The following is a 98,927-nucleotide window of genomic DNA, read 5'->3' as shown; positions in this document are numbered from 1 at the left end:
AGCTTATCCATACATAAAATCACCATTGATTCTTATCCACGCAACTCTTCCCAAAGAATTAATAAACGCTAGAAGAACTGGTATCAACAAATTAAAACAGCATATAGAAAATGTCACCATTGTTTCAATGGAAGCAACAAATCATATGGTTCATTGGGATAACCCCGAAAAAGTAGCTAATGAAATTCTTACCTGGGTATCTAAATGTTGAGCTACGTGGCGATTGCAAAAAAGAGCAGTCGCTTATTTACTAATGGGGCAATAGCAGAGGATCAAGGCTTTCATATCGACGAACTTTTCTTATGTTGCTAACGAGGTGCATTAGTTCAATAAGAATTAAACAACTTTATTACCGCTTTACATCAGAAAAATACGGATTTACAACGTTACGCACTTTATGTTACCAAACGACGCTTTGGGAATATTTCTTAACTAAATGCAACTTCAGATTTTTAACCATCGTCTATTTACATAATTTAGATAAAATTGGTTGAAGGAGACATGGAATGGAGAAAAAGATTAATCTATGGTCATTTATCTTATCAATAATTTGCATATTGTTATTTTTTATAGTTTCTCTTTCTGGTCCAATTGATTACTCCATAATGGGTACACACCCTTTAAATTTGGTTTTATATATTACATTGATAACTTTCATCTTTGGAATATTAGGTTTTTCTGGTATTCAAGATTGGAAAGGAATGACCAGAAGTGTAACTACTGTAATAATTACTTTGGGATTATCAGCTTTCTTGGTCGTCATTGTATTTTTCGGAAGTTTATTAAGCTAGTGGTGCTTTAGTTCAATAAGGATTTATAACGTATACAAAAATAACCCTAATAACGTTCTCAAATCGGACTTTGGTGATTTAACGATAAAAGCTTACCAAACCACGCTTTGGGAAAGTTATAATTGAACTAATGGAGATGGATAAAGGGGGATTTTTGTGAAGTTATTATTGTCTGTTCTATTTGCTGGACTTTTGGGTATTTTTGCTTTCCTCGGACCCATTGGTATATATCTCTTATGTGCAATTATTGGTGGAGTAATTTTTAGATCATTTATTTTAATTAATGAAATTCACAAACAAGTAGTATCGATCAATGACAATGATAGGGTGAAAGAGGCATACGAAAGATATATAAAAGAGAGAGACGAAAAAGAAAAGGATACTAACGCGGGGCTTTAGTTTAACAAGGATTTATAATGTATACATAAATAAATCTAATAATGTTCCCAAATGCAAGTTTTGGGACGAAATAAAACACTTAAAACGTTGTCATACCAATGTATTAAGTGTTTTTCTGTATTTCATTCATATACACCTTTTTATGCACTATCGTTTGAACTTAGATACACCAAAGCTTTCAATGCTGTTCAAAAGAACTTGCACTGAATCATATTTTGAATAAAAACTTGCATATACAGCGGATTCCTTAACGTTATAAATCAACCTTTTCTTTTAACATAGCCTTTTTCTTTATTCAACTAACGGGTAGCTTTAATTAAATATTCGATTTACGAAATATCAAACATAAAAACAGAGTTGATTCTACATATTTTGTAAATTAACTCTGTTTTTATGTTTTAACAGCAACAATCTTTAAGAAAACAGCCATAATAGAAAAGAGATTCCAACGCATTAGAATTTCTCTTCTATTATTTCCGCAACAACCTTCCCGACAACAGCAATCCAATTCCACCGATCGTGATAAACAAGACTGCTCGTATTAATAAGTCTAGTGCTGACAAATCAAAGAATATAAGCTTAATAAACCCAATAACTAAGATGACAAAACCTGTTATGCGTAATATTCGTAAGTTACGCACGGTGCTAAGCCATAGAGAAATACTTGCTGTCAAGAATAATGTAATCGTTGAGAAGGCAATGCTTAGCTTCCAATCAAGTAAACCGTTGTAGGTAAGATGGGATATGAGACCCAAAACGGATATCATCGTTAGTACAACGCCTGCACTTACAATTATGTCAAGAAGCTTCGCTATTTGCTCTTGATAGATTTGATAAATGCGTCCCTTCATCAGTAAATCAATCATAATTGCTACGATAACAGCAATATACACGATTCTTGTCAGTATATTTAACCAATCGACACCCTGCATATTGTACGGAATAGCTTCAAGCATTAGTGTGAAGAGAATGAAAAATACACTAAGGACTGGCGTTAGTGCACGCCCTTTATATTTTGTTGGCACTAAAAGTGATCCTGCGAAAAGTAATGCGAGGATGATACACATTAGATGCGGAATATTACCAGCACCTGCAAAGTATGTTACATCAAGCTTTCCGGTATAGGCTAAGAAATAACCAGTCGTTATTACTGCTAAAAAGTCAACCACGTATAGATCCTTCATTAACTTTTCAAATACAGTCAGAGTCTCTTTTGGACGTCTCGCATATACATAGATAATCAGGAGATATATTCCTGGCATTATCAAGCTAACATGATCTATGCTGAAAAATGGTGTCGGCTCATGAATAAAAAAGCTTATAGCGAGTGCAATCATAAATGAAAATGAGCCGACAACCTTCAACAAACTTGCTCGCAATCGTAAACTCATCATAACGCCTGCAAAGGTGATGAACGGGATTAGCAAATGCTCCACTTTCTCTGGTAAATTCATAACTAGTAGCGTATTACATAGTGTAATAAATGCGAGTGTTACGGCACTATCAAATGCCTCCTGCCATTTTTGCTTATAACCATAACCCGCTAAAGCTGCAAACAAGCAAACTAATATGAGTAATAGCGCTTCACTATAATCAATTGGACTAATGATAAAGTTTAAGAGCAATAAACTAAATGCTCCTAGGCTGAATTGAAGTCCAACATGAACATATTTCAATTTCGACTCTGCATTATATAAACGGCACCAACTCGTGTAAAAAATAGTTAGAACAACAAGGAAACCTATTGCAAAAACAACTCGATTGTCGTGGTTCATAAACGCTATAATGCTGACAGCTAACACTGAGAAAAATGTGGCAATATAGAGAGCCAATTTCTGCTTGTGTTGATGAATCACAAATTGTAGCATCGTAAATAGTACGACCACATAGATTAAGATAATAATAGGACTTAGATTCATATATTCTAGTAAATAAGGTAGCAATAACGAGGTAAACGCTATAAATATTGTTAGCCCTTCATTTTTCTTCAAATAGCTAATAGCAATACTGTACACGATATAAACAGCGGCAATTACAAGTGCCATCGTTAAACCGATGATTTCATACAATATCGCACTAGCGGCTGTTGTTAATATCCCAACAATAAATGCCCCGCCGTATAAAGAAATCGTTATGGCTGATGACCCTATTTTCCTACGCTCCAATACATAAGCTATTGCGGCTAAAGCAAGCGATAATGCATAGGCGAGGATGATTTTAACCTCGTTCGATAAATAGCCGTAATCACTCACGAGCTTAAGACCCCAAAGCACCCCCATCACTAAAATAACCATAAATAATTTTGGAAGTGCCCACATAATACGCTCCTCAAACGTTCGCTGTGGTTGCACCTTTTTTTCTGGAGCTGGCATTGTTTTGGGCTTTGGTTTCAAATTTGAATTCGACTTTGAATTTTGCACTGGTTTCGGCGCAAATTGATCAACCATGGGCTTCTTGACACTCAATGTACTTGGTTTTTCAACAGATTGTTGACGCTTTAAGCCTTCTAATTCATGCCGTAAATCCATCATTTCCTGCTCAAGCTTGGCAATCCTCTGCTCCATTTCAAGCGACATTCAATCATCCTCCCCGCTATATCAATTTTTTAACATTATAACATATATATTCTTATTGTAAAATTACACTTTTTATTTATTTTCACCCCTGTTACCTAGGTCTTCGATACATTAAAGCACGTTGACTATCACTGGTGCCCGATGTAGTTGGATCTATAACAACCCCCATTAAAACGAAAATTGATAATACGGTATTTAAGATGCTCATTGTCTGTTCACTCATTGCACTCGTTAAATCATAGCCAAGAATAGCTGCTACTTGCTGTGCGAGTAATAAAATCAACGAAAATAGCGCAATTAAGAATGGTTTATGCTGAAAACGGATCATCCAGTTAATTTTCATATATTCTCACCTCCCCCCTTCTCATCCACAGTATATGCTCCGCAGTAACATGGCACATATGCAAAAATGGAGCTATAAACGTGGAAAAAGAGAGGTGCTTAGCTGGTATTTTGTATGGCATTTTAGCATTTGTTAAAATTGTTCCAAAGCTAAAAATCATTAATTTAGTAAGTCAATATTCATTCGGGATGTTTTTGATTCATTGGCTTGTTCAAGAATATCTAGTCCCATATACAACACAAATACCTTCAATCGTTCTTCAAGTACTTAAGCTATTTCTACCGAACTTGGTTGTCTGTATTTTCAATATAAAAAATTTCGTTCTTGCCTTATAGTGCTCATCTAATTGACAAGGCACACAGCAAAAAGCCATCTCAGTATTGAGATGGCTCAAAGTTTTAGGAAAAATAGCAGTTCAGATATTTGGAAATATTATATATTTTAGACGAAGGTATTCTCTGTTCCAAACTACCAGAAAAGTGCCAAGTCCCTGTTTTGCCGAATAGGCATACTTTATTTCATTACTTTTCAATACTTCGAACCATCTCAGTAATGAGATGATTCAAAGCCTTTACGTTTATCAAATTTTCGCGCAACGTAAACTAGTCCATAAACAAGTGGTGTTGCTACAATAGATGCCAAAAACTTAAACATATACTGTGTTATAAATAATGTCAGTAATACTTTCATTGGCATTATTCCATAAAAAGCTATCGTTATAAATAATGCTGTATCGATAAGTTGGCTTAACATCGTAGACGCATTATTTCGAAGCCAAAGTTTACTGCTACCATGCTTTTCTTTAAATTTACTAAATATCACTACATCCAAATTAACACTGACCGAATAGGCTACAAGACTCGCAATAATGACACGCATACTGCCACCTAGAATTGTCTCAAACTCCTGCTGATGAGTAAAGGCTTGTGCAGGTGGTAGTGCAATGGCAATAGCGATAAAACATGCTGCAAACACTTGTGCCATAAGCCCTGTTCTTACCGTACGACTGCCCGCTTCCTTGCCATATACCTCACAAATTACATCAATAAGAGGATAAGTAAAAATAATTAAAATCGCCGCAGCTGGAAGTATCATCCACCCACCTATACTAAACACTTTAACTGCTAAAACATTTGCTAAAATTAAAAAGCCTACAAACAGTCCATTTAAATAGTAAAGCATCAGCGATTATCCACCTTTTCAGGATACATATCATGGTTCATCAAACGATGCTCCGCCATTTTTTCATATTTTGTGCCTGGGCGACCATAGTTACACCAAGGATCTATGGACAAGCCACCACGAGGCGTAAACTTGCCCCATACTTCAATATAGCGCGGCTCGATTAGCTTAATTAAATCATTCATGATGATGTTAACACAATCCTCATGAAAGTCACCGTGATTACGGAAGCTAAATAAATAGAGCTTTAATGATTTACTCTCTACTAGCTTTTTATCTGGAATAAAAGAAATATACATTGTCGCAAAGTCAGGCTGCCCTGTCATTGGACAAAGACTTGTAAATTCTGGGCAATTAAATTTCACAAAAAAATCGTTTTCTGTATGCAAATTATCAACCGCTTCAAGTATTTCCGGTGAATATTCAAATAAATACTTTGTATTTTGGTTACCAAGTAATGTTAAATCCTGTAAGCCTTGTTCTTCATTTCTTCCTGTCATAAAAATGCCTCCTCAAATTGTGAGAAGTCCATTACGCATTAAACCTAAAAAAAAATCGCCATATCCGCATTTTTGGGATATGGCGTAAATGACGTCATCCATAGTTTTTTATAGAGGGTATGCGCTATGAACCTCTTTCATATTCGCTTGCTATCTTAACTTAATGAATGCATTCAGTCAACTAAAATTTTTTATATAAACAAATTGACAAAAAAAACCTTATGTTATATGGTTAGTTACATAAGTAATTAACCGATTGACTAAGGAGGTGGATGGCGATTCATTCTTTAAATAATGAAAAACCCATTTTCCAGCAAATTCGTGAACGAATAGAGGATGCAATTCTAGATGGACAGCTACAACCCGAAGATCGCATTCCTTCTACAAATGAATTTGCAAAAGAATATCAAATTAATCCTGCAACAGCTGGAAAGGGTGTGAACGAATTAGTGGACAAAGGCGTAATTTATAAAAAACGCGGCGTGGGCATGTTTGTCAGTACTGATGCGCGCGGGATATTAATTGCAGAGCGTAAGGAAACCTTTTTCCAACAACATATAGAGCCATTGAAGAAAGAAGCAATACGATTAGGTATTTCAGATGTAGAATTACAAAATATGTTACAAAGGGGTTAACGTATGAAAATTGAAGTGAAAAATGTTAGTAAATCATATAGACATAAAGAAGCTTTAAAAAATATCTCTTTTACAATTGAAGGACCTAAAATCATTGGATTTTTGGGTCATAATGGCGCTGGTAAAACAACATTCTTAAATTTATTATCAGGACTCATCTCTACAACCAATGGGAACATTTCTGTCAATGGAGAGAATGTTTTCAATGTACCTTTAACTTTACGTGATATTTGCTTTGTTGCAGAGAGTGGAAACTTTCAAGAGGAAATGACAATTGCACAAACGTTAAAGGCTAATAGCTTCTTTTATCCAAAATGGGATGGCGATCTTGCTATGGAGCTACTGGAAGTCTTTGCTCTAAATCCAAAAGATAAGGTTCGCAGTTTATCAAAAGGAATGGTGTCTGCATTAGGCATTATTACAGGCTTTGCGAGTAATGCAGGGATTACGATCTTTGATGAGCCTTATATCGGACTTGATGTAGCTGCCCGAAATACTTTTTATGATTTATTAATTGAACAACAAACCGATAATCCAAGACTTTTTATTTTGTCTACACATTTAATTGATGAGGCAAGTGAGCTATTTGAAGAAATACTTATTTTACACGAGGGACAATTACTGCTTCAGAAAACAACGGAGGAATGGCATGAGCATATTGTTGCAGTTAAAGGTGGTCCTGCTGATGTTGAACAGGCAATTAATGGTCTAAAGACTATTTATAAGCATACGTTTATGCAGGAGTTAACTGCAATTGTCTACGCTAATGGTCAATCCATCAACGGGCAGAATATTAAGCTTGAACGTGTTTCATTACAAGAAATGTTGGTGTATTTAAGTAAACAGCGGAAAGCGAGGACTATTTAATGAATATAATAAAGGGTTGCTTTTATGTATTATTTCAAAGTTATAAAAAACAAATTATGACGTTTTGGTGCATATTATTTTCGATCATCCTATTGTCTGTATTCTTAGGTAAATTCTTTGGGCAAAATATTTCCATTGCCATCTCCGTTTCTATACCTGTTTATATCTTTTACGGTATAATGGCGGCAAAGCTACTAAATAAAACCTTGCCCTATTTTTTAAAACTTGGTTTAAGTCGCTTACAATATATGTTCAATGTAGGACTCTTTTTCATCTCGTGGAGCTTAATAGGTTCCTTCATAAGTACTTGTACACAAAAAATAATCCCTTACGTTTCTAATCTATTCATTATCCATCCTATTTTACTAATTGATAATTCTCCATCATTTTTACAAATGATGACATTAGATACTGTTTTACTGCTCTTCTTCCTAACATCTGGTCTTTTATTGAATGTTGTCTTTTATCGCTTAGGATTTTTTGGCGGTTACAGTTTTATAGGGTTACTCGGCTTAATTCCGATTGTTACAATCATTTTCAAGTGGTATTCTCCTTTGTTTGACCTACTATCAAATATATCTACCTTTGCTCTATTAAGTAGTTTATTAGTTTTTAGTGCTGTCCTCTACACTATCATAACAATGATGATTCGAAATGCTTCTGTCAATCCAGCATAATTCAAGCTCAGGATATTTGGGGTACTTTCTAAAAAAAATGATGAGGCTGGGATATTACTAAATGGTTCCTTCATAAAGCCGAATAATCTCTAAATTAACAAAACACGATAAATAGAAAAACCGAACTATTCCGAAACATCAAGAGCGTTTCATTGGATAGTTCGGTATTTTTGTTGGCTGAAACACTTTTGTCCCAGCCTCATTTTTCATTATCCATGTTCATCCTCTTGCGTTGTATAGTCAATAGAGTTAGCAATGTCGACTAAAACTTCAGGTGTCACTTTATCCGAAACCCTTTTATCAATCCACAGCATATATTGCCAATCTCCTCTTTCAAAAGAAAGTACATTGAATCCTGAGATTTCCATATAAATTGAAGTCGTTCCATTTTTCAAGTCGAATGTCTTTACTATATTTCCCTTTTTAGATGGGAACTTAAACTGAATAGGTCGAACTGTTATTTTATAATGATGCTCAGGAAGTTGATTATTAATAAATGTAACTTCAAAAAAATCGTTCATGTCACCATCTAGATTATTAAACCGACCAAAATGATGTGTAAAACTAATAGGAGGTACTCGAAGTGGTAGCTTTAGCCCTTGATGATAGTGCCGTTCAAAATCGTAGGCAGCTGTTTCAACCGTTTTATAGCCTATCTCAGGATAGATTTCTTCATAAGGACTGAGCGAATCATTTATATAGGCATCACTTGGTTGAGAAAATAACAAATAACAGGAACTTAAGCAGAGAGAAAAAATTCTGTCCATTTTATCACCTCAGTATCACTTTAAGTGTAGTTTTTCCCAACTCAATAAATTTATGTGTCAACTATTATTTATTCTTTTTATCATTAAGAGTGAATTTAAGAAAGAAAAAAGCAATTGTTCGCACTAAATTCGAACAATTGCCTTATAAGTCTAAAAAAGTAAATGTGCAACTATTGCTGCGATTGGTAGTGAAATAATCGTACGCATTAAGAAAATAACAACTAAATCTAAAAATTTCAGTGGAATTTTTGTACCTAAAATAAGTCCACCGACTTCAGACATATAGATAAGCTGTGTAACAGAAACGACAGCAATCACAAATCGAGTAGTGTCAGCTTCAATTCCTGCTCCTAAGATTGAAGGTAGGAACATATCAGCAAAGCCAACAACCATCGTTTGTGCTGCCTCAGCTGCTTCTGGTAAACCAAGCACTGTTAAAATAGGTTCAAACGGCTTTCCTAAAAATGCAAAAATATTAGTGAATTCAGCAAGCATTAAAGCAACCGTACCAAATGCCATAACAACCGGCGCTACACCAACCCATAAATCCAAAACATTTCTAATTCCATCTTTCAAAAATTGACGTGGGTCACGATTTGCATGCGCAACGGCTAAAGCATTTTCTAAGCCATGTGACACAGAATTATAACCTTCTGGTAATTCCTCACGCGATAAATCTACTGGTGTACCGTCGATATAAGTATCTTCTTTGTTAGCAAGCGGGAAAATTCGTGGCATAACTACCGCTAACACAAGACCACAAAGCACAACCGTTAAGTAATATGGAATAAAATAGCGTGACAAATGCACTGTATCTAATACTACGATACAGAATGTGATAGATACTACAGAGAAACTCGTTGCAATAATGGCAGACTCTTTTTTCGTGTAGTTCCCCATTTCATATTGCTTACTCGTCATAAGAACACCAATTGTTCCATCACCAACCCACGATGTAAGTGCATCAACCGATGAACGACCAGGACTTCTAAAGAGCGGACGCATGATTTTTACCATCATCGTTCCGAAAAATTCAAGTAATCCGAAGTTTGTTAAAAATGGTAATAGTATTCCAGCAAATAAGAAAATCGTAAATAAAAATGTTACTAAACCACCGTCTGGGTTCATTAATAATCCACCAGTATTTTCATTATTAATCGCCGATGGTCCAAAATCAAAGACAACCATTGAGGCAAATACTAAACCGATGACTCTAATAATTGTCCAAAACCAATTTACATAAAATAATGTATCTAAAATACTAGGCTCTTTTGTATTATTTCGTGGAATTAATTTGGCAATAAGTGATCCAATTGCCGAAATCACAAACATAATTATAGTAAAATAACTAATAACCGGAGCAACAAAATCTGCTAGTAAACTTGCTAAAATAGCAATTGGAACTTTCCATCCATCTTCCGTTAAGACTGGTGTCATAAATAATAGGACACCAATAAGAGACGGAATTATGAAGAAAAAGTATGTAGAAGTAGGATATTTTTTCATAATTTAAAGCCTCATTTCTCTTGGTTTTTTCGAAGTTTTATACATCAAGCTTGTTAGTTATGTCCTTTAAAACCGCCAAGAAATGTATATCTGTACTTTAATCAGTGGGAATTTCTTTATTCTGCGAGATAAAGATAGAAAACGGATCAAATAAAAAAACACCCCTCTAAAAAGTAATAAAGGAATGCCCAAACACTACTTTTTTATAATTAACATCCGCAAAGCAAAATTTCTATTCATTAAATCATAGCTATAAAAATATCGTAAACCAACAATACATCGGTTAATTCTACAGCAAAATGAATTTTTATTCAATCTAAAAAAAATTGTTATTGTTAGAATTCTCTTCTAATTATCCGTTTCTTTGTATCATTACCTTTAAGACATACGTAACTGCCGTTTCACTTACGTTACAAAAACACTTACTGAAAGAAGTTAAAGTTTAGTTAAACTCTACATTAAATCATACCTATTTTGATTGCCTAAGAGATTTAACCAACCCTTAATAGGCATACAAATAGACCAAACTGTCTTTCATCTCATATGTTAATTATGAACCACAACTTATCAAAACAGGAGGTTTTACCATGCATAGACGTATGCATCATCATCACCATAAAGGTCCACATTGTTGTCCACCACAAACATGCCCAACTCAATTTGACCCACCACATCTTTTACCGCCAGAGGAATTTGTTCGTACTAATTATATCCATACGGTCGTACCTCATGTACAACCAGCACATATTACAACAGTTAACAAACATATAATTGATCATCAATATCATTTCCCTTGCACTGAGTGTGTAGTGGATGAATGTTGCGAAACTCATACACTTTGCGAGATGCCACCTGAGCCTTGCCATATGCCACATCACCATATGGGACACCACCACCATCACATGGGCCATCATCATATGGGTCATCATATGGGCCATCATATGGATCATCATATGGATCATCATATGTGCCATCCTATGTGCCATCCTATGGGTCATCATATGGGCCATCATCATATGGGCTATTAATAGAAAAAAGCGATGGGGCTTTATGTCTTCCCTATCGCTTTCTTACTATTAGTGTAGATTAGAATCTTGTCATTAATCCATTCTTGAATTGATACAAAGTTATGGGTCGATAAGATATTCTAATCCAGCAGCTCCAAATACTTTTAATGCATAAGGCCCATTCGGTAATTGGGGTATACAAAAAAAAGCGTTGGAGCCTCACAGCTCCAACGCTTTTAAATTAGTACATTTTTAAATATTGATCGCGTTCCCATTGGTGTACTGTTGTACGATACATGTCAAACTCGATTTCTTTTGCCTCTTTAAAGTTTGCATAGATATGCTCACCTAAAGCTGATTGAGCTACTTCGTCCTGAGCAAGTAATGCTAAAGCATCGTCAAGTGCTGGTGGTAAGTTTGCGATACCATTCGCTTTACGCTCTTCATCAGACATTACGTAGATGTTACGGTTAATAGCAGCTGGTGGTGTTAAGTTGTGACGAATACCTTCAAGACCAGCTTCTAAAATAACAGCCATTGCTAAATATGGATTAGCAGATGGATCCACAGAACGTACTTCTACACGAGTTGAAAGACCACGTGCTGAAGGGATACGGATAAGTGGTGAACGATTTTGAGCTGACCATGCTACATAACATGGAGCTTCATAACCCGGTACAAGACGTTTATAAGAGTTAACTGTTGGGTTTGTCACAGCTGTGAAGCCTTGAACGTGAGCAAGGACACCTGCCATGAATTGCATTGCTGTTTCAGAAAGACCTAGTTCAGTAGATTCATCGTAGAATGCATTCTCTTTACCTTTAAATAATGAAACGTTGAAGTGCATACCAGAGCCAGCTTCACCGAATAATGGTTTTGGCATAAATGTAGCATGTAGACCGTGTTTACGAGCAATTGTTTTAACAACTAATTTGAACGTTTGGATATTGTCACAAGCTGTAATTGCGTCTGCATATTTAAAGTCAATTTCGTGTTGGCCAGGAGCTACCTCATGGTGAGATGCTTCAATTTCGAAGCCCATTTCTTCTAGTTCTAAAACGATATCACGACGGCAGTTTTCGCCAAGATCAGTTGGTGCTAAGTCGAAGTAACCACCGTGGTCGTTTACTTCTAATGTCGGTTCACCTTTTGCATCTAATTTAAATAAGAAGAATTCTGGCTCAGGTCCTAAATTGAAGCTTGAGAAGCCCATTTCTTCCATTTTCTTAAGGATACGTTTTAAATTGTTTCGTGGGTCACCAGCAAACGGCTCGCCTTTAGCAGTGTATACATCACAGATGAAACGTGCTACTTTCCCTTTTTCAGAAGTCCAAGGGAACACTACGAAAGAATCTAAGTCAGGATATAAATACATATCTGATTCTTCGATACGTACGAAGCCTTCAATGGATGAGCCATCAAACATCATTTTGTTTTCTAGAGCTTTGTCTAATTGGCTTACAGGAATCTCAACATTTTTGATTGTGCCAAGAATATCCGTAAATTGTAGACGAATAAAGCTTACGTTTTTTTCTTCGATTAGACGTTTAATGTCCTCTTTTGTGTATTTACCCACAGTTTTCCACACTCCTATTAATTGTCTAGCTTTTATCATTACTCTACCCTATTAATAAAGCAATTAACGATGTTCCCTTTTATTAATAGAATCGAGATAAATCCCCACGACGGATGGATGATTTTTGCATGCGCTGCGCTTGACGCATTTCCTCTCGCATAACGCGACGTAATTCTTTGTCACTTAAATCTGGTTCATCTGTTGAAACAGGTTCATTCTTTTTAGCGAACAGCTTTTTAATTTTTGCCATGTTCATGCCCTGTTCCAAGTAATCTTTAATTTCCAGCAATGTATCGACGTCATTTAATGAAAACATTCGACGATTGCCTTCTGTTCGGTGCGGCTCAATTAAATGGTGTTCTTCATAATAACGAATCTGACGTGCCGAAAGCTCGGTCAATTGCATTACGATATTCATAGATAATAACGGCATAGTTCGTCTAATTTCACGACTCATTTAAGTCCCTCCAATACCTGCTAATAATATAACGAAAAATTCACACTGTCAACCATTCATGTTAGGTTTCCTAACACGTAGTAAAATAATTTTTTTGAAATGATGAAAAATTGTAAAAAACTAAACTTAATATCCTAACGTTTAGTTGATTTCCGTTCCGGCTATGCGTTTTCCTAGGGGCGTCGTGGCAACAAATGTTTTCTGTGCGAAAGCGTGTTCTTCATACAGTAGTTGTTAGGACACCCACTGAAAGGGAACCACACCAGCATTCATTTCACCACCTTCAGAGGTAGGAGTCTTCTATTGAATGAAGATAAATGGTATACGCATTAACAAATGTCATCTTCATCTTTTCGTCCATAAATAAAAAACTATTCAAAATGGAAGTTTTGAATAGTTTTTCGTTACTTATTTTTGGATTTTTTGAACAGCACTACAAATAGCAAATTTTACGTGCTCATATGTTAACCCACCTTGAATAAATGCTGTAAACGGCGGACGAATAGGACCGTCTGCTGTAAGCTCAATACTTGAACCTTGAATAAATGTTCCAGCTGCCATGATGACATCATCCTCATAGCCAGGCATGTACGCTGGCTCTGGTGCGTAATGCGCATTAATTGGTGAGTTTGCTTGAATTTCACGACAAAAAGCAATCATTTGTTCCGCGGTTTGGAAAGAAACCGATTGAATTAAATCCGTACGATTAGCATCATACCTTGGTGATGTATTCATACCAATTTCCCCTAGCATAGCAGCTGTGAAAATGGCACCTTTTAATGCTTGAGATACAACATGTGGTGCAAGGAAAAATCCTTGATAGAAATCACCCAGCGTGTTTAATGTTGCTCCTGCCTCAGCACCAATACCTGGTGATGTCATACGATAAGCACATTTCTCAACTAAATCTGCACGACCCGCAATATAACCACCAATTTTCGCTAAGCCTCCACCAGGATTTTTAATGAGCGAACCTGCAATTAAATCAGCCCCAACCTCGGTCGGTTCCTTTGCCTCAACAAATTCACCGTAGCAATTATCAATAAAAATAACTGCATCTGGTGCTAATTCACGGATTTTTGCACACATTTCTGCAATTTGTGAAATGGTAAAGGACGGGCGTGTTGCATAGCCCTTCGAACGTTGTATAGCAATCATTTTAGTGTTTGTTTTAATTGCAGCTGCAACACCTTCCCAATCGATTTCTTGATTATTGATTAAATCCACATGGCTATAACCGATTTTATAATCTTTTAATGAGCCAGTATCCTTATCGCCACCATCGACTATTGATTGCAATGTATCATACGGCTGACCCGAAATATAAAGTAATTCATCACCAGGACGTAGTACTCCGAATAAGCTAAGTGTGATTGCATGTGTACCAGAAATAATTTGTGGACGTACAATGGCAGCCTCCGCTCCAAAGACCTCTGCATAAACACGTTCTAGATTATCACGCCCCTCATCATCATAGCCATAACCATTAGACGGGTGCAGATGATAATCACTTACTTGGTGCTTTCGAAACGCAGCAAGCACTTTTTGTTGATTGAAGAACGCCATGTCTTCTACCTTCGCATGAAAAGGGCGTACCTTCTCTTCTATTTTAGCAGCTAATGCTATTGTTTCTTCAGTTAAATTGGTTGTAAAAGTCATTATATTCTTCTCCATTTCACATTTGTTCAAATCTTATCTTAACAATTTGTGAGCTTACCTGCAAAACTTGCTATTGTTTCTAATTACATTATGCGCTAAGCTAAATTGCGGACTAAATCTAGTATGTCCTACTATAATAGAATACTTAGTATCTGATACTTCGGTCGATGCTTTTCTTTGCAAAACTTTTAGATACAAAAAGGTAACTTTAAAGTTTTCAAGTTTGTAATCTACTACAACATGAAATGATTTAATCACATAAGGGGTGAAAGGGTTGGCTTGGGAGGTTTTTAGTATCATCGGAACAATTGCCTTCGCTATTTCCGGGGCAATAATTGCAATGGAGGAAGAATACGATTTATTCGGTGTATATATACTCGGTATTGTAACTGCTTTCGGTGGTGGAGCTATACGAAACTTACTAATAGGTTTACCTGTAACAACACTGTGGGGGCAAGATATGATGTTCCAAATTGCTATTGCAGCAATTACAATTTTTTTCATATTTCCACATCGACTCATTCAGCATTGGCATCGCTGGGGCAATTTCACTGATGCTATTGGATTATCAGCATTCGCTATTCAGGGTGCCCTCTATGCTGTGAAGCTCGATATGCCTATTAGTGCGGTTATTGTTGCTGCTGTCTTAACAGGGTCAGGTGGTGGAATTGTTCGCGATTTATTAGCTAGACGACAACCATTAGTCCTCCGTGATGAAGTCTATGGTGTTTGGGCAGCATTAGCCGGGCTTATCGTTGGACTTCAACTATTTTCAGGGGATATCTTTTTATACGTATTATTTGGTGCGATCACAGTACTAAGAATACTTTCATATACGAAGAGATGGCGATTACCGTTGCGGAAGTTACATCGAGCATAGTCTTGTTTCCTTACATCGCTGCATAATAACAAGCCCAAATATCAATTATTTGGGCTTGTTTTGTTGTTTTGATTATTTATATTTAATTCCTTATTCATCACAACAGCGTGCAACCTTAAGCACCTAAGAATATGTGAAAATTACTTTTCTAACAGCAACATAGATTCTTCTAATGTAGCCATATTTTTCATCATGGAGCATGCTGCGTCTAAAATAGGAAATGCTAAAGCGGCACCAGAGCCCTCTCCCAATCGCATATTCATATGCAGCATTGGTTCTATCCCAAGCATTTCGGCTGCAATTTTTGCACCTGGTTCTTCAGAGGCATGAGAAGGAATGATATAGTCTTTTACTTTTGGTTCGAGTTCATATGCAATAAGGGCAGCGATGGTAGAAATAAAGCCATCAATAACAACAGGTTTGCGATGTGCGGCAGCAGCAAGTATCACTCCAGCCATAGCACCTATTTCTAACCCACCAACTTTCGCAAGAATATCAATAGCATCATGACGATTTGGTTTGTTTAATGTAATAGCATTGTGAATGACATCTACTTTATGTTCTATCCCTCCTGGTCCAACTCCTGCGCCGAAGCCAGTCACTTCATTCGGATGACACTCGCGTAGAACCGATAATATTGCAGCACTCGGTGTTGTATTACCAATGCCCATTTCACCTGTCCCGAGTACATTTATCCCATTTTTAATTTCTTCCGTAGCTACTTCAATTCCTACTTCAATAGATTGAATGGCTTCTTCCCTTAACATAGCAGGACCTTTTGCCATATTGTCCGTGCCATATTTAATTTTTTTTAAGATAACACCGGCATCATGTGGAATATCCTCTTTTACACCAACGTCTACTGTGACAATTTTTGCATCTGTGATTTTTGCGATAGCACAAACGCCAGTTCCTCCTCTAGGAAAATTTAATGTTTGAAAGACCGTCACATTTTGTGGATTTGATGTTACCCCTTCATCACAAACACCATGATCCGCGGCACAGACAATAATCGCTTTATTATCAATCGCAGGAAATAGTTCGCCTGTAATTCCTGATAGTTGCACAGCAAGGGTCTCCAGTTTCCCCAAGCTGCTAGGAGGCTTGCAAAGTCCATCTATACGTTCTCTTGCCTTCTCCATCATTTTGTTGTCAGCACTTTGAATGTTTTGAATCGTCTGTTGTAATAATTGCATGAAAATTTCCCCTTTCTTTTTTGCCCCTTGTTACTCGAAGAATGCTTTAGAGAAAAAAATAAAAAGCCTGTAGTTTATTCCATAACAAATAAACTACAGACTTTTCCATCGTCTATATAATCGAAGCAGCTAGGCAGGTCTCCTGGCTCAATTTCAACATTTCATAGAACCTTCCCAGAACGATGCTAGTGGCATTCTCTATGAAACTCCCTTTTACAGTGGTGGGACCGCTAAAGCTTTTCACTTTATTCCCTATTCTCCCGCAATGGGCACCTAATGCTTTTATGCAATTATTTTAAATTTACTTTATTATTTTTTTAGTGTCAATATTATATAATTATAGTGTCTGCAAATTTACCCAAGTTCAATACCACATTAATATTAAATTCAGTAGTTATGTAGTTTAAATAATCAAGAAGTTGATACAAAAAAAGATTTACTTTCTTTCACTTGATTTTTATCAACTTCAAAAATTTTATCAGCTTCATTTATTAAAACTGGGTTATGTGTAACTAATATAACAGTCTTCTGCTTTTCCTTATTTAAATATTTTAGTAATACTTCAATGTTTTCTTGATTTTCTTTATCGAGTGCAGCAGTGATCTCGTCGAATAAATAAATATCAGCATCTCTTAGAAGAGATCTCGCTATAGAAAGTCTTTGTTGTTGTCCAGTCGATAGTTCAAGCCCATTGTACCCTATTACAGTTTCAAAATTATCTTCTAATGTTTCTATAAATGAATAAATATTAACCATTTCACAAATTCTAATTAATTCATCATCAGTTGCATTTGGTTTTCCTACTAACAAATTTTCTTTAATAGTCCCCGTCATGATAAAATGTTCTTGTGATACTAGACAGACCTTTTTTTTATAAATATCATTAGGAATGTGTCTAATATTCGTATCAGATATGAATATGTCTCCCTGATAGCCAACGTATAAACCGGATAGTATGTTTAACAACGTTGTTTTTCCTGATCCACTTGTCCCTTTAATAAGTACTATTTTCCTCAAAGGTATTCGAAGATTGACGTTTTCTAGGACCGAAGAAGATGTTTCGGAATGTGAAAAGCTGACATCTCTAAATATAATTTCACCTTGTTTCGAAAAATATATCGGTTCTAGATTGATAGATACTTCCGAATTCCCTATGTTTTCTTTAGGATCTTCTAATAAATTTTTCACTCTATTTACGGACACGATTGCTTCTTGGAAAAATGTATTTAATTGCGAAAACCTTAGAAATGATTGACTGAAATTATTCGCATAAGTCGTGAATGCTATTAAAATCCCAATAGTTAGACTTCCTGTATAAATAAAATATATTCCTAAAATAAGAATTACCAAATAACTAGTATAATTTATTAATTCTATAATTGATCCAGACTTAATACTTAAGCGCATTTTTTCAAGAGAATTTTTATATAATATGGTATTCTTCTGTTGATATTTATTTATTCCTTCTATCTCAATATTAAATAATTTATATAATTTAAAAGACGATAAAAGTTCCCCTAAATAGGTTAAATAATGATCTAAATCTTTCTTTATGTGAGTATCCTTCATCCTTATCCTTTTTCCAAAATATTTAAAAATGATGATCGCTAAAGGACATGATAGGAATAAAATAGATGCTAAAATTATATTAATATTTATCAATATAACAATTACTATTATTATGCTAATAAAATCTATTATTATGCTTAAAAACTCAGATACCACTTCTGAAAATGCTTTCGTATCATTTTCTATTTTATTCATTAATTCGCCTTTAGCTTTCAATTGATACTCATCCATGTCCATTTTCATTATTCGTTTAATCATTTTTAATTTGATATCCATTTGTATATAGCATGCAAATTTCGCCAAGTAATACTTTTGGATTATTTTAAAAAAAAGATTAACAAGAAAAAGTATAGCCATAAAGATAATCATGTTTGATGCACTATTAAGATCCTTTACTGTTATAAAATCAATAAATTTACCGAATAATAGAGGATGAACTATACCTAATATCATTGAAATGCCCATTAAAATATTTACTAGAAATAATTTTGTTTTATATATACTTGTATACCTAAATACTTCTACTAATATTCTCATGAGTAAATGTTCGGTCCCCCTATGCAAAGCTACTATTAATTTGCTTTTAACTTTACGATATACTGATATGCATTTTTCGGATTCTCATTCAAAACATTTAGGAAATTTTCAACATATAACTCAGTAGTATTAAATTCAAGACTTTCCATTGACTCTTTTTTAACGTTACTAAAGAGTGTACGGTTGTTAGTTAGTATAACCTTTTGTTCAATGGTTTTTTTCAAAATCTCATAGCAATTTGTTTGTTCTTCTGTTTTCCATGTCTCACTCATTAATGTATTAATCAAATCCTCAGTAATATTATAGCCATAATTAAATTCAAAAAATTTATTCGAATAAGGACTTATCTCAACAGTATCTCTCGACCTGCTAATAATATTTTCTATCCTATCACTTCTTGGGATACTATAAACTCTAGTAACTTTTAGTGTGTGATACGTCGTTCCCACACCAAATCCCCTCATTTCTTGTGTAATATCTTTATATACTAAAGCATAATTGTTTGCTTTCTCTCGGCTAACTCCTTTGTACTCTACAGTAAATTCTTCAAACGTGTAACTTTGATAAGGCCTGATTAAAAGCTCTTTCTCTTTATATCCATCATATAAATGTAAACTAATTAAAATTAATAACATGATACTTGTAAAACAGCCAGCGACCCACTTTTCTTTCCGGACGCTCGTTCTTTTACTAAACAAAATAGCTGCAGCTATAGAACCTAAACATATCGTTAAAACACCCATTAGATTTAAAAAATGAATATAATCTGGATACATAAAGTTAAGTGTAGGAGCTATATATTGAATTATTTCTAATCTATAACCATGCATTAACATTAATAAAAAATAGATGATGACAATCATAATAATTGAAACTGATTGATTTGAAAAAATTGCTGAAAATAAAAATGGTATTGATATAGTGAAAAGTTGAAAAACAAAAACTATAAGCAAAATTTTATAAATAGGAGTCTCTGCATAAACATATTTCTCAAAACCAACTAATAACATAAATGCAGGAATTGCCAGTATAAAGCTAAATAACCATTGCCATGAAACTAGTGTTCTATTCGACAGTGGAGAAATCATAAGTATCTTTTCTACTTGATATCGTTGATGCAGCGTAATTATTTGGGTAGTTAGCACACTAGAAAAAATACCATACAGCGGAATTAATGCTTGAGCGTCACTCATTGTAAAGAAAAATTGAGAGATACATAATATAATGACTATGGCATAATAAGTTAACAAATAATCACTGCGAGTAACAATTTTTGACCAAAATAAAAAGATATCCCTCATCATCCATTCACCCTTCTACTAAAAAGAAACACATTGCCAAACATAAATAGCATTCCAATACATAAAAAAATCATCCTCTTTAAGTTGAATATCAGTTCGCTCATTTGTTTTTGCATAAAATCAGGATTAAACCATATAGAGAAATAAGGTGAATTTAAATAAATACTTATCACCAAATACAATATAGATAAAATATATAAATACATTGTACGTTTTAAATAAAAAGAGATGAAAAAACTAAAGGCAACACAGTAGAGAATGGAACTGAAAACATGAAATAAAGTAATACTAAGTAAGCTAATTGGAATTTCTCTCTCATAGTACATAAAATAACCCAGATAAAAGAGTAAAATGTAAATAGAAACGAAAATAATAACAGCTATTATTTTAGCTAAAATATACATAGTCCTCTTTTTTAATTTCAGGAGGATAACAGCATTTTCAAATGGCTGTAGGTAACCCTTCCACACATATGAGACTAGGCATGGTATTAGAATAAGCAGGAATATCATTTGTAACTGGAGCGTTCCGTACCATTTCTCATTAGCAGTTCCCTCCGAATCTAAAATGTTCATTACAACTGGAAGCGCAAATATAATAAGTATCAGACATATGAAAATCGCACGACTTTTTAGGAGTCTTTTAAGCTCAAAGTTCATTAAATTAGATAATTCTTTCATACTGATAGCTCTTTTCTATTTATATAAATATAAGCATCCTCTAAAGTAGGTTCCGTCAAAACACTTCCTGGAATAGGACTATCTGCAATGTAACGAATTTCAATGCTGTTGCCTTTATCCTGCAACGATACAAATAACTCAGTTTGAGGTATTTCATCGTCCATAATATTATAAAGCCAAACCTTTCCTCGAACTTGATCAATAAGGTCTATCGTGCTACCTATGTAATTGACTCGACCCTTTTGTAGAACCATCAAATTTTTACATGTGGAGGCTATATCCTGTACAATATGTGTTGAAAGTAGAATGATTTTATCTCGACTAATACGGGTAATTAAGTTTCGAAATGAAATGCGCTCATGAGGGTCTAAACCTACTGTTGGTTCATCAATGAGTATAATTTTTGGATTACCGATTAAAGCTTGTGCAATGCCAAAACGTTGCTTCATTCCACCTGAAAGTTCCTGAATATATTTTTTACGTTCGTTTATTAACCCCACCTCTTGAAGTCGTAAATTAGCTTCATTCGCACGGATCTCTCTATCATTAATTCCTTTTAGCTTACATAAATAATCGAAAGCCTCTTCTAAAGTAACTTTCGGAAAAAAGTCGAACTTCTGCGGAAGATAACCTAATATTTTACGAACTTCTTGCGGGTTTTTCTTTAAATTTATTTCTGCTACTTCAATTTCCCCTTGATTAAAAGGCTGCAAAGTGGAGATTATCTCCATTAAGGTTGTTTTCCCTGCACCATTTTCACCCAATAAACCAAACACTCCGTTATGAATTTCTAAAGAAATATTATCTAATACTTTTATCTTTTTATAATTTTTAGATAAATTTTTAATTTTGATTTCCATTTCTAACAAACTCTTTCGTATTTTTCTTTTCTAACAATATTTCTCTTTGTTCTTCTGTTAAACGTAAATATAAATACAGTGTAGCCTCTAATTGCTTTTGAGTTAAAATACAATAATGTAAAGGAGGCATTGTTACTTTACCTGTCATTTCTAAATTCTCATGATGACATCCACCACCGCATAAATTTTTCGCCCAACAATTATTACAATTTAATCTATTTGAGACATGTGCCTCTGCTAAAAATTCGGATTTAGAAATTGAATTTATCCCTTCAAAAATATTACCTTGTTTATATTCTTTATTATTAACAAAGCGATGGCATGGATATAAGTCACCATTTATGTCAACTGCTAAAAAGTTAACTTCTGCACCACAAAAATAAGTTGATTCATGGCCAATATGGATGCGTTCTAAATTCTTCATTATATTATTAAGCTTGACTGCCTTATAATATTCTTTATTGTTAACTAATTCTTCAAAATAACTAATTAATGTATTATAACTTTCTGATAGATCGGTAAATTGTTCTTCCGAAAACATCTGAATAGCTGGAGCAGCATATATACTTCTAAAGTTTAATTCGAATAAATGATTATATATTTCTACTAAATCTACATTCTCTGGTGTAATAGTAGCCCTAACACCCAGTTGTTTTTGTTCTCTTAGTTCCTTTGTTCTATTTATAATAACATCATAACTTCCCTTTTTATTCCCATAAAAACGATTAAAATCATGCTCGTCCTGATTACCATCAACACTCACCTGAACAGCTATATTATTTTCTAATATATACTTTGTTATTTCTTTATTTATTAAGGTACCATTGCATGTCATACTAAATCCTATTTTTTTATTATGTAATTTTGCTTGGAGTTTTGCATATTCCACTGTTTGCTTAATAACAGAGAAATTTAATAAAGGCTCTCCTCCAAAAAATACTATTGAAAGATCATCTCTTTCTCCAGACTGTACCATCAAATAGTCAATTGTAGATTTAGCAGTTTTTATTGACATTCTGCCCTTTTCATTATATTCTCCATCGCCTGCGTAGCAATATTTACAACGCAAATTACATTCTTGTACCATCATTAAGGTAAGTGCACTAATATTCTTTATTTTTTCAGTTTCTAAAGGCTTTTTTTCGTTAGTATCATTTATAATTTTATTTTCTATTAAAGAATCAATAATATTATAAAATTCATTTTCCTCAATTTTTTCTTTTAATTGATTATAGATTTCTGCCATACTTTTGTTATGACTTGATAAAATATAATAAATAGTATCATCTATTTCAAATAAACCATTTATACTTGGTACATAAATATATTTTTTATGATTATCTTCTAGCATTTTTATATTTGAAACTTTAATTTCTTTCTTACTAGTTTCCATATGTATAGACATAATTGAATTCCCCCCGCAACTTTGTGCTATTAAATAAGATGTAGAGTAAACTAAATTGATTGTTCACTCTACATTGAGATTAAATTGAATTAAGCGCTTTTTTTAGCCATCTGTATCTTTTCTAAAACAAGTCTCCCATCCTCCAGAACATCCCCAATCCATCGAATCGCACTTATTACAGTAGTCTTTTGTATCACAAAAAACACACCATTTAGAACGAGACTCTGCAGTATTGAATCCGTGATTAATTCTCTTTAACATTTTTCTTCCTCCTTAAATATTAATGACAAAACAATTGGCTATTAGGTATTCATATGTATTCACCAATTTGATTTGTAGTTCAAATTTAACAAAAACCAAAAAGAAATTTATCCGTATATAACGCAAATTTGGTTATTACTAATTAGATTTTTGGAAATTTGTCACTTTCTACACGCTTCAAACTGTAAAATTTTATCCATAATGTAGAATAAAATGGAATTTACTGATACGATATCACATGAAAATGAATGATAGGAGTGTTTTCGTATGATTAATCTAACGCCTAAAGAACTTGAAATCTTAGAACGAATTGCAGAGGATAAAACAAATAGTGAGATTAGTGTAGAATTAGGTATAAGTAAGAGAACCGTAGAGTATCATATCTCTTCCATTATTTTTAAATTAGATGTAGATACTCGTTTAGGAGCGGTCGTTACAGCTATTAAACTAGATCTATTAGTATTAAATAAGTAACAGCCACTGTGCTTCACATAATTAAAAAGACTATTTTGCCAATGCCTTACTAAAACCTGTTCAACTTTACAAATATTTACTCTGTATTGTACAAGCGTCATTTTTTAGTCCCACGCCCTCGATTATGTCGATCGCTTTAATTAACATTTTTGAATAACAGTGTGCATCAATTGTGGCTCCTGTTTTCATTCTCAAACACTTTTCTACTAATTCGATCTTTTTTAGCAGGTCCATTTCTATGCAAAGAAGGGCATTGTTTCTTCAAGCCAATCTATAAAAATACAAGTACCCTGTAAGAGAGACTTTTTAAATGTCTAATCTTATAGGGTACTTCTTAATTTTTAGCTTGGTCAATTTTGAAAAAGGCCATTCCCAAAAAGAACAGATAGAAGCCGATCCCAGCATGGACAATGCGCCCAATGATATAAGTAAACTAATTGATTTTATATCGATTTGCATTACTTGGAATCCATTTGTCCCTAAAAGATAAAGAGCAAGGAGTAACGCTGCTAAAGCAAGTTGAATGATTGTGTTATCAGGCTCTTTTAATCCACGGATATACTTATAGGTGAATGTTACTACTGTATAGAAGCAAGCAGCAATAAGGCCGTAGACAATACCGATATAATGTTCGCTCGTTTCGGTAGCTTGACTTTGAACAATAAAATACAGTCCTACAAAATCAACACAAACAGGCTTTTTCGTGGTTAAAGCCTTCAATTGGACAGCTATCAATGCCAAGGAAAGCAGCAGTTGTCATCATATTAGCAAGAGCATTGGAAAACTATATACAAGAAGTAATGGATTATATAAATAACTAATTATCTGTTTTCTCTTATTCAACTAACGATGTTGACAATCCGAAATTTTTTTATTATCATATTAAAAATCGTTAATGAATTCAATAATATCTCGTATAACTCCAATAATATGGTTTGGGGGTCTCTACCAGGAACCGAAATTCCTGATTACGAAGAAAGTACAATACTTGTATTTTCTTTGTGGTCAGGAATTTTTTTGTATTTTAATTTAATAATTTATTTCAGGAGGTCAAAAATGAACTTTTTAGCATTGCCAAAAATTGAACTACACTGTCATTTGGATGGAAGCCTTAGGGCTGAAACTATTATCGATATTGCACTGAAGGAAGGCATTCAGTTACCCACTTTTGATAAGGATGACCTACAAAAGGAGCTGATTGCTCCCTTAGAATGCGAATCCCTTGATGAATATTTAAAAAAATTTTTTCTTCCTAATATAGTAATGCAGTCTAAGGAGAACTTAAGAAGAATTACTTTTGATCTATTTGAGAATGCATCAATGGAAAATGTGAAATATTTAGAAGTCAGATTTGCCCCGTTACTTCACACATTACAAGGTCTTGATGTTGAAGAAGTTATTCAAGCTGTTATAGAGGGGATGAGGGACGCTGAAAGCTGTTACGAAATAAAGGGAAATATAATCCTATCTTGCATGAGGACGATGTCTGTAGATAGCGCATTTGAGGTGGTTGAAAAAGGGAAAAAGTTCCTCGGAAAAGGTGTAGTGGCAATTGACCTATGTGCATCCGAAGAAGAAGGCTTTTGTGAAAAATTCGTAGATCCAATCGCTTTAGCCAAAGAATATGGCTACAGAGTCACTATTCATGCCGGTGAAACGGGAATTGGTAAAAACGTTCTAGAGGCTGTTGAACTGTTGGGTGCTGAAAGAATAGGACACGGAGTATTTATTAAAGATTGTGCCGAGGCTTATAAGATTGTGAAAGAAAGACAGGTAGTGCTTGAAATGTGCCCAACAAGTAATGTCCAAACGAAAGCTGTTCATCATTATTCTGAACATCCGATTTATAAGTTCCATAAAGATGGAATTAAAGTGACATTTAATACTGATAACAGAACAGTATCAGATACTACAATGGCAAAAGAAATTCATTTAGTTAACAATGAATTTAATCTAAGCGAAGAAGATTATCGTCAAATTTATTTAAATAGTGTAGAAGCATCCTTTGCAGACCAAGAAACTAAAAAATGGTGCTTGGCACAATACTAAAGATAAATAGAATGCTTTCTTCAAAAGAGTATGAACTATTAATACGGATTTTAGAGGATAAAACTAATTTTATTCCCCTTTGCTAGAAAAAGCTCCCTAATGCCAAAAAGGCTTTCGGGAGCTTTCTGTCCGTTTATTGTGATATCAAATCAGTAACGATTGCTACAATCTTATATCAACTTGATTGTATAAGAAAAACCCTCGCCTAAACGAGGGTTTAAATCGATAACTATTTAAATTCTAACTCTCCATCATAAGCAAGCATGCCGCCTTCAAGGTTTGTTACGTCAAAACCTTGAGCTTCTAGGTATGCACAAGCATTTGCTGAACGACCGCCTGCCTTGCAAACGATAATGTATGGCTTAGAAGCATCTAATTCATCTAAGCGCTCAGGTATTGTCCCAAGAGCAATGTGCTGTGCACCAGGGATCATGCCTTGTGCTACCTCATCGTCTTCACGAACATCAATAATATATAGGTCTTCGTTCGCATCTAATAATTCTAATATTTCTGTTGTATCCATAGATTTCATATGTGTAGTCCTCCAATTTGTCAATTTCCTCTTACATTATAGCTTGAAGGCAAAAAAACAGCTAGTGTCATGAACACTAACTGTTTTACTATAATGTTTCTATTCGTCTGTCTCTAAAAAATCTACTTGCTTTGCTGGAACAAATGTAGAAATAGCGTGTTTGTATATAAGATGTTGTTTGTTTTCAGCATCTACTAATAGCACTGTAAAATTATCATAGGATTTCACAGTTCCTTTTAACTGAAAGCCGTTTAACAAAAACACAGTTACAAAAACATTGTTTTTACGTAAATGGTTCAAGAATGTATCTTGCAAGTTAATTGATTTCATCAAATATGCCTCCCCCTACTCTCTTTCTACCTCTCCATTCCTATAGTAGCATGTTCTACCAATTTAGCAATTAGTGATTTCTAAGAATTAATTAAAGTTTTTCGTCATTATTAACAAAATATACATCCATTTTATTACGGAAGTATGTTAGTTGTCTTTTCGCATAGCGGCGAGAATTTTGCTTTAAACTGTCAATGGCTTCTTCTAAAGAACATTTTCCATCAAGGTAATCATATAATTCCTTGTAGCCGATTGCTTGGATTGATTGCACACCTCGTATATTTTGCTGCCATAAGCCTTTTACTTCTTCTAAAAGCCCTTTTTCCATCATAATATCGACACGACGGTTAATACGATCATAGAGCTCTTCACGTGACATATTTTGCCCAAGCCCTAAAATCACATGATTGTAAAGCGGAACTTCTCCACGATTTTGTGCTTCGGATGCCTTTGAAACGCCACTAAGCTCAATCATCTCTAAAGCTCGTATAACTCGGCGAGTATTATTCGGATGAATTGTCTCCGCTGTTTGTGGATCAAGTTTTTTAAGCTTTTCATGCATTGCCTCTGGGCCTAATTTCTCCAGTTCTTGATAATAGGCTTTTCGTGCCACCTCATCTACCTGCTCCTCTGTAAATTGAAAATCATAGAGGACTGCTTGCACATATAAACCAGAGCCCCCTACAATAATCGGTAGCTTTCCACGCGCTTGAATATCCGCAATTTTAGCTCGCACTAATTTTTGATAGTCAGCTACCGAAAAGGACTCAGTTGGCTCTTTGAAGCTTAGTAGATGATGGGGTACACCCTCCATCTCTTCCTCAGTAATTTTCGCTGTACCAATATCTAAACCTTGATAGATTTGCATGGAGTCACCGTTGATGATTTCGCCATTATATTTCTTCGCTAACTCAATGCTTAGTGCCGTTTTCCCAGAAGCAGTAGGACCTACGATTGCTACGACCTCTGCCTGCTGTATTTTATCTTGTATCATATTTTTCTAACCACCGTAATAAAACTTGATAGACTGCCTTTTGATTATCTTCATTTAGGATTTCATGGCGCTTATCCTCAAATAAGTAAACCGTCACATCCTGTATACCTGCCGCTGCAAATTGTTGTGCAACAGCGTATACACCTTGGCCTTGTTCCCCTACTGGATCCTTACTACCACTTATCAATAATATAGGTAAGTCTTTCTTTATTTTTGCTATCTCTGTTTTACGATTTAACGACATAAAACCTGTTGTTAAATCCACAAAAAATTGATTAGTTGGGATAAAGCCGCAATATGGATCATCTATATACTTTTCCACCTCATCCTCTACTGAACATAACCAATCATACGCAGTCTTCGAATTTGGGAACTGTTTATTAAAGCTACCAAAGCTCAGCTTATTTAATAACTTGCTCTCCGTCTCTTTACCGGACTGTTTGGACAATACTTTTGCTACTATATTCCCCATCGTATGCAATGCTGTAACGTTTCCTGTTCCACAAAGAATCACATTATCCACTTGATCTCTGTACAATTGAATATATCTTCTAGTAATGAACGAGCCCATACTATGACCAAATAAAATCAAAGGTACATCTGCAAATTGTTCATGCAATAATGTTACTACTTCATGTGCATCCTCTACGACACGATCAAACCCATTTTCTTCAGCAAAAAAACCTAGTGTACCATTATAAGCTGCTGTTTCTCCATGCCCACGATGATCATGCATTGTCACTGCATAGCCAGCTTCATTTAGGCTATTGGCAAATTTAACATAACGTCCACTATGCTCCGCCATCCCATGTAGAATATGAATATGACCAATACATGGCTTCGATGGCTTTAATGTTCGAGTAAACAGAAAATGGCCATCTGACATTTCGATATAACGCATTGCCTACACTCCTTCCTAAGCAAAATTTGTTGCATCTAAAATAGCTTGCTCTAGTTGAGCTACATAAGTATTTCTTTGTGACTCTGTATAGTTAAAATGTTGTTGCATAACTTGAATGACCTGCTGTTTATACCGTTTTACTGCATCAATATCAAAGTATAATAAACCTGTTCGACGGATAAAGAAATCACTTGGTGTGTACACCATTTCCGCTTCTATTCCATAAAGTAGCATTGCATGTAGAGCAAGGGGCATCGTACTACCATGTTCATGCAAATATTTCACCTGGTTATATAATGCATCAACATTCGTGCCATATTTTTGTACAAGCTGTTTTGCTTCATCATAATTTAGACCATACTGCACGCCCTCTTTAGCTTTATAAGTACTATAATCAGTGAAATTGATGGCATTAATGCCTTTTGCACCAGAAAGTGACAACTCACGTGTTACACATGGACTTGCGTGCTTATATTTATGGGTTTTCACAATTTTATCAACGATTGTTTCTGCCATTTGACGGTAGCCCGTTAGTTTGCCACCCGCAATCGTCATAAGTCCACTCGGAGCCGTCCAGATCTCATCTTTGCGTGAAATTTCGGATGGATCCTTCCCTTTTTCAAAAATAAGTGGACGCACACCTGCCCACGACGATTCAATCGTATCTCTTGAAATATTTGCAGTTGGAAAGACAGTTTTTGCAGCATCAATTAAATAATCAACGTCCTCTTGGGTAGCGACAGGATGTACAGGGTCTCCCTCGTAAACTGTATCTGTTGTCCCTATATAGGCTTTACCATCACGTGGAATAGCAAAGGCCATACGCCCATCCGCTATATCAAAGTACACTGCTTGTCGTAATGGAAAATCCTTTTGATCAAGGACAATATGGACCCCTTTTGTTAGACGTAACTGCTTTTTATCTACTACTTTATCCTTTTGGCGAACCTCATCTACCCAAGGTCCAGTAGCATTGACGATTTGTGCAGCATGCACTTCGATCTTTTTCCCTGTAACATGATCCTTCACTTGTACTCCAACAAGCTTTTTCTTCTCATATAAAAACTCTGTCATCTCCGCATAATTTAGACAAAGTGCCCCATATTCCACAGCTTTTTTCAGCACTTCAATTGTCAGACGGGCATCATCCGTACGATATTCAACATAATAGCCACCACCAATAAGCTCATCTCGATTGAGTAAAGGCTCTAGCGCTGCCGTTTCCTGAGCGTTTAACATTGTTCTACGTTCATGCTTTTTAACACCTGCTAATCGATCATATACCTTCAGTGCCATTGATGTTGTAAATGGTCCAAGTGAGCCCTTCTTATATAATGGTAATAGCATCTTTTCAGGAGTTGTCACGTGAACAGCATTGTCATAAACAATTTCACGCTCACGCCCAACCTCAGCTACTACACCTACATCAAGTTGCTTTAAATAACGAAGTCCACCATGAATAAGCTTTGTTGAACGGCTTGATGTACCCGCAGAAAAATCCTGCTTCTCAATCAAAGCGACCGATAACCCTCTAGATGCTGCATCAAGCGCAATGCCTGCGCCTGTAATGCCGCCACCAATGACTAAAACGTCAAAGCTATATTCCTCTAAAAAATGCATAATTTTAGGACGATGTTCAAATGAAAACATATCTTTCTCCCCCATCAGCTATAATTTGAAAATAAGTGTAACCTCTACTGCGTATGCTAGCTTGTATAAATAGTAAAAACTTTAAGCTTAGAAACTCTGGTATACCTATAAAATTCCTTTATGCAGCATGGACTATTCATGTAGTTCACGATTATTGTCAGGCGTTACAACTACATTACCCGTTTAAACATTTTTTCCACTTCATAAGTTGTAAAATGTATTAGCACCGGACGTCCGTGTGGGCATGTAAATGGATTATCGGCATTGCGTAAATCTTGCAGCAACGTATCCATTTGCTCTTTCGTTAAATAATGATTGGCCTTAATCGATTTTTTACAGCTCATCATAATAGCTGCAGCCTCACGTAACTTTTTGACGTCCGCCTTTTTAGTTGTCAGTACTTGTTCAATTAAGTCCTCAATAATTTCTTGTTCTTCCCCCTTAGGGAACCAGCTAGGATGCTCTCTCACAACAAATGATGATTGCCCAAATTCCTCTAAAAATACGCCAACAGCTTCTAACTCCTGTCCATTTTCTCTTAATATAAGAGCTTCGTCTGCAGCATAATGGAAAGTCAATGGAAGCAATAAAGCCTGACGCTCATTTGGGTTCACCTGACCGACCTTTTCACGGAAAAATTCATATTTAATACGCTCCTGAGCAGCATGCTGATCAATTAAATAAAAGCCATCCTCCATCTGTGCCACAATATACGTGCCGTGAATTTGCCCTACCACTTCAAGATCAGGAAATGGTTCTTTAATAGGCTCATCCTTTAGAACTTCCATTGGCTCCTCTAACGTCACTTCATCATCAGGAGGATTTACTTCCATCAGTGGTGTCTGTTGCCAGCTATCTTCAACAACAACCGGAATGGATTCGGGGTCTCGCACTATAGGGTCTATTGTGTTCGATTCCTTTACAGTTTGTACATCATAAAGCTTTTCTACAATGGTGTTCATTTTCTCCACATCAAGCTTTGGCGCCGGCTTCCATATATTTAACTGCTCCGTCACAGACTTTACAATTTTCTCTTTTTTTTCCATTTGAGGTACTCGAATAACATTGCGGATTTTCTCTCGTATTGTTTCTTCAATTAGCTTAAGAAGTTCAGGCTCTTTACTTAAACGTATTTGATGCTTAGCAGGGTGAACATTGACATCCGTTAAATAAGGATCGCCCTCTATAAAGAGCGCTACAATTGGAAAACGTTCAATAGGCAAATACGTATGATAGGCATCTACAATCGCTTTTTGTACCAAATAATGCTTCACCCAGCGACCATTTACAAACAATGACATATAGTTTTTCGAAGCACGAGTCACCTCTGGTAGTGATACGAAGCCTGAAATTTTATAATCATGCGATTCTCCATTAAATGCCACCATTTTCTTGGCATTATGCACACCGTAAATGGCAGCTAATACTTGCTGTACGTCACCTCGTCCATTTGTTTGTAACAATTGCTGACCGTTATGCAGCAATCTAAACGCAATTTGAGGATTTCCGAGTGCAAGACGATTCATCAGATCAATTGTATGTCCAAGCTCGGTCTGTATTGTTTTCATATATTTTAATCGTGCAGGTGTATTGAAAAATAACTGTGCTATTGTAATATCTGTTCCTTTACGTAAAGGGCCAGGCTTATGTGTAGCGACATGCCCACCCTCTAGCTCTAAATACGTTCCTGATTCACCATTTGATGTAATGAGTGTCATCTTTGACACTGATGCAATTGAAGCTAATGCCTCACCACGGAAGCCAAGTGTACGAATTCGAAACAAATCATGTTCCTGATGAATTTTACTTGTCGCATGGCGGGAATATGATATTAATGCATCCTCTTCATCCATGCCACTACCATTATCAATTACCTGAATTGAAGTGAGGCCCGCTTCTAGTAAAAAAACATCAATGGACGTACTTCCTGCATCAATGGCATTTTCAACAAGCTCTTTAACTACAGAGGCTGGTCTTTCAACTACTTCCCCTGCCGCGATTTTATTGGACAGCCACTCGTCCATAATTTGTATTTTTCCCATAGCGCATCACTCCTTTACTTTTTTGCGTTTAATAGCTGCTGCTGTAATTCGTATAAAATATTCATCGCTTGCATTGGTGAAGTGCCCAGAATATTTACTTTTTCTAGGTTTTTAAGCACCTCTGCCTCGGATGGAGAGAGTGATTCTTCCTCTGTAAATAGTGACATCTGTACTGGCTTTTCAACAACTTCCTGTGACACAGCTACTTCTTTTCCAGCCTCAAAGTTTTCAAGCAGCACTCGTGCTCTAGTTAAAATTTCCTCTGGCAATTGTGCAAGCTGCGCTACATGAATTCCGTAAGATTTATCGGCTGCTCCCTTTTTTACCTTGTGTAAAAAGACAACTGTTCCATTTTTTTCAGTAGCTGATACATGTACATTTTGCAGTCGAGGAAGCTCATTTTCGAGTGCCGTTAATTCATGATAGTGTGTTGAAAACAGCGTGTTTGCTCCAATTTTGTCATGAATGTATTCCATCATGGATTGAGCAAGACTCATGCCATCATAAGTAGATGTCCCACGACCAATTTCGTCAAACAGCATTAAACTATTTTTTGTAGCATGCATAATAGCGTGCTGAGATTCTAACATCTCCACCATAAATGTTGATTGTCCTGCAGCTAAATCATCCGCTGCACCGATACGTGTGAAGATCTGATCTGTAATTGGTAATCTAGCTTTTTCAGCAGGTACATAACAGCCCATTTGCGCCATGACAACAATTAGTGCAACCTGACGCATATACGTACTTTTACCGGACATATTCGGACCTGTAATAAGCATCATATTGTTATTTTCCTCAAGTACACAATCGTTTGGTACATACATTTGCTTATTGAGCATTTTCTCAACAACCGGATGGCGTCCTTCAATAATTTCTAGCGAACGCCCTCCATGAAATTCAGGCTTTGTAAATCGATATTTCTCTGAAACACTTGTAAAGCTTAATAGCACATCTAACTCACTAATGCTTGCCGCTAACGCTTGGACACGTGGAATAAATGCCTTTAATTCATCACGTATTTCCACAAATAGGTTATACTCTAACGTTAAACTTTCTTCCTCAGCATTTAAAATTAATGCTTCTTTTTCCTTAAGCTCCTGAGTAATATAACGCTCGGCATTTGCCAAAGTTTGTTTACGTTCATAGCGTGTTAAATCAGCTAAATGGATATTAGATTTCGTAATTTCAATATAATAGCCGAAAATTCGATTGTAGCCGATTTTTAAATTTTTAATGCCTGTTTTCAGCCGTTCTTCTTGTTCTAGTTGCGCAATCCAATCCTTGCCATTACGAGAAGCATAACGTAACTCATCTAATCGCTCATTATAGCCATCGCGAATGACGTCCCCCTCTTTAATCGTAATTGGTGGATTGTCTGTAATAGCACGAGCTAATAATGCCTCTACATCCGCACATGTATCCAGTCCAGCGCCTAGCTTTTGCAAAGTTTCTTTATGGGCACCAAGTAATTGCTGCTGAATTGCAGGTACTTGACGTAATGAATCACGTAGCTGCGCTAAATCACGCCCACCTACATTCCCAAAAGCTACACGCCCAGCTAAACGCTCTAAATCGTATACTTGTTTTAAAGAGGCTTGAAGCTCTGTTCTTACAAAATATTCCTCCAATAAATCAGTGACGGTTGCTAGTCTTGCTTCAATGGTAGAACGTGAAGCAAGAGGTTGGTGTAACCATTGCTTTAATTTTCGTCCCCCCATCGCTGTCACTGTGTCATCTAGCAACCATAAGAGTGTGCCCTTTTGATCTCCACCGCGAATAGATTGAATAAGCTCTAAATTACGTTTAGAGCTTGAGTCAATACGTAGATAGTTTTTCATTTCATTATAGGTAAATGCTTGAATATGTGATAATGAACGCATTTGTGTTTTATCGATATAAGCTAGTAAACGAAGACAAGCAATTTGTAAATCATTTGGCACCGCATCTAAATAATGTGCAGCTTTTTCCAATGACATTTCATCTGTTCCAATAGAAAGTACGATACCTGCGTTTACTGCATGCTCTGCTAATAGAAGCTGCAAACTTTCCGTGACAATTAATTCACGAATACCGTATGCCTGCATTTGCATTAAAAGTGCTTTACCATCCCCCTCAATCGAGGAAGCTACTGCTTCACCTGTAGATAAGTCTAAATAAGCATAGCCAAATGTTGTATCATCAAATTGCTCCGCAGCACCAATAAAATGATTGGTTTTACCATCGAGCGACTTACCTTCCATTATGGTACCCGGTGTAATAAGCTGTACGACTTCACGCCTCACTACACCCTTTGCTTGCTTTGGATCTTCTGTTTGCTCACAAATTGCAACCTTATAGCCTTTTTGCACAAGTGTTTCAATATAATTTTTTGCCGAATGATGCGGAACACCACACATTGGTATACGCTCTTTTGCACCAGCATCCCGGCTCGTTAATGTAATCTCTAAAAGTTGAGAGGCATTAATAGCGTCCTCAAAAAACATCTCGTAAAAGTCGCCTAATCTAAAAAATAAAAAGGCATCCTTGTAATCTTCCTTTACCTGCAAATACTGTTGCATCATTGGTGTATATGTTGTCATTTTAAAATTTCCCTCGCTCTAACCATATAGATATTTTTATTATAACAAAAGATACATGCGAAACGCTTAATTCACCTTTTTTAAGATGCTAGCGCTTCGCATGTATCAAAGAAATATGGTCTTTAATATTATCTCGGTCTTTCATCAGGAAACGATGACGACTCTAAAACATACCTTCCTTCTCCACTTGAGCTAGACGAAGAGCTGGAGCTCGAGCTAGATGAAGACGAGGATGAACTCTCATCATCAAAGCTCCATTCCTCTTCGAAATCTAGTGGATGCACACTAATGCAAATCGTCGTTTCTCCCATTACCTCTACAACGACTTCGCGTTCTACAACGATTTCAAATTTCGTACCACATGGAGAAATGATTGCCTCTATGCAGTTTGGCTCTTGAATAACACGTACACGAACATCATCACCAACACTAACTTCTCCTTCTCTAAAAGAAAGCTTCACTTTGTCTTTATAGTGAACCGTTTCAGAAAACACTGCTGTTTTCGAATGATTACTATAGGCATACCATACATTGACATCAAATTTACCTGATACTTCTACAAATTTACCGACTTTTTTCGCGGAGCAAGTATGATTGATAACCCAGCAACCGAGAATACTCGTCGGCTTATTTGATGGACTTAATGTTACACGTTCTTCCGTTCTCTTCTTCCCTTTGGCAACTACTGCTCTCGTCACGATTTGTCGTAAACGTTTCAGCGCAATTCCTCCTTCGACTCTTTTCACTCCATCATATGCAGGTAGCGCCTATTGGGTGAACATATATTTTATAGAATAGAATTGCAGATAAAATTCTTATTTCATATTATGTTGTCTAAATCACGATAACTTCTACGAGTATTGGAGAATAAAACATTAAAAATAGCCCGAATTACATCATTCGAGCTTTTCATATTGATGAAAAACTCAAATGTCAATGAAATTAAGATGTCCTAAAGTATGGCTCCTCAGCAAAACGAGGGGTTGATTTCCGTTCCATCTGGGGGCGTCCGATGAGCCGCTTGGGCCAAAAGGATTTTGGTCACGAAGGCGTTATCACAGGACGTGATGCTTTTAGACTTCGTTCCTCTTTCGCTGATCCCCAAGGAGTCGCCCAGCCTCCACTCCAATCAACCATTTCACATAGCATGTATCTTCTGCATGTCATTCTAATTTATAGTGATAAAAAACGAAATTTCAGCAACGATTTTAATATTCGAAAGCAAAGAGGCATCAACAATGTTTTCTGTGCGAAAGCGTTGTGCTTACGTAGCGACAGCAACAACAATGTTTTCTGTGCGAAGGCGTAGTGCTAACGTAGCGACAGCAACAACAATGTTTTCTGTGCGAAAGCGTAGTGCTAACGTAGCGACAGCAACAACAGATTTACAATTGCGTCACTGTTACAAGTCTTCTCCGTCCGATTATGGTGAGTAGCACGGAACGTAACACCCTCATCTAAAGCGTTACAACATTCACAAGATTTCCTTAATCATTTTTCCAAAATATGAAAAGCTCGAATGAAATCATTCATTCGAGCTTTTCTTTCTATTATTTTTAAGAGCAGCTACCTGGTCTTGAATTTGCTACCTGTGAGCCAGTTTCTCCATAAAGTAAATCCCCACCAGTTGAGCGAATAATCTCATTTGTAACATTGTTAGCAATTGTGTTCGACACTAATTGCAATAAATCATTTACATCACCTTGAGATTCTTTAAATTGTTGAACCACTGGGATTGCGTTGATCTCTTCTTCGATTTTTTCTATTTTTTCTTCAATTAATTTAAGTGCTTTTTCTTTCCCTAAGTGTTGGAAATTAACAGCTTGCTTTTGTAGGCTTTTTAGACTTGCAATACGTTCACGTACTAGTTGGTTTTCATTAATTTGTGCTTCTGCCTTTTTGAAAAATTCAACTTCTGGCGTATTGGCAATCATGTGTGCAATTTCGTGTGACTTCTTGATTAAATCATCTTTTGTATATAATACTTGTGACATTTACGCTTCCACCTTTTCATTTTTTACTACTTCTACGAATTCACCACTCAGTGAATATGAAGTAGCTTCAACTATTTTTACCTTCACTAATTGACCAATTAGATCTGCTGGGGCTTTAAAGTTTACAAGACGGTTTTTACGAGTATAGCCAGCTAACACATCCTCGCGTTTTTTACTTGTACCTTCGACTAAGACTTCTACTATTTCACCCTTCAAGCCCTCTAATGCTTTGCGAGAGTATTCCCCTACAACCTCATTTAAACGGTGAAGACGTTCTTTTTTCACTTCTTCAGGTACATTATCGACCATTTTGGCAGCAGGTGTACCCTCACGAGGAGAATAAATATAAGTAAAGGCCATTTCAAAGCCTACTTCACGGTACAAGGATAAAGTCTCCTCAAATTGCTCCTCTGTCTCATTAGGATAGCCTACGATAATATCAGTCGTTAGTGTTACTTCCGGAATAGCCGCTTTAATTTTAGCTACTAAACCAAGGAAATGCTCACGTGTATACTTACGCGCCATAATTTTTAGCACATCATTTGAACCAGATTGTACTGGTAAATGAATGTGTTCAACTAAGTTACCACGTTGTGCAAGTACTTCGATTAAATGATCATCGAAGTCTCGTGGATGACTCGTTGTAAAACGAATACGTGGAATATCAATTTTTCGTAATTCATCCATTAAATCACCAAGTCGATATTCAATATCCTCAAAATCCTTACCGTAAGCGTTGACATTTTGCCCCAATAACATAATTTCTTTATAGCCCGCAGCCGCTAGTTCACGAACTTCAGCAATAATTTCCTCTGGACGGCGACTACGCTCCTTACCACGCGTATAAGGTACAATACAATACGTACAGAATTTATCACAACCGTACATAATATTTACCCAAGCTTTGATGGAGCCAAGACGTTTTTTCGGCAGATTCTCAATAACATCGCCTTCTTTAGACCAAACCTCAATGACCATTTCCTTAGACATATATGCTTCTTTTAAAATGTTCGGTAAACGGTGAATATTATGTGTACCAAACACCATATCGACATGTGGATAACTTCTTAAAATTTTATTTACAACGGATTCTTCCTGTGACATACAGCCACAAACCCCGATTAGCATTTCTGGATTTTTACGTTTATATTTTAGTAGGAAGCCCAGTTCTCCAAATACTTTGTTTTCTGCATTTTCACGGATAGCACATGTATTCAATAGCACTACATCAGCTTCATCAATCACATCTGTAGGCGTATAACCTAGCTGCATAAAAATCCCAGCCATAACTTCCGTATCATGCTCATTCATTTGGCAGCCATACGTACGAATATAAAAAGTACGCCCCGTACCCATACCTGCAAACTCTTCTGCAATGTTAAAGTCCTTATGGTACTTAACTTCTTCTTTCCCACGTTTTTTAGCATCTTTTAATGAAGGTGCCGTAAAGACCGTTTCAAAATATTTACTATAATCCTTTTCAGGCTTGTCTTCTTTTTTTGGTTGATTGACTTGTTGATTTGCTAAGCGTTGTTCTTCATTCATCGCAATCAGGTAACTCCTTTCAAACGAATTCCATACATTTGAATTCCCATTTTACTATTATACTGAATAATTGCAACATCCTACAAGGTTTGCGTACTAAATGTCGCGGTTTAGACTTAATTACTCTTAGCTAGATGAATATTTTCGTTATTTAGTTTGAGAGGGCTATCCGTCGCTTTGTTCACTCTTTCTAACATAAAAAATCACCGAAGATATATCCATCAACGGCGACATTTATTATAGTTCTATATATTGTTTTTGGCGTTGATCAAACCCAATAATTGTTTGAACACCAAAGCTCTTTAGCAAATTTGCATTGGCAAATGTATACTTACCTAAATCGTCTGGGAAATGCGCATCTGAGGAAACTGTAAAGGCTACATCATGGTCAATTAATATTTGCAAAAATCGAGGTCCGGGGCACATTTCCTTTACTGGATAGCGATAATATAAGCCGGCATTTATTTCAGTGGCCGTTTGTGTTGTCACAAGTGCCTTTGCGATTCTTTCATACCAAGTTTCAAGAAAAACCTTACCCTCCACTTGATAGTCAAATACTTTAAAGTTGTCCAAATGTGCTACAAAATCAAACATATTCGAGAGGATCATTTTTTCTACTGTGGCAAAAAAACGCTCATAGTTCTGCTGTAATGTAGCAGCATTCATTTCCTCAAATATATATTGTGTTTGAGGGTTATCAAAGCCCCATCCATCCACAAAATGGACAGATCCGATAACATAATCCCATGGATATCCTTCTAGTAATGCTGCTAATTCTTCCTCACCACCGACAAAATAATCGGCCTCGATGCCAAGCTTTAAGGAAATACCATGACGACTCCACTTTTCCTTTGCTCGAATAATGGCTGATACAAAATCATCCATGCTTTCCGTCATGACACGATCCAGCCAGTAACGTTGCAATTTACCAACTTCATTGTCATCCAGCTGCATATAACGTTCAAAATATGCTCGCGTCTCCTTGAAACGATATAGATGGTCGACAATGCCAACCTCGCGCAAACCAAGCTGCTTTGCCTGTTGTAAATATAAATCTAACCATTCCTCACTATAGCAGCCATTCTGTATTCGCTTTGATAACTGTTGCATTTGCAACTCTATAAATGCTTTAGAACCTTTTGCTGCTCCTTTATCTTCATTAAAAAATCTAATTGCTTGAGAAGTACGCTCTAGCCAACGAAATGAATATGGGCCCTCCTCTAAATGTACATGATAATCAATCATACGCTTTCCCTCCATTGCATACCGTCCACTTTCCCTCATATGTTTGCCACTCTGATGGGCAAACTATATCACAAAGAATTTCTGAGCACTCTTCTATGTGACCAATTTGATAAAAGGACTTTCCATTTATTTTAGATGCATCCGCTAATAAAAAGTTCATCTTGCTATGGTCAATCATTTTTTTAGAAATTAACGATTCATCTAAATCATAATCGTATACGATACCTTCACTTATACCACCACAAGATATAAACGCTTTATCAAAATTCATATTTCCTAATAATTCTAATGTCATTGCTCCCGTTACTGAAGATTGCCTTGGATTTGTCGTTCCACCAAGTAATATGACCTTCCCCGTCATTCGCCGCTCTTCTATAGCCAGATTGAATTGTACAGCCGCAGCGATAGAATTGGTTACGACTGTTATATCATCGACTGCCAATAAAAAATCTGCAATATGCACCGTCGTAGTACCTGTATCTACCACAATTGTATCTCCGTCACATATACGTCTAGCAGCTAAACGAGCTATATTGCGCTTTGCCTCTTTTTGCATTTGAAGCTTACGCAAAAATGCTGGTTCATTTCTAACGTTCGTATACTTCACAGCTCCTCCATGTACTCTCGTTAATAAATGCTGTTGCTCTAGCTCATCAAAATCTCTACGAATCGTTTCAGGTGCCACTTGTAATTCATCTGCAATATTGGCAACAACAATTTTTCCATCAGCCTCTAGATGTTTTAAAATGAATTCAAAACGTTCAATTTTTGCATATGTCATGATAATGCAATCACATCTTCTCTCGCCACATAACACACATATTTCTTACCAAGTTCAAACGAATGCCCTCGTTGATGTAGCTGCTCCATCGTAAAGAGACATTCACCCTCAAACGTTGTCCGAATAACATTACCGCTCATTAATGACTGCTTCGCCTCTCCGGTAATGCAAACATCCCCCTGTCTCTGATCGAGACGAATAGCTTCTGGTCGAATCGCAAATTTTGAGCATTCTGGTAACGTCTCGCCAATCATTTTCCCAAGGGCCTGACGCGTAAAGACATTGTAATGACCGATAAAATTAGCGATAAATTCACTTTCAGGGCTTGTATAAATCACAGTTGGTGTTCCACTTTGTTCAATCATCCCATTATTCATAACAAATATTCTGTCAGAAACAGCCATCGCTTCCTCTTGGTCATGCGTAACTAAAATCATCGTTATGCCTAGCTTTTGTTGGATAGCTCGTAAATCTGCTTGTAGTTTCTTACGAATTTGGGCATCTAGTGCACTGAGCGGCTCATCTAACAGCAATACCTTTGGACGTACAATTAAAGCTCGAGCAAGGGCAACACGCTGCTGCTGACCGCCAGATAATTCTTTCGGATATGCGTTTGCTTTTTCACTTAAATGTACTATTGCAAGCATTTCTTGAACACGTTGATCAACTTCAGCAGTATTTACTTTTTGCATGCGTAAACCGAAGGCTACATTTTCTTTCACCGTCATATTTGGGAATAGAGCATATGATTGAAATACCATACCAACTTGACGATCCTTAGGTTGAACACCCATCATATCCTTGCCTTCAATGATAATTTTCCCTGCCGATGCATCTGTTAAGCCTGCTACAATACGTAAAATTGTACTCTTACCACAGCCACTCGGACCTAAAAGAGTTATAAATTCACCTTTTTCAATCTTCATATCTATATTTGATAAAACCGTCGTTAATCCATATTTTTTATGAAGTCCTTCAATCACAATATAACTCATAGATTTGTAGCACCTTTCGATTGTTTCGTTAATCTTGCAATAACGAACGTTAATAAGCCCATAAGAACGATATAAACGAGTACAACTGCACTAGCAATATGTCCACTTGTACTAAGCTTCTTCATTAAATAAATTTGCACCGTTTCAAAGCGAGAACCAACCACAAGATTTATCAGTACAAATTCTCCAAAAAGCACAGAAAACGATAATAATGCACCTACAAATAAACCCGGATAAACAGTAGGTAACAATATTTTTGTAAATGCTTGCTTTTTAGATGCTCCAAGTAATTGTGCTGCATCTAAAAGCTGCCGTGCGTCTACATTTCGTAAACTATTGCGTGTCCCTTGATAAATGTATGGTAGGATACTGATGACATAGGCCCCTAAAACTACTAAAATCATCGGAACACCAAATTTGCTATAAACACGAATGAGCCCGACTGCTAAAATAATTCCAGGGAATGAATACACCATAACAACTGCTATCTGAATCCATTTTTCGTATTTTGGAAAATACAACACGATCACAAAAATGGCTGGTACGATGACGAGCAATGCAATCATTACTGCCCCACTCGACAATAAAACAGAACGTCCAAACGCCTGTATAAATTCTGCATCCTGAAATAATGTAGCAAGCCATTTAAATGTTAAACCTTCAGGCAAAATGGTCTTATTCCAATTTGTCGCAAAGGCATAAAGCATTGTTGCAGCAACCGGCAACACTAAATACACCGCTAACAGGAGGAAAAATAAATCAGCAATGCCTCTTTTTTTCACTATAGCTTCCTCCTTGTTTTTGAAATGCTCCACTCGCTTAATAGCATCGCAGTCACCATCGTAACTGCTAGTATTACCGCAATAGCACTTGCCAGCTCTGGCTGAGCGAAAATATCACCCTTAATAAGAGAGCCAATACGAATGGCCACTAAATTGTAACTACTATTTGTTAGAGCATAGGCTGAGGCATAAGCTCCCATTGCATTGGCAAACAATACGCTAAATGTTCCGACTATCCCAGGAAGCATAACGGGAACACCAATCTTCTTCCAAAACTGCCATGTTGACGCTCCAAGGAGTGCCGCTGCTTCCTTCCATTGCTGTTGAATTCCATCATAAATTGGGTATAAAAGCATTAATGCTAACGGTAGCTGAAAATAAACATAAATAAGTAACAAGCCACCCCAGCTATAAAGAGAAAATGACGATAATGCGTCGATACCCCATTTATCGAATAGCAATGTAAAGAGCCCACTATTGCCAAGTAATACGATAAAAGCAAATGCTAACGGAATACCTGAGAAGTTTGATGTTAAGTTTGTTAGTATTAAAATTTTCTCGCGCACTGGCTCAGAAAATCTCATAATCGCATAAACTGCAAATAAGGTAACGATCAAGGCAATTACTGCCGAAATAACGGACAGAGTAATACTATTTTTAAAGCCTTGTAAAATGTAATCATTCGTTAATACTGATTGATATTGTGCAAGTGTAAAACCATCACTATTTTGAAAGCTTGTGATTAGCATATACAGTAACGGTATTAAGAAAAATAACAAGACAAGTACTAGAAAAGGAGAAAGCCAGGCAACTGTTTGCCGCTTCGAAATCAAAACAATCACTTCTTTCAATATTTAATAACAGCCATTTAGATTAGTATTGATTAATCATTTATATTAATTAGAAGTCTCATCACCACAACGTGTGAGTTGATTTCCGTTCCGGCTGGGCGCTTTCCTGGGGGCGTCCGATGAGCCGCTTGGGCCAACACGAGGTTGGTCACGAAGGCGTTATCACAGGACGTGATGGTTTTAGCCTTCGTTCATCTGCCTGCTCGCTCCAGGGTCTCATCTGTGACGCTAATCCCCAAGGAGTCGCCCAGCCTCCACTCCAATCAACTAATACATGGCATATGTTTTAAAAATGTCAGCACCAACCTTTGGTAAGTAGCTAATTACATGCCTGAATTAATATTGATAATTAAACTCTTTTTAAAGACTGCATCCCCTCTAATAACAGCGGAACCATTTCATCAGAGGGTTCGATATTCAATAAATTACAACATAGCGGGGCAACTTGTAGCTGTGATACAATCTCATCCTTAATGCCTGCTTTCACGCGATTTGAAATAACAAACATTGGTACATGACGATCTTCAGCTGTTGTTCCTCCATGATTACCATCGCTCGTCATCCCATGATCAGCTGTCACTATAACCTCATAGCCCTTTGCAAGACATTTCGGGATAAATAGAGATAATAATGCATCAACTGCTAAAACACGATTTCGATATTGTGCTGAGTCAGCTGTAAATTTATGACCATCATCATCTACATTCATCGGATGAATATATAAGAAATCAGGTTGCTTTTGATCCATTAGCCATGCAGCATCAGCAAATAAATGACTGTCTGGGTAGTGATCCTCAAAGTAGAACATGCCATTCTTTATCGGTAATTGAGTATCTAATTGTAGCCTGTCTTCCATATGCACAAATGGCGCACGATTGTATAGCTCACTTACCCAATAATAGGCAGCAGCTGCTGTAGACAAGCCGTTTTCTTTCACTAAATGAAATAGACTATTTTGAGTGGATAAACGTACTGTCATATTGCTCGTCACCCCATGTACAATAGGAGGTGTCCCCGTTAAAAGCGTTTCATATAATGGCCTTGATAGTGACGGGACCTCTGAGCAAACCTTGTAGCGTGCTGCAATCTTACGTTCAACTAGATGGTGCATAAATCCCATATGAGTACAGGCTGTATCAAAGCGAAGTGCGTCAACGACAATTAATACAACTTTATTATTTTCCATGAATTAATACCTGCTCCTGATATAGTTGTGGAATTTGCTTTGTTGTTTCTTCCCATTTCTTTTGATCTTTTACTGGCTGTGCATTTTTGTACATTTCTGCAGGTAATAATAGCTTCTGAACATCTTGAGACAATTGAACCTTGTCACGAATTGGACGAGCGTAACCCTTCGCTAAATTTTCTTGCCCTGCATCTGATAAAATGTATTCACGAGCAAGCATTGCTGCATGAGGATTTTTGGCATATTTATTAATGATCGTTGCATAGCCTGACGTTACAGAACCTTCCGATGGAATGACGACATCAAAACGTTTCTCATCGATTTGGTGTCGATAGCCAAGTGCATTAAAATCCCATAAGATGGCTACGTCAATTTCGCCTTTTTCTAAATTCGCTACAGATGGATCGCCTTTTAAACGTCCTTGTTTAGCTAAGTCTGCAAAAAAGTCTATTCCTGGTTGAATATTCGATTCATCGCCACCAAATGCCATAGCAGCAGCTAAAATAGCAAACTGTGCTTGATTCGCTGTTAAAGCATCACCAATGCTGACAGTGTAATTTCCGTTTTTAATGTCCTCCCAAGATTTTGGGGCGTTTTTGACGTTGTTTTTATCAGTTAAAAATGAAATTGTCCCAGTGTAACCCACAATCCAGTTTCCTTTATCATCCTTTGCCCAGTCAGGTATTTCATCCCAGTAAGATGTTTTGTACGGTAATGTTAACCCCTTCTCCTTGGCAATCGGACCAAAGGCAATTCCGACGTCACCAATATCTGCAGTGGCATCATCCTTTTCTGCCTCAAACTTTGCTAGCTCCTCAGCACTCGACATATCTGTATCCTTATGCTTGAGGCTATATTCAGTACCAAGCTCTTCCCAAGTCTCCACCCAGTTAGCCCATGTATCTGGCATACCGACAGAATTTACAGTTCCTTCTTCTTTTGCTTTTTTCGTAATTTCTTCAAGTGTCAAATCACTTTTCACTTCGTTAGAACTAGATGAACCGTCAGAACAAGCTGCCAACATTGAAATTGCTAACGCTCCGATTAGACCTTTCTTCCACAACTTTTGAATTGCCATGAGTTGGAACCTCCATTTGTTTATGTTTGTTTTCATTTGCCTTACAACAGTTATGTTAAAAAACAAACATTAAGCAAGTATGGAGGACGTTAAAATATTCAGTAAAAATTATTAAGGAATTATGAAAATCTATGAACAATTATTAATTTTAGGAGGGATAGTAAAAGTTTTAGGGGAAATAAGAAGGATTCTAGTTCTGTATGCGCACGTTTATGTAGCTTTCCAAGACGTGCACACACACTCTAGATTATTTTTATAAACCAAGAAAATCTGCATATGTATGCGGCTCGTTTTCCTTTAATATTGTTAAAAATGTAAATGCAAGCTGTACAACTGACCACCATCTCATATTGTAGGACATCTCAAAGCGAGCAGGTTCTAATGAAAAAACATCCTGAAAAATATCAAGTGGCTCAATTTGTTCATCTTTTAGTATCGAGAGAAAACCTAAAAACAACGTATGATCTTTTACCTCAATCATTTTTCCATCAACAAGAGCATCAATATTTTCCGGTTGATGAAAATTACATTGTGTAGCAACATACCTTTCCAATTCCTGTGCACGCTGTCTTTCTTCGCGTTCTCTTTTCTTTGCAATAAAATCAATGACGTTACTCACGCGCATCGCCTCTTCTTTTTTTCTTTTATTGTAGCATTATTTACAAAACTATTGCCCGAACACACTCCCCATTTTTTCCTTTTACCAAAACAAAAAGAATGATATTAACAAATTTGTCAAAACCATTCTTTTCTCAAGATATTTTATCAGGTGTACCACTTTTATTAATTAAAGGCTCACTCACCATCAAAAGCGTGAGGTTGATTTCCGTTCCGGCTGGGCGCTTTGTTGCTGTGCGAAAGCGAAGCAGCAGCTACAATTATCACAAGGCAAAATTGATTGGGATTGTTATGGTCACTTTCCCTCCACTAGCTGGTAAATCATTATCAATTAACAACGTTCCTCCATGATTCTGAACAATTGATTCGGCGATATAAAGTCCCATACCATGATGATTTCCTGCATTTCTGCTTGGATCTCCGCGATAAAATTGTTTGGTAGCCTCATTTAAATCTCTCGGAGAAAATCCACAGCCGCTATCGGTAACAGTAAATTGAACAACATCAGAAGCTCCTTTAACTATTAAAGAAACATTTCCATTTATCGGCGTATACTCCACTGCATTGACAATAATATTTAATATCGCTCGACTGAAAAGTTCCTCATCGATAAAAATACGCTCTGGTAGTATGCACTTTTGTACATCAACATGAAGTTTTTTTTCAGACGAAAGAGCCTTCATTTGATTGTCCAACTCTGTAAGAAATTTCTCCGTTTTAACGAATGTTTTTTCACGAACGATATTTTTCTCCATTTTCGATAGATCAATAAGCTCTTTTGTGAATTTTTCTATTACAATCGTATTTTTCAAAATATAGTCATTATATTCTCTTTGTATATCATCTTGATCCGTATCCTGTAAAAGTTCTGCATTCCCCCGAATAATTGTAAGAGGTGTTTTCAGATCGTGGGCAAGAGCAGAAATTTGTTCTCTACGTGCCTGTTCTGATTCCCATTGCTGTTTTAAAGAGCAGTTTAAAGCTTCCCTCATATGCTCAAGAGAAATGGATATTTCATCTATTTCACGAATTCCTGAAGTATTTATTGTAAAATCCAAATTTTGATTTTGTATTTTTTCAATCGCTTCCTGTAAGCCAAACATTTTTTTCTTTAGACTTCTGCCAAAGTGTATCGCGAGCGCAGCTGCATAAGTTACTATTCCCACTATAAACAATAGAAACACTAATAGCTGCGGATTAGGCAAATATTTTCTTAAAACTTCTGAACGATACTGAGGTACTAAATAATATCGTAATATACAAATGTCATTTTCTCGCTCTATAAACGAATAAAATTGGGAACCACCTTGAGTTTCCCCTTTTTTCATGACATCCCAAGCTTTAAAAGCTTCTTTTTCTGAAAGATTCCCTGCAAGAAATTGTCCATCTTTAGAAATAACAGCGTAGTCAACAAGGTCTGGAATAATATCAGCTGTAACCGAACTACTGGACGCAATGCGATCCCTTGATAATGAAACTTGAGTTTCTGCATAATTTGCTGGCAAAACGATGTTGGCAGAAAAGGAAAATAAGAATAAACTAAACAGTAGTACTACTAATAGAATAGTGCCTATACATAGGAAAAGGAGATATCGAAGAAAAAAAGTATGTAGGCGTGTTCCTTTATTGGGCTTCATTGTCTCCATTTATATCCGATCCCCCAAACAGTGTCAATGACGTCAATATCAAAGGCATGTAGCTTTGAACGAATATTTTTAATATGCTCAGTAATAGCAGTACTGTCACTTTTTCCATCAAATCCAAAAATCGTTTCATAAATCTTTTCTTTAGGAAACACTTGTCCTCGATTTCGAGCTAGAAATTCGCATATTTCATATTCGCTTTTTGTCAGTATTACCTTCTCTTCATTTACAAACAGCTCTTTGCCGGATAGATTGAAGTGAATGTTATCTACAAAAAGGATGCTACGTCTTTCTCTTTTTTCGCGCCTCAAATGCGCATTCACTCTTGCACGAAGCTCCCCAATTCCAAACGGCTTGATAATGTAATCATCTGCTCCAAGACCAAGACCATACATTAGATCCTCCTCCAATGATTTAGCCGTTAAAAAAAGGATTGGACAATCTACAGCATGACGTATTTGGCCACATAAAGTAAATCCATCAATTTCGGGCATCATCACATCCAATAAAATTAAATCGAAGGCACCAAGATCCAATTTACTTACTTCTGTCGCATCAGAGACTGCTGTTACTAAATGTTCATTTTTTAGTAATGCATTTTTTATCAATACTAAAATATCTTTTTCATCATCTACTGCTAATATTTTTGCCATATTTCTACCCTCATCATTTCTTCAAACCCTAATTATCAGACTTTCTTCCTTCCCATTTCCAAAACCATAAACAAGATAGGACTAATGCAAGCAATGTCCCGCAAGCTGAAGCAATAATACCTTCCTGTAGTCCTATTTCCATCGTCGATTGGTCAAGCCCTGACGCCTTCATTTCCCATAATGAAACAAAGTGACCACCCCAACCATAAGGTATAAATGACCAAATACCATCACCTAGTCCAGTGAGGAGTAGGGCTACTATTAGTGATCCGACAATACCTAATCCGATTGAAGCACCTTTACCAAAATGAAAACTAACGAAAAAATGTAAAATATATAAAAATGCAAAGCTAACAAATAGAATACATCCAGCTATGAAATAAAATTGATAACCAAAAGTATCTTCATGCAAAATTTCAATAAATCCAATACTAAAAATACCGAAGGACAGTAATATTGCTCCAAAACTAAATAACAATAACATAAGCAGCTTGCTTAAATAGGCCACTACTTTTGTTTTAGTAGCTGTTAGCATCTCCTGAAAATGTCCTGCATTTGCTTCTTGCTCCGCTGCCATTGCACAAACTAATCCAATAATAATTGGAAACCCGCATGCTACTGCTTGAAGATATGCCGTTACCCTATCATTGAAATCCCATGGTGAATACGTATAGTATGCTAAAAACATCCCTGAAATAATAATAGGTACAATTAGATGTGTGAGCAAAAATGGCGTTCTTTTTGTTTTAAGAAACTCTGCTCTAAGTAATCTTAACATTACCATGAACTATTTCGCCTCCCTTTTCTGAAACCAACGTGCAGTAAAGAAGCTGATTAATGCAAACCATGCTAAAGCAATTAATATACCTGGAACTAAAACCGACATGTTTAATAACGGGCTACCTTCAGGCACTGGCAGACCATTTGGTAAAATCTCTAATGTTGGACATATTAGTCTTGCTGTAATGGCATAAGGAACGCTATACCAAAACTCTCCATTTGCAAATGCAATCATACCAGCAATATTGCCGACTAAATTTATTAAAATAGCCATATAAGTTCCTAATTTTGCCGCAAGGAATAAACACAGTGGAATTTGCCATAAAAACGTTACGAAAATTAACAAACTACCCGTAAGACTATTAATGAAAGAATAGCTTTTGCCAAAAAGTATTCCACCAGCTGTAATACCTGCAAAGAAAATAAGTGTCGCTAATAATAACCAGGCAATACAAGCAAGTATTTTGCCAAACCAAATCTTCTTCAGATCGAGCGGCATTGCGAGTATACTATGATATTTCAATTTAGCATCTTTTTCCATCACTAATGCACAACATATCGTCAGAGCACCTGGTAAGAGCATTGTATACCACCAATTATAAGCGCCACTTTGAAAAAACCTTCCTCCCATTAATACGGCAGTTAATAATATCGCCACAATGGGTGCTAGCCACACTAATTTAGGAATAAAAGTCTTTTTCCATTTTAATCTTTCAGCCTTCATAATTGAGATCATGTTACATGCCTGCCTTTCTATTAGCAGACACTACTTTCATAAATAATGATTCTAATTCCTGACCTTGTGGGGCAACTCCCTGATAACCTAATTTCCCTCCTGCAATGATGCCAATTTCATCAACGACCTGTTCTACCTCTGAAAGTATATGGCTAGATAAAATGACTGTAATCCCTTGCTCAGGAAATGATCGAATCAGTTTTCGAAGCTCTTGAATGCCAATTGGATCAAGACCATTTGTCGGCTCATCAAGAATTAAAAGCTTTGGATAGTTTAATAGCGCAATAGCTATTCCTAGACGTTGTTTCATCCCTAACGAAAATTGTCCTGCTCGTTTTTTTCCTGTATTGGTCAAGTCTACGATTCTTAATACTTCATCAATACGTGACTGTGGCAATCCGAGGGCAATCGTTCGAACCTTGAGATTTTCTCTTGCCGTTAAATTTTCATAAAGCGGTGGTGTTTCAATTAATACACCAATGTCTTTTAAATCATTACGATTCCATTCACGTCCATTAAAAAGTATCTTTCCTGCATTCGGACGCAACATTCCCGTTATCATTTTTAACGTTGTTGATTTCCCTGCACCATTTGGACCGAGCAAACCATAAACAGTATTGCGAGGTATCGTTAACGACAAGTCCTCTACAATTTTTTGCCCTTTAAAACTTTTACTAAGATTTTCTGTTTGTAAAATAATATCTTCCATAATCATCTTCCTTTCGATGATTATAGTGTAAAAAATGATTATAAGGATTTTATAAGGATAACGAAAAATTTTGTGGAGCATCACAAAGAAAATCAATGATAGAGTATAGCTTCGGCAAAACGAGGGGTTGATTTCCGTTCCGACTGAGCGCTTTGTTGCTGACGCTTCGCTTTCGCACAGAGCAAAGCTTTCTGGGGGTCCGATGAGCCGCTTCACTTAGCGTGTACCTCTTGGCAATTTATAATATAAAGCGAAACCTTAGCAAAATGTTATATCTGTGTGGAAGCATAGTGAAACGTAATGAGCGGCAACAAATGTTCTGCGCGAAAACGAAGTGTCGGAAAAGCAAACAGGAATCACATCACTGTCAGTAGCTATAGCGCTCACTTTCGCGATGGGAAAAATTTACAAAACAAACCACCTTCGTCAAACTTTATTTAATATGTCATCTTAATTCATTGTCATCGCAGTCTTCAAAAAACACAAAAAGCATTTGGAATGTACTCATTCCAAATGCTTTTTATCACGCTATATAAAATTTAATTTACATAAATTCTTTCACTAATTCATTAAAATCATTTTCGCTCATTTTAATATCAATATCTGTTAATGGTAGCTCTGAGTAGCCTGGTACTTTTTCTTGATATGAAGTTGTTTCTGTATCTTGATAAATAATACCTGTTACTAAACCTTCATGCTCCATCACTGTACGCATTGCCATACCACGATCAGAACTATCATAGCCTTCGATATCAGCAAGCTTCGTTAAGTTTTCTTTAAACCAATCGTACGTATTCACTTTGTTATATGTAACACAAGGTGAGAATACGTTGATGAATGAGAAGCCTTTATGGTTAATACCTGCTTCAATTAAAGCTGTTAACTCTTTAATATCTGTTGAGAAACCTTGTGCGACAAATGTAGCTCCACTTGTTAAAGCTACTTCTAACGGTTTTAATGACGGCTCAATCGCACCACCCGGCGTAGATTTTGTAATAAATCCTGCAGCAGAACGTGGAGATGTTTGCCCCTTTGTTAAACCATAAATTTGGTTATCCATAACAACGTATGTGATGTCAATATTACGACGGATAGCATGAATTGTATGACCCATACCAATCGCAAATCCATCGCCGTCACCACCAGAAGCTATAACGTTTAAATCACGGTTAGACATTTTTAAGCCTTGTGCAATTGGTAATGCACGACCATGAATACCGTGGAAACCATAAGAATTAATGTAACCTGAAATACGACCAGAACAGCCAATCCCTGAGATAACAGCTAATTCGTTTGGTTCAATTCCAACGTTTGCCGCGGCGCGCTGAATCGCTGCTTGAACAGAGAAGTCACCACAGCCTGGGCACCAGTTTGGTTTCACTGTATTACGAAAATCCTTAAATGTTGCCATTAGCGAGTCAACTCCTTCACACGATTTTCTAATTCACCTGGCAAGAATGGTGTACCATCATATTTTGTAATAGTCTCGATTTTATCGTGACCACCAACATTCATCTTCATAATATTTGCTAATTGACCTGTGTAGTTATTTTCTACAACGATTACTTTTTTCGCTTTTGCTACAAGTGGTGCCACCTCAGCAGATGGGAATGGGTGAATTAAGCGAATATGTGCATGGTTCACCTTCATACCTTGAGCATTCAATCGTTCTTGTACTTCTTCAATTGCTCCACGTGTTGAGTTAAAGCCCACTAATAAAATATCGGCTTCTTCGTGTGGCGCATTAGAATGTACTGGATTATCAAATTTCAATGCTGCTAGCTTACGGAAACGTTTATCCATTTGTACTTGACGGTTACCAGTTGCTTCAGATGGTTTACCTGTTTCATCGTGTTCAACCCCTGTTACATGGTGAATACCGTTTAACGTACCAGGTAGCACACGCGGCGAAATACCGTCTTCCGTATCTTCATAACGTTTGAAGTATGCTTTATCAGCAGCTTCTTCAATGTCGCCTGTAACAATATTACCGCGACGAATTTCAATTTTATTGTAATCGAATGGCTCTACAGATTGTTTACCTAGAGATAATTGCAAGTCAGTCATTAAAATAACTGGTAATTGTAATTCCTCTGCAATGTTAAACGCTTGGATTGTGTCAAAGAATGCTTCCTCCATTGTAGAAGGTGCTATTACTACTTTTGGAATTTCACCATGCGTACCATATAACATCGCCATTAAATCTGATTGCTCTTGTTTTGTTGGTAACCCTGTTGATGGACCACCACGTTGTGTATCTACAACAACTAGAGGCTGCTCCGTCATACCTGAAAGACCAAGTGCTTCCATCATTAATGAAAGACCAGGGCCAGCAGAAGCTGTAAAGGCACGAACACCACCAAAGTTTGCACCAATTGCCATTGTCGCTGCTGCAATTTCGTCTTCTGTTTGAATAACCGCACCACCGAATTTAGGTAATTTTTTAATAAGGTATTCCATAATCTCAGAAGCTGGTGTAATTGGGTAAGCTGCCATAAAGCGTGTCCCAGCTGCAAGTGCACCAAGTGCTACTGCATCGTTTCCGATCATGAACATACGGCGTTTACCGTCTGCTGGAGCTAAAGCCCATTCACCTACACGATTGCCTAAAAGCTCACTCATAATTTGACGGCCTCGTGCAATAGCCTCCATATTTTTTTGGACTACTTCTTCACCTTTTCTGCCAAAAATATCGTCTACAACATTTTGGAATACTGCATTATCTAAATTTAGTAATGATGCAGTTGCCCCAATGGCCACCATATTTTTCATTAACGAAGTACCTAGCTCTGCTGCAATTTCTGTAAACGGTACTGCAAATAATGGCGCCTTTGAATCTTCTGGCTTCACTGGATCAAATTTTGAATCCGCTAAAATAATGCCTGTTTCTGTTAGTTCTTTATAATTGACGTCGATTGTTTCTTGGTCGAACGCTACTAAAATATCTAAATCATCCGCAATAGAACGTACTTCTGTTGGACGAACTGTAATTTTATTATTCGTATGGCCACCTTTGATTCGAGAAGAGAAATGACGGTAACCGTATAGGAAGTAACCTAAACGATTCATTGCCATTGAGAAAATTTCGCCTGTACTTTCAATCCCTTCACCCTGTTGCCCACCGACTTTCCATGAAAGCTGATGTAACATGTCAACAACTCCTTAGATCCAATGTGTATGCTATTATTTTTCCTTCATAAGTTTAACACGAAGAAACGGTCTGCACTATTGTTATTCCACGATTTAACCGAAAATCAGACCTTTGACTGAAAATGGGTTCATAAAGTTGTAATTTTCAAATCAATTAAGTTTAAAAAATTAACTTGCTGATTTCAAGTGACATTTAACATGTCAGTATGTAGAGCATGAGACATTCTCATATCCTTATTTCTATATAAACGAAAAAATGCCTTGCAGCTTATTATGTGCAAGGCATTTTACTTCATTACATTTTATCGAATACGTTTTTCCACAAGAAGCTTTAAGGCTGTACGTTCTTCACCAGCAATTAAAATATCGGCAAACGCCGGTGCGCAAATTAAATCTGTGCCGCTTGGCGCTACAAATCCGCGTGCAATGGCCACTGCTTTCACGGCTTGGTTAAGTGCACCTGCCCCAACTGCCTGCATTTCTGCTTGCCCTTTTTCTCTGATTACCGCGACTAATGCACCTGCAACTGAATTTGGATTAGAGCGTGATGATACTTTTAATGAATCCACAATTATTCCTCCCCGTTTCGCGAATAGTGTTTACGCTCAACAACTCATGTCCCCCTTGTTTGGACCTCAAGTTATTGTCGATAGGTCATTTTATGCTCGGCAGGAAGAAAATAGACTATTTTCATTTCTTATATATTGAAACAATCGAAAAATACTGAAAATTTACATTAAAAATCTATGACTATGAAATAAAGTATGGCTCTTCGGCAAATCGAAGGGTTGATTTCCGTTCCGACTTTTCCTAGGGGCGTCCTATGTGCAGCTAATCCCCAAGGAGTCGCTATCGGAACACTTTTACGATTTATCGACCAACTTTTAAATTTTATCGACTAACTTTCACTTTTTATCGCCCAACTTTTGAATTTTATCGACTAACTTTCACTTTTTATCACCCAACTTTTGAATTTTATCGACATCTACCTGCCAAAGAGCAAAAAACGATTGCCATAGCAAGTATCCTCTGACACGATAACAAAAGAGTTTTGTCTGTGCGAAAGCAACAACAACAAAGCGGAGGAAGTGGCTCGATCCTCGCCCACAAGAAAACGAGTAGCCCGGAACAGAAACCATTCTTATTTAAAGTGCCACAACATTCTCAAAGATTCCCCTAACGCCATTTTGTTTTTCAACACAAAAAAACTACTGTGCATTTTTTAATACACAATAGTTTCTCTTCTTATGCTTGGAACGGATAATCATCATTTATATAAATTCGCTCACAATGTAGAGCTTTTCCTGTTTTATCATCAATCTCTACAAAGAAACCACTTAACACATCGCGTCCTTTTTTAGGCACTTCAAAACGAGAGGGCATATTTGTTTGGAATTTATAAATGACACTTTCCTTTGTCATCCCTAAAATTTCATCGTATGGACCTGTCATACCAACGTCCGTAATATAAGCTGTTCCATTTGGGTAAATACGTGCATCAGCTGTTTGCACATGTGTATGTGTACCAACGACCGCCGAGGCCTTTCCATCTAAGTGCCATCCAAGGGCAATTTTTTCACTTGTCGCTTCTGCATGAAAATCCACGAATACAAGCGGTGACGTTTTATGTGCTTCTTCGATTAATTTCTCTGCCATCGCAAAAGGATCCTCATGTGGAGGTAAAAATACTCGACCATGCAAATTAATAACAGATAAAGTAACGCCATTTTTTGAAATTTGCATCATACCTTTACCTGGGGCCTCACTTGAAAAGTTTGCAGGTCGTATTAAATAATCTGCATCATCAATAAAATCAAAAATATCTTTATTATCCCAAGTATGATTGCCCATTGTGATAACATCTACACCCATTTGCAATAGATCATTATAAATATTTCGTGTAATTCCACGCCCTGCTGCTGCATTTTCACCATTCGCAATCACAACATCCGGGCTAAATTTTTTCTTCAAACGTGGTAAATATTTTTCCACTGCATCGCGGCCAATCGAACCGACGATATCTCCAATAAATAGTACTTTCATTTGGCAAGACCACTCTTTCTTTAATTAGCACCTTTTAGTTTACCACCTACTCCTAGTAAATCGCAAAATAAAACGCAAACCTCTTTGAGTTTGCATTTTGTACAGTTACTGTAACGATACAAGGACATGATATTTTTATAATTTACGAACATGCTCAAAGTTGAGAGCAAGTAAGTAAAATTTTAGTCATTTCATGAAAAGCCGTTTTTTTTATTTTATTAACCAGCTTTTTCATATACTATTTTGGGGTGATTTCAGATGAATAGGTTGAAGTCATCTCCAACATATTTTGATATTACCCATTAATAATTTGCTCCCACCATTCTTTGTTTTCCTTGTACCATTGAATCGTTTGAGCAATTCCAGTTTCAAAAGTGTATATCGGTTGCCAACCTAATTGTTCTAGTTTTGTTGCATCAATTGCATATCGCTTATCATGTCCTAAACGGTCTGCTACAAACTCTATTAATGCTTCTGATTTCCCTAATGTACGAATTATGGTTTTAACTACTTCTAAATTCGTACGTTCATTATGCCCACCAACATTATATACTTCTCCATTTACACCTTCATGTAAAACTAAATCAATGGCAGCACAATGATCAAACACGTGTAACCAATCACGAATGTTTCGACCATCACCATATATAGGAACCTTTTCTTCATTTAATACACGGGAAATCGTTAAAGGAATTAATTTTTCCGGGAAGTGATAAGGCCCATAATTGTTAGAACATCGTGTAATATTAATAGGCACTCCATAAGTATGGTGATACGCTTGAACTAAGAAATCAGAGGAAGCTTTACTGGCACTATATGGACTATTTGGTTGTAACGGTGTTTCTTCCGTAAAAAAAGTTGTTGGATCAAAATCCAATTCACCGTATACTTCATCTGTAGAGACATGAACAAATTTGGTAATTCCTACTTGCCTTGCAGCATCTAATAACACCTGTGTTCCTAGCACATTTGTAGAAACAAAAATCGCTGGATCTGTGATGGATCGATCTACATGACTTTCTGCAGCAAAATGCACAACATAATCAAACTTTTCTTTCTCAAATAAAGAAATAATCACATCATAGTCTACAATATCTGCTTTCACAAAATGATAATTCTCCATTTTTTCTATATCACTATGTTTAGTTAAATCACCTGCATATGTTAATACGTCTATATTATAAATTGCATACTCAGGGTATTTTTTAACCATGTATTGAACAAAGTTTCCACCAATAAACCCTGCTCCACCCGTAACAAGTATTTTTTTCTTTGTCATCTGTCTCACCTCTTTTAAACTTATTCGACTGAAATAAAAAAACTCTACATTGTCACATGAGAGTTGTTTAATGAATGAGAAACTTCAACCAAATATTTACCATATTCTGTCTTCATCAGAGGCTCGGCAAGATCTAATAACTGCTTCTTTGTTATATATCCTCGTCTAAATGCTATTTCTTCAATGCAAGCAATATATAGCCCCTGCCTTTTTTGTATAGCCTCTACAAAGTTAGAAGCCTCTAGTAATGATTCATGCGTGCCTGTATCTAACCACGCCAAGCCTCTACCAGTAAGTTCAACCTTTAACTCACCTCTTTGCAGATATACATCTATTATAGAAGTAATCTCCACTTCGCCACGTGCTGAAGGCTTCACGTTTTTTGCGATATCAACTACTTTATTATCAAAAAAATATAAACCTGGAACTGCGTATGAAGATTTAGGGTATTCCGGCTTTTCTTCTATAGAGATAGCATTCATCTGCTCATCTACCTCTACAACACCATAGGCCCTTGGATCATTCACATAACAGCCAAAAATAATGCCCCCGGTCGATAAAGACGCTGCAGCTTGTAAACGATTGCTCCAATTAGAACCATAGAAGATATTATCACCTAATACTAATACGACTGGTGAATCACCGATAAACTCCTCTCCAATTATAAAGGCTTCTGCGAGGCCATTAGGATCTTCCTGAACTGCATATTCAAAGTTCATCCCTAACTTACTGCCATCTCCTAAAAGCTCGTTAAACCCTACAATATCTCGAGAAGTAGAGATAATTAGAATTTCTTTGATTCCTGCGAGCATTAATACAGAAAGCGGATAATAAATCATCGGTTTATCGTAAATGGGTAGCATTTGTTTAGAAACAGATTTCGTCAGAGGATAAAGTCGAGTACCTGAACCTCCAGCTAAAATAATTCCTTTCATCCGATATTCACCTCTTGTCGATGTTTAAATAAACACAAATGAAAATCCTAGATTGCTTTTTTCAAATCTCATCATAATCAGCTAACATCTTGTGAATCTCTTCTATGCTGTTGAACATCATAACATCTATTATGGATAATCCTGGTATCGAATTAAAATGAAATTGATTATATTGCTTCAATTTGTTTTTAATAAACTTTAATTCAATATTATTATCTTTATACTTTTGTTTATTGAAAAAAGATACTCCCCCTGGGGGATTAATATATTCCGTAGCGTTTAAAGCTTTTGATATATTTAATGCCCATTCGTCAGCACTATTTACATCTTCAACTTTAATATTCATCTCAGAAAATACTACAATTTCACAATCTAACCCAAGATAATTACTTATTCCAAGCAAAATATTTTTATTGACATCAACTAACTTTTTAGTATCTTCATATAAAATACTATTCACTAAGTTAATTGTTTCATTGTAAAAGGGAGCTTTTTTATAGACCAATAATTGACTAAACAACGTCGTTTTCCAATCTACTTCATTGTTAATTACAATTTGATTGATTAAAGTATTTAAAGGAGCCTTTTTAACTGGTAATTTTATATAGGTGCTATCACTACCTTTACTAGTAATAATTTTATTTCTCGTCATCCAGCTTTTTCTTTGAAATTGGACAGTATCAAGAATAACAAACATATCTGCTGCCTGTAGCAAAGAAAAATAACCGATGTAAGGGAAGAAATATGGTTGCATAATAGCTACTCTCATTAATTTACCTTCCTTATCTATTACTTTAAAATACATCTTTTTTCGGAATATTCAAGATATCACCTTTTAACAATTCAGACATTCCGTAGATTACTATCAAATCGGGCTCAGTTCCTTAACCTAATTCTCTAAACAATCATTACAGCCTTCGTTCATAAAGTAATAAGGTAACCCATCTTCTAAACAAAAATTTTTCAATTTCTCGTTTTGCTAATTACGTTTCTTTGCTTTGATTCAATGACCCCGATAATATTATCGCAGCGTCATGTAACGTATTAATTACGTTATAAACGCCCATAAAAATGACTTTCAAATTTGTATTAGACTTTAAGTTCAACCACTTTATTATTAAGTCAGTTTGCATATATAATTCAAAACTATCAAGATATTACTTGTATTTCTAGCATATCCTTAATTTTATTTAAATCATTAAACATCATGACATCAATAATTGAGAGACCCGGAATAAAATGTTTATCAAATTGTTTGTATGGGGATAAGTTGGGCTTAACAAAATAAATATATATACCATTTTCTAGATACTTTTCCTGACTATAAAAATCTTTACCACCAATAGCATTGATATAAGTGGTAGCATTTAATGCTTTAGACACTTTAATGCCCCATTCATCTGCTGCGTTAGCAGATTCAATAGTTGGAAATTTTTTTGACAATATTGTTATATTCGTTTTTATGCTTAATAGAGAGCAAGTTTTTCGAAGGAGTATTGTATTAAATTCACTTAATTTGTTTTGACTGCTATTAGGTATACAGTCATTTAAGAAATCTAAAACATAGTTAAAATAAGGAGCTTGTTTATAATATATTAATTGGTCAAAAAGCTTTTCTTGCCAATTAATATTATTGTTTATTAAGATATCTTTAATTTTTGTTTCTCTTGGAGATTTACTTATAGGAACATTGATAAAAACACTTTCTTTTTGCTCGTTCAAAATTCTATTTCTAGATATCCAGCCTCTTCTAATATGTTGTGCATTATCAAAAATAACGAATTCATCTACAGAATTTATCAATTGAAAATATCCTAAATACGGAAAAAAATAGGGCTGCATTAAAGCTACTCTCACTCAAATCCCCCCTTATGACTTAATAATAGTTACAATTTTATCTATATCATCTAGATTTAAATCAGAGTACAGTGGTAGAGTTAGGACTCTTTCTGCTATAAATTTTGCAACTGGCGTTTCTCCGGTATTAAATCTATTTTTATAGCTTTCAAAACTATTTGTTAAGGGGTAAAAATACTTTCTAGTTAAAATATTATATTTTTTTAATTTTTCATGAACTTCATCACGTGAAAGTGTGAACCCATCAAATAATACAGGAAAGTATGCATAATTGCTTTTCACACACTCTTGAGGAAGCGATAGTTGGATTCCTTTAACTCCACTAAGGTGTTCGACATATCTATTATAGACTTTTTTTCTCTTTTTAATTTCTTGATCTACACTTCGAAGGTTGCAGATGCCCATAGTTGCCTGAAATTCATTCATTTTTGCATTACCGCCAATATACTCTATTGTTTCTGGTCCAGTAATACCAAAGTTTTTATGTGCATTTATTACATCTTTGAAACTAGGGTCCTTAAAAGTTAATGCTCCACCCTCAATCGTATGAAAAACTTTTGTAGCATGGAAACTGAACATGGATACATCACCATAGTTTGCGACCCCTTCATCATTGACTGTAATACCAAAAGCATGTGCGGCATCATAAATTACTTTAAGATTATACTTTTTTGCTATTCTATTAATTTCAGCAACATCACAAATATTACCATAAACATGAACAGGAATTATCGCCGACGTTTTATCTGTTATCAAATGCTCGAGGTTGTCAGTTTGGATTGTATAGTTATCTGGATCAATATCACAGAAGACAGGTGTCAGTCCATTTCTAACAATCGCATGGGTAGTGGAAGCAAAAGTAAAGGGCGTTGTAATCACTTCCCCTGTTAAATTTAAAGCTGCGATGGCATACTCTAACGCAAGATGCCCATTGGAAAATAGCGAAACATTAGGTGTTTTTAAATACTGTTCCAATCCCGCTTCTAGTTGTTGATGTTTTACACCCATATTAGTCAGGCATCGACTATCCCAAATACCTCTAATTTCTTCAGAAAACTCGTCAAAATCAGGCATTGATGATTGCGTTACTTGAATTGGTTTCATCTTTTTCCCCTTTTAACTTAAGCTAATTTTTTCTAAAAAAATCTTTGACATTGATTTGTACCCCTGTGCCATTTTATCCACCTTATTGCACCAAGAAGAATCGGAAAAAAGAGGATAGAAAGAAATCTACCCCACCACTTTTTTCGGGCGCAACTTCCCTACTTTTTCAGCTACACAAAAAATAACTTGTGTTTTGTTTAAAAATCTTGACGAACCTTTTTTAAATACTTCGATTATTAATTGTTTTTCATACTATAAGATATGTTCACTCTCTATATTGAAATAGCTATAAGTATCAATAAATGATGCTTTTGCAGGGCTACCTTTATATATTTTTCCTTCTAGAGTATTCTTAATTACTAATGCTCCTGATGAAATAAAACAATCCTTTCCAACCTTTATTTCATCATTAAATGTACTATTTACTCCAATAAAACAATTCTCTCCAATATCGCAATTTCCTGCAATAACTACATGTGAAGAAATAAAACAATTATCCTTAATAACAGAACGGTGTCCCACATGGTTTCCACTCCATAAAATTACGTTATTCCCTACATTAACATGATGCTGTAATACATTATTTTCAAATATAAAACAATTTTCTCCTATTGTTACATTTCTCCAAACAAAAGCTTTGGAGCTAATATATGTTACTAATTCATATCCCTTATTTTTCGTTTCATGATATAATCTCGTTCTTAATCTATTAAAATTAGTATAAGGAACTGCAACAAAAGCTTTATACGCAGTTACTGGATAAATTTGATGCACCTCTTCAAAAGGGACAACTGGTAAATCATAAAGCTTGTCATTTTTTATATAGTCTTTCTCAGCAGCAAAAGCTACTATTTCATATGGAGAATCGTAAGTAAAATATTCATATGCTATTTCTGCAAATTCGCCAGCCCCTACAATTACTAACTTTTCGCCATTCTTCAAAGGTTTATTCATTGTATCTATTCACCGTACCCTTTTAATGATTATTTTTTACTTCTTCTTAAATAAACATATGAATGATAATCCGTTGAAATGTTAAAACGACTCATAAAAAAATGGTATTACTGTGATGATCACACAGCAGAAAACACGTTTGTAGGTGGATTGTATATGGGGCTTACTTATAAAACTTGATTAGTAAACCTCTCCAGTTGGGACTTTCTTATTCCTTTTAAAAATTTCCTTTATCGTCGTAACTAAATAAATAAAACATTCTAATCTAAATGTTTTTGCTAACCCAATATATATCATAATGCCTGTCAAGATTTGGATACAGATTGTTACCCCGTCTGATAGGCCAAGCCATTGAATGGAAAATACAATAGCACCCATTATTACCGCTATTAATAAAGATGGCATAATATCGTTCCACTGCTCTTTCACACTATAATTAAGTAATATTAAGTTCGGATAAGCATTAAGCAACGAAGCTATTATGCCAAGTACAAATGAACCTATAGCGATTGCATGGACACCTAATGGTATACTAATTATTAAAATATTTAATCCGAGTAATTTTTTTATTATTTCTAGCTTCAAAAAAATATCACTACGACCTAAAGCGTTAATTGCCTGTAAATTAGCTGCATGGATTGGCCATAGGGCATAAACAGCACAAAATATTTGTAAAAATGGAACAGCAGGTAACCATTTTTCTGTTAACAAAACCTTTACTAACGGTTCAGCGATAACAGCTAGACCTATCATCATCGGAAATACAATAAATGAGCTCGTAACAATGACTCTTCTCACCATTTCCTTTACCCTTTCCCCATTTTCTTGATGAGCTGCCAATGTAGGAAGCATGACTGATTGTATGGATCCGTTTATATTACTTACAATGAAACCTGGAAACTGTTCTCCTCTACTATAAAAGCCCAATAATATTGGACTAAACATTTTACCTATTAAAAGTCCACTTATATTCGTATAAATAGTATCAATCAACGAAGATATTAATAACTTCCATCCAAATGAAAATAATCCTATTATTCTTTCCATTGAAAAAAGTAATTTTGGTCTCCATTTGTCTGTAAACCATAAAATAACTATAACCAAAAGTTGGCTTGTTAATTGCTGCACAATCAAAGCCCATACACCAAAACCATTATATGCCATCGTTATTCCGAAAATCCCCGATACTAAGACTGCCCCTAAACTGCTAAAAAATAATTTCTTAAATTCCATATTTCGAGCAATATTCGCGTTCTGAATTGAATTAATAGCACCAAAAAATAAAGTTACCGATAAAATTCTTAAAATAAGTGTTATCTGTGTTTCTTCAAAGAAAACGGCAATAATAGGCGCAGAAAAGAAAAGTACTACATATAAAATACTAGCAACAAATAGGTTTAAGAAAAAAACAGAAGAAAAGTCAACTTCATCCGCATTTTTCTTCTGAATTAAAGCTGTATTAAATCCACTTTGAATTAATACATTAGCTAATGATATAAAAATTGCTACTAGTGCAATTAATCCAAAATCTTTAGGTAGTAGCAAACGAGCTACCACTATCATTATTATTAATTGAAAGCTCTGCGATCCCCCCCTCTCCATCATTTTCCACAAAAGAGAAGACAGGACTTTTGATTTTGTTATGTCATTGTTCATTAAACAAATTTCCCTTTTACAATTTTGAGAATCTTAAAAATACTCGGGCTATAATTTTCTATGAATAAAGCAATCTTCATTTTTAATCCTAGTTCTAAATATAACTCTTTATATTCCCCTGTTTTTGCTTCTTTATAATTACCCTTTTCTAATAATAGAAATAATTGAGACCGTTTTTTTGTTCTTTTTATTACTTCATCATATTGTTTATTTGTATAATGATTTACTTCTTCTAGCATATCTGCCATATCATTGTAGTGTTTTTTCTTTTTTTCAATGTTTGAAAAATTTTTGGCCGTCCAAGAACCTTCGTCTCCTACTCGATATGCTGACATAATTTCATCGATACAATATACTGTACCAAGTAAAGATAAATTGATAACTAAGGGATAATCACCAACAGGGGCATTTTCTAAGAAAGCGGGCCTATTAGTTCCGAATTCCGTTGGAAACAGCATGGAATTTGTTAAGAAAAGAGATCCACCGCCCTCTATTACTTCAGAAACTGTAAAGACTTTATTTCCTTTATTAGGTCTGTTATACAATAATATTTTCTTTTCTGTTGCTGACACCACATACCCCCCGTGAACGCATAAACTACATTCAGGATGATTATCCATATAGTCTACCTGTTTTTGCAGTTTATATGGATCTGTCCAGTAATCGTCACCTTCACATATCGCAATATATTTTCCTTTTGCTCTTTCAACATTAATATATTCTACGGACACTCCTTTTGAATATTGGTTTTCACTTTGGTAGATAGGTTTTATCAAATCAGGGTATTTTTTTTCATACTCTCTAATTATTTTTGCTGTGTTATCTGTAGATGCATCGTCATGAATTAATATTTCAATATTAAAAGTTGTTTTTTGCATTAAAAAACTGTCAATTGCATCTGCTATATATTTTTCATGATTATAGGTTATACAGCTAACACTAACTAAAATATTATCCATTTGGATACACCCTTTCACCAATCTCTAGCAATATGATATTCACCCAACTGACAGCATATTCTCCCTTTTTTACCTACTTTCTAATTTCAACAAAAATTTGTAATAAATATATAAAAGTAAACTAAGTTCATATTTTAATGCAGTTAAAACAAACTTTTTCCTTAATGTATACCCTTTCATATCTACTTTTTTCAGAATAGCTTTTAATTTTTTATCTTTACACAAATTTTTTATATTTAGTATTTTCTCTGAATATTCTTTAACATTTTCTCTTCGAACTTCATTTGCTATTGAAAGGATATACATGCTAACATATCTATTCTGCAGCCTTTGTTCGACAATAGAATTATTCTTAATTTCATTCTGTAATAATTTTTTTAAAATTTGATATACCTCATGTTGTATATTGATCATACCCACCCTATAGGATGAAGTTGCAGAATTCGAATTAATCATATAGTGATAATATAAACCTCTATTTATACTAACTTTTTTGCTTTTTAATAATACTTGGACACAAAATATGAGATCTTCCATTAAAGGAATTCCTAATTCAAACTTAAAATTATAATAACTGATAAAATCTCTTTTTATTATTAGGCGACAAACGCTTCCCATAATCGTAGATGCATTACTATTTAAATTAGAACTCCCTATCATATTAGCGATAATGAGATTGACTATTTCTTCTCCTACTAATAAGTTTTGTTTGATATTTAATAAATCTGGAGTAACTTTCCCCTTATTTTCAACTAAATAGTTTCCTATACACACTTCAGCATCCGAAGATTTAACTTGTTCATATAAATTTGTGTACATCCCGCGTTCTATCCAATCATCTGGATCAATAAAGCCTATATATTCACCTTTTGCAATCTCAATTCCAGCATTTCTAGATGAAGATACTCCGCCATTAGGTTTATCAATAATCTCTATTCTAATATCATTTTTTTGATATTCTTTACAAATAGACAAACTATTATCCGTCGATCCATCATTGACTAATATTATTTGAATATCTTCTAATGTCTGATTTTGTATGCTCTCTATACTTCGACGTAAGTATATTTCTGAATTATAAATTGGGACAATAACACTAACTTTAACCAACATATCCCCCCTAAATAGAACGAGGCTACTGAAAAAATATAAAATATGCAAGTTGAACTTAAGAATCCTGCATGCTGTTATCCATACATTCGAGCTGGCCACAAATAACAGATGTTGCATTGCACTCATGCATATACTACTGCGCTTTCGTCGTTGAAAAAATTTGCTAGGTGCGAATGTCCACAGTATTTCTTATTCATTTGAACTTTTTGTTCAATATATAAATATTTTTTTAGCAATTATTTGCTAATGCTTTACTTTTGTTAAAAGGATTTATTGCAGCGGAAGATGTTTTTTGAGAGAAAGCGTAGCTACGGGAACATGTGACTGCGGGCTAAGAGACACCGCACGAAGTGTAGGAATAGGACCGACACTCACCCGCGGAAACGGAAGGGTCAGGTGCAAATTTTTGTTAGGAGTTTTATGAGAAATCCACTTTTTTAGTTGCCTCTAATAAAACAGTAGTGTATAAATTCATCTAAAAAATATTTTAGTTGTAATAAGTAATTGCATAAAATAATTCAAGTCCTTGATACATGATCATTCCTGTAGAGAAAACAATACATATAATAACAAAAAGAGTTCTTATCTTTGTTGAAAGACTTTGTAGAATAATATGAATTAAAGGTAATATTAAAAAAGCTAATCCATATAACATACGATTAAAAATTAATACATTTTGCAAAGAACCAAGTGCTACAAATAAGTAAATTATAATAAAAGTAATATAGCGCAGTTGGCCATTAGTATAATTCAAGTGTTTTTTCTTTAAAATATAAAAACAAGTTATCATAATTATCGAAACAAATATGACGTTAACAATAACAACACGATTATCAGTAATATAACTAATTTCTCCATATAATTTTAATAAGTATCCTGCAGTTTTTAATGCTCCAATTGAAGATGATTCTAATAATTTTGATATATAATTAGCAAACATTCCCCATATTATTAACAAGGGGGCTAATTTATACATTTTCGGAGTTAAAACAAATATTCGGGCAATAAGCACTATAATTGTAGATGGGTGAATAAAAATTGGAAGTATATAGAGTAAAAACTTTAAAATACCTTTTCTCTGTTTGAATAGATCCATGTATACTGCCAGAGAGGCTATACTAAAAGCAAATACATTTCTAATACCAGATATTGACAACACTATGTTAACCAAGGCAAAGAATAAAAAAAAGTTAATTGAAAAAGCAATGGTATTTCTTTCGCGATCAAATTTTTCTTTCAAATCACATGTAATATACGTGAATATCATATACTCAATCAATATAGTGATAAAAACTAGTAAATTATTGTAATCGAATAAAGACACAACATAGTAAATAAAATTAATTATGAAGAGTTCCTTGTATCTTCCTTGTGTAAGAGCATAGTTTATACCACCACTTCTCATTCTATCTATTTCATTGTAATGATGAAACAGATCCCACAGAGGAGGAGGCTTTATTTGTGATGCTAGAAAAGCATATGCAATTCCAAAATAGATTAAAATAAACATATACTGTTTTTTATTTACTTTTATATTAATTAAGAAGCCAATTTGGTGTATTAAAACAATAATAAAAATATATAATGTAAATATTATATTCAATACCAACATAATCTATTATCCTTGCTGCTTAAGTACAAACTTTCATACTTTTCTACACATTTTTGTATATCGTATTGCTTCGACATATTAAAAGAAACTTCACCGAAACGCTGCCTTAACATTACATCCTCAACCAACTTTGACATTTCTTTTGTAAGCTGTTCTCGATTCCCAACGTCAACTAATAATCCATTTTGATTTTGCTTTACTATGTCTATAACCCCACCTGCTTTAGTTGTTACTATAGGCAAACCACTGGCCATAGCTTCGAGTACAGACAAAGGTAATCCTTCATAATTTGAAGTCATTATATAAACATCTGCTTTGTTAAGTTCCTCCGCTACATTACTTACAACACCTTTTAAAATTACTTTTTCTTCTAGACCTAGTTCTTTAATTTGTTTTTCAATATCTAATCGAAGTTCCCCATCCCCTAAAATGGTTAACATTACATTATCATACTTTTTTGCAACATCTGAAAATGCGTTAATCATGAGATTATGATTTTTTACATGTTGCATTCTACCAGTAGTAATAAAGTTAATATAATTTGTATTTTGCTTTCTCTCTAATTTTTTATATATTTCTGTGTTAACTCCGTTATAGATACAAGGAACTTTCTCATCTGGCAAGTCATATTCTTCACATATTGTTGTTTTTACAACATCACATATAGCTACAGGAGTAAATGAAAAAAAACGATAAGTAATTTTCATTATTTTTTTTAGAAATCCTGTTGACTCCATACTTGCAACACTATGGACAGTGTGGAACCTATTTTTAATACCATAAAGAATAGTAGCTGGTAAAACATATGGAACAACATTTAGATGTGTGTGTATAGTATGGGGCTTGTATTTTCTTACTACATTCGCAAATGCTAAAATAACTTTCGGATCAAAACCCAGCTTTTTATTCAAAAATTGAATATTAATATTATTCTTTTTTATGATACTTTCAAATTCCGTTCCCATTTTAGGAAATAAAGATAGTAGTAACACTTCGTACTTTTGTACATCTAAATTTAAAACAATATCAATCGCAAGCTTTTCACCGCCTCCAATTCCAAGAGTCGGAACTACAATTAATACTCGTTTCCTCATTTATAACCCCTCATATATATCACAAATTTTTTTTATAATAACTTCAGTTGAATAGCAGCTTTTAATTTTATTTTGATTCCATTTAGATATTTGTCTTCTGATCGAGGGATCTTGAATCTCATTAACAGCCCTAATTATTGCAGGTACATCTCCAACATCAAATAAAACTCCGCCTTTTTGTTCAATCATTTCAGGAATAGCGCCCACTGATGTACCGATAACCGGTAAACCGCAAGCCATAGCTTCTAAAACAACAAGGGGAAATCCCTCCGTATGAGAAGGAAACAGTAATATATCAGCATTTTTCATTTCTATTAATACGTTATCTTTAGAAACTTCTCCAATTAATTTAACATTTTCAGGAACATCGATATTTTTGTAATCATCACTTATATTACCTATTAGACGAAAGTTTATGTTAGGGAAGCTTTGAGATACCTCAATAATTTCATTACACCCCTTCGATCGATTCACATGACCTACAAAAATTATTGTTTTTATTTCGTCAGATATATACTTTAAGCCTGAGTGATTTATATCCTTATAGTCAATAAAATTTGAAACAATAAAACTTTCTCTTTTTAATACTTTCTTAACATACTGATTTGAATCGGAATTTAAAACAAGAATCGTATCAGTATGATTAATAAGTTCTTTAAAAATCCAAGTTGAAAATTTATTATTTAACATACTTGGTATATTACAGTGACATTGTAATATCAACTTGTAACCATTTTTCTTAATCTTTCTTGCACACAATAAATCTCTGATCATACCAGTTGTAGAACAAGAAGTGTTTAAATGAACAACATCGAATTTGTTCTTTTTCAAAGTTTTAATTAGGTTAATATAAATCGAAACATTCCTCTTTATTTCTTCTAGCATTTTCTTATTATTAAAGCTATAAATTCTACCTCCTCTAACGGAAGTATTAATAACTTTTACATTTTGTTTTCTTATAAGTTCGCTTTTTAAATACATCTCTGTCCAAGTTGCTATTCCTCCTGCTGGTGAAGGTAAGGGAGAAATTAATAATATGTCTAATCCATTTTTTAAATTAGTCATGTTGATTCTCTCCAAAAACCACACGATTAACATAATCCGTATACGACAAAATAATTCTAAGCACTTTATCTGACACATTTGGCATACTATAATCTACAACTCTTTTTAAATCGTAATTCTCTTGTGTCTTTAAAATCTCTAATCCTTGTAAAACTCTCTCTTTCTTCAGCCCTACCATCATGACCGTAGCCTCTTCCATTGCTTCGGGTCTTTCATGTGCCTGTCTAATATTAAGCGCTCTAAATCCAAGAATGGAAGATTCCTCACTTATCGTTCCACTATCACTTAATACGGCCTTTGCTTCTATTTGAAGTTTTACATAGTCATTAAATCCCAAAGGCTTTATTATTTTTACTAAAGGATTAAACTCTATCTCCTTCGCATGAATCATCTTCAAAGTTCTAGGATGTGTACTAACAATGACAGGCATCTGATACATTTCTGCAATCGCATTTAAGCTATCTACTAAATCTAAAAAATTTGTTTCTGAATTAATATTTTCCTCTCTGTGTGCCGATACTACAAAATAATTTACTTCTTTAAGATTTAGCCTTGCTACTACATCTGATTTTTCTATATCCACTTTTCTTGAATTGAGTACTTCTAACATCGGACTCCCCGTCTTAATAATTCGATCTGCTGGTAGCCCTTCCCTTAATAAATATTCTCTTGCAATGTCACTGTACGTTAAGTTAACATCTGAAATATGATCGACAATTTTTCTATTTGTTTCTTCTGGTACTCTTTGGTCAAAACATCTATTTCCCGCTTCCATATGAAATATAGGAATATGTCTTTTCTTCGCTGCAATCGCACATAAGCAGCTGTTTGTATCACCTAATACCAAAAATGCATCTGGTTGAATTTCCTCTAAAATAGGATCAATTTTCACTAGAATATTTCCTATTGTTTCAATAGCAGTTCCAGTTGCTGCATTTAAAAAATAATCCGGTGTCTTTAAATTGAACTCTCTAAAAAACACTTCATTTAACTCATAATCATAATTTTGACCAGTATGGACTAATACATGTTCGATAACATTTGATTTTTCTAATTTATTTATGACAGCAGATAGTCTAATAATTTCTGGTCGAGTACCTACAACAGTCATTACTTTTAGCTTCTTCACCTTATACCTCCAAATAAATTGTATCTGGTTTTTCAGGATCAAATATTTCATTCACCCACATGATTGTTACCATATCTGTGTCACCTAAATTTTCAATGTTGTGTGTATATCCCACTGGAATATCAACCACTTCCAATTTATCGCCACTAACAAAGTACTCCACTACTTCATTCGAATTAATATTTCTAAATCGAATCACACCTTGACCACTTACAACTAAAAATTTTTCATTTTTTGAATGATGCCAGTGGTTACCTTTTGTTATACCTGGTTTTGAAATATTTACTGATAATTGGCCTCTATCAGGCGTCTTAATAAATTCCGTAAAGGATCCTCTTAAATCTACATTCATCTTCAGATCATAACTAAATTGATTTTCTTTTAGGAAACTTAAAAATGTACTGTATAATTTTTTCGTAAAAGTGTGGGACATATTAGGAATAGAACGTTCTTCTCTACTTTTTTTGAAGGAATAAATCAATTCTACAATTTCCCCTAGTGTCGTCTTATGGACAACTGGGATTTGGCAATAGCCTTGGATTGATTTCTCATTCCCCTTCAAGGCTTCAAGCAATTCTTCCACAACATCATCAATGTAAACTAGCTTCATTTCAAGGCTAGGATCACTTACTTTTATAGGTAAATCATGTGCAATATTATGACAAAATGTTGCTACAGCACTGTTGTAATTTGGCTTACTCCATTTACCAAATACGTTAGGTAAACGATAGACTAAAATTTTCGCACCTGTTTTTTTACTGTATTCGAAAAGCAAGTCCTCCCCAGCCTTTTTACTAACACCATAAGGATTATTTTGTTCTGCTTGAGTAGATGATGCTAGCATAACAGGGCAAGTATTTTGGTATTTCTTTAATGTATCAAGAAGAATAGAGGTAAAGCCATAGTTCACATCCATGAAATCAGACTGATCTTTCGGCCGACTTACTCCAGCAAGATGAAAAATAAAATCCGCCTCTTTACAATATTCATCTAACAAGTCTACGTTTGTTTCTCTATTATATTCCAGAATATCAGTATAATTTTGGTTTTTAAGCTTTGCTATGAGATTCTTGCCGATAAACCCCTTTGAACCGGTCACTAGTATTTTCATCATAGACCCAACCTTTCAATTCTTCTTGAATATAATCAAGCTTTAATAACCTTTCTTTTATTTGCTGAATATTTAGCATTTCTGTGTTGTGAGAATTGTACTCCTCTTGTCTGGATAATTTTTGATCACCCTCTAAGAAGTATTTTTCGTAATTTAAGTCCCTTTTGTCAGCAGGCACACGGTAAAACTCTCCTAAATCTTGTGCAACCACATTTTCCTCTCTAGTAAGCAAAGTTTCATATAGTTTTTCACCATGACGAGTACCAATAATATCTATGTTATTATCCGCATTGAACAACTCCCTGATGGCATGTGCTAAATCCCAAACAGTCGATGCAGGTGATTTTTGTACCATAATATCTCCTGCATCGGCATGTTCAAATGCAAATAATACTAATTCAACTGCTTCTTCAAGACTCATTAGAAATCTAGTCATTTTTGGATCTGTAATTGTTAGTGATTGGCCATTTTTAATTTGGTCAATAAATAATGGGATAACTGAACCACGTGATGCCATCACATTTCCATAGCGAGTACCACATATTAATGTTCTTTTTGGATCAACTGTTTTTGCTTTTGCAACAATCACCTTTTCCATCATTGCTTTTGAAATGCCCATTGCATTAATCGGATAAGCGGCTTTATCTGTCGACAAACAAATTACCTTTTTTACACCACTTTCAATTGCCACAGTCAGAACATTATCTGTTCCAATTACATTAGTTTTCACTGCTTCTAATGGAAAGAACTCACATGATGGAACTTGTTTTAGCGCAGCAGCGTGGAAAATGTAATCTACACCGTGCATAGCATTTTTCAAACTCGATACATCCCTTACATCGCCTATATAAAATTTCAATTTTTCATTTTTGTAAACTTTTCTCATATCATCTTGTTTTTTCTCATCTCTTGAAAAAATGCGAATTTCTTTTATATCGGTATTTAAAAATCTCTTCATAACTGCATTTCCAAATGACCCCGTACCGCCAGTTATTAATAATATTTTGTCCTTAAACATATTATTGTTCCCCCAGTAATTTATGCATAAGATTCACATATTTTCGAGTACATTTTTCCATCGTGTATTTCTCAAGAAATAACTTCCTACAATTTTCCCCCATTTTTTCGCGTTTCACTCTATCATCAAGGAGTTCTTTAATAACAATTACTAGTCTGGAGCTATCCTTTGCTTGCATAGCGTATCCTGCATTATGATCTATTAAATCTCTAGCTATATCAGAATTTGCTCCTATAATAGCGATTACTGGTTTACTAGCCATCATATAGCTATAGGTTTTACTTGGTACGGCTAGGCCAGTCAATCCATCCGATAAACTTACAATGAAACAATCGCTGATACTAAGAGCCTTTTGAAAATCATGTCCATGTAAAAAATCAAAAACACGTGCGTGATTCAAATTCTCTGTTTCTATAATCTCTTTTAATTTATCCATTTTATTTCCATGTCCAGCAAAAAGAAATTGAACGTTCTTATCATTTTTTAATTGACGGATTGCCTCCAATATCGGATCCAAATCTTGACATATTCCCATATTGCCAAAATAAGATACGACTAGATTTTCATCTGTTTTTATGGATTCTAATAGTTTATTTTCAGACGCTTTAGTGGCATTAGAGAATGCTTTATCCTCGCACCAATTAGGGATTACTTCAATTTGGTGTTTTTTTAATGCTATTCTATGTTTTAGTAGATAGTCTTTCATTTCATTCGATAAAGCAACAACTGTATTAACATGTTTAAAAATACATTTATTTACTTTTTTCATCATTTTGCTAATTACACTATCTTCGGAAATAGTGTTTGTAAAGTAAGCTATTTCTGGGTATACATCATAGCTTACAAACACTACTTTTGTGTTAAAAAACTTATTAGCCAGAGCTGCTATTAACGGTAATATTGGTGGATTTGAGTAAACGATTATTGCCTCATACTTTCTCAATTGTCTAAAACGTAAGGCTACAGAAAATGTAAAAGAAAAATAATTAATTAATCGTCCGATGAAATTACTACGTTTAAGTTGGATATATTTTAGTCTACTTATCTTAATATTTTCATAGGTTTCTTGCAGCGGGACATTATTTGTTAAGTTGTACTCTTTTGGATACCCAGACAATGCGCTGACAGTAAAACCAGCCTTACTAAGAGCCATTGCAGTGTTAAAAGGAAGTGTAGCCGACGAAATATATTCAGGATAAAAATACTGGCACAAAAATAATACATTTTTCTTTTTCTCCATCATTAAACCACCCCTACTTTTAGCTCACATGACTCACTGATCCAAATGTCTAAATAAGTTAAGTAGTTATTGCAATGTCCAGATAAATACATTCAACACAATTTCCCCTCGTTGTACTTTATTACAAATTATGAACCTATATAGGTTCATCACCGTAACTTGGGGTTAATTTTTGTTCCAGTTGAACACTTTCCGAGGAGCTGCTCCCCTTGCAAGCTCAGTCAAGGGTTTCGCCGTCGGACTCTGCCCCCCCAAGAAGCTTTGATCTGTAGCGAAAATCGAATTCAGTCAGCTTCACTCGCCCAACCTTCACTCTATTTAACAAGTACTTTATTTATTAAATTGAAAGTCCCGACTTTTGATGATGAATCAAATATTTGTTATATATATTAGAATTAATCTTAGTGCTACTTACTTTATAACATTGGTCATTTCATTTTATTCGATAAAGCACATTGTTATAATTGCATATATATGCTCGAACAATATCTATATTCCTTTCTACCGGAAATATAGAAAAAATAACAAATTTATACTCTAATTAAAAAGGATATTAATATCCAATCACATTCACCTATAAACTAATGTGTTTATCTGTAAACGAACACTATCAGATATTAATAGTAAACTTATTAACTTTTTAGAATACTTTATAAAAAGAATGTATTTTTTACAAAAATGCCCTAAAAGTCATAAAATACTTTTAGGGCATCTTCACAATGAGAAGTTTTGTATATTTTAATATAAATCTAATACTCACTATATTTTGACGCTTTATGTTCTTGCAAAAGTTCCATCATTTTACGCTTATATGTTTCTACACCGGGCTGATCAAATGGGTTGACACCTAGTAAATATGCGCTCATTGTACATGCCTTCATAAAAAAATAAATTAGAAAGCCAATATGATAAGCATCTAGCTTTGGTAATTCCAGCTGTATAACCGGGACATTACCTTCCGAATGAGCACGTGCTGTGCCTTCTTTAGAAATAGCGTTTATTTCATTAAATGTTCGATTCGTTAAATAGTTTAGTCCATCCTCATTGCGTACATCATAGGGTACTGCCAAATCATCATCAATTTCATGAAAGTGAAGTAATGTTTCAAACAAAATTGGGCTACCCTCCTGTATAAATTGGCCAATAGCATGCAAATCTGTTGAAAAATTTACTGTAGATGGATAAAGACCTTTTCTGTCTTTACCTTCACTCTCACCAAACAGTTGCTTCCACCATTCATGAAACTTATTTAAGGCCGGTTCAAATGAAGCAAGCAATTCAATTTTGTATCCTTGTTCATATAATGCATGACGTAACACCGCATATCGATACGCCTCATTATACTCAAGTCTTGATTCTTTAAACTCTAATGCCGCTACCTTCGCTCCAGACATTAAGTTATAAATATCAACCCCTGCAACTGCCATAGGCAAAAGACCAGCAGCAGTTAATACCGAAAAACGACCACCTATGTTTGAAGGTATAACAAATTGTCGATAACCCGAAGCATCAGCTATTTTCTTTAATAGTCCTCTTTTGGCGTCTGTCGTGACGATAATTCGTTCAGCTGCTCTTTCCCCATAATGTAATTCCATATACTGACGTAAAACTCGAAACGCCAGTGCTGGTTCCATAGTTCCTCCAGATTTTGACACAACATTCACGTATACACTCTTATTCTCAATATTCTCCAGTAATTGCTTAATATAAGCTCCACTCATATTTTGCCCTACATAGATCACTTCAATTCCATCATGATGTGCACCAAAATAAGGTGTCAGGGCATCTTGCACAGCACGGGCACCTAGAAAAGAACCACCCACTCCAATGACAATAAGTACATCTGCAAAACTACGAATTTCATGCGCTGTCTTTTCAATATGAACAAATAATTCATCATAAGCTTCAAGCGGTGCATGAAGCCAACCAGTCGGAACATCCTCTGCCAGTTCTAAATATCGGTGGATTTCTTCTACATTTTTTGTATAATATGACCAATCAATAGTAGTTAAGTCATAATTCAGAATGTTCGTATGCAAAAATTGCTTACTCACAGTTTGACCTCATTTCGTATGATTGAATAAGTTGTTAATGCATAAAAGTCCTCTATTTCGCATCAACGCCTTCTTTCTATGAACGATATGATCAATAATAATAATGGTTCTTAGGTGTTTTAATATTATTTAGAACAACGCCCAAAATTTGCGCTTTTGAAGAAACAAGTGCAGCCTTCGCTTTTAAAACATCTACTTTTTGTACTAAATCCATATTCACAACTAATATAGTACCATCACATTTATTAGACAAAATTTGCGCATCTGATACTGATAATAATGGAGGTGCATCTAAAATAATGATGTCATAATCCTTCTTTAAATCCTGCATAAGTATTTCCATTGTCTTCGATGATAGTAGGTCAACCGGATTTGGTGGAAGTGGTCCGCTTGGGATAATACTTAACTCTTCCACTGATGTTTTTTGAATAACATTAAAGTAAATCTCCTGCCTTGTTAACACATCTGACAATCCATTGGTATTTAAAGTACTAAACGTATGGTGTAAAGTTGGTTTACGCATATCGGCATCTATGATGATTACTCTTTTACCTTCTTGAGCAAAAACAACACCGAGATTTGCAGCATTTGTGGATTTACCTTCCCCCGGTATAGATGAAGTAACGAGTAGTGATTTTTTTTCTTGATCTGGCAAAGAAAATCGAATATTTGTACGTATCGTTCGGAATTGTTCAGATATGATTGATTTTGAATCTGTCACTAGTTTACGTGCCATTATAGTTTTTATTTTTGTACTTTTTTTCAAACCAAATATGGTTAGTTCCTCCTCACTCTACGTGATTTCATAGATTTATTCGTTTCTTTTTCCAGAGCGATTACTCCAACCAAACCAATAATTGGTAAATTTAATATTTCTTCTATTTCTTGCTCTGATTTAAACCTTGTATCCAAAAACTCTAGTAAAAAAGCTAAAATGATTCCCACCATTAATCCACCAACAGTTGCACTAATAATATTTAGTAGCTTATTTGGTTTTACTGGTTTAGGATTATCTATTAGATTAGCTACTGATAGAATTTCTATATTATCAACATTCATTAATATAGGGATTTCCTTTTTAAAGACATCTGCCAACGTATTCGAAATTTTCACGGCCTTAGATGCTTGTTTGTCCATAACTATAATATTTACAACTTGTGAGTTATTTGCACTAGATACTGTAATTTGTTCCGCTAAACTATCTGATGTTTTATCTAACTCAAGTTTTTCTATGACTTTCGATAATATTACAGGACTTTTAATGATGACATTATACGTATTTATTAATCGTAAATCTGTTTCATTATTCTGTGCCCATTGATATTGTTCGATATTAGATCTTTTTTGATTTACTAATATTTGCGTTTCTGCTTGATAGATTGGTGTTAATAAATAGTAGCTAATGATTACAGCTGCAGCACTTGCAATAACTGTACAGCTTAAAACAAGGAACCAACGTTTTCGAATTGTTGTCAATATGTCTTGTAAAGTAAGCGTTGTCTCCAATGATCTTCACCCCTTATCCGAATACCCTGTTAGTATATTTTCAAAAAAATATGTCGCTGCTGTGCCATTCAATTTCAAAAAGCTATCATTAATAGAATCGGATTCAGAGATTTTTTCCTTCTCTTCACTTTTGATTATATTATTGTACTCCTCAGTTTATTCTAAAACCTTCCCTCGTAATTATGAGCCTATCATTTTTTCATTAGTGAATTTACTTCAACCAACAAATAATAAAAATGACTTGCAACATATTTATGATTATTTTCAAAAAAACAATACTTCCAATTTTTATGGAAGAACCACTTTCATCAAATAATATCTATAAAAATTCCTCTATTTATTGATTAAATGCTTGTTGAAGCTGTAGTAGTTTATCGGCTGCTACATCACGATTCTCCCCTACTACCCCAAAGTAAAATTTGCATTTAGGTTCTGTACCAGAAGGACGAATAGCTACCCAGGAACCGTCTGCTAACATATACTTCAGCACATTTTCTTTCGGTAACTTTAATACTTCAATAGAGCCGTCCGCAAGTTTTGCTACCCCACTTAAATAATCTTCCACACGTACAACTTCAACACCGGCAAGCGTAAGCGGTACATTTGCTCGGAAGTTTTCTAAAATCCCCTTCATCTGCTTTTGCCCAGCTTGCCCCTCAAACACATGTGACTCAAGTACTTCCTTGTAATAACCGAACTGCTCGTATAAATCATCCAGCGCATGCAACAATGTCTTGCCTTGCTTGGCATAATAACCAGCCATTTCTGCTGTGACAAGTGCCACTTGCACCGCATCCTTATCCCGTACAAATTTTTGGATTAAATAACCGTAACTCTCCTCATATCCAAAAACAAATGAATGGTCTCCTGTTAGTTCAAATTGCTCAATTTTCTCAGCGATATATTTAAAGCCAGTTAACGTATTTACTGTTGCTACACCAAATGCCTTCGCCACAGCCGCGCCCAGCTCCGATGTAACAATTGTTTTCAACATCACGCTATTAGGCGTAAGTGTACCTTTTTCAGATTTCGCCTGCAAAATATACTGTAACAACAACGCACCAAGCTGATTCCCTGTTAATAATTTATAGCCATCCCCATCACGGACAGCCACACCTAGTCGATCTGCATCTGGATCTGTAGCTAATAGTAAATCAGCTTCTTTCTCTTTCCCTAGCATCATCGCTAGTTTAAATGCCTCCACGTCCTCAGGATTCGGATAACTCACTGTCGGAAACGCTCCGTCCTGCGCTGCCTGCTCAGTTACTACAGTTACCTCACTAAAGCCCAAAGCCGACAGTCCTTGCATTACCGGTACTAAGCCCGCCCCATGTAGAGGCGTGTACACAATACTCAAATCTTTCGCTACTTCCACATCACTTCGCTCCTGCAAATAAGACAAGCACGCACTATAAGCTTCATCGATTTCATCTAACATAAACGTACTTATTCCATCCAATTGGAGCTGTTCAAAATTGGTCAACTCAACAGCAAACAAATCTTCAATTTCATGCATATAAGACACAATCGCATTTGCACCGGTCGATGTAAGCTGCGCCCCGTCTTCACCATATACTTTAAAGCCATTATATGTCTTTGGATTATGACTCGCTGTAATGACAACCCCTGCCACTGTCCCTAAATGGCGTACTGCAAACGACAGTTCCGGCGTTGGACGAGATTCACTAAAAACAAAACTTCGCACACCTAGCGCACCTAGTACACATGCTGTTTCAAGTGCAAACTCATATGAAAAATGACGTGTATCATAGGCAATTGCCACACCCCGCTGCTTCGCTTCCTCACCAAACGACGTAACATAACGAGCAAGACCATACGCCACACGACGAATTGTATATACATTCATACGATTTGTTCCAGCGCCTAGTAATCCACGCACCCCACCAGTACCAAACTGTATATACTGATAAAAGCGTTCCTCTATTTCTTTACTATCTTCCTCAATACTTTGTAGATCCTTGCGTAAATAATCGGGGACATTTGCCGCTTGCCAAGCTTTAAAGCGTTCCTGAACGATTATTTTTTCCATTACACTCACATCACACCTTCTTTACTTTCGTCTATACATACATATATCATCATAAAAACATGCAGAACCTTACTAGCATAAAAAGAAATAAATATCATATAAAATGATTTTGGTTGATATTTCAAACACGTAATTTTTCTAATGTCGAAATCGATAAGGGTAAACAATTTAAAAATTCTGATATTTTTAAGTAGATCTACATACTCTCTAAAATAATTCTAATCACGCGTTTTAGTTTTGCTACTGCTATTTTCCAATCAGAAGGTAAACAAATACCTGTCTCACATAAATTTCACTCACAATATCGGTTCCTTTATGCGCATTAAATGGACAATAAAAAATGTGCCTTCAAATTCTGCATCATCTTTATACGATCAACTTGACGAAATGCTACTGCATATCGATTATATTTAGCACCTTTCTGCAATACCATCATATTTTTCTAAAAATTGGATACAACCGAGTACTACATTCCGTTTTCTATTAGTTCAGTATTTAGAAATAATTTTTTCCCACCATTTACCACTCTTAATCTCCGCTAGTTCTAACATAATAATTGGTTGATTGTTAATAATCCTATAATTATTCTCTAGTAAAATATCAATTGTATCTAATTGCTTTTTCCTTTCCAGATAATAAAGTCCCTCTTGAAAATGATATGACCTTGTCGTTAAATTATGTGCATCCGAGCCATATGTGTGAACATAATTAGCCCTTACAAGATCCAATGATAATTTTTGAATTGCCTTTCCAAAATGTCCTGCAAGACTTCCTGCTGTAATTTGAGTAAAAGCTCCTTCGCGGATAAGTGGCTCAAGTCTACTAGGATTCTTAGCAATTGCAAGATTTCGTTCAGGGTGCGCAATAATTGGTGTATAACCAGATGCCTTTAGTGCGATAATCATATCCTTCGTGTAGGTTGGAACTATATTTGAAGGTAACTCAATAAGTACATAATTTGAATTTGCCAAAACATGTAGTTGTTTATGATTTAATAAATTCACCATTTGGTCGTTTAATCGAATCTCATGTCCGCTATGTAACGTAAGTGGTATTTCATTTTGTTCAATCAATTCACGTAAATGCTTTAATTTTGTTTGTACTGTTGAATAATCAGCATCAAAATGAGGATTGAGGGCATGAGAAGTTGATATTATCTCCGTTATTCCCTCCTTTACGGCTTGTTTCAACATCAGTAATGATTCTTCTTCTGTTCTTGGTCCATCATCTATATCGAATAAAATATGTGTGTGTATATCAATCAAACGTATCACAGCTTTCTATTTTTTTTATTCAATTACTCATCAATATTTATTTGAATCGCAATTGTTATAAAACTTATTGAATAATAAAGCTTTCCCATATCTATTTTTATGAAATGATTTTAAAAAAATGATACGATCAATGAAGTTTTCAATGATTCCTTCAATTTATTTTTTGACACAGAAAAAGCTCTGCAAGACCTAAGTCTCACAGAGCCCCTATTATTATCTATTATTTCGCATACTCTACGGCACGTGTTTCACGAATAACCGTTACTTTAATATGGCCTGGATAATCAAGTTCTTCTTCAATTCGCTTACGAATGTCTCGTGCTAAGCGATGTGAAGCCAAGTCATCAATTTTTTCAGGTTGTACAATTATTCGGATTTCACGACCAGCCTGAATCGCAAAGGATTTTTCTACACCATCATAGCTTTCGGAAATTTCCTCTAATTTTTCAAGTCTACGGATATAGTTTTCAAGCGTCTCACTTCGAGCACCCGGACGAGCTGCTGATAACGCATCAGCTGCAGCCACTAATACGGCAATAACAGATGTTGCTTCTGTATCACCGTGGTGAGAAGCAATACTGTTTATAACGACCGGATGTTCTTTGTATTTTGTTGCTAATTCCACACCGATTTCGACGTGGCTACCTTCAACTTCATGGTCGATTGCCTTACCAATATCATGTAATAAGCCCGCACGGCGAGCTAATGCTACATCTTCACCAAGTTCAGCAGCGAGCAAGCCTGCTAAATATGCAACCTCAATTGAATGTTTTAGGACGTTTTGTCCATAGCTTGTACGATATTTCATGCGGCCTAAAATCTTCATTAAATCTGGATGTAAGTTATGAATGCCTATTTCAAATGTTGTTTGCTCACCTGTTTCGCGGATTTGTTCATCCACTTCACGACGAGCTTTTTCCACCATTTCCTCAATTCGAGCAGGGTGAATACGGCCATCCTGTACAAGTTTTTCAAGTGCAAGTCGCGCCGTTTCACGGCGAATTGGATCAAAGCCTGATAAAATAACCGCCTCTGGAGTATCATCAATAATTAAATCTATACCTGTTAACGTTTCCAAAGTTCGGATATTACGACCTTCACGACCGATAATACGACCTTTCATTTCATCATTTGGCAAGTTCACGACAGATACTGTTGTTTCTGCAACGTGATCTGCTGCAAAACGCTGCAGTGCTAGTGATAAAATTTCACGTGCTTTTTTATCTGATTCTTCCTTCGCACGTGTCTCAGCTTCCTTCGTCATCACAGCAATATCAGTTGTTAGCTCTTTTTCTACTTCTCCTAAGATAATAGCTTTTGCTTCATCTCTAGTTAAAGCAGAAATTCGTTCTAATTCTGCTTTTTGCGCGGCAACGAGCTCGTCCACTTTGCTTTCCATCTGTTCAATATGCTGTTGTCTTTCGGTTAGAGCTTGTTCTTTACGCTCTAAGCCTGCTTCTCTCTTATTTAGAGCATCATCCTTGCGATCAAGATTCTCTTCTCTTTGCAATAAACGGTTCTCTTGTTTTTGAAGTTCTGAACGACGTTCACGAATGTCATTTTCTGCTTCAGTACGAAATTTGTGAGTTTCATCTTTGGCTTCAAGTAGTGCTTCTTTCTTCAATGCCTCCGCTTCTCGTTTTCCTTCTTCAACGATTGTTTCAGCGACATGTTTAGCACCAGTGATTTTTGAGTCATTCACTTTTTTCATGTAGATATAGCTAACAGCGGCACCAACGATGAGTCCAAGCAAAGCGGAGATGATAGTAATTCCATCCATATGAACACCTCCTCTTGCTATTTGGGTAATACAGTTTCAGTCGGCGCATACACCTATTTCGCCTTAGCATAATTGTGTTCCGGATTTTGAATTGTTTCAGGCCTGCACGAGGACCGACACGATGTTGGTCATTTCGGTAATGCCATAGAACGTGACACTTTTACAGATGCAGGTCAGCTAGCCGTTTTCGCAGGATACGAAGATTTCAGGCCAACATCCTTATATTCATTCCTTTCAAAATCCGTGACATCCGCCAGAGGCTTTCTCTTCATCTAAACGAAGATAAAATGTACTGCCTATTTAAAGTCATAATTCAGAAATTATACATATTTAATTGTATAGCTAGGCTCAAACTCTGTCAAGGATAGTCGGGCACATGTTCGCCCCTCCAGAGGAAAAAGTAAGTCATATCCATTAAGAGAATTATTTCCCTAATACTTTTACACTAACCCTTTTTTTAACTTTTTACATTAATACATAGCAGCAGTACTTAGGAAGTATTTTTACAACTATTTATTTTTTGATGAAAACTTTATATACCTGGTTCTACATCAAATGTTACGGTATAGAAAAATATGAAGCTTCCGTCACTTTAATAATTCTATCCGTCAGCACCTCTTCCTGTCCGTCGGCTCACTGCCAAGCCTCCTCGATTTGTTGATACAAACACTGCGGTTCCTGACTAACCCAACAATAACATGTGGTTGATTTCCATTCCGACAGGCCGCTTTCCTGATGCTGTCAGGGTAACAAATGCTTTTTGTTTTAACAAATGTCTTCCACAACTTTTGCTGATGAGCTAAATGTATGAATATCCTAACAATTATTATAAAACCATATTCCCAAGTATGTGTAAATAAAAAAATGCATTGCTCTCACTATAAGAGTGGGAACAATGCATTTATATTATTCATCTTCAAGAAGAAGCTTTAATTCCTCATCCATATCTTCCTCTTCATCATGCGCAGCAATTGTGTAAGATGAAGATGCAATACCGTAAGAAGCACGGATTTTATTTGCGATGTCATCTAGTACTGCTGGATTTTCTTTTAAATATTGTTTAGCATTTTCACGACCTTGACCTAGGCGCTCATCACCGTAAGCATACCAAGAACCGCTTTTTTGAACGATATCTAGTTCAACACCTAAATCGACTGTTTCGCCCTCTTTTGAAATTCCTTCACCGTACATAATATCAACTTCAGCTGTACGGAATGGTGGTGCCACTTTGTTTTTGACAATTTTAATTTTTGTACGGTTACCCATAATGTCATTGCCTTGTTTAATAGCTTCCGCACGACGAACCTCTAAACGTACTGAGCTGTAGAATTTAAGCGCACGTCCACCAGGTGTTGTTTCTGGGTTTCCGAACATAACACCAATTTTTTCACGAATTTGGTTTATGAAAATGGCGATCGTTTTTGATTTATTAATAGCACCTGAAAGCTTACGTAAGGCCTGAGACATTAAACGGGCTTGTAAACCAACATGCGAATCACCCATATCTCCTTCGATTTCCGCTTTCGGAACTAATGCTGCTACGGAGTCAATAACGATGATATCGATAGCACCACTACGTACTAATGCTTCTGCGATTTCAAGCGCCTGTTCTCCTGTATCTGGTTGAGATAATAGAAGTTCATCAATATTGACACCCAATTTTTGTGCGTAAATTGGATCTAGTGCATGCTCAGCATCGATAAACGCTGCTTGTCCACCATTTGCCTGCACTTCTGCGATGGCATGAAGAGCAACCGTTGTTTTACCTGATGATTCTGGGCCGTATACTTCAATAATACGTCCACGTGGATAACCACCAACACCTAATGCAGCATCAAGTGCTAGCGAACCACTTGAAGATGTAGCGATTTCTAAATCAGTCTTTTCGCCAAGTTTCATGATGGAACCTTTACCAAAATTCTTTTCAATTTGTTTTAACGCCTGTTCTAAGGCAGCTTTACGATCACTCATTCATTTTCCTCCTTCGAAAACTGTTCACTGTTTTTCTCTATCTCTACTATACTTGTTTTTAAGAGAAGACGCAAGAAAAAAGCGAACGTTTATTCGTTTTTCTTCAAAATAAAAATTTGGGTAACTTTTATTACCCAAATTTCTATTTTCACCTCTATTTAGTAGCGTTTTGTAAAGCCTCTTTCTTCCAAAAGCTGCATTAAATAATGACATGTAAACTTCACCGTACGAAGTCGATTAGTATTACGCATACCCGATAAATGAAGTAAATACGTAATTGGCTCTTCATTGCCAATCGCAATACCAATCCAAACCGTCCCCACTGGTTGATGATCATGGGCTGTAGGACCTGCTGCACCTGTTAATCCGATACCTATATCTGTATCAAACTTTTTACGTACAGCACTAGCCATAGCCGCTGCACACTCACTGCTTACAATCCCATGTGTATTTAATAATTCTTTAGAAATACCGAGTTGCTTAATCTTAGCCTCTTCTGTATACGTCACAACGCCACCAACAAGGGCATCCCCTACACCTGGTATCTCTGCAAGCTCTGACTGAAATAATCCCGCTGTTAAACTTTCTGCTGCAGAAATTGTTAACTTATTATCTAGTAACATTTCTACTGTTTTAGAGGCAAGAGAATCATCATCTATACCGTATTGATAGTCCCCAACAAGCGCTTGAATTTCTGCTACCTTTGCGGTAATAAGCTGCTGTGCTTCTTGCTCCGTTTCTGCCTTGGCAGTTACACGCAATGTAACCTCACCGTCAGCAGCAAGTGGAGCAACAGTTGGATTTGTTTGCGAATCTAAAATATCTTGGACACGTACCTCAAGCTCTGCCTCTCCAATTCCATAAAAACGCATAACATGAGATGTAATAACCCCTCCAGCATTTAACATCGCACCAAGCTTTGGCTTTGCTTCAAACTGGAACATTGGCTCAAGCTCTTTGGGTGGTCCAGGAAGCAAAATATACGTACGCCCATCTTTTGTTAGTATCATGCCTGGTGCCATACCGTGATGGTTTGCAAGCACCCCACTACCTGCTAGTATTAGAGCCTGCTTACGATTATTGTCCGTCATTGGACGTCCTCGTTTTGCAAAAAATTGCTCAATATTTGTCAGTGCAATGTCATCAAATTCAAGAGTAACGTCAAGATGACGAGCAATCGTTTCCTTTGTTAAATCATCCTTTGTAGGACCAAGTCCACCAGAAAAAATGATTAAATCAGCACGAGTCTCTGCAATAGAAATAGCCTCTTCTAAACGTTGTGCATTATCTCCAACAACTGTGTGATAATACACATTTATCCCTAACTCGGACAACTGACTAGAAATGAATCTTGCATTTGTGTTCGAAATTTGACCAAGCAATAACTCTGAGCCAACTGCAAGAATTTCAGCATTCATGATCCTCAAGACCTCTCTTATTTAGACTCAAGTAAGACACGTCGATTTAGATAGAAATAATCCCATCCAGACCACAGTGTAAAGAACAATGCGATATATAACATAATTGTATCAAATGGAATACCGATAAGTGTAAAGATTGTATTGTGTAAAAGTGCTGCTCCGATGGCCACAATTTGAGCCCACGTTTTAATTTTACCAAGCTGGTTCGCCGCAACAACTTCTCCTTCACCTGCCAATATTAAACGCAGGCCAGTTACTGCAAACTCACGGCTAATAATAATTATTATTATCCAGGCAGGCGCCATATCAAGCTCTACCATTAAAATAAAAGCTGCTGAAACTAGTAATTTGTCAGCAAGTGGGTCTAAAAATTTCCCAAATGTTGTCACAAGATTATACTTACGTGCATAAAAACCATCCACCCAATCAGTCGTTGAAGCAATAATAAAAATGAGTGCACCTACAAAATGATGAACAGGCATCTCCGCACCGAATAGTGACATTGTTCCCCAGCCAAAATCAAACATCATAACAATGACAAAGAACGGAATAAGTAAGATTCGAGAGATGGTAATTTTATTTGGAATGTTCATTTTTCTAACACCTTTCATGATGAAAGAAAGTAGCCATCGCTAGATGACTACTATTCTTTATTGAAATTGATGACGATGTTTTGCGTTACAATTTGCTGTGCATACGTTAAAGGCTCGTCATTAATGTATACTTTAGCTTGTGTTGAGTTACCTAAGCGGATACGAGCATAATTTTGAGAAGTTGCGTCGAATTCTACTACTTCTCCTGCATTATATACACGAGTATCTGTTAGTATTTCTTGTTGCTGTTGGTTTCGAATACCGATAAATGTAGGACCAGATACTTCAATACGTATTTTGAATGTTTTTGCACCTGTTAACGTGTACGAAGTTGTAGCCTTATCCGCTTCAACAGTCCCAGCTGAAATCGATTGCTTAACCTCTTCAGTTTGCTTTTCGTCCGGTGTTCCCTGTGCTGAATCTGTTGAATCTGTTGAGTCTTGTTTGTCATTTGTTTGAGCTTTTTTATTTTCTTTTTCTTTATCTTTTTCTGTATCTATTGGTTTTGCTTTTGTATCATATTCTATTTCTGATGGAGTTGAATCGTCTCTATCATTTGGTCCTGCACTATTTCTAGACTGCATAAGCACCCAAATTGCTACAATAATGACAATGATAAATAAACCAACGATTATTTTTGGCATTGCCTCCATCATTTTAGTAGAAGGGCCCTTTGAAACTTTTCTTCTACTTGGGCTATTCGTTATCGATTGACTTACTTGATTGTTTGTAGTACCTGGCAGCTCGCTTTTATACGTTTCTAAAATTTCCTCTGCGTTCAAATCAACAGCGTCTGCATATTGCTTAATAAAAGCTCGTACATAAAACGAACCAGGCATAATCGAATAATTGCCCTCTTCAATACCTACTAAATAACGCTTTTGAATTTTCGTTATTTCTTGTAAATCGTCTAAGCTGTAGCCTTTAGACAGTCTCGCCTCTTTCAGTCGAGTTCCTAATTCCGCCACTCATAACACCTACTTTAATATCAAATTAAAAATTAAATCCTCCAAATGAATTGGATTCGGACATCAACTGGGTTTTTTCCATTATTTCATACGAAATTTCTTCATCTGGGTGATGACGTAATTCAATGATATAATCAAAATCCTCAATCTTATATTCTGAATGCTGAACAAACATGTCTGGATGCTCGACGACCTTAATGGAAGGCATACTCATCATTTCACGCACTAGTTGTAAATGCCGCTCATCAGTTGAACGACGTGTCACAATGCCATCTAATATAAAAATATTATTGTCACTGAATTCATCACCAGCAAGTTTATTGCGAACAGTCTGCTTAATCATTGTAGATGATAAAAAAATCCACTTTTTATTGGCACATACACTTGCCGCTACAATTGACTCGGTTTTGCCAACACGAGGCATTCCACGTATTCCAATGAGCTTATGTCCTTCTTTTTTAAATAGCTCAGCCATAAAGTCAACTAAAATACCAAGTTCATCTCGTACAAAGCGGAAGGTATTTTTTTCATCTGCATCTCGAGGAATATAATGACCGTGCCTAATGGCTAAACGATCACGGAGTTTAGGTTGTCGAAATTTGGTCACGTTAATATGTTCCATTGTCGAAACAATTGTACGAAAACGCTCAATTGTCTCATCATTGTCTGTATGCACTAACATACCACGTCGATCCTCATCGACACCATTTATTGAAATAATATTGACACGAAGCATCCCTAAAAGTGAAGCAATATCTCCTAATAATCCAGCGCGATTCACCTGAATTTCATATTCAAAGTACCAATCGCTCAAAACACATTCGTTCCCTTCCTATTAGTTAACGTAAAAAATCCTTTATAAGTTCCATCATAGCTGATTTTTTATGTAATGGAAAGTTAGAATACATGGAATTATGGTGTTATTTTTAAAAACTTACTAATTTTTTTTTGAACGTTTAAAATAGGCTTACATACGTTCCCTTTTCTATGCAAAAATTGCTTTTTTATATAAAAAAAAGAGGAGATAGCTCTCCTCTTTTTTTACTGTACATGCTTAGTTTGTACAAGTTTAACGACACAATTCGCCAATGCATGTTTTTCATCTTCAGAGGCAACGCTCCATAAATCCGACAGCACTCGCTCTTGTTCATTTTTAGGATCGACATTTGTCGCCAAATATTCCCCAATTTGTACAGCAGCTGATTGAATCATTTTCTTTGGCATGCCGCTTGATTCGGCTTGCATAACATTTTGACCTAAAAACGATGTCCATTTTTGCCAGTTTTCTAAAATGGTCATATGTTCCTCCTCCTTTACACATCTAGTATGTGCAAAAAAGAACATTATATGTACCAGCCACCGTTTAATCTAATTATTTGTCCCGTAACATAATCTGCATTGCCAGAAAGGTAAAAGCGCACCATTTCAGCAACATCTGTTGTTTGTCCAATTATACCTAGGGGAATGTCCTCTAAAATATATTCAAGCTCCTCTTCGCTTAAATGACTGTTCATCGATGTATTAATAAAGCCAGGTGCAATGGCATTAACACGAATTCGTGACAGTGCCACTTCTTTCGCATATGACTTCACAAAAGCATGCTGGGCGCCCTTCACAGCCGCGTAAAGTGCTTCACCAGCCGATCCAGCCTCTCCCCAAATCGAACCGATAAAAAGCACATAGCTGACATCATGAGCGCGAAGCTTTGATGACAGCAATGCCGTCAGATGCATTGGATTTTGCACATGGACACGCCATAATGCATCCATATCCTCCACCGTAGTATCTTCAAGAAGAGAATAATGCGACTGACCATTTGCAAAGACAATCGCTTGCACATCAAAAATTTGTGAAGCTAACAATTGCGCCCCTAATATGTTCGAAAAATCTGCCTGTACAAGCATAAATTCCTGTTCAGAGAAGTTTTCTGAAAGAGAGCAGTATAAAGCCTGTGCTGCTTTCTCATTGTTTGAAAAGTGTATGTAGAGGGACCAGCCGTCTTTTGCCAGACTCTGACAAATAGCACGACCAATCTCACCAGATGCACCTAATACAAGGGCAAACTTTTTCACTGTATACCCTTTTCTGTAGGTAAAATTTTAAAGACAGTTTGTTGAGACTCACCTTGAACTGAAGAAAATGCTTTTTTCAAATCTTCGATTTTTAGTTCTTCTAGTACAGGCACGACATCGAACAAATTCATATCGTTAAACGAATAACGTGTAAATTGGTTGGCGATAAATTCAATAGAGTTCAGAGCACGTAGGAAGAAACCAATTTTTTTACGTTTTACTCGTTCTAAATCGGCACTCTCAAATTGTGCATCTCCATCATATTTTGCTAATTCTTCCTTAATAGCTTTCTCTAATGCAGCTGGCTCTGTAGAATCTGAGCCAATCATAGCAAAACCAAAACCATTTTCTAACGTGAAATCAAATGCATACGTTTCATCAATTAAACCATCTTCATAGACACGCTCATAAAAATTAGATGTACGTCCAAAAATAAGCTCAAGTGCGATTTGAACAGACAGCTCATGTTTTAACATGTCACGACCGGAAAGATTTGTTTCTTTTGCTTTTAAGCCGATATAAACCTTTGGCTTTTGTACATCCATATGCAACTCGCGCTCTTTGATAGCTACCTCAGTCGGCTCTTTATCAAAGAAGCGTTGAATTGGTGTTGGTTCAGGGAATTCTTTTTTGCCTTGATTGTCACGAATAAACGTCATCATTTCATTAGGATCTACTGCGCCTATGACAAACAATAACATATTGGACGGATGATAAAATGTATTGTAGCACGTGTATAAATGGTCCGCTGTAATGCCATCAATCGACTCTATTGTACCAGCGATATCAATTTTTACTGGGTGATTATGATACATATTTTCGATTGCACCAAAATATAGGCGCCAATCTGGCTGATCATCGTACATTGTAATTTCCTGACCAATTATGCCCTTCTCCTTATTGACTGTTGCTTCAGTAAAGTAAGGCTCTTGAACAAAATTTAATAATGTTTCTGTGCTGTTATAAATATTGTTCGTCGAAGAAAATAAATACGCTGTACGTGTAAATGATGTAAAGGCATTGGCCGAAGCGCCGAATTCACTAAATTTTTGGAAGACATCTCCATCTTCTTTTTCAAACATTTTATGCTCTAAGAAGTGGGCAATGCCATCCGGTACAGTAATGCTTTCAGTTCCACCAATTGGCACAAATGTACGATCAACAGAACCGTATTTTGTGGTGAACGTTACAAATGTTTTGGAAAAGCCTTTTTTCGGTAAAATATAGACATCTAAGCCATTCTCTAATTTTTCATAATACAATGTTTCATCTAATTGTTTGAATTCAATTGTTTTCATTGTGCGGCTTGCTCCTTCCCAGATAAGAAATAGACCGCTTCAAGCTGTACTTGCTTTGCCATTTCAACAATATCTTCCTTTGTTACAGCTTTCCATTTGTTTGCCCAAGTTTCAACAGAGAACTCCTCAGGTAAATCTTTATATTGGTCAAAAATTTCTATTTGTCCTCGTGCAGAATCCAATGATTCTTTTAGCTGATTCGTCAGCATTGCCTTTGTTTGCTCTATTTCCAAATCTGTAATATCGCCTGCTTGCATAACAGCAAGTTGTTCCTTAATTAGTGATAGTGCTTTTTCTTCATTCTTTGGTTCAATCCCAGACACAACAAAGACTAAGCCATAATGTGATGCATATGAACTTGACGCATAGTAGGCTAAACTTTCCTTTTCACGAACATTCATAAATAATTTGGCATGTGGATAGCCACCAAATACACCATTAAAGATTTGCATTTTGGCGAAATCAGGGTCACCAAATCGTACTGGTGTACTAAAGCCAATATGCATCTTCCCTTGCTTCATTTCTTGTTGTTCACGTACATAATCATTTTGTGGATGCTGTTGCGGAAGCACAGCAGGGACTTCTTCAGGTGTACGATCGTTAAATGGTAGCGCTTTTTTCAGTTTCGCTACGATTTCGTCTTCATTGATATCACCCGCGACATAAATGTCTATTTTATCATCAGCAAGCATGGATTGATATGCTTCAAACAATGACGTAGGGGTAATTTTTTGAATGTCCTCGACAGTTCCGTTAGCAGAAGTAGAGGCTGGTTCATTTGGACGTAAAATTTGTTGAATGCGTTGCTGCGCAAAACGTGATTTATCGTCAAAAATGGACTCAATACGCTGAATGACCGTTTTCTTTTCACGTTCTACAATAGATTCTTTAAATACATCATTTTCTAAATTTGGTTCAAATATTGCTGTATGCAATAAATCAAGTACCTCGTTTAAAACACTTGTATTTGCCAAAAAATGATCATTAACGGTTTCTACATTCATTAGTACTGTATGTTCATTACCACGTTTAGCTGTGTCAAAATATAACACTGTGCCATACAAATCATCCAAGAAACTTCGGAATGCAGCTGTTGTCTTATATTTAGCATTACTGTGTTGCAACACATTTGTTAACACTGTACGTTCAGATGCATTTGTGGCCGTTAATGCTCTTCTCCATTTAATTGAAAAATTTACGGTTTTAAATTGGGTTGTTTGTCGGATATGCAAATTTACACCTTTTGCAAAAGGTATTGTTTTAAACATATATAGAACCCTCCTTATCTTTCTTAATATAACAAAGTACTACACATACTATACATGTCTATTGTCTATAATTGCAAAAAGAATCCAAAGTATGTATATGATATGTGTGAAATTGCATTTGGTTGATTGAAGAACCTGTTTATACTAGCAAATAAAGATCAACCTCCAACCATTATTTTCCCAAACACTCAAGATATGTACAAGGAAAAAGACTGAGCATTTTCGCCCAGTCTTTAGTGTAAATAATTATCTGTTTTTTAGCGTTTACCCTTAATATAAGGTTGACCACTAGCTTTTGGCGCATTTGCTTTACCGATAAATCCTGCTAATGCAAAAATAGTTAAGACATACGGTAAAATTTGTAGGTACACAGCAGGAACATCTTGAATGTAAGGAATTCCGCTTCCTGCAACACTTAACGTTTGTGCTACTCCAAAGAATAAAGCTGCACCTAATGCACCGATCGGATGCCATTTCCCAAAAATCATTGCAGCAATGGCCATAAAACCTTGACCCGCAATTGTTGCATGTGAGAAATCGTTTGTAATTGATTGCGCGTACACTGCACCACCAAGACCACCTAATGCCCCAGAGATAACAACAGCAATATAGCGCATTTTATTAACATTTACGCCCATTGTATCTGCGGCCATTGGATGTTCACCAACAGCGCGTAAGCGTAATCCAAACGGTGTTTTATAAATGATAAACCATGCCCCAATAGCTACTGCAAAAGCTAATATCGATGTACTGTAGACATTTTGGAATAATAATGGACCAAAGAACGGGATGTCCTCTAAATAAGGGATAGCGAAACGATTTATTGCATAGGCTTGGTCAATCATATCTGTTTGACCTTTACCATAAATCATTTTTACTAAGAATACAGTTACCGCTAAACCTAATAAGTTGATAGCAACCCCCGATACCGTTTGATCGGCACGGAATGAAATTGAAGCAACTGCATGGAGAAGTGAAAAGATTCCCCCAATAATGACAGCTGCCAACATTGCCACCCAAATTGTTGCTGCACCGAATGTTGAAGCAAATTCTAGATTAACAAAAATACCAACAAATGCACCAACAATCATTAAACCTTCTAGTCCGATGTTTACAACACCAGAACGTTCAGAGAATACACCACCGATTGCCGTAAAGATTAAAGGTGTGGCATAAAGAATTGCAGAAGGGATGATGAAATATAACATTTCTAAAAAGCTCATGTTATTGTCCCTCCTTTTTCTTGCTCAATTTTTGTAATGCTACTCGTATGATATAGCCTGATGCTACAAAGAAAATAATTAACGCAATAATAATAGATACGATTTCCTCTGGAATACCCGCAGCATTTGGCATATTTAACGCACCGTATTTTAGTGAGCCGAATAATGAAGCTCCAAATACTACCCCTAGTGGTGTATTGGCACCAAGTAAGGCCACGGCGATACCATCGAAACCTATACCAGTAAAGCCTGCCTTAATAGAGGCGTTTCCGAAAGTACCTAGTGCCTCCATCGCACCACCAAGACCAGCGAACATACCTGAAATCGTCATAGCTAAAATAATGTTTTTATTAACGCTCATACCAGCATATTCTGCAGCATGCTTGTTAAAGCCTACCGCTTTTAGCTCATATCCACGTGTTGTTTTTTCTAAAATGAACCACATAACTACTACCATTAATAGTGCAACAATGATCCCATAGTGAAGACTTGAATTGTCTGTAAGCTCTCTTAAAAACGGAGAACGTAATGAAGCTGATTCATGAACACGTTCTGTTTTAAAGCTACCGTCAGACAATTTTTTAATCACTGCATTTGCAATATAAAGCGCAGTATAATTTAACATAATTGTCGCAATAACTTCGTGAACTTTAAATTTCGCTTTTAAGAAACCTGCAATAAAGGCCCAAAATGCACCTGCAGCTGCTGCCGCAAGCAATGCTAATGGTAAATGAATAATTTTAGGTAGTTCAAATGCATACCCTACCCAAGCTGCTGCTAGCCAACCTAAAATTAGCTGACCTTCAACACCGATGTTGAATAAACCTGTGCGAAAGGCAAATGCTACCGCAAGACCCGCCAATATGTACGGTGTTATTTGACGGATTGTGTTCCCAATTGAATATGAATCTCCGAAAATACCTGTCCAAAGGGCACTATAACCTTGTACTGGGTCATAGCCGCTGACTACCATTACAATAGCACCAACAATTAAACCGATAATGATAGAGATGATAGGAACGAGTATATTAATGACACGATTAGACATTAGTCGTTCCCCTCCTTAGCATCATTCATGTTATTTTTACTACTTTGTCCTGCCATTAATAGACCAAGCTCTTGTTCTGTTGTTTCTTTTGGATGTAACTCATCAACAATTTGACCATCATAAATAACAGCGATACGGTCAGAAACATTCATGACTTCATCTAATTCAAATGAAATTAACAGTACTGCTTTTCCTTTATCACGTTGCTCGATAAGGCGAGAGTGAATAAATTCAATAGCACCTACGTCAAGGCCACGTGTCGGTAAAGCAGCAATCAATAAATCTGGATTACGATCAATTTCACGACCGATAATAGCTTTTTGCTGGTTACCACCTGAAAGGGCACGTGCTGGAGTCATTTCACCATTACCAGTACGCACATCATATTCCTCAATGATTTGGCGTGCTTTTTCAGACACTTTCTTATAGTCCATGACAAAGCCCTTAGCGATTGGAGACTGATAATATGTTTGCAGTACGATATTATGGCCAATTGGGAAATCTAATACTAAACCGTGCTTATGGCGGTCTTGTGGGATATGCCCAACGCCTTCCTCAGTTATTTTTCGAGGTTTCATATTTGTAATATCTTTGCCATTTAATTTAACAGAACCACTCTTTATTTTACGTAGACCAGTTATGGCTTCGATTAATTCAGATTGTCCGTTGCCATCGATACCTGCGATACCAACAATTTCACCTTTTCGTACTTTTAAGTTCAGACCTTTTACTTTATCGATATTACGGTAGTCTGTAACAATTAAGTTTTCGATTGTAAGTACTTCATCAGTTGGTTTGGCTTCTGTTTTTTCTGTTTTAAATTCGACTTGACGACCAACCATCATTTCAGCTAATTGGTTAGGATTTGTTTCAGCAGTTATTACTGTTCCAATCCCTTCACCTTTTCGAATAATCGTCACACGATCAGAGACTTCCATAATTTCTTTTAGTTTATGAGTAATTAAAATAATAGATTTGCCCTCTGCAATTAAACGGCGCATAATTTGAATTAGCTCAGTAATCTCCTGTGGTGTTAAAGATGCCGTTGGTTCGTCAAAGATTAAAATTTCTGCACCACGGTATAGTGTTTTTAAAATTTCAACACGCTGTTGCATCCCTACAGTAATATCTTCGATTTTGGCATATGGATCAACATCTAAACCATATTTTTCAGAAAGTGCTTGCACTTTCTTTGCCGCATCTTTAATGTTTACAATCCCCATTTTTGTAGGTTCAGAACCTAAAATAATGTTCTCGGTCACTGTAAAGTTTTCCACTAACATAAAGTGTTGATGGACCATGCCAATCCCTAAATCATTGGCCACATTTGGGTTTGTAATCTTAACAGCCTTCCCACGAACTCGAATTTCGCCACCCTCTGGTTGATACAAACCAAAAAGGACGTTCATTAAAGTCGATTTACCTGCACCATTTTCACCTAGTAATGCATGGATTTCGCCTTTTTTCAGTTGGAGGGTGATGTTATTATTCGCCACGAAATTACCGAATTCTTTTCGGATTCCTAGCATCTCAATCACGTGTTCCAATTTCGTCACTCCCTTAATAGGCACTTTTATCAATTTCGCCTTAGCGTAATTGTGGCTGTCGCCTTTCTATCGCCACAGAAAACATTTTGTAGCTGTAGCTACAGATAAACAATACGTTCCAATTTTTGAAACAGTTATTTAGATTTGTTTGAGACAAACTTAATAATACTAGCCATAGTCACTGTTAGTTCAACGTTTTTTCACATCGACAGCACTAACTTCAGCCAGAGGTTCCATCTTCGTTCAGCGGCATTAGCACCCTATTAACAAAAAATTCACGCATATTTTGTCCCACTAATAGAGGTAGATATTCTTCTGAATGAAGATAAATTAATACAGGAAAGGTCATCGTTAGAAACCTTTCTTCTATTAACTTGTTACCATCATTACTATTCTTACGATAAACTCATAGAAAAATTACTACCTCTATGGTAACTAAATTTAATCAAATAGAGTATTGCAAATAGTCAAAATATAACGATAGATTGAAAAATCATCATAAGGGCTTTTTTATAGTCCCTTATGATGATCAAAAGATGAATTATTTTTTCACTTTTTCTGGAACTTTAATTTCACCTTTAGCAATTTTTTCTTTATATTCGTCAATTACAGTTTGTACGTCTGCTGGAATCGCACCGCGAGAATCTGCAAGTTTCACTCCGTCTTCAGCTAAACCATAAGTAAGTGTTTTGCCTCCTGGGAATTCACCTTTTTTCGCTTTATTTGAAATATCTACAACTGCTGTGTTAACACCTTTTAACATAGAAGTTAAAGTTACATTTGTTTTATCGTCTACTTTACCTTCTTCGTATTGGTCAGCGTCTACACCAATTACCCATACATTTGCATTAGGGTCTTTTTTCTTACGTTCTTTTGCCTCAGAGAATACACCGTTACCAGTTGCACCAGCAGCGTGGAAGATTACATCTACACCAGAAGAGTACATGCTGTTTGCAGTAATTTTACCAAGGTCAGCTTTATCGAATGCACCAGTATATTTTGATTGGATTTCGATTTTTGGATTTACAGCTTTTGCACCTTCAACGAATCCAGCCTCAAAGCGGTTGATAACTGGAATATCTACGCCACCCACGAAACCGATTTTACCTGTTTTAGACATTTTCGCAGCAGCTACACCAGCTAAGAAAGCACCTTCTTGCTCTTTGAAAAGAACATTAACAACGTTGTCTGCTTTTACTTCAGCATCGATTAATGCAAAATGTTTTTCCGGGTTGTCTGCAGCTACAGCTTCAACTGCGTCAGCCATCATGAAACCGATTCCATAAACTAAATCAAAGTTACGACGTAATAAAGCGTTTAAATTTGATTCATAGTCTGCGTCTGATTTCGATTGTAAATAATCGATGCCACCATCACCTTTTTCTAGGCCATTTTCTTTACCGAAAGCTTTAACACCTTCCCAAGCAGATTGGTTGAATGATTTATCATCAACGCCACCTACGTCAGTAACCATTGCTACTGAGAATGCATCTCCTTTGTTGCTTTCGCCTGATGATGCATTTTCATTTTCTTTTTCTTTTGCAGGTTTTTCTTCTTTCGCACCACATGCACCTAGAATTGCACTTGCAGCTAATACTGATGATAATACTAAACCAAATTTACGTTTTTTCATTTTGTTAACCCCCCAAAGGTATTGTAATTAGCAGGAAAATATTTAGAAATGTTCTACACCCGTTTACGAACTACATGGAAGCTGAATTTATCAGCTCGGAAATAATTTTTTGAATACAGCACTACTTGATCTTGATCATCGTAATGCAACTGCTTTAATACTAAAAGAGCTGTTTCACGCCCGCAATTTAAAATCGGTGAAGCTTGCTCATGATACCCGATTGGATCAATATATGTAACAGCATAGGCAACATGAATTTTACCGGATTGTTCAAGTGCAGAGAAAAGTGAAACTTCTTTTTTTTCTACAAAGTCAGTTGGCAGGAAGCTTGCTGGTAATCTGTCTATGCAATAAACTACTGGCTCGCCATCCGCTGTTCTGACACGTTCAATTGTGAGTATTTTATCTTCGCCATCACATTGGAAGCGTTTTAAATCTTCCTCAGAAGGTATGTTTTCCGTCGCCTTTAAAAAGCGGGAACCGGGTTCCATACCTGCTGCCTCGATCATAGAAGAAATGCTCGATAAATGCTCGATACCTGATGTAAACAACGGCTTAGGGTTTACAAATGTACCAACCCCATGTCGACGCACAATAACATTTTCCTCTTCCAACAGTCGTAGCGCTTCTCTAAGTGTTGCTCGACTGACTCCTAGTGATTTCGATAATTCAAACTCTGAAGGCAATTTCTCATTTTCTTTAAAAACGCCTGTTTCAATGTCAGACTTTAAACGATCAATTACTTGAAGATAGAGATGACGATGATCTGCTTTAATAGTCACATATATCACCACCAAAATCAGAGATCAGACATCTGATGTACAACATTCCTACTAATCGTTCATAAATATAACATTTTTATAGACTGAAATCAATTACACCTTAGCGTAATTGCGTCCGAATTTTGAAATGAATTTGGGCCTACCCGATGTATACAACATTATTCAACTTTTTGTCGTTATTTCGGCTCTAATTATCGTATTGATGAATGAGCACTTGTCGAGGTTTACTACCCTCTGAAGGCCCGACAATACCGCGTTGTTCCATTTGATCGACTATACGAGCAGCTCTCGAATAGCCGATACGGAAGCGGCGCTGCAACATCGAAACAGAGGCCGTCT

Annotated in this window: 90 protein-coding genes, 2 pseudogenes and 3 riboswitches (1 of these 95 cut by a window edge); of the genes and pseudogenes, 12 read left to right on the top strand and 80 right to left on the bottom strand. The window is 35.8% G+C overall.

The window, feature by feature from the left end; all coding sequences use genetic code 11:
• The 3 genes from ACQKNC_RS05915 to ACQKNC_RS05905 form a co-directional block, all read left to right on the top strand.
• Positions 1–211: alpha/beta fold hydrolase (locus ACQKNC_RS05915; RefSeq protein ID WP_427423923.1), on the top strand; the 211-nt coding region annotated here is incomplete at its 5' end.
• Positions 212–506: 295 nt separating this feature from the next.
• Positions 507–791 carry a hypothetical protein gene (locus ACQKNC_RS05910; RefSeq protein WP_427423922.1) on the top strand — a complete coding sequence of 95 codons (285 nt, stop codon included), beginning with the start codon at positions 507–509 and terminating at the stop codon, positions 789–791.
• A 156-nt stretch (positions 792–947) separates the two neighbouring features.
• Entirely contained in the window at positions 948–1,190 is a 243-nt protein-coding gene (locus tag ACQKNC_RS05905) for an ATP-dependent Lon protease (protein ID WP_427423921.1), read from the top strand.
• A 470-nt stretch (positions 1,191–1,660) separates the two neighbouring features.
• Here the strand turns inward: ACQKNC_RS05905 and ACQKNC_RS05900 are convergent, their stop codons facing one another.
• On the bottom strand, positions 1,661–3,766 hold the full coding sequence (locus ACQKNC_RS05900; protein WP_427423920.1) for a DUF2339 domain-containing protein: 2,106 nt from the start codon (positions 3,764–3,766) through the stop codon (positions 1,661–1,663).
• A gap of 91 nt (positions 3,767–3,857) precedes the next feature.
• A complete protein-coding gene (locus ACQKNC_RS05895; RefSeq protein WP_427423919.1) occupies positions 3,858–4,109 on the bottom strand; it encodes a phage holin in 252 nt (83 codons plus the stop codon).
• An 80-nt stretch (positions 4,110–4,189) separates the two neighbouring features.
• Between ACQKNC_RS05895 and ACQKNC_RS05890 the strand changes: the two genes are divergently transcribed.
• Positions 4,190–4,444 carry a hypothetical protein gene (locus ACQKNC_RS05890; protein ID WP_427423918.1) on the top strand — a complete coding sequence of 85 codons (255 nt, stop codon included), beginning with the start codon at positions 4,190–4,192 and terminating at the stop codon, positions 4,442–4,444.
• 211 nt (positions 4,445–4,655) lie between these two features.
• On the opposite strand, the gene ACQKNC_RS05885 is transcribed toward ACQKNC_RS05890, so the two are convergent.
• A complete protein-coding gene (locus ACQKNC_RS05885; RefSeq protein ID WP_427423917.1) occupies positions 4,656–5,291 on the bottom strand; it encodes a queuosine precursor transporter in 636 nt (211 codons plus the stop codon).
• Entirely contained in the window at positions 5,291–5,791 is a 501-nt protein-coding gene (queF, locus tag ACQKNC_RS05880) for a preQ(1) synthase (protein ID WP_427423916.1), read from the bottom strand. The genes ACQKNC_RS05885 and queF overlap by 1 nt, the downstream gene beginning before the upstream one ends.
• A 94-nt stretch (positions 5,792–5,885) precedes the next feature.
• A riboswitch (PreQ1 riboswitch) is annotated at positions 5,886–5,932 on the bottom strand.
• A 131-nt stretch (positions 5,933–6,063) separates the two neighbouring features.
• Here queF and ACQKNC_RS05875 point away from each other — a divergent pair.
• Genes ACQKNC_RS05875 through ACQKNC_RS05865 form a run of 3 tightly spaced genes read left to right on the top strand, consistent with a single transcriptional unit; the run spans position 6,064 to position 7,970 of the window.
• A complete protein-coding gene (locus ACQKNC_RS05875; RefSeq protein ID WP_427423915.1) occupies positions 6,064–6,426 on the top strand; it encodes a GntR family transcriptional regulator in 363 nt (120 codons plus the stop codon).
• 3 nt (positions 6,427–6,429) lie between these two features.
• On the top strand, positions 6,430–7,293 hold the full coding sequence (locus tag ACQKNC_RS05870; protein WP_427423914.1) for an ABC transporter ATP-binding protein: 864 nt from the start codon (positions 6,430–6,432) through the stop codon (positions 7,291–7,293).
• Positions 7,293–7,970 carry a hypothetical protein gene (locus ACQKNC_RS05865; protein WP_427423913.1) on the top strand — a complete coding sequence of 226 codons (678 nt, stop codon included), beginning with the start codon at positions 7,293–7,295 and terminating at the stop codon, positions 7,968–7,970. The genes ACQKNC_RS05870 and ACQKNC_RS05865 overlap by 1 nt, the downstream gene beginning before the upstream one ends.
• A gap of 209 nt (positions 7,971–8,179) precedes the next feature.
• Here ACQKNC_RS05865 and ACQKNC_RS05860 read toward each other — a convergent pair whose 3' ends face one another.
• Together ACQKNC_RS05860 and ACQKNC_RS05855 are read right to left on the bottom strand one after the other, a co-directional pair.
• Positions 8,180–8,737 (bottom strand): hypothetical protein, encoded by a 558-nt coding sequence (locus tag ACQKNC_RS05860; RefSeq protein ID WP_427423912.1) that lies wholly within the window; start codon positions 8,735–8,737, stop codon positions 8,180–8,182.
• A 150-nt stretch (positions 8,738–8,887) separates the two neighbouring features.
• The gene (locus ACQKNC_RS05855; protein ID WP_427423911.1) at positions 8,888–10,243 is read right to left on the bottom strand and encodes a YjiH family protein; all 1,356 of its coding nucleotides are present in this window, start codon (positions 10,241–10,243) and stop codon (positions 8,888–8,890) included.
• A gap of 587 nt (positions 10,244–10,830) precedes the next feature.
• Between ACQKNC_RS05855 and ACQKNC_RS05850 the strand changes: the two genes are divergently transcribed.
• Positions 10,831–11,271, top strand: coding sequence for a hypothetical protein (locus ACQKNC_RS05850; protein WP_427423910.1), 441 nt, complete (start codon positions 10,831–10,833; stop codon positions 11,269–11,271).
• A 220-nt stretch (positions 11,272–11,491) separates the two neighbouring features.
• Here ACQKNC_RS05850 and glnA read toward each other — a convergent pair whose 3' ends face one another.
• The 3 genes from glnA to ACQKNC_RS05835 all read right to left on the bottom strand — a co-directional run bounded on the left by glnA (position 11,492) and on the right by ACQKNC_RS05835 (position 14,942).
• On the bottom strand, positions 11,492–12,826 hold the full coding sequence (glnA, locus tag ACQKNC_RS05845; protein ID WP_427423909.1) for a type I glutamate--ammonia ligase: 1,335 nt from the start codon (positions 12,824–12,826) through the stop codon (positions 11,492–11,494).
• 82 nt (positions 12,827–12,908) lie between these two features.
• Complete coding sequence (locus ACQKNC_RS05840; RefSeq protein WP_427423908.1) at positions 12,909–13,283, bottom strand: MerR family transcriptional regulator; 375 nt, start codon at positions 13,281–13,283, stop codon at positions 12,909–12,911.
• Positions 13,284–13,691: 408 nt separating this feature from the next.
• Positions 13,692–14,942 (bottom strand): aminotransferase class I/II-fold pyridoxal phosphate-dependent enzyme, encoded by a 1,251-nt coding sequence (locus ACQKNC_RS05835; RefSeq protein ID WP_427423907.1) that lies wholly within the window; start codon positions 14,940–14,942, stop codon positions 13,692–13,694.
• A 274-nt stretch (positions 14,943–15,216) separates the two neighbouring features.
• Between ACQKNC_RS05835 and ACQKNC_RS05830 the strand changes: the two genes are divergently transcribed.
• Positions 15,217–15,822 (top strand): trimeric intracellular cation channel family protein, encoded by a 606-nt coding sequence (locus ACQKNC_RS05830; RefSeq protein WP_427423906.1) that lies wholly within the window; start codon positions 15,217–15,219, stop codon positions 15,820–15,822.
• 140 nt (positions 15,823–15,962) lie between these two features.
• Here ACQKNC_RS05830 and cobT read toward each other — a convergent pair whose 3' ends face one another.
• The 5 genes from cobT to papB form a co-directional block, all read right to left on the bottom strand.
• Complete coding sequence (cobT, locus tag ACQKNC_RS05825; RefSeq protein ID WP_427423905.1) at positions 15,963–17,018, bottom strand: nicotinate-nucleotide--dimethylbenzimidazole phosphoribosyltransferase; 1,056 nt, start codon at positions 17,016–17,018, stop codon at positions 15,963–15,965.
• Between the two features lie 115 nt (positions 17,019–17,133).
• Positions 17,134–17,310, bottom strand: a riboswitch (cobalamin riboswitch).
• 119 nt (positions 17,311–17,429) lie between these two features.
• Positions 17,430–19,124, bottom strand: a complete 1,695-nt coding sequence (locus ACQKNC_RS05820) for an ABC transporter ATP-binding protein (protein ID WP_427423904.1) — start codon at positions 19,122–19,124, stop codon at positions 17,430–17,432.
• A 35-nt stretch (positions 19,125–19,159) separates the two neighbouring features.
• Positions 19,160–20,428, bottom strand: a complete 1,269-nt coding sequence (locus tag ACQKNC_RS05815; RefSeq protein ID WP_427423903.1) for a hypothetical protein — start codon at positions 20,426–20,428, stop codon at positions 19,160–19,162.
• A 673-nt stretch (positions 20,429–21,101) separates the two neighbouring features.
• Positions 21,102–21,965, bottom strand: a complete 864-nt coding sequence (locus ACQKNC_RS05810; protein ID WP_427423902.1) for an ABC transporter ATP-binding protein — start codon at positions 21,963–21,965, stop codon at positions 21,102–21,104.
• Positions 21,949–23,370 (bottom strand): PapB family radical SAM/SPASM ranthipeptide maturase, encoded by a 1,422-nt coding sequence (gene papB / locus ACQKNC_RS05805; RefSeq protein ID WP_427423901.1) that lies wholly within the window; start codon positions 23,368–23,370, stop codon positions 21,949–21,951. Before papB ends, ACQKNC_RS05810 begins: the two co-directional genes overlap by 17 nt.
• 537 nt (positions 23,371–23,907) lie before the next feature.
• On the opposite strand from papB, the pseudogene ACQKNC_RS05800 reads away from it, so the two are divergent.
• Positions 23,908–24,105, top strand: a pseudogene (locus ACQKNC_RS05800) (LuxR C-terminal-related transcriptional regulator); the annotation flags it as partial.
• A gap of 306 nt (positions 24,106–24,411) precedes the next feature.
• Here the strand turns inward: ACQKNC_RS05800 and ACQKNC_RS05795 are convergent.
• Positions 24,412–24,825, bottom strand: coding sequence for a hypothetical protein (locus ACQKNC_RS05795; RefSeq protein WP_427423900.1), 414 nt, complete (start codon positions 24,823–24,825; stop codon positions 24,412–24,414).
• Positions 24,803–24,880 (bottom strand): annotated as a pseudogene (locus ACQKNC_RS05790) (NAD(P)H-dependent oxidoreductase); the annotation flags it as partial. The pseudogene ACQKNC_RS05790 and the gene ACQKNC_RS05795, both read right to left, overlap by 23 nt.
• A 117-nt stretch (positions 24,881–24,997) precedes the next feature.
• Positions 24,998–25,096: riboswitch (purine riboswitch) on the top strand.
• Positions 25,097–25,161: 65 nt separating this feature from the next.
• On the opposite strand from ACQKNC_RS05790, the gene add reads away from it, so the two are divergent.
• Positions 25,162–26,154, top strand: a complete 993-nt coding sequence (gene add, locus ACQKNC_RS05785) for an adenosine deaminase (protein ID WP_427423899.1) — start codon at positions 25,162–25,164, stop codon at positions 26,152–26,154.
• 229 nt (positions 26,155–26,383) lie between these two features.
• Here the strand turns inward: add and ACQKNC_RS05780 are convergent, their stop codons facing one another.
• The 8 genes from ACQKNC_RS05780 to cotE form a co-directional block, all read right to left on the bottom strand.
• Entirely contained in the window at positions 26,384–26,686 is a 303-nt protein-coding gene (locus ACQKNC_RS05780) for a rhodanese-like domain-containing protein (RefSeq protein WP_427423898.1), read from the bottom strand.
• A 99-nt stretch (positions 26,687–26,785) separates the two neighbouring features.
• Positions 26,786–27,016, bottom strand: a complete 231-nt coding sequence (gene hfq, locus ACQKNC_RS05775) for an RNA chaperone Hfq (protein WP_427423897.1) — start codon at positions 27,014–27,016, stop codon at positions 26,786–26,788.
• Positions 27,017–27,107: 91 nt separating this feature from the next.
• The gene (gene miaA / locus ACQKNC_RS05770) at positions 27,108–28,010 is read right to left on the bottom strand and encodes a tRNA (adenosine(37)-N6)-dimethylallyltransferase MiaA (protein ID WP_427423896.1); all 903 of its coding nucleotides are present in this window, start codon (positions 28,008–28,010) and stop codon (positions 27,108–27,110) included.
• Entirely contained in the window at positions 27,997–28,911 is a 915-nt protein-coding gene (locus tag ACQKNC_RS05765) for an alpha/beta fold hydrolase (RefSeq protein WP_427423895.1), read from the bottom strand. The genes miaA and ACQKNC_RS05765 overlap by 14 nt, the downstream gene beginning before the upstream one ends.
• Before the next feature lie 15 nt (positions 28,912–28,926).
• Positions 28,927–30,561, bottom strand: coding sequence for a glycerol-3-phosphate dehydrogenase/oxidase (locus ACQKNC_RS05760; RefSeq protein WP_427423894.1), 1,635 nt, complete (start codon positions 30,559–30,561; stop codon positions 28,927–28,929).
• A 170-nt stretch (positions 30,562–30,731) separates the two neighbouring features.
• Positions 30,732–32,603 (bottom strand): DNA mismatch repair endonuclease MutL, encoded by a 1,872-nt coding sequence (gene mutL / locus ACQKNC_RS05755; RefSeq protein ID WP_427423893.1) that lies wholly within the window; start codon positions 32,601–32,603, stop codon positions 30,732–30,734.
• A gap of 14 nt (positions 32,604–32,617) precedes the next feature.
• Positions 32,618–35,185 carry a DNA mismatch repair protein MutS gene (mutS, locus tag ACQKNC_RS05750; protein WP_427423892.1) on the bottom strand — a complete coding sequence of 856 codons (2,568 nt, stop codon included), beginning with the start codon at positions 35,183–35,185 and terminating at the stop codon, positions 32,618–32,620.
• A gap of 128 nt (positions 35,186–35,313) precedes the next feature.
• Complete coding sequence (gene cotE / locus ACQKNC_RS05745) at positions 35,314–35,931, bottom strand: outer spore coat protein CotE (RefSeq protein WP_427423891.1); 618 nt, start codon at positions 35,929–35,931, stop codon at positions 35,314–35,316.
• Positions 35,932–36,423: 492 nt separating this feature from the next.
• Here cotE and ACQKNC_RS05740 point away from each other — a divergent pair, with 492 nt between their 5' ends.
• Positions 36,424–36,621: a hypothetical protein gene (locus tag ACQKNC_RS05740; protein ID WP_427423890.1), complete on the top strand. Its 198-nt coding sequence runs from the start codon at positions 36,424–36,426 to the stop codon at positions 36,619–36,621.
• A 120-nt stretch (positions 36,622–36,741) separates the two neighbouring features.
• On the opposite strand, the gene ACQKNC_RS05735 is transcribed toward ACQKNC_RS05740, so the two are convergent.
• The 56 genes from ACQKNC_RS05735 to ACQKNC_RS05460 form a co-directional block, all read right to left on the bottom strand.
• A complete protein-coding gene (locus ACQKNC_RS05735; RefSeq protein ID WP_427423889.1) occupies positions 36,742–37,179 on the bottom strand; it encodes a RicAFT regulatory complex protein RicA family protein in 438 nt (145 codons plus the stop codon).
• Positions 37,180–38,724 carry a tRNA (N6-isopentenyl adenosine(37)-C2)-methylthiotransferase MiaB gene (gene miaB, locus ACQKNC_RS05730; protein WP_427423888.1) on the bottom strand — a complete coding sequence of 515 codons (1,545 nt, stop codon included), beginning with the start codon at positions 38,722–38,724 and terminating at the stop codon, positions 37,180–37,182. It lies immediately after the preceding gene.
• A 237-nt stretch (positions 38,725–38,961) separates the two neighbouring features.
• The gene (locus tag ACQKNC_RS05725) at positions 38,962–39,969 is read right to left on the bottom strand and encodes a histidinol phosphate phosphatase domain-containing protein (protein WP_427423887.1); all 1,008 of its coding nucleotides are present in this window, start codon (positions 39,967–39,969) and stop codon (positions 38,962–38,964) included.
• Positions 39,962–40,750: a DeoR/GlpR family DNA-binding transcription regulator gene (locus tag ACQKNC_RS05720; RefSeq protein WP_427423886.1), complete on the bottom strand. Its 789-nt coding sequence runs from the start codon at positions 40,748–40,750 to the stop codon at positions 39,962–39,964. Before ACQKNC_RS05720 ends, ACQKNC_RS05725 begins: the two co-directional genes overlap by 8 nt.
• Positions 40,747–41,745: an ABC transporter ATP-binding protein gene (locus ACQKNC_RS05715; protein ID WP_427423885.1), complete on the bottom strand. Its 999-nt coding sequence runs from the start codon at positions 41,743–41,745 to the stop codon at positions 40,747–40,749. The genes ACQKNC_RS05720 and ACQKNC_RS05715 overlap by 4 nt, the downstream gene beginning before the upstream one ends.
• Positions 41,742–42,527: an ABC transporter permease gene (locus ACQKNC_RS05710; protein WP_427423884.1), complete on the bottom strand. Its 786-nt coding sequence runs from the start codon at positions 42,525–42,527 to the stop codon at positions 41,742–41,744. The genes ACQKNC_RS05715 and ACQKNC_RS05710 overlap by 4 nt, the downstream gene beginning before the upstream one ends.
• Positions 42,527–43,369: an ABC transporter permease gene (locus ACQKNC_RS05705; RefSeq protein WP_427423935.1), complete on the bottom strand. Its 843-nt coding sequence runs from the start codon at positions 43,367–43,369 to the stop codon at positions 42,527–42,529. Before ACQKNC_RS05705 ends, ACQKNC_RS05710 begins: the two co-directional genes overlap by 1 nt.
• Positions 43,370–43,727: 358 nt before the next feature.
• Positions 43,728–44,564 (bottom strand): alkaline phosphatase family protein, encoded by an 837-nt coding sequence (locus tag ACQKNC_RS05700; RefSeq protein WP_427423883.1) that lies wholly within the window; start codon positions 44,562–44,564, stop codon positions 43,728–43,730.
• Positions 44,554–45,642 carry an ABC transporter substrate-binding protein gene (locus ACQKNC_RS05695; RefSeq protein ID WP_427423882.1) on the bottom strand — a complete coding sequence of 363 codons (1,089 nt, stop codon included), beginning with the start codon at positions 45,640–45,642 and terminating at the stop codon, positions 44,554–44,556. The genes ACQKNC_RS05700 and ACQKNC_RS05695 overlap by 11 nt, the downstream gene beginning before the upstream one ends.
• 253 nt (positions 45,643–45,895) lie before the next feature.
• Positions 45,896–46,267 (bottom strand): 2-oxoglutarate ferredoxin oxidoreductase subunit beta, encoded by a 372-nt coding sequence (locus ACQKNC_RS05690; RefSeq protein ID WP_427423881.1) that lies wholly within the window; start codon positions 46,265–46,267, stop codon positions 45,896–45,898.
• Positions 46,268–46,523: 256 nt separating this feature from the next.
• Positions 46,524–47,906 (bottom strand): sensor histidine kinase, encoded by a 1,383-nt coding sequence (locus ACQKNC_RS05685; protein ID WP_427423880.1) that lies wholly within the window; start codon positions 47,904–47,906, stop codon positions 46,524–46,526.
• Complete coding sequence (locus ACQKNC_RS05680) at positions 47,894–48,556, bottom strand: response regulator transcription factor (protein ID WP_427423879.1); 663 nt, start codon at positions 48,554–48,556, stop codon at positions 47,894–47,896. The genes ACQKNC_RS05685 and ACQKNC_RS05680 overlap by 13 nt, the downstream gene beginning before the upstream one ends.
• 28 nt (positions 48,557–48,584) lie before the next feature.
• Positions 48,585–49,340 (bottom strand): lantibiotic immunity ABC transporter MutG family permease subunit, encoded by a 756-nt coding sequence (locus ACQKNC_RS05675; RefSeq protein WP_427423878.1) that lies wholly within the window; start codon positions 49,338–49,340, stop codon positions 48,585–48,587.
• Positions 49,341–49,343: 3 nt separating this feature from the next.
• Entirely contained in the window at positions 49,344–50,072 is a 729-nt protein-coding gene (locus tag ACQKNC_RS05670) for a lantibiotic immunity ABC transporter MutE/EpiE family permease subunit (RefSeq protein ID WP_427423877.1), read from the bottom strand.
• A gap of 1 nt (position 50,073) precedes the next feature.
• Complete coding sequence (locus ACQKNC_RS05665; RefSeq protein WP_427423876.1) at positions 50,074–50,781, bottom strand: lantibiotic protection ABC transporter ATP-binding protein; 708 nt, start codon at positions 50,779–50,781, stop codon at positions 50,074–50,076.
• A gap of 544 nt (positions 50,782–51,325) precedes the next feature.
• Complete coding sequence (locus ACQKNC_RS05660) at positions 51,326–52,192, bottom strand: 2-oxoacid:ferredoxin oxidoreductase subunit beta (RefSeq protein WP_427423875.1); 867 nt, start codon at positions 52,190–52,192, stop codon at positions 51,326–51,328.
• On the bottom strand, positions 52,192–53,931 hold the full coding sequence (locus ACQKNC_RS05655) for a 2-oxoacid:acceptor oxidoreductase subunit alpha (RefSeq protein ID WP_427423874.1): 1,740 nt from the start codon (positions 53,929–53,931) through the stop codon (positions 52,192–52,194). Before ACQKNC_RS05655 ends, ACQKNC_RS05660 begins: the two co-directional genes overlap by 1 nt.
• A gap of 302 nt (positions 53,932–54,233) precedes the next feature.
• Positions 54,234–54,500 carry a stage V sporulation protein S gene (locus tag ACQKNC_RS05650; protein ID WP_004224903.1) on the bottom strand — a complete coding sequence of 89 codons (267 nt, stop codon included), beginning with the start codon at positions 54,498–54,500 and terminating at the stop codon, positions 54,234–54,236.
• Positions 54,501–55,176: 676 nt separating this feature from the next.
• On the bottom strand, positions 55,177–55,974 hold the full coding sequence (locus ACQKNC_RS05645; RefSeq protein WP_427423873.1) for a TIGR00282 family metallophosphoesterase: 798 nt from the start codon (positions 55,972–55,974) through the stop codon (positions 55,177–55,179).
• A gap of 295 nt (positions 55,975–56,269) precedes the next feature.
• Positions 56,270–57,253: a dTDP-glucose 4,6-dehydratase gene (rfbB, locus tag ACQKNC_RS05640; RefSeq protein WP_427423872.1), complete on the bottom strand. Its 984-nt coding sequence runs from the start codon at positions 57,251–57,253 to the stop codon at positions 56,270–56,272.
• 44 nt (positions 57,254–57,297) lie between these two features.
• Complete coding sequence (rfbA, locus tag ACQKNC_RS05635; RefSeq protein ID WP_427423871.1) at positions 57,298–58,188, bottom strand: glucose-1-phosphate thymidylyltransferase RfbA; 891 nt, start codon at positions 58,186–58,188, stop codon at positions 57,298–57,300.
• Positions 58,189–58,249: 61 nt separating this feature from the next.
• Positions 58,250–58,957, bottom strand: a complete 708-nt coding sequence (locus ACQKNC_RS05630) for a WbqC family protein (protein ID WP_427423870.1) — start codon at positions 58,955–58,957, stop codon at positions 58,250–58,252.
• A 380-nt stretch (positions 58,958–59,337) separates the two neighbouring features.
• The gene (locus tag ACQKNC_RS05625) at positions 59,338–60,045 is read right to left on the bottom strand and encodes a WbqC family protein (protein ID WP_427423869.1); all 708 of its coding nucleotides are present in this window, start codon (positions 60,043–60,045) and stop codon (positions 59,338–59,340) included.
• 12 nt (positions 60,046–60,057) lie between these two features.
• The gene (locus ACQKNC_RS05620) at positions 60,058–61,149 is read right to left on the bottom strand and encodes a DegT/DnrJ/EryC1/StrS family aminotransferase (RefSeq protein WP_427423868.1); all 1,092 of its coding nucleotides are present in this window, start codon (positions 61,147–61,149) and stop codon (positions 60,058–60,060) included.
• 252 nt (positions 61,150–61,401) lie between these two features.
• Positions 61,402–62,103 carry an acetyltransferase gene (locus ACQKNC_RS05615; RefSeq protein WP_427423867.1) on the bottom strand — a complete coding sequence of 234 codons (702 nt, stop codon included), beginning with the start codon at positions 62,101–62,103 and terminating at the stop codon, positions 61,402–61,404.
• Between the two features lie 180 nt (positions 62,104–62,283).
• Complete coding sequence (locus ACQKNC_RS05610) at positions 62,284–63,759, bottom strand: lipopolysaccharide biosynthesis protein (RefSeq protein WP_427423866.1); 1,476 nt, start codon at positions 63,757–63,759, stop codon at positions 62,284–62,286.
• Entirely contained in the window at positions 63,759–64,718 is a 960-nt protein-coding gene (locus tag ACQKNC_RS05605; protein ID WP_427423865.1) for a glycosyltransferase family 2 protein, read from the bottom strand. The genes ACQKNC_RS05610 and ACQKNC_RS05605 overlap by 1 nt, the downstream gene beginning before the upstream one ends.
• 69 nt (positions 64,719–64,787) lie before the next feature.
• Positions 64,788–65,828, bottom strand: a complete 1,041-nt coding sequence (locus ACQKNC_RS05600) for a glycosyltransferase (RefSeq protein ID WP_427423864.1) — start codon at positions 65,826–65,828, stop codon at positions 64,788–64,790.
• A gap of 490 nt (positions 65,829–66,318) precedes the next feature.
• The gene (locus ACQKNC_RS05595) at positions 66,319–67,443 is read right to left on the bottom strand and encodes an EpsG family protein (RefSeq protein WP_427423863.1); all 1,125 of its coding nucleotides are present in this window, start codon (positions 67,441–67,443) and stop codon (positions 66,319–66,321) included.
• Complete coding sequence (locus ACQKNC_RS05590; RefSeq protein ID WP_427423862.1) at positions 67,431–68,537, bottom strand: glycosyltransferase; 1,107 nt, start codon at positions 68,535–68,537, stop codon at positions 67,431–67,433. Before ACQKNC_RS05590 ends, ACQKNC_RS05595 begins: the two co-directional genes overlap by 13 nt.
• Complete coding sequence (locus ACQKNC_RS05585; RefSeq protein ID WP_427423861.1) at positions 68,538–69,602, bottom strand: glycosyltransferase family 4 protein; 1,065 nt, start codon at positions 69,600–69,602, stop codon at positions 68,538–68,540.
• A complete protein-coding gene (wecB, locus tag ACQKNC_RS05580) occupies positions 69,595–70,731 on the bottom strand; it encodes a non-hydrolyzing UDP-N-acetylglucosamine 2-epimerase (RefSeq protein WP_427423860.1) in 1,137 nt (378 codons plus the stop codon). The genes ACQKNC_RS05585 and wecB overlap by 8 nt, the downstream gene beginning before the upstream one ends.
• Position 70,732: 1 nt before the next feature.
• The gene (locus ACQKNC_RS05575) at positions 70,733–71,842 is read right to left on the bottom strand and encodes a capsular polysaccharide biosynthesis protein CapF (RefSeq protein ID WP_427423934.1); all 1,110 of its coding nucleotides are present in this window, start codon (positions 71,840–71,842) and stop codon (positions 70,733–70,735) included.
• Positions 71,781–72,860 (bottom strand): polysaccharide biosynthesis protein, encoded by a 1,080-nt coding sequence (locus ACQKNC_RS05570; RefSeq protein ID WP_427423859.1) that lies wholly within the window; start codon positions 72,858–72,860, stop codon positions 71,781–71,783. The genes ACQKNC_RS05575 and ACQKNC_RS05570 overlap by 62 nt, the downstream gene beginning before the upstream one ends.
• 1 nt (position 72,861) lies before the next feature.
• Complete coding sequence (locus tag ACQKNC_RS05565; RefSeq protein WP_427423858.1) at positions 72,862–74,100, bottom strand: glycosyltransferase family 4 protein; 1,239 nt, start codon at positions 74,098–74,100, stop codon at positions 72,862–72,864.
• Positions 74,101–74,849: 749 nt separating this feature from the next.
• Positions 74,850–76,154: a glucose-6-phosphate isomerase gene (locus ACQKNC_RS05560; protein ID WP_427423857.1), complete on the bottom strand. Its 1,305-nt coding sequence runs from the start codon at positions 76,152–76,154 to the stop codon at positions 74,850–74,852.
• Positions 76,155–76,245: 91 nt separating this feature from the next.
• Positions 76,246–76,890: a CpsD/CapB family tyrosine-protein kinase gene (locus tag ACQKNC_RS05555; RefSeq protein WP_427423856.1), complete on the bottom strand. Its 645-nt coding sequence runs from the start codon at positions 76,888–76,890 to the stop codon at positions 76,246–76,248.
• A 41-nt stretch (positions 76,891–76,931) separates the two neighbouring features.
• Complete coding sequence (locus ACQKNC_RS05550) at positions 76,932–77,660, bottom strand: YveK family protein (RefSeq protein WP_427423855.1); 729 nt, start codon at positions 77,658–77,660, stop codon at positions 76,932–76,934.
• A gap of 337 nt (positions 77,661–77,997) precedes the next feature.
• Complete coding sequence (locus ACQKNC_RS05545; protein WP_427423933.1) at positions 77,998–79,710, bottom strand: phospho-sugar mutase; 1,713 nt, start codon at positions 79,708–79,710, stop codon at positions 77,998–78,000.
• 488 nt (positions 79,711–80,198) lie between these two features.
• Entirely contained in the window at positions 80,199–80,975 is a 777-nt protein-coding gene (locus tag ACQKNC_RS05540; protein WP_427423854.1) for a tyrosine-protein phosphatase, read from the bottom strand.
• 229 nt (positions 80,976–81,204) lie between these two features.
• Entirely contained in the window at positions 81,205–82,764 is a 1,560-nt protein-coding gene (rny, locus tag ACQKNC_RS05535) for a ribonuclease Y (protein WP_427423853.1), read from the bottom strand.
• Positions 82,765–83,670: 906 nt separating this feature from the next.
• Positions 83,671–84,735 (bottom strand): recombinase RecA, encoded by a 1,065-nt coding sequence (recA, locus tag ACQKNC_RS05530; RefSeq protein WP_370075167.1) that lies wholly within the window; start codon positions 84,733–84,735, stop codon positions 83,671–83,673.
• 158 nt (positions 84,736–84,893) lie between these two features.
• Complete coding sequence (locus ACQKNC_RS05525) at positions 84,894–86,153, bottom strand: competence/damage-inducible protein A (protein WP_427423852.1); 1,260 nt, start codon at positions 86,151–86,153, stop codon at positions 84,894–84,896.
• A gap of 17 nt (positions 86,154–86,170) precedes the next feature.
• Positions 86,171–86,749, bottom strand: a complete 579-nt coding sequence (gene pgsA / locus ACQKNC_RS05520; protein ID WP_427423851.1) for a CDP-diacylglycerol--glycerol-3-phosphate 3-phosphatidyltransferase — start codon at positions 86,747–86,749, stop codon at positions 86,171–86,173.
• 50 nt (positions 86,750–86,799) lie between these two features.
• Positions 86,800–87,717 carry a helix-turn-helix domain-containing protein gene (locus tag ACQKNC_RS05515; RefSeq protein ID WP_427423850.1) on the bottom strand — a complete coding sequence of 306 codons (918 nt, stop codon included), beginning with the start codon at positions 87,715–87,717 and terminating at the stop codon, positions 86,800–86,802.
• 25 nt (positions 87,718–87,742) lie between these two features.
• Positions 87,743–88,531 carry a DUF3388 domain-containing protein gene (locus tag ACQKNC_RS05510; RefSeq protein WP_427423849.1) on the bottom strand — a complete coding sequence of 263 codons (789 nt, stop codon included), beginning with the start codon at positions 88,529–88,531 and terminating at the stop codon, positions 87,743–87,745.
• Between the two features lie 227 nt (positions 88,532–88,758).
• Positions 88,759–89,016: a DUF3243 domain-containing protein gene (locus ACQKNC_RS05505; protein WP_427423848.1), complete on the bottom strand. Its 258-nt coding sequence runs from the start codon at positions 89,014–89,016 to the stop codon at positions 88,759–88,761.
• Positions 89,017–89,060: 44 nt separating this feature from the next.
• On the bottom strand, positions 89,061–89,789 hold the full coding sequence (gene ymfI / locus ACQKNC_RS05500) for an elongation factor P 5-aminopentanone reductase (RefSeq protein WP_427423847.1): 729 nt from the start codon (positions 89,787–89,789) through the stop codon (positions 89,061–89,063).
• A complete protein-coding gene (gene yfmH, locus ACQKNC_RS05495) occupies positions 89,786–91,087 on the bottom strand; it encodes an EF-P 5-aminopentanol modification-associated protein YfmH (RefSeq protein ID WP_427423846.1) in 1,302 nt (433 codons plus the stop codon). Before yfmH ends, ymfI begins: the two co-directional genes overlap by 4 nt.
• Complete coding sequence (gene yfmF / locus ACQKNC_RS05490; protein WP_427423845.1) at positions 91,084–92,355, bottom strand: EF-P 5-aminopentanol modification-associated protein YfmF; 1,272 nt, start codon at positions 92,353–92,355, stop codon at positions 91,084–91,086. The genes yfmH and yfmF overlap by 4 nt, the downstream gene beginning before the upstream one ends.
• Positions 92,356–92,612: 257 nt before the next feature.
• On the bottom strand, positions 92,613–93,578 hold the full coding sequence (locus ACQKNC_RS05485; protein ID WP_427423844.1) for an ABC transporter permease: 966 nt from the start codon (positions 93,576–93,578) through the stop codon (positions 92,613–92,615).
• Between the two features lies 1 nt (position 93,579).
• Positions 93,580–94,626 carry an ABC transporter permease gene (locus ACQKNC_RS05480; protein WP_427423843.1) on the bottom strand — a complete coding sequence of 349 codons (1,047 nt, stop codon included), beginning with the start codon at positions 94,624–94,626 and terminating at the stop codon, positions 93,580–93,582.
• Positions 94,626–96,173, bottom strand: coding sequence for an ABC transporter ATP-binding protein (locus ACQKNC_RS05475; protein WP_427423842.1), 1,548 nt, complete (start codon positions 96,171–96,173; stop codon positions 94,626–94,628). Before ACQKNC_RS05475 ends, ACQKNC_RS05480 begins: the two co-directional genes overlap by 1 nt.
• A gap of 541 nt (positions 96,174–96,714) precedes the next feature.
• Positions 96,715–97,806, bottom strand: coding sequence for a BMP family lipoprotein (locus ACQKNC_RS05470; RefSeq protein WP_427423841.1), 1,092 nt, complete (start codon positions 97,804–97,806; stop codon positions 96,715–96,717).
• 53 nt (positions 97,807–97,859) lie between these two features.
• On the bottom strand, positions 97,860–98,588 hold the full coding sequence (locus tag ACQKNC_RS05465) for a GntR family transcriptional regulator (protein ID WP_427423840.1): 729 nt from the start codon (positions 98,586–98,588) through the stop codon (positions 97,860–97,862).
• A gap of 187 nt (positions 98,589–98,775) precedes the next feature.
• Positions 98,776–98,927, bottom strand: partial view of a DNA translocase FtsK gene (locus tag ACQKNC_RS05460; protein ID WP_427423839.1) — the final stretch only. 2,137 nt of this gene lie beyond the right edge of the window; only the last 152 of its 2,289 coding nucleotides appear in the window; its start codon lies beyond the right edge, outside the window — the gene reads right to left on this strand; its stop codon occupies positions 98,776–98,778.

Source organism: Lysinibacillus sp. NPDC094177 (assembly GCF_050279145.1).
Lineage (GTDB): Bacteria > Bacillota > Bacilli > Bacillales_A > Planococcaceae > Lysinibacillus.
This window is presented reverse-complemented; position numbering and strand designations above follow the sequence as displayed.

What these genes read in the sequence shown, in the direction of transcription:
- ACQKNC_RS05780 (WP_427423898.1), bottom strand. Translation starts at nt 26,686, where the DNA reads ATGAAATCTATGGATACAACAGAAATATTAGAATTATTAGATGCGAAC.
- miaB (WP_427423888.1), bottom strand. Translation starts at nt 38,724, where the DNA reads ATGAATGAAGAACAACGCTTAGCAAATCAACAAGTCAATCAACCAAAA.
- ACQKNC_RS05525 (WP_427423852.1), bottom strand. Translation starts at nt 86,153, where the DNA reads ATGAATGCTGAAATTCTTGCAGTTGGCTCAGAGTTATTGCTTGGTCAA.
- add (WP_427423899.1), top strand. Translation starts at nt 25,162, where the DNA reads ATGAACTTTTTAGCATTGCCAAAAATTGAACTACACTGTCATTTGGAT.
- yfmF (WP_427423845.1), bottom strand. Translation starts at nt 92,355, where the DNA reads ATGTTTAAAACAATACCTTTTGCAAAAGGTGTAAATTTGCATATCCGA.
- ACQKNC_RS05720 (WP_427423886.1), bottom strand. Translation starts at nt 40,750, where the DNA reads ATGACATATGCAAAAATTGAACGTTTTGAATTCATTTTAAAACATCTA.
- queF (WP_427423916.1), bottom strand. Translation starts at nt 5,791, where the DNA reads ATGACAGGAAGAAATGAAGAACAAGGCTTACAGGATTTAACATTACTT.
- ACQKNC_RS05655 (WP_427423874.1), bottom strand. Translation starts at nt 53,931, where the DNA reads ATGTTACATCAGCTTTCATGGAAAGTCGGTGGGCAACAGGGTGAAGGG.
- ACQKNC_RS05900 (WP_427423920.1), bottom strand. Translation starts at nt 3,766, where the DNA reads ATGTCGCTTGAAATGGAGCAGAGGATTGCCAAGCTTGAGCAGGAAATG.
- ACQKNC_RS05630 (WP_427423870.1), bottom strand. Translation starts at nt 58,957, where the DNA reads ATGAGAGTAGCTATTATGCAACCATATTTCTTCCCTTACATCGGTTAT.
- ACQKNC_RS05695 (WP_427423882.1), bottom strand. Translation starts at nt 45,642, where the DNA reads ATGGCAATTCAAAAGTTGTGGAAGAAAGGTCTAATCGGAGCGTTAGCA.
- ACQKNC_RS05700 (WP_427423883.1), bottom strand. Translation starts at nt 44,564, where the DNA reads ATGGAAAATAATAAAGTTGTATTAATTGTCGTTGACGCACTTCGCTTT.
- ACQKNC_RS05480 (WP_427423843.1), bottom strand. Translation starts at nt 94,626, where the DNA reads ATGTCTAATCGTGTCATTAATATACTCGTTCCTATCATCTCTATCATT.
- ACQKNC_RS05740 (WP_427423890.1), top strand. Translation starts at nt 36,424, where the DNA reads ATGTTTTCTGTGCGAAAGCGTTGTGCTTACGTAGCGACAGCAACAACA.
- ACQKNC_RS05685 (WP_427423880.1), bottom strand. Translation starts at nt 47,906, where the DNA reads ATGGAGACAATGAAGCCCAATAAAGGAACACGCCTACATACTTTTTTT.
- ACQKNC_RS05765 (WP_427423895.1), bottom strand. Translation starts at nt 28,911, where the DNA reads ATGCGTTATATCGAAATGTCAGATGGCCATTTTCTGTTTACTCGAACA.
- ACQKNC_RS05715 (WP_427423885.1), bottom strand. Translation starts at nt 41,745, where the DNA reads ATGAGTTATATTGTGATTGAAGGACTTCATAAAAAATATGGATTAACG.
- ACQKNC_RS05585 (WP_427423861.1), bottom strand. Translation starts at nt 69,602, where the DNA reads ATGACTAATTTAAAAAATGGATTAGACATATTATTAATTTCTCCCTTA.
- ACQKNC_RS05590 (WP_427423862.1), bottom strand. Translation starts at nt 68,537, where the DNA reads ATGAGGAAACGAGTATTAATTGTAGTTCCGACTCTTGGAATTGGAGGC.
- ACQKNC_RS05505 (WP_427423848.1), bottom strand. Translation starts at nt 89,016, where the DNA reads ATGACCATTTTAGAAAACTGGCAAAAATGGACATCGTTTTTAGGTCAA.
- ACQKNC_RS05545 (WP_427423933.1), bottom strand. Translation starts at nt 79,710, where the DNA reads ATGGAAAAAATAATCGTTCAGGAACGCTTTAAAGCTTGGCAAGCGGCA.
- ACQKNC_RS05680 (WP_427423879.1), bottom strand. Translation starts at nt 48,556, where the DNA reads ATGGCAAAAATATTAGCAGTAGATGATGAAAAAGATATTTTAGTATTG.
- rfbB (WP_427423872.1), bottom strand. Translation starts at nt 57,253, where the DNA reads ATGACAAAGAAAAAAATACTTGTTACGGGTGGAGCAGGGTTTATTGGT.
- ACQKNC_RS05735 (WP_427423889.1), bottom strand. Translation starts at nt 37,179, where the DNA reads ATGTCACAAGTATTATATACAAAAGATGATTTAATCAAGAAGTCACAC.
- ACQKNC_RS05645 (WP_427423873.1), bottom strand. Translation starts at nt 55,974, where the DNA reads ATGAAAGTACTATTTATTGGAGATATCGTCGGTTCGATTGGCCGCGAT.
- ACQKNC_RS05570 (WP_427423859.1), bottom strand. Translation starts at nt 72,860, where the DNA reads ATGTTTAAGGACAAAATATTATTAATAACTGGCGGTACGGGGTCATTT.
- ACQKNC_RS05840 (WP_427423908.1), bottom strand. Translation starts at nt 13,283, where the DNA reads ATGAGTCGTGAAATTAGACGAACTATGCCGTTATTATCTATGAATATC.
- ACQKNC_RS05610 (WP_427423866.1), bottom strand. Translation starts at nt 63,759, where the DNA reads ATGAACAATGACATAACAAAATCAAAAGTCCTGTCTTCTCTTTTGTGG.
- ACQKNC_RS05875 (WP_427423915.1), top strand. Translation starts at nt 6,064, where the DNA reads ATGGCGATTCATTCTTTAAATAATGAAAAACCCATTTTCCAGCAAATT.
- ACQKNC_RS05910 (WP_427423922.1), top strand. Translation starts at nt 507, where the DNA reads ATGGAGAAAAAGATTAATCTATGGTCATTTATCTTATCAATAATTTGC.
- ACQKNC_RS05855 (WP_427423911.1), bottom strand. Translation starts at nt 10,243, where the DNA reads ATGAAAAAATATCCTACTTCTACATACTTTTTCTTCATAATTCCGTCT.
- ACQKNC_RS05835 (WP_427423907.1), bottom strand. Translation starts at nt 14,942, where the DNA reads ATGACTTTTACAACCAATTTAACTGAAGAAACAATAGCATTAGCTGCT.
- ACQKNC_RS05860 (WP_427423912.1), bottom strand. Translation starts at nt 8,737, where the DNA reads ATGGACAGAATTTTTTCTCTCTGCTTAAGTTCCTGTTATTTGTTATTT.
- recA (WP_370075167.1), bottom strand. Translation starts at nt 84,735, where the DNA reads ATGAGTGATCGTAAAGCTGCCTTAGAACAGGCGTTAAAACAAATTGAA.
- cobT (WP_427423905.1), bottom strand. Translation starts at nt 17,018, where the DNA reads ATGCAATTATTACAACAGACGATTCAAAACATTCAAAGTGCTGACAAC.
- miaA (WP_427423896.1), bottom strand. Translation starts at nt 28,010, where the DNA reads ATGATACAAGATAAAATACAGCAGGCAGAGGTCGTAGCAATCGTAGGT.
- ACQKNC_RS05565 (WP_427423858.1), bottom strand. Translation starts at nt 74,100, where the DNA reads ATGGAGAAAAAGAAAAATGTATTATTTTTGTGCCAGTATTTTTATCCT.
- rfbA (WP_427423871.1), bottom strand. Translation starts at nt 58,188, where the DNA reads ATGAAAGGAATTATTTTAGCTGGAGGTTCAGGTACTCGACTTTATCCT.
- ACQKNC_RS05820 (WP_427423904.1), bottom strand. Translation starts at nt 19,124, where the DNA reads ATGAGAATATTAGTAGAAGTATTTAGGTATACAAGTATATATAAAACA.
- ACQKNC_RS05485 (WP_427423844.1), bottom strand. Translation starts at nt 93,578, where the DNA reads ATGAGCTTTTTAGAAATGTTATATTTCATCATCCCTTCTGCAATTCTT.
- ACQKNC_RS05665 (WP_427423876.1), bottom strand. Translation starts at nt 50,781, where the DNA reads ATGGAAGATATTATTTTACAAACAGAAAATCTTAGTAAAAGTTTTAAA.
- ACQKNC_RS05595 (WP_427423863.1), bottom strand. Translation starts at nt 67,443, where the DNA reads ATGTTGGTATTGAATATAATATTTACATTATATATTTTTATTATTGTT.
- ACQKNC_RS05660 (WP_427423875.1), bottom strand. Translation starts at nt 52,192, where the DNA reads ATGGCAACATTTAAGGATTTTCGTAATACAGTGAAACCAAACTGGTGC.
- mutL (WP_427423893.1), bottom strand. Translation starts at nt 32,603, where the DNA reads ATGGGAAAAATACAAATTATGGACGAGTGGCTGTCCAATAAAATCGCG.
- ACQKNC_RS05815 (WP_427423903.1), bottom strand. Translation starts at nt 20,428, where the DNA reads ATGATGAGGGATATCTTTTTATTTTGGTCAAAAATTGTTACTCGCAGT.
- mutS (WP_427423892.1), bottom strand. Translation starts at nt 35,185, where the DNA reads ATGACAACATATACACCAATGATGCAACAGTATTTGCAGGTAAAGGAA.
- ACQKNC_RS05470 (WP_427423841.1), bottom strand. Translation starts at nt 97,806, where the DNA reads ATGAAAAAACGTAAATTTGGTTTAGTATTATCATCAGTATTAGCTGCA.
- ACQKNC_RS05895 (WP_427423919.1), bottom strand. Translation starts at nt 4,109, where the DNA reads ATGAAAATTAACTGGATGATCCGTTTTCAGCATAAACCATTCTTAATT.
- ACQKNC_RS05605 (WP_427423865.1), bottom strand. Translation starts at nt 64,718, where the DNA reads ATGGATAATATTTTAGTTAGTGTTAGCTGTATAACCTATAATCATGAA.
- pgsA (WP_427423851.1), bottom strand. Translation starts at nt 86,749, where the DNA reads ATGAACATTCCAAATAAAATTACCATCTCTCGAATCTTACTTATTCCG.
- hfq (WP_427423897.1), bottom strand. Translation starts at nt 27,016, where the DNA reads ATGAAATCAATTAACTTGCAAGATACATTCTTGAACCATTTACGTAAA.
- ACQKNC_RS05885 (WP_427423917.1), bottom strand. Translation starts at nt 5,291, where the DNA reads ATGCTTTACTATTTAAATGGACTGTTTGTAGGCTTTTTAATTTTAGCA.
- ACQKNC_RS05675 (WP_427423878.1), bottom strand. Translation starts at nt 49,340, where the DNA reads ATGGTAATGTTAAGATTACTTAGAGCAGAGTTTCTTAAAACAAAAAGA.
- ACQKNC_RS05620 (WP_427423868.1), bottom strand. Translation starts at nt 61,149, where the DNA reads ATGAAACCAATTCAAGTAACGCAATCATCAATGCCTGATTTTGACGAG.
- rny (WP_427423853.1), bottom strand. Translation starts at nt 82,764, where the DNA reads ATGGATGGAATTACTATCATCTCCGCTTTGCTTGGACTCATCGTTGGT.
- yfmH (WP_427423846.1), bottom strand. Translation starts at nt 91,087, where the DNA reads ATGAAAACAATTGAATTCAAACAATTAGATGAAACATTGTATTATGAA.
- ACQKNC_RS05850 (WP_427423910.1), top strand. Translation starts at nt 10,831, where the DNA reads ATGCATAGACGTATGCATCATCATCACCATAAAGGTCCACATTGTTGT.
- ACQKNC_RS05760 (WP_427423894.1), bottom strand. Translation starts at nt 30,561, where the DNA reads ATGTTTTCATTTGAACATCGTCCTAAAATTATGCATTTTTTAGAGGAA.
- ACQKNC_RS05870 (WP_427423914.1), top strand. Translation starts at nt 6,430, where the DNA reads ATGAAAATTGAAGTGAAAAATGTTAGTAAATCATATAGACATAAAGAA.
- papB (WP_427423901.1), bottom strand. Translation starts at nt 23,370, where the DNA reads ATGTCTATACATATGGAAACTAGTAAGAAAGAAATTAAAGTTTCAAAT.
- ACQKNC_RS05670 (WP_427423877.1), bottom strand. Translation starts at nt 50,072, where the DNA reads ATGATCTCAATTATGAAGGCTGAAAGATTAAAATGGAAAAAGACTTTT.
- ACQKNC_RS05865 (WP_427423913.1), top strand. Translation starts at nt 7,293, where the DNA reads ATGAATATAATAAAGGGTTGCTTTTATGTATTATTTCAAAGTTATAAA.
- ACQKNC_RS05690 (WP_427423881.1), bottom strand. Translation starts at nt 46,267, where the DNA reads ATGCGCGTGAGTAACGTCATTGATTTTATTGCAAAGAAAAGAGAACGC.
- ACQKNC_RS05555 (WP_427423856.1), bottom strand. Translation starts at nt 76,890, where the DNA reads ATGGCACGTAAACTAGTGACAGATTCAAAATCAATCATATCTGAACAA.
- ACQKNC_RS05615 (WP_427423867.1), bottom strand. Translation starts at nt 62,103, where the DNA reads ATGAATAAACCTTTGAAGAATGGCGAAAAGTTAGTAATTGTAGGGGCT.
- ACQKNC_RS05810 (WP_427423902.1), bottom strand. Translation starts at nt 21,965, where the DNA reads ATGGAAATCAAAATTAAAAATTTATCTAAAAATTATAAAAAGATAAAA.
- ACQKNC_RS05575 (WP_427423934.1), bottom strand. Translation starts at nt 71,842, where the DNA reads ATGAAAATACTAGTGACCGGTTCAAAGGGGTTTATCGGCAAGAATCTC.
- ACQKNC_RS05725 (WP_427423887.1), bottom strand. Translation starts at nt 39,969, where the DNA reads ATGATTGATTATCATGTACATTTAGAGGAGGGCCCATATTCATTTCGT.